This is a genomic window from Pseudomonas profundi (genome assembly GCF_008638305.1).
Classification (GTDB): domain Bacteria; phylum Pseudomonadota; class Gammaproteobacteria; order Pseudomonadales; family Pseudomonadaceae; genus Halopseudomonas; species Halopseudomonas profundi.
On the sequence record NZ_VTPZ01000001.1, the window covers coordinates 170,725 to 286,067 of the forward strand.

The 115,343-nt window shown below is 58.0% G+C and carries 107 protein-coding genes (2 of these 107 only partly in view); 32 read left to right on the forward strand and 75 right to left on the reverse strand.

Annotated features, from left to right (window positions below; all coding sequences use genetic code 11):
* On the reverse strand, positions 1-225 hold the 5' portion of the coding sequence (locus tag FZE95_RS00840) for a TAXI family TRAP transporter solute-binding subunit (RefSeq protein WP_150298920.1). Its footprint begins 1,125 nt before the window's first position; only the first 225 of its 1,350 coding nucleotides appear in the window; its start codon is at positions 223-225; the stop codon falls past the left edge of the window.
* 120 nt (positions 226-345) lie between these two features.
* Positions 346-591: an acyl carrier protein gene (locus FZE95_RS00845; protein WP_150298921.1), complete on the reverse strand. Its 246-nt coding sequence runs from the start codon at positions 589-591 to the stop codon at positions 346-348.
* A gap of 394 nt (positions 592-985) precedes the next feature.
* On the opposite strand from FZE95_RS00845, the gene rnk reads away from it, so the two are divergent.
* Positions 986-1,393: a nucleoside diphosphate kinase regulator gene (gene rnk / locus FZE95_RS00850; protein ID WP_150298922.1), complete on the forward strand. Its 408-nt coding sequence runs from the start codon at positions 986-988 to the stop codon at positions 1,391-1,393.
* Positions 1,394-1,591: 198 nt separating this feature from the next.
* On the opposite strand, the gene rmuC is transcribed toward rnk, so the two are convergent.
* From rmuC to FZE95_RS00880, 6 genes are all read right to left on the reverse strand, one after another.
* Positions 1,592-3,145, reverse strand: coding sequence for a DNA recombination protein RmuC (rmuC, locus tag FZE95_RS00855; protein ID WP_150298923.1), 1,554 nt, complete (start codon positions 3,143-3,145; stop codon positions 1,592-1,594).
* An 86-nt stretch (positions 3,146-3,231) separates the two neighbouring features.
* The gene (locus FZE95_RS00860; protein WP_150298924.1) at positions 3,232-3,933 is read right to left on the reverse strand and encodes a TSCPD domain-containing protein; all 702 of its coding nucleotides are present in this window, start codon (positions 3,931-3,933) and stop codon (positions 3,232-3,234) included.
* A 49-nt stretch (positions 3,934-3,982) separates the two neighbouring features.
* Complete coding sequence (locus FZE95_RS00865) at positions 3,983-6,136, reverse strand: adenosylcobalamin-dependent ribonucleoside-diphosphate reductase (protein WP_150298925.1); 2,154 nt, start codon at positions 6,134-6,136, stop codon at positions 3,983-3,985.
* 244 nt (positions 6,137-6,380) lie between these two features.
* Positions 6,381-6,974, reverse strand: coding sequence for a DUF1285 domain-containing protein (locus FZE95_RS00870; protein ID WP_150298926.1), 594 nt, complete (start codon positions 6,972-6,974; stop codon positions 6,381-6,383).
* Positions 6,975-6,988: 14 nt separating this feature from the next.
* On the reverse strand, positions 6,989-7,573 hold the full coding sequence (locus tag FZE95_RS00875) for a DUF4823 domain-containing protein (protein WP_150298927.1): 585 nt from the start codon (positions 7,571-7,573) through the stop codon (positions 6,989-6,991).
* A gap of 270 nt (positions 7,574-7,843) precedes the next feature.
* Entirely contained in the window at positions 7,844-8,737 is an 894-nt protein-coding gene (locus FZE95_RS00880) for a radical SAM protein (RefSeq protein ID WP_223824919.1), read from the reverse strand.
* A gap of 151 nt (positions 8,738-8,888) precedes the next feature.
* Here FZE95_RS00880 and FZE95_RS00885 point away from each other — a divergent pair, with 151 nt between their 5' ends.
* On the forward strand, positions 8,889-10,703 hold the full coding sequence (locus FZE95_RS00885) for a carboxylesterase/lipase family protein (protein ID WP_150298929.1): 1,815 nt from the start codon (positions 8,889-8,891) through the stop codon (positions 10,701-10,703).
* A gap of 58 nt (positions 10,704-10,761) precedes the next feature.
* Here the strand turns inward: FZE95_RS00885 and FZE95_RS00890 are convergent, their stop codons facing one another.
* From FZE95_RS00890 to FZE95_RS00960, 15 genes are all read right to left on the reverse strand, one after another.
* A complete protein-coding gene (locus tag FZE95_RS00890) occupies positions 10,762-11,748 on the reverse strand; it encodes an amidohydrolase family protein (RefSeq protein WP_190324477.1) in 987 nt (328 codons plus the stop codon).
* Positions 11,749-11,956: 208 nt separating this feature from the next.
* A complete protein-coding gene (locus FZE95_RS00895; protein ID WP_150298930.1) occupies positions 11,957-12,601 on the reverse strand; it encodes a TetR/AcrR family transcriptional regulator in 645 nt (214 codons plus the stop codon).
* A 375-nt stretch (positions 12,602-12,976) separates the two neighbouring features.
* Complete coding sequence (locus FZE95_RS00900; RefSeq protein ID WP_150298931.1) at positions 12,977-13,753, reverse strand: TatD family hydrolase; 777 nt, start codon at positions 13,751-13,753, stop codon at positions 12,977-12,979.
* A gap of 2 nt (positions 13,754-13,755) precedes the next feature.
* Positions 13,756-14,109: a PilZ domain-containing protein gene (locus FZE95_RS00905; protein ID WP_150298932.1), complete on the reverse strand. Its 354-nt coding sequence runs from the start codon at positions 14,107-14,109 to the stop codon at positions 13,756-13,758.
* Positions 14,110-14,196: 87 nt separating this feature from the next.
* Positions 14,197-15,192, reverse strand: coding sequence for a DNA polymerase III subunit delta' (locus tag FZE95_RS00910; protein ID WP_263398674.1), 996 nt, complete (start codon positions 15,190-15,192; stop codon positions 14,197-14,199).
* A complete protein-coding gene (gene tmk, locus FZE95_RS00915) occupies positions 15,185-15,817 on the reverse strand; it encodes a dTMP kinase (protein ID WP_150298933.1) in 633 nt (210 codons plus the stop codon). Before tmk ends, FZE95_RS00910 begins: the two co-directional genes overlap by 8 nt.
* The gene (gene mltG, locus FZE95_RS00920) at positions 15,814-16,890 is read right to left on the reverse strand and encodes an endolytic transglycosylase MltG (protein ID WP_150298934.1); all 1,077 of its coding nucleotides are present in this window, start codon (positions 16,888-16,890) and stop codon (positions 15,814-15,816) included. Before mltG ends, tmk begins: the two co-directional genes overlap by 4 nt.
* A complete protein-coding gene (gene pabC / locus FZE95_RS00925) occupies positions 16,887-17,711 on the reverse strand; it encodes an aminodeoxychorismate lyase (RefSeq protein WP_190324452.1) in 825 nt (274 codons plus the stop codon). The genes mltG and pabC overlap by 4 nt, the downstream gene beginning before the upstream one ends.
* A gap of 8 nt (positions 17,712-17,719) precedes the next feature.
* The gene (gene fabF, locus FZE95_RS00930; protein ID WP_150298935.1) at positions 17,720-18,961 is read right to left on the reverse strand and encodes a beta-ketoacyl-ACP synthase II; all 1,242 of its coding nucleotides are present in this window, start codon (positions 18,959-18,961) and stop codon (positions 17,720-17,722) included.
* Positions 18,962-19,156: 195 nt separating this feature from the next.
* A complete protein-coding gene (acpP, locus tag FZE95_RS00935; RefSeq protein WP_150298936.1) occupies positions 19,157-19,393 on the reverse strand; it encodes an acyl carrier protein in 237 nt (78 codons plus the stop codon).
* A 192-nt stretch (positions 19,394-19,585) separates the two neighbouring features.
* Complete coding sequence (fabG, locus tag FZE95_RS00940; RefSeq protein WP_150298937.1) at positions 19,586-20,329, reverse strand: 3-oxoacyl-ACP reductase FabG; 744 nt, start codon at positions 20,327-20,329, stop codon at positions 19,586-19,588.
* Positions 20,330-20,331: 2 nt separating this feature from the next.
* Complete coding sequence (gene fabD / locus FZE95_RS00945) at positions 20,332-21,279, reverse strand: ACP S-malonyltransferase (protein WP_150298938.1); 948 nt, start codon at positions 21,277-21,279, stop codon at positions 20,332-20,334.
* Between the two features lie 79 nt (positions 21,280-21,358).
* Complete coding sequence (gene plsX / locus FZE95_RS00950) at positions 21,359-22,369, reverse strand: phosphate acyltransferase PlsX (RefSeq protein ID WP_371923469.1); 1,011 nt, start codon at positions 22,367-22,369, stop codon at positions 21,359-21,361.
* 65 nt (positions 22,370-22,434) lie between these two features.
* Complete coding sequence (rpmF, locus tag FZE95_RS00955; protein WP_150298940.1) at positions 22,435-22,617, reverse strand: 50S ribosomal protein L32; 183 nt, start codon at positions 22,615-22,617, stop codon at positions 22,435-22,437.
* A gap of 19 nt (positions 22,618-22,636) precedes the next feature.
* Positions 22,637-23,158, reverse strand: coding sequence for a YceD family protein (locus FZE95_RS00960; RefSeq protein ID WP_150298941.1), 522 nt, complete (start codon positions 23,156-23,158; stop codon positions 22,637-22,639).
* A 190-nt stretch (positions 23,159-23,348) separates the two neighbouring features.
* Between FZE95_RS00960 and FZE95_RS00965 the strand changes: the two genes are divergently transcribed.
* Positions 23,349-23,927: a Maf family protein gene (locus FZE95_RS00965; RefSeq protein ID WP_150298942.1), complete on the forward strand. Its 579-nt coding sequence runs from the start codon at positions 23,349-23,351 to the stop codon at positions 23,925-23,927.
* Positions 23,928-23,936: 9 nt separating this feature from the next.
* Here FZE95_RS00965 and sppA read toward each other — a convergent pair whose 3' ends face one another.
* From sppA to rluC, 3 genes are read right to left on the reverse strand one after another with little or no spacing between them, the layout of a single operon-like run.
* Positions 23,937-24,947 (reverse strand): signal peptide peptidase SppA, encoded by a 1,011-nt coding sequence (gene sppA, locus FZE95_RS00970; protein WP_371923470.1) that lies wholly within the window; start codon positions 24,945-24,947, stop codon positions 23,937-23,939.
* A 2-nt stretch (positions 24,948-24,949) separates the two neighbouring features.
* Positions 24,950-25,633 (reverse strand): HAD-IA family hydrolase, encoded by a 684-nt coding sequence (locus FZE95_RS00975; RefSeq protein ID WP_150298943.1) that lies wholly within the window; start codon positions 25,631-25,633, stop codon positions 24,950-24,952.
* On the reverse strand, positions 25,626-26,603 hold the full coding sequence (rluC, locus tag FZE95_RS00980) for a 23S rRNA pseudouridine(955/2504/2580) synthase RluC (RefSeq protein ID WP_150298944.1): 978 nt from the start codon (positions 26,601-26,603) through the stop codon (positions 25,626-25,628). The genes FZE95_RS00975 and rluC overlap by 8 nt, the downstream gene beginning before the upstream one ends.
* A gap of 537 nt (positions 26,604-27,140) precedes the next feature.
* Between rluC and rne the strand changes: the two genes are divergently transcribed.
* Positions 27,141-30,527, forward strand: a complete 3,387-nt coding sequence (gene rne / locus FZE95_RS00985) for a ribonuclease E (protein ID WP_150298945.1) — start codon at positions 27,141-27,143, stop codon at positions 30,525-30,527.
* A gap of 545 nt (positions 30,528-31,072) precedes the next feature.
* Here rne and murB read toward each other — a convergent pair.
* The 8 genes from murB to FZE95_RS01025 form a co-directional block, all read right to left on the reverse strand.
* Positions 31,073-32,134, reverse strand: coding sequence for a UDP-N-acetylmuramate dehydrogenase (murB, locus tag FZE95_RS00990; protein WP_397387079.1), 1,062 nt, complete (start codon positions 32,132-32,134; stop codon positions 31,073-31,075).
* Positions 32,134-32,616, reverse strand: a complete 483-nt coding sequence (locus tag FZE95_RS00995; RefSeq protein WP_150298947.1) for a low molecular weight protein-tyrosine-phosphatase — start codon at positions 32,614-32,616, stop codon at positions 32,134-32,136. The genes murB and FZE95_RS00995 overlap by 1 nt, the downstream gene beginning before the upstream one ends.
* Positions 32,616-33,374 carry a 3-deoxy-manno-octulosonate cytidylyltransferase gene (gene kdsB / locus FZE95_RS01000; RefSeq protein WP_397387070.1) on the reverse strand — a complete coding sequence of 253 codons (759 nt, stop codon included), beginning with the start codon at positions 33,372-33,374 and terminating at the stop codon, positions 32,616-32,618. Before kdsB ends, FZE95_RS00995 begins: the two co-directional genes overlap by 1 nt.
* Before the next feature lies 1 nt (position 33,375).
* On the reverse strand, positions 33,376-33,561 hold the full coding sequence (locus tag FZE95_RS01005) for a Trm112 family protein (RefSeq protein ID WP_150298948.1): 186 nt from the start codon (positions 33,559-33,561) through the stop codon (positions 33,376-33,378).
* A gap of 20 nt (positions 33,562-33,581) precedes the next feature.
* On the reverse strand, positions 33,582-34,580 hold the full coding sequence (lpxK, locus tag FZE95_RS01010; protein WP_150299332.1) for a tetraacyldisaccharide 4'-kinase: 999 nt from the start codon (positions 34,578-34,580) through the stop codon (positions 33,582-33,584).
* A gap of 5 nt (positions 34,581-34,585) precedes the next feature.
* The gene (locus FZE95_RS01015; RefSeq protein ID WP_150298949.1) at positions 34,586-35,017 is read right to left on the reverse strand and encodes an ExbD/TolR family protein; all 432 of its coding nucleotides are present in this window, start codon (positions 35,015-35,017) and stop codon (positions 34,586-34,588) included.
* 2 nt (positions 35,018-35,019) lie between these two features.
* Positions 35,020-35,694, reverse strand: a complete 675-nt coding sequence (locus tag FZE95_RS01020) for a MotA/TolQ/ExbB proton channel family protein (RefSeq protein ID WP_150298950.1) — start codon at positions 35,692-35,694, stop codon at positions 35,020-35,022.
* Between the two features lie 80 nt (positions 35,695-35,774).
* On the reverse strand, positions 35,775-38,027 hold the full coding sequence (locus FZE95_RS01025) for a DNA internalization-related competence protein ComEC/Rec2 (protein ID WP_150298951.1): 2,253 nt from the start codon (positions 38,025-38,027) through the stop codon (positions 35,775-35,777).
* Between the two features lie 99 nt (positions 38,028-38,126).
* Here FZE95_RS01025 and FZE95_RS01030 point away from each other — a divergent pair, with 99 nt between their 5' ends.
* Positions 38,127-38,651, forward strand: a complete 525-nt coding sequence (locus FZE95_RS01030; RefSeq protein WP_150298952.1) for a DUF2062 domain-containing protein — start codon at positions 38,127-38,129, stop codon at positions 38,649-38,651.
* A 327-nt stretch (positions 38,652-38,978) separates the two neighbouring features.
* Here the strand turns inward: FZE95_RS01030 and lolD are convergent, their stop codons facing one another.
* Entirely contained in the window at positions 38,979-39,665 is a 687-nt protein-coding gene (gene lolD / locus FZE95_RS01035; protein WP_150298953.1) for a lipoprotein-releasing ABC transporter ATP-binding protein LolD, read from the reverse strand.
* Entirely contained in the window at positions 39,658-40,902 is a 1,245-nt protein-coding gene (locus FZE95_RS01040) for a lipoprotein-releasing ABC transporter permease subunit (protein ID WP_150298954.1), read from the reverse strand. The genes lolD and FZE95_RS01040 overlap by 8 nt, the downstream gene beginning before the upstream one ends.
* Positions 40,903-40,996: 94 nt before the next feature.
* Between FZE95_RS01040 and FZE95_RS01045 the strand changes: the two genes are divergently transcribed.
* The 3 genes from FZE95_RS01045 to FZE95_RS01055 are packed head-to-tail and all read left to right on the forward strand — an operon-like array spanning position 40,997 to position 42,607.
* Entirely contained in the window at positions 40,997-41,578 is a 582-nt protein-coding gene (locus FZE95_RS01045) for a PilZ domain-containing protein (protein WP_150298955.1), read from the forward strand.
* Entirely contained in the window at positions 41,575-41,874 is a 300-nt protein-coding gene (locus FZE95_RS01050; protein WP_397387071.1) for a phosphodiesterase, read from the forward strand. The genes FZE95_RS01045 and FZE95_RS01050 overlap by 4 nt, the downstream gene beginning before the upstream one ends.
* 4 nt (positions 41,875-41,878) lie before the next feature.
* Positions 41,879-42,607: a glycerophosphodiester phosphodiesterase gene (locus FZE95_RS01055; protein WP_150298956.1), complete on the forward strand. Its 729-nt coding sequence runs from the start codon at positions 41,879-41,881 to the stop codon at positions 42,605-42,607.
* Positions 42,608-42,643: 36 nt separating this feature from the next.
* Here FZE95_RS01055 and sthA read toward each other — a convergent pair whose 3' ends face one another.
* The 10 genes from sthA to FZE95_RS01105 all read right to left on the reverse strand — a co-directional run bounded on the left by sthA (position 42,644) and on the right by FZE95_RS01105 (position 53,015).
* Positions 42,644-44,041 (reverse strand): Si-specific NAD(P)(+) transhydrogenase, encoded by a 1,398-nt coding sequence (gene sthA / locus FZE95_RS01060; protein ID WP_150298957.1) that lies wholly within the window; start codon positions 44,039-44,041, stop codon positions 42,644-42,646.
* Between the two features lie 54 nt (positions 44,042-44,095).
* Positions 44,096-44,329: a (Na+)-NQR maturation NqrM gene (gene nqrM / locus FZE95_RS01065; RefSeq protein WP_150298958.1), complete on the reverse strand. Its 234-nt coding sequence runs from the start codon at positions 44,327-44,329 to the stop codon at positions 44,096-44,098.
* Positions 44,330-44,332: 3 nt separating this feature from the next.
* Positions 44,333-45,355 carry an FAD:protein FMN transferase gene (locus tag FZE95_RS01070; RefSeq protein ID WP_150298959.1) on the reverse strand — a complete coding sequence of 341 codons (1,023 nt, stop codon included), beginning with the start codon at positions 45,353-45,355 and terminating at the stop codon, positions 44,333-44,335.
* A gap of 1 nt (position 45,356) precedes the next feature.
* A complete protein-coding gene (nqrF, locus tag FZE95_RS01075; RefSeq protein ID WP_150298960.1) occupies positions 45,357-46,580 on the reverse strand; it encodes an NADH:ubiquinone reductase (Na(+)-transporting) subunit F in 1,224 nt (407 codons plus the stop codon).
* Between the two features lie 15 nt (positions 46,581-46,595).
* A complete protein-coding gene (gene nqrE / locus FZE95_RS01080) occupies positions 46,596-47,204 on the reverse strand; it encodes an NADH:ubiquinone reductase (Na(+)-transporting) subunit E (protein ID WP_150299334.1) in 609 nt (202 codons plus the stop codon).
* A gap of 6 nt (positions 47,205-47,210) precedes the next feature.
* Positions 47,211-47,882, reverse strand: coding sequence for an NADH:ubiquinone reductase (Na(+)-transporting) subunit D (locus FZE95_RS01085; protein ID WP_150298961.1), 672 nt, complete (start codon positions 47,880-47,882; stop codon positions 47,211-47,213).
* Position 47,883: 1 nt separating this feature from the next.
* A complete protein-coding gene (locus FZE95_RS01090) occupies positions 47,884-48,660 on the reverse strand; it encodes a Na(+)-translocating NADH-quinone reductase subunit C (RefSeq protein ID WP_150298962.1) in 777 nt (258 codons plus the stop codon).
* A complete protein-coding gene (locus FZE95_RS01095; protein ID WP_150298963.1) occupies positions 48,650-49,864 on the reverse strand; it encodes an NADH:ubiquinone reductase (Na(+)-transporting) subunit B in 1,215 nt (404 codons plus the stop codon). Before FZE95_RS01095 ends, FZE95_RS01090 begins: the two co-directional genes overlap by 11 nt.
* A 3-nt stretch (positions 49,865-49,867) precedes the next feature.
* Positions 49,868-51,205 carry a Na(+)-translocating NADH-quinone reductase subunit A gene (locus FZE95_RS01100; protein ID WP_150298964.1) on the reverse strand — a complete coding sequence of 446 codons (1,338 nt, stop codon included), beginning with the start codon at positions 51,203-51,205 and terminating at the stop codon, positions 49,868-49,870.
* 364 nt (positions 51,206-51,569) lie between these two features.
* Complete coding sequence (locus FZE95_RS01105; RefSeq protein ID WP_150298965.1) at positions 51,570-53,015, reverse strand: glyceraldehyde-3-phosphate dehydrogenase; 1,446 nt, start codon at positions 53,013-53,015, stop codon at positions 51,570-51,572.
* Positions 53,016-53,178: 163 nt separating this feature from the next.
* On the opposite strand from FZE95_RS01105, the gene mfd reads away from it, so the two are divergent.
* Together mfd and FZE95_RS01115 are read left to right on the forward strand one after the other, a co-directional pair.
* Positions 53,179-56,664, forward strand: a complete 3,486-nt coding sequence (mfd, locus tag FZE95_RS01110) for a transcription-repair coupling factor (RefSeq protein WP_150298966.1) — start codon at positions 53,179-53,181, stop codon at positions 56,662-56,664.
* On the forward strand, positions 56,661-57,215 hold the full coding sequence (locus tag FZE95_RS01115) for a CsiV family protein (protein ID WP_150298967.1): 555 nt from the start codon (positions 56,661-56,663) through the stop codon (positions 57,213-57,215). The genes mfd and FZE95_RS01115 overlap by 4 nt, the downstream gene beginning before the upstream one ends.
* A 912-nt stretch (positions 57,216-58,127) precedes the next feature.
* Here FZE95_RS01115 and FZE95_RS01120 read toward each other — a convergent pair.
* From FZE95_RS01120 to FZE95_RS01135, 4 genes are all read right to left on the reverse strand, one after another.
* Entirely contained in the window at positions 58,128-58,868 is a 741-nt protein-coding gene (locus tag FZE95_RS01120; protein ID WP_150298968.1) for an S-methyl-5'-thioinosine phosphorylase, read from the reverse strand.
* Positions 58,868-59,854, reverse strand: a complete 987-nt coding sequence (nagZ, locus tag FZE95_RS01125; protein WP_150299335.1) for a beta-N-acetylhexosaminidase — start codon at positions 59,852-59,854, stop codon at positions 58,868-58,870. Before nagZ ends, FZE95_RS01120 begins: the two co-directional genes overlap by 1 nt.
* 76 nt (positions 59,855-59,930) lie before the next feature.
* Positions 59,931-60,416, reverse strand: coding sequence for a L,D-transpeptidase (locus FZE95_RS01130; RefSeq protein WP_150298969.1), 486 nt, complete (start codon positions 60,414-60,416; stop codon positions 59,931-59,933).
* 56 nt (positions 60,417-60,472) lie between these two features.
* Positions 60,473-61,156 (reverse strand): TetR/AcrR family transcriptional regulator, encoded by a 684-nt coding sequence (locus FZE95_RS01135; protein ID WP_150298970.1) that lies wholly within the window; start codon positions 61,154-61,156, stop codon positions 60,473-60,475.
* A gap of 217 nt (positions 61,157-61,373) precedes the next feature.
* Here FZE95_RS01135 and lexA point away from each other — a divergent pair, with 217 nt between their 5' ends.
* Positions 61,374-61,982, forward strand: coding sequence for a transcriptional repressor LexA (gene lexA, locus FZE95_RS01140; protein ID WP_150298971.1), 609 nt, complete (start codon positions 61,374-61,376; stop codon positions 61,980-61,982).
* A gap of 29 nt (positions 61,983-62,011) precedes the next feature.
* On the forward strand, positions 62,012-62,515 hold the full coding sequence (locus tag FZE95_RS01145) for a SulA-like leucine-rich domain-containing protein (protein ID WP_150298972.1): 504 nt from the start codon (positions 62,012-62,014) through the stop codon (positions 62,513-62,515).
* Between the two features lie 27 nt (positions 62,516-62,542).
* Here FZE95_RS01145 and FZE95_RS01150 read toward each other — a convergent pair whose 3' ends face one another.
* The 7 genes from FZE95_RS01150 to FZE95_RS01180 all read right to left on the reverse strand — a co-directional run bounded on the left by FZE95_RS01150 (position 62,543) and on the right by FZE95_RS01180 (position 70,530).
* On the reverse strand, positions 62,543-62,776 hold the full coding sequence (locus tag FZE95_RS01150) for a hypothetical protein (RefSeq protein WP_150298973.1): 234 nt from the start codon (positions 62,774-62,776) through the stop codon (positions 62,543-62,545).
* 111 nt (positions 62,777-62,887) lie between these two features.
* Entirely contained in the window at positions 62,888-63,397 is a 510-nt protein-coding gene (locus tag FZE95_RS01155) for a DUF6586 family protein (RefSeq protein WP_150298974.1), read from the reverse strand.
* Positions 63,398-63,399: 2 nt separating this feature from the next.
* Positions 63,400-66,027: a type I DNA topoisomerase gene (topA, locus tag FZE95_RS01160; protein ID WP_150298975.1), complete on the reverse strand. Its 2,628-nt coding sequence runs from the start codon at positions 66,025-66,027 to the stop codon at positions 63,400-63,402.
* Between the two features lie 101 nt (positions 66,028-66,128).
* On the reverse strand, positions 66,129-66,347 hold the full coding sequence (locus FZE95_RS01165) for a DUF1653 domain-containing protein (RefSeq protein WP_150298976.1): 219 nt from the start codon (positions 66,345-66,347) through the stop codon (positions 66,129-66,131).
* Positions 66,348-66,415: 68 nt separating this feature from the next.
* Positions 66,416-67,591, reverse strand: a complete 1,176-nt coding sequence (fadA, locus tag FZE95_RS01170; RefSeq protein ID WP_150298977.1) for an acetyl-CoA C-acyltransferase FadA — start codon at positions 67,589-67,591, stop codon at positions 66,416-66,418.
* Between the two features lie 27 nt (positions 67,592-67,618).
* Complete coding sequence (gene fadB / locus FZE95_RS01175) at positions 67,619-69,766, reverse strand: fatty acid oxidation complex subunit alpha FadB (RefSeq protein ID WP_150298978.1); 2,148 nt, start codon at positions 69,764-69,766, stop codon at positions 67,619-67,621.
* A 326-nt stretch (positions 69,767-70,092) separates the two neighbouring features.
* Positions 70,093-70,530 (reverse strand): hypothetical protein, encoded by a 438-nt coding sequence (locus tag FZE95_RS01180; RefSeq protein WP_150298979.1) that lies wholly within the window; start codon positions 70,528-70,530, stop codon positions 70,093-70,095.
* 140 nt (positions 70,531-70,670) lie between these two features.
* Here FZE95_RS01180 and FZE95_RS01185 point away from each other — a divergent pair, with 140 nt between their 5' ends.
* Positions 70,671-71,117, forward strand: coding sequence for a universal stress protein (locus tag FZE95_RS01185; RefSeq protein WP_150298980.1), 447 nt, complete (start codon positions 70,671-70,673; stop codon positions 71,115-71,117).
* Between the two features lie 51 nt (positions 71,118-71,168).
* Here the strand turns inward: FZE95_RS01185 and FZE95_RS01190 are convergent, their stop codons facing one another.
* Complete coding sequence (locus tag FZE95_RS01190; protein WP_150298981.1) at positions 71,169-73,091, reverse strand: ATP-binding cassette domain-containing protein; 1,923 nt, start codon at positions 73,089-73,091, stop codon at positions 71,169-71,171.
* A 452-nt stretch (positions 73,092-73,543) separates the two neighbouring features.
* On the opposite strand from FZE95_RS01190, the gene FZE95_RS01195 reads away from it, so the two are divergent.
* Entirely contained in the window at positions 73,544-75,370 is a 1,827-nt protein-coding gene (locus FZE95_RS01195) for a transglycosylase SLT domain-containing protein (RefSeq protein WP_223824920.1), read from the forward strand.
* 68 nt (positions 75,371-75,438) lie between these two features.
* Here the strand turns inward: FZE95_RS01195 and FZE95_RS01200 are convergent, their stop codons facing one another.
* Positions 75,439-76,371 carry a chemotaxis protein CheV gene (locus FZE95_RS01200; protein WP_150298983.1) on the reverse strand — a complete coding sequence of 311 codons (933 nt, stop codon included), beginning with the start codon at positions 76,369-76,371 and terminating at the stop codon, positions 75,439-75,441.
* 95 nt (positions 76,372-76,466) lie between these two features.
* Positions 76,467-77,051 (reverse strand): Fe-S biogenesis protein NfuA, encoded by a 585-nt coding sequence (nfuA, locus tag FZE95_RS01205; protein WP_150298984.1) that lies wholly within the window; start codon positions 77,049-77,051, stop codon positions 76,467-76,469.
* Between the two features lie 186 nt (positions 77,052-77,237).
* Here nfuA and metH point away from each other — a divergent pair, with 186 nt between their 5' ends.
* The 5 genes from metH to FZE95_RS01230 all read left to right on the forward strand — a co-directional run bounded on the left by metH (position 77,238) and on the right by FZE95_RS01230 (position 83,895).
* A complete protein-coding gene (metH, locus tag FZE95_RS01210) occupies positions 77,238-80,930 on the forward strand; it encodes a methionine synthase (RefSeq protein ID WP_150298985.1) in 3,693 nt (1,230 codons plus the stop codon).
* A gap of 66 nt (positions 80,931-80,996) precedes the next feature.
* Positions 80,997-81,566: a nicotinamide riboside transporter PnuC gene (gene pnuC / locus FZE95_RS01215; protein ID WP_150298986.1), complete on the forward strand. Its 570-nt coding sequence runs from the start codon at positions 80,997-80,999 to the stop codon at positions 81,564-81,566.
* Positions 81,557-82,081, forward strand: a complete 525-nt coding sequence (locus tag FZE95_RS01220) for an AAA family ATPase (protein WP_150298987.1) — start codon at positions 81,557-81,559, stop codon at positions 82,079-82,081. The genes pnuC and FZE95_RS01220 overlap by 10 nt, the downstream gene beginning before the upstream one ends.
* 232 nt (positions 82,082-82,313) lie before the next feature.
* Positions 82,314-83,606, forward strand: a complete 1,293-nt coding sequence (locus FZE95_RS01225; protein WP_223824921.1) for an MATE family efflux transporter — start codon at positions 82,314-82,316, stop codon at positions 83,604-83,606.
* Between the two features lie 55 nt (positions 83,607-83,661).
* Positions 83,662-83,895 carry a DUF2970 domain-containing protein gene (locus tag FZE95_RS01230; protein WP_150298988.1) on the forward strand — a complete coding sequence of 78 codons (234 nt, stop codon included), beginning with the start codon at positions 83,662-83,664 and terminating at the stop codon, positions 83,893-83,895.
* 42 nt (positions 83,896-83,937) lie between these two features.
* Here the strand turns inward: FZE95_RS01230 and FZE95_RS19900 are convergent, their stop codons facing one another.
* On the reverse strand, positions 83,938-84,060 hold the full coding sequence (locus tag FZE95_RS19900) for a hypothetical protein (RefSeq protein ID WP_256669852.1): 123 nt from the start codon (positions 84,058-84,060) through the stop codon (positions 83,938-83,940).
* 250 nt (positions 84,061-84,310) lie between these two features.
* On the opposite strand from FZE95_RS19900, the gene FZE95_RS01235 reads away from it, so the two are divergent.
* Together FZE95_RS01235 and FZE95_RS01240 are read left to right on the forward strand one after the other, a co-directional pair.
* Complete coding sequence (locus FZE95_RS01235; protein ID WP_150298989.1) at positions 84,311-85,969, forward strand: nitrite/sulfite reductase; 1,659 nt, start codon at positions 84,311-84,313, stop codon at positions 85,967-85,969.
* The gene (locus tag FZE95_RS01240) at positions 85,953-86,450 is read left to right on the forward strand and encodes a DUF934 domain-containing protein (protein ID WP_150298990.1); all 498 of its coding nucleotides are present in this window, start codon (positions 85,953-85,955) and stop codon (positions 86,448-86,450) included. The genes FZE95_RS01235 and FZE95_RS01240 overlap by 17 nt, the downstream gene beginning before the upstream one ends.
* A gap of 58 nt (positions 86,451-86,508) precedes the next feature.
* Here the strand turns inward: FZE95_RS01240 and FZE95_RS01245 are convergent, their stop codons facing one another.
* Positions 86,509-87,495, reverse strand: a complete 987-nt coding sequence (locus FZE95_RS01245) for a YhdH/YhfP family quinone oxidoreductase (protein WP_150298991.1) — start codon at positions 87,493-87,495, stop codon at positions 86,509-86,511.
* An 8-nt stretch (positions 87,496-87,503) separates the two neighbouring features.
* Positions 87,504-88,523: a protease SohB gene (gene sohB, locus FZE95_RS01250; protein ID WP_150298992.1), complete on the reverse strand. Its 1,020-nt coding sequence runs from the start codon at positions 88,521-88,523 to the stop codon at positions 87,504-87,506.
* Positions 88,524-88,688: 165 nt separating this feature from the next.
* On the opposite strand from sohB, the gene FZE95_RS01255 reads away from it, so the two are divergent.
* The 3 genes from FZE95_RS01255 (at position 88,689) to FZE95_RS01265 (ending at position 90,801) form a co-directional block, all read left to right on the forward strand.
* Positions 88,689-89,393, forward strand: coding sequence for a histidine phosphatase family protein (locus tag FZE95_RS01255; RefSeq protein ID WP_150298993.1), 705 nt, complete (start codon positions 88,689-88,691; stop codon positions 89,391-89,393).
* A 51-nt stretch (positions 89,394-89,444) separates the two neighbouring features.
* Positions 89,445-89,759: an SCP2 sterol-binding domain-containing protein gene (locus FZE95_RS01260; protein ID WP_150298994.1), complete on the forward strand. Its 315-nt coding sequence runs from the start codon at positions 89,445-89,447 to the stop codon at positions 89,757-89,759.
* A gap of 274 nt (positions 89,760-90,033) precedes the next feature.
* Entirely contained in the window at positions 90,034-90,801 is a 768-nt protein-coding gene (locus tag FZE95_RS01265; RefSeq protein WP_150298995.1) for an SDR family oxidoreductase, read from the forward strand.
* Positions 90,802-90,832: 31 nt separating this feature from the next.
* Here FZE95_RS01265 and FZE95_RS01270 read toward each other — a convergent pair whose 3' ends face one another.
* The 7 genes from FZE95_RS01270 to FZE95_RS01300 all read right to left on the reverse strand — a co-directional run bounded on the left by FZE95_RS01270 (position 90,833) and on the right by FZE95_RS01300 (position 97,050).
* The gene (locus FZE95_RS01270) at positions 90,833-91,483 is read right to left on the reverse strand and encodes a hypothetical protein (RefSeq protein ID WP_150298996.1); all 651 of its coding nucleotides are present in this window, start codon (positions 91,481-91,483) and stop codon (positions 90,833-90,835) included.
* Positions 91,484-91,510: 27 nt separating this feature from the next.
* A complete protein-coding gene (gene nudC, locus FZE95_RS01275) occupies positions 91,511-92,350 on the reverse strand; it encodes an NAD(+) diphosphatase (protein ID WP_150298997.1) in 840 nt (279 codons plus the stop codon).
* Between the two features lie 7 nt (positions 92,351-92,357).
* Complete coding sequence (locus tag FZE95_RS01280; RefSeq protein ID WP_150298998.1) at positions 92,358-94,019, reverse strand: ferrous iron transporter B; 1,662 nt, start codon at positions 94,017-94,019, stop codon at positions 92,358-92,360.
* A 44-nt stretch (positions 94,020-94,063) separates the two neighbouring features.
* Complete coding sequence (locus FZE95_RS01285; RefSeq protein ID WP_150298999.1) at positions 94,064-94,876, reverse strand: crotonase/enoyl-CoA hydratase family protein; 813 nt, start codon at positions 94,874-94,876, stop codon at positions 94,064-94,066.
* 227 nt (positions 94,877-95,103) lie between these two features.
* A complete protein-coding gene (gene dnaQ, locus FZE95_RS01290; RefSeq protein ID WP_150299000.1) occupies positions 95,104-95,826 on the reverse strand; it encodes a DNA polymerase III subunit epsilon in 723 nt (240 codons plus the stop codon).
* Positions 95,819-96,280, reverse strand: a complete 462-nt coding sequence (gene rnhA / locus FZE95_RS01295) for a ribonuclease HI (RefSeq protein WP_150299001.1) — start codon at positions 96,278-96,280, stop codon at positions 95,819-95,821. Before rnhA ends, dnaQ begins: the two co-directional genes overlap by 8 nt.
* Positions 96,277-97,050 (reverse strand): class I SAM-dependent methyltransferase, encoded by a 774-nt coding sequence (locus tag FZE95_RS01300; RefSeq protein ID WP_150299002.1) that lies wholly within the window; start codon positions 97,048-97,050, stop codon positions 96,277-96,279. The genes rnhA and FZE95_RS01300 overlap by 4 nt, the downstream gene beginning before the upstream one ends.
* 125 nt (positions 97,051-97,175) lie before the next feature.
* Here FZE95_RS01300 and gloB point away from each other — a divergent pair, with 125 nt between their 5' ends.
* The 8 genes from gloB (at position 97,176) to fabI (ending at position 108,221) form a co-directional block, all read left to right on the forward strand.
* Positions 97,176-97,955 carry a hydroxyacylglutathione hydrolase gene (gene gloB / locus FZE95_RS01305; protein ID WP_150299003.1) on the forward strand — a complete coding sequence of 260 codons (780 nt, stop codon included), beginning with the start codon at positions 97,176-97,178 and terminating at the stop codon, positions 97,953-97,955.
* A 145-nt stretch (positions 97,956-98,100) separates the two neighbouring features.
* The gene (locus tag FZE95_RS01310; RefSeq protein WP_223824922.1) at positions 98,101-99,645 is read left to right on the forward strand and encodes a LysM peptidoglycan-binding domain-containing protein; all 1,545 of its coding nucleotides are present in this window, start codon (positions 98,101-98,103) and stop codon (positions 99,643-99,645) included.
* 151 nt (positions 99,646-99,796) lie between these two features.
* The gene (locus FZE95_RS01315) at positions 99,797-101,635 is read left to right on the forward strand and encodes an extracellular solute-binding protein (RefSeq protein ID WP_150299004.1); all 1,839 of its coding nucleotides are present in this window, start codon (positions 99,797-99,799) and stop codon (positions 101,633-101,635) included.
* A gap of 15 nt (positions 101,636-101,650) precedes the next feature.
* Positions 101,651-103,660 (forward strand): extracellular solute-binding protein, encoded by a 2,010-nt coding sequence (locus tag FZE95_RS01320; RefSeq protein WP_150299005.1) that lies wholly within the window; start codon positions 101,651-101,653, stop codon positions 103,658-103,660.
* On the forward strand, positions 103,661-104,734 hold the full coding sequence (locus FZE95_RS01325; RefSeq protein ID WP_150299006.1) for a microcin C ABC transporter permease YejB: 1,074 nt from the start codon (positions 103,661-103,663) through the stop codon (positions 104,732-104,734).
* A 2-nt stretch (positions 104,735-104,736) separates the two neighbouring features.
* On the forward strand, positions 104,737-105,771 hold the full coding sequence (locus tag FZE95_RS01330) for an ABC transporter permease (protein WP_150299007.1): 1,035 nt from the start codon (positions 104,737-104,739) through the stop codon (positions 105,769-105,771).
* Between the two features lies 1 nt (position 105,772).
* Positions 105,773-107,392 carry an ABC transporter ATP-binding protein gene (locus FZE95_RS01335; RefSeq protein ID WP_150299008.1) on the forward strand — a complete coding sequence of 540 codons (1,620 nt, stop codon included), beginning with the start codon at positions 105,773-105,775 and terminating at the stop codon, positions 107,390-107,392.
* A gap of 34 nt (positions 107,393-107,426) precedes the next feature.
* A complete protein-coding gene (gene fabI / locus FZE95_RS01340; RefSeq protein ID WP_150299009.1) occupies positions 107,427-108,221 on the forward strand; it encodes an enoyl-ACP reductase FabI in 795 nt (264 codons plus the stop codon).
* A gap of 327 nt (positions 108,222-108,548) precedes the next feature.
* On the opposite strand, the gene FZE95_RS01345 is transcribed toward fabI, so the two are convergent.
* The 5 genes from FZE95_RS01345 to clpP form a co-directional block, all read right to left on the reverse strand.
* Positions 108,549-110,435 (reverse strand): SurA N-terminal domain-containing protein, encoded by a 1,887-nt coding sequence (locus FZE95_RS01345; RefSeq protein WP_150299010.1) that lies wholly within the window; start codon positions 110,433-110,435, stop codon positions 108,549-108,551.
* A gap of 233 nt (positions 110,436-110,668) precedes the next feature.
* The gene (hupB, locus tag FZE95_RS01350; protein WP_150299011.1) at positions 110,669-110,941 is read right to left on the reverse strand and encodes a nucleoid-associated protein HU-beta; all 273 of its coding nucleotides are present in this window, start codon (positions 110,939-110,941) and stop codon (positions 110,669-110,671) included.
* A gap of 209 nt (positions 110,942-111,150) precedes the next feature.
* Positions 111,151-113,562, reverse strand: coding sequence for an endopeptidase La (gene lon / locus FZE95_RS01355; protein WP_150299012.1), 2,412 nt, complete (start codon positions 113,560-113,562; stop codon positions 111,151-111,153).
* A gap of 196 nt (positions 113,563-113,758) precedes the next feature.
* Entirely contained in the window at positions 113,759-115,039 is a 1,281-nt protein-coding gene (gene clpX / locus FZE95_RS01360) for an ATP-dependent Clp protease ATP-binding subunit ClpX (protein WP_150299013.1), read from the reverse strand.
* A 176-nt stretch (positions 115,040-115,215) separates the two neighbouring features.
* A protein-coding gene (clpP, locus tag FZE95_RS01365) for an ATP-dependent Clp endopeptidase proteolytic subunit ClpP (protein ID WP_150299014.1) crosses the window boundary here: on the reverse strand, positions 115,216-115,343 show its 3' end. The gene runs 514 nt beyond the window's last position; 128 of the gene's 642 nt are visible here — the last part of the coding sequence; the start codon falls outside the window, past its right edge — the gene reads right to left on this strand; its stop codon occupies positions 115,216-115,218.

The following is a 115,343-nucleotide window of genomic DNA, read 5'->3' on the forward strand; positions in this document are numbered from 1 at the left end:
ACGGCTGGGATACAGCTCAAGGGTGAGACCTTCGCTCGCCAAACGCTCCTTCAGCTTCAGGCCAAACTGGTGATAGCCACCGCTCTCGATGCCCGTCATCATGCCGACAGTGCGTGGCGGCGCTGGATCCAGGAAACGAAAGAGTATCCAGATCACTACCGCAGCCAAAGGGAGAATCCATAGGTTTGCGCGAACGAATACCGTGGCCTGTTTGAAGACGTTCAATTACCCACTCCGGCGCGTTAAACGATGTACTCAGTCTAACCGCACCCTGGCGTAACGGCGAATGGCAGTCCGGCACCCCGAAATCGCCTGGGCCACGCTCAAACCGTTATTTGCGCCCGCTCAGTCGAGGCGTGCCGACACAAATTCGTGCAACGAACCAACCGACGCAAACGCCTCGCCTTCGATTTCGTCATCGGCAATCTGGATGCCAAAGGTATTCTCGATCTCGCCAAGAATGACCACGACCGCCATCGAGTCGAATTCTGGCAACCCCCCCAGCAGCTCGGTATCTGCGTCCAGAACAACATCATCATCGAGTTGCAGACTACGACGCAGCAATGCCTGGATCTCGGCAAATCGGTTCACTCACGTATCCCCCGGTTACATCGGGCTTATCCCGAAGAGCGCGGATTCTGACAAAAATCCGCGATAGCTACCAGGGGTCGCCGTCGTGTTGACTGCTTTTACAGCCCAACAAACCCTGCTCCGGTTATCTTTTGCCACAACCACGCCTTGCAACCTTGCCCGGTTCTGGTAGTGTCGAGGGGTGCCGGTGTTCTACCGGCCTTTCGCTTCACAGGCACTTGAAATAGCCACCTGCGTTGCTATTACCGGATCTGAAGTCGCTTCTATAAGCTCAGTCAGGAGTCGTTAACTGCGCCTCTTCGGCATTTGTGCCGTGTCCGGGCTAGCCTGCTCGCGCTTTCAAGTCTTACCCGATACAAATAATCATTCCTGACAAGGAGTTGTGCCGTTCGCCATGAACAAATCACCCGCAATTGTGATGACAAAACTGGATATCCAGCGACTGGACGAGTTGCTAGCGACCATGGATGCGCCTATTGATCTGCTCGAAGCCCTCGAAGGCGAGATGCTACGAGCGAGAGTAGTCAGTCACAAGCGCATTGCCGCAGATGTGGTCACCATGAATTCCACCGTACGTTTCGTTGACGAGGCGAGCGAGCGCGAATTCGTCCTGACCCTGGTCTATCCGGCACAGGCCGGCCGTCCCGGCACCATTTCCGTGCTGGCACCGGTAGGCATCGCCCTGCTTGGCCTGAAAAAAGGACAGAGCATTTCCTGCACAGGGCCCAATGGCCGACCGCAGAAGCTCAAGATCATCGACATTCTTTACCAGCCTGAAGCCAGCGGCGACTTTCACCTGTAACACCCAAGGCCCGGTCAATCCGGGCCTTTCGCATACCAAATCCTACCAGCCCACTCCCATCGCCACCTTCCAGCCTTCAGCCTTCAGCCTCAGAACCCCGGCGTAGCGCAGGCGCGCTACGCCCCCAGGGGTGCGCCTCGGGCCACGTTCGGATACGCCGATAGGGTTGATCTTTAGCTTCCAGCCTCCAGCCCGCTTCTAATCCGTCGAAGCCGGCGATTCGCGGGTCAACTCGAGACCCGCCCGATCCGTCCAACCTTCATCCAATTCAGCTTTAACTGATACGCCCAAGCCCTTGAAATCACTCACTTGCTTGACGAGATTTCCCCGCCCGCTTACCAACTGATCACAGGCCCGTTGATAGGCTTCCGTAGCGCGTTCGAGACTCTTGCCAATACCGTCCATGCTCCCCAGGAAAGTACGCAACTTGTCATAAACCTTGCCCGCACGGTCTGCCAGCTCGGCGGTGTGGCGGTTCTGATCTTCGAAACGCCAGAGCTGACGCACGATATTCAGACTGGTGAGCAAAGTGGTCGGTGTCGCGACCAGAACGTTCTGTTCGATGGCCTTCTGAAACAGCGTCTCGTCGGCCTTCAATGCTTCGACAAAGGCCGACTCAATGGGAATGAACATGAACACCATTTCCGGTGCGTTGAGACCCGGCAGTTCGAAATAATGCCGGTCTGACAGCTCACGGATACGCTCACCGATGGCCTGCACGTGTTCGGCCAGGGCGATGCGCCGCTCAGCCTCGTCTTCGCTGTTGATATAACGGGTATAGGCATTCAGCGAGACCTTGGCATCAATGATCAGATGCTTGTCCTGCGGCAGATAGACCAATACGTCCGGACGCTGGCGCTTGCCTTCACTGTTGTTCATGCTCACTTCGCGCTTGAAGTCCTGCCCCTGGCGCAAACCGGAACGCTCCAGCACGTTTTCCAGAATCAGCTCACCCCAGTTGCCCTGCGTCTTCTTCTGCCCGCGCAATGCCGTACTAAGATCGTGGGCCTCCTGGGTAATCTGGCGGTTCAATTCCTTCAGGTGCTGAAGTTCCTGGGCCAGCGCTGCCTGCTGCTGGGTATCCTTGTGATGAATATCCTCGACCTTGCTCCGGAACTGATCGATCTGTTCGCGGAACGGCTTGAGCAAGGCATCCAGCGATTGCTGGCTGTGTTGAGAGAACGCCTGGCCCTTGGCTTCGAAGATACGGCTGGCAAGCTGCTCGAATTCCAGCTTGAGCTGGTCGCGGCTGTCCTTGAGCAGCTGCTGTTGTTCGGTGAAATGTTGCTGGCGTTGCTCCAGCGTACTCAACAGCGTGGAGTGCTCGACATTCAGCTGTTCATGGGTGACCTGCAGATCCAGCAGCCTGGCATTGAGTGCTTCGCGCTCCCCGCGAAGCTCAGTCAGCTGACGGACCTGCTCGGTGCTGAGCGTTTGCGCCCGTTCGGCTTGCACCTGCCAGTGGTGACATTGTTGCTCGGCGTCGCTCAGTCGCTTGCAAACCTCGGCATGTTGGTCGCGTAGAACATCCAGGGTGTCCTGGATGTGTTCCACCCTCGCGTCCAACGCGCCCTGTCGCGCCAGCTGTTGATGACCCTCGTTCTGTAGCTGTTGATTGCGTTCGCGCTGGGCATTCATATCAGCCTGATAGTCCGCCTGACGCCGCAGCATCACCCAGATGGTCAGGCCCCAGCCGAGCAAGGCCGCGAGCAACACGCCTGGCATCAATGCTGCAAAATCACTCGGACTCATTACACTCCTCCTTTTATCAACCCAGCATGCAGATGCAACAAAGCCCCTCGAAAGGGGCTCTGGTCACACACTGCGAGAGATCAAACTCAACCGCACTTGCTATCGCCACAGCTCAGGCAGGTCATGCAGCCATCCATCAGGACAGCGGCCTGCGTATGGCACTTGGCGCACATCTGCGCCCCGGGCGGATAGACCTCAGTGCTGTCGTCACATTCGGCTGACGCCTGGCTTTGCGCCGAAACGCCCATGAACTCCGCGCGTTTCTGCTCGAGATAGGCACGCTGATGGTCGTCCATTTCATCCTGAATCATGCCGATGCGCTTGAGATGCTGATCGAGCACTTCGCCAATCTCCGCCACCAGCGACGGCATCCAGCGCCCACCGCGCTTCATGTACCCGCCCTTGGGGTCGAATACGCTGCGCAGCTCTTCAACCAGGAAGGTGCAGTCACCACCCTTGCGGAACACGGCAGAGATAATCAGCGTCAAGGCAGAAATCCACTGATAGTGCTCCATGTTCTTCGAGTTGATGAAGATCTCGAAGGGCCGACGCGTTTCATGATCGCTGCCGTGATTGAGGATCACGTCATTGATGGTGACGTAGATCGCATGCTCGGATGTCGGCGTCTTGATCTTGTAGGTGGAGCCCTCGAGGAACTCCGGACGCTTGAGCTTCTCGTGCATCTCTTCGAGTTTGACCACGGGCGCCTGGGCTTCTTTTTCCTTCACGGCGTCGTCCGGCTTGACCACGGAGTAGTCGACAATCTTGCTGCTGATTTTCAATGCCATGTTAAATCTTCCTCGCCCCGCCTTGACGGGGCTCAATCATATCTTGGATTCAGAACTTGCCGTAATAGCCTTCCTTGAGGGCATCATACAGATTGGCGGCGCTGTGCAACTCGCCATCGTACTCGATTTCATCTCCGCCCTTGGCTTCGATAAAAGTGCCGTCTTCCAGCTTGAAACGGTAGGTGGTGTTGGCCAGATCCTGCTCTTTAACCAACACGCCCTGGAAGGCTTCCGGGTTGAAGCGGAACGTCGTGCAGCCTTTCAGACCCTTCTCGTAAGCGTACCGGTAGATGTCCTTGAAATCCTCATAAGGATAATCAGTCGGTACGTTCGCGGTCTTGGAAATCGACGAGTCGATCCACTTCTGCGCCGCAGCCTGGACATCAACGTGCTCGGTCGGCTTGACGTCATCCGCTGCGATGAAATATTCGGGCAGATTGCGCGTGCCCGCTTCCATGCTCGGCAGTGCTTCGGGATTAACGAAATGCCGATAAGCCAGCAGCTCGAAGCTGAACACGTCGACCTTTTCCTTTGACTTCTTGCCTTCGCGGATCACGTTGCGGAAATAGTGATGGGCAAAGCTCGGCTCGATACCGTTGGAGGCGTTGTTCGCCAGTGACAGCGAAATGGTACCCGTGGGCGCGATCGAGCTGTGGTGCGTAAAACGCGAGCCTTTCTCGGCCAGGGCGGCAACCAGCTCCGGATCTTCAGCGGCGACCTGTTGCATATAGCGGCTGTATTTCGCCCACAACAGCTTGCCGGCGACTTTCTGCCCTGCCTTGAGACCGTCCTTGCGCATTTCCGGACGCTTGGCGAGCATGGCTTCGGTGACAATGAACTCTTCATCCATCAACGGCGCAGCGCCCTTCTCTTCGCTGAGCTGCAGCCCTGTGCGCCAGCCCTGGATGGCCATTTCCTTGGATACCTGCTCGGTGAACGCCAGCGACTTGGGCGAACCGTATTTCATGCACAGCATGGTCATGGTCGAACCCAGACCGAGGAAGCCCATACCGTGGCGACGCTTGCGGTAGATCTCGTTGCGCTGCTCTTCCAGTGGCAAGCCGTTGATTTCCACCACGTTGTCCAGCATGCGAGTAAAGATATCGACTACCTTGCGGTACTCGTCCCAATCAAAGCGCGCCTTCTCGGTGAAGGGGTCGCGTACGAACAGTGTCAGGTTGATTGAGCCCAGCAGGCACGCACCGTAGGGCGGCAAAGGTTGCTCGCCACAGGGATTGGTCGCGCGGATTTCCTCGCAGAACCAGTTGTTGTTCATCTCATTGACACGGTCGATGAGAATGAAGCCAGGCTCGGCGAAGTCGTAGGTCGAGGTCATGATCATGTCCCAGATCCGCTTGGCACGCATGACCTTGGACACACGGCACGCCACCTTGCCGTCGGCACGGGTCAGGTAACGATCGTTGGCTGGCACGTTGCGCCACACCACCTGCTCTTCGTTCTTCAGGTCGATGCCGTCTACGTCGACTTCAGCCTGGGTCAGCGGGAAGGACAATTTCCAGTCTTCATCGGCTGCGACCGCCTTCATGAAGTCTTCGGTGATCAGCAGCGACAGATTGAACTGACGCAGCCGGCCGCCCTCGCGCTTGGCGCGGATGAAATCGGTAACGTCCGGATGGCCCACATCGAAGGTCGCCATCTGGGCGCCACGACGGCCACCGGCGGACGACACGGTGAAGCACATCTTGTCGTAGATATCCATGAACGACAGCGGGCCGGAGGTATAGGCGCCGGCGCCCGACACGTATGCACCGCGAGGACGCAGCGTGGAGAACTCATAACCGATACCGCAACCGGCTTTCAGCGTCAGCCCGGCTTCATGCAGCTTGGACAGGATGTCGTCCATCGAATCGCCGATCGTCGCCGACACGGTGCAGTTGATGGTCGAGGTCGCCGGCTTGTGTTCCAGCGCACCAGCGTTGGAGGTGATCCGCCCGGCGGGAATGGCACCATGACGCAGGGCCCACAGAAACTTGTCGTACCACTCTTCACGCAGTTCGGGAGCTTCGACATCAGACAGTGCCCGCGCTACGCGCTGGAAACTCTCGTCTACGGTCTTGTCGATAGCTGACCCATCCTTGGTCTTGAGTCGGTACTTGGTATCCCAGATATCCTCTGAGGCAGGCTGCAAAGCGATACTTGTGACGACGTTATGCAGACGCTGCACCTTGGCTGTTTGACTCATTGCTTTCTCCCGAAACGCTAGGCTACGCCGGAAAAAACCCACCTGAACAACAACTTGCTGTCAAGGGGCCTCCGGAAACGAAAAACACTACTTGTAGTGCATAAAGCGCAATCCTAGCCCCACATATGGATTCGGGCAACTGGTTTAATTTGATTTTTGCCGCTTCAGGATATTGACAGCCGGGGAGCCGCGTCCTGACTGGGATTCGCGCCAGCGGGTCGCCAGCGCCAACCGATGACTGGCGTCAGTGGGCGACGTGCGTGCCGTCGATGGGGAAGAATGTGCCCTTGCTCCAGATGCCGAAACAGGTCTTGCCGTCGACCTCATGCTCCACGGCGCGCTCAGCCAGCTCGTAAAACACATTGCGATTGATCAGCGCTTCGAGATTCGCGCGTACTCGCACGTAGGGTGAAGGCTCCTGCGTCTCCGGGTCGACAACGACACGAATGGGGTTGTCCGGTCCGGCTTCGACGCTATCATCAAGACTGGTGGTGAATCTGAGCACCTGCTCCCTGCCCTCGCCTTCGGCCTCCAGTGCAACGGCTACAAAGGGGGCGTCCTCAACCTGGATAGCCCAGCGCTCGACCGGGGTTACCAGATAGTAACGCTGGTCGTCGTCGAAGCGCAGGATGCCTGCGAACAGCTGAGCCAGCGGTTTGCGGGTGATAGCGGTACCCTCGTGAATCCAGGTGCCGTCACGGGCAATACGCATATCCAGTTCGCCGCTCACCGGCGGGTTCCACAGATGCACCGGAGCTGGCGCGCGGCGAGGCGTTCTCTGCTCGGGTTCGGGGATACTCTGCAGAATGGATTCCGCAGTGGGTTTATCACTGGCCATGCTCTTACCTCAGATTATCGGCCCAACAGTCGACGGGTGTAATCCTCCAGCGGCGGCCGGAGCAGTGTCGACGGCTTGGCCTTGAAAAATTGCAGGAAGCCACCCCTGGTTTCGATCGTTACAAAGTCGACAACGCGACGGGTGGATGTTTCCATCAGGATGAGCTGCAGGTTGGCTTTGTCGATACCCAGCTCGCCCCACTGACCCTGCGACCTCTCTGTATCGCCACCCTGCGCACTGGCAAAGCGCGTGTAAAGCAGATAATCGGCACGATTGGCCTGCGCCTGACCCAGCGCCTCATCCAGCCCCGCTGGCTGGTGCGCCCGCTGCACCAGTGGAAAGAGCTGAACCGCCGCAGCAAAGGCTTCCTCAGCCACGACGTTGGGTCGCGAATAGGGATGGCCCACCGGTACAAAATGGCCCTGCGCGATATACAGGCTGGAATCGGGCTGAAGCGTCCAGGTAGCACTCCGGGTGATGCGGTAGTTGTTCGTCAATCCAGCATCGTCGAGATAATACCGCGCGCTTTCACGCATATCAGAAGGCTTCATGCAGCCGCCCAGCACCGCCAATCCCAGCAACAACGCAAACCAACGCATGCGGTTTCTCCCTGTATGTTGAACACCCAGATCTCGGGTCTCGGAATGAGTCCAGATATTCTTCAATGAGCCAAAGCTCAAAAACCCAATCCCCCTGGCCCCCTTTTCCAAAGGGGGAACTGGTCCGAATGGCTTTTGGTTTATATCTCAAGCAATAGCCATCTATCAGAACAGCAGACATTCGCCATGCCCCGCACGTACGATTCCCCCTTTGGAAAAGGGGGCTAGGGGGATTCAGGGTTTCGATACCTACTCGATGCGCCTATTACATCAAAGCGCACGCATCCATTCCGGTCGTAACCCGGCGTTGGCCGGCTGACTGATGGCCGTGCGTACCTGCTGCAGCATACGTGCCTTGTCAGCACCAAGCACACCTTTGAGCACCAGATAATTCGAAGCGTGGTCACTTCGAAATACGGTATTTTCAAGCTCAAGCGCGTCCAGAAACTGTTCTATCTCACGAAACAGGCCAGCCTGCTCCAGGGGCTGGAAATCCGGAAACTGCTCGCGGTAGCGGTCCATGCCCTGCGGAAAGCTGACCACCAGCGTCGACAGGAATTCTGGCTGGGTAGCGTTCATCAAGCGCGCCGAGTTCAGCGCGTGCTGCGCGCTCAGACTCTGTCCGCCCAGGCCGTTGAGGATCATTACTGAGCGCTGCAGGCCAGCTTCGCCAGCCTTAAGCAGAGCTTCTTCAGTGGATTGCGCGGTCTCGCCCTTGTTCACCCGCTTCAATACTTCATCGTCACCCGACTCCGCCCCCACATACAGCATCGCCAGGCCGGCATCGCGCAGCTCCTTGAGCTCTTCCACGGATTTGCGCTTGAGGTTGCGCGGCAAGCAGTACGAGGTAACCCGCTCCACTGTCGGCATGTGCTCACGAATAGCCTGCAGGATGGTTAGCAGACGATGAGTCGGCAGAATCATCGCATCGCCGTCCGCAAGAAAAACCCGCTGTACGATCAGCTGCTCGCCGCAACGACGAATTTCGTCCAGCACCTGCGCCTCGTCCCGCGCGCGGAATTTCTTCTGAGGAGCGGTGTACATCTCGCAGAAGGTGCACTTGTTCCAGGAGCAACCGTTCGTCACCGGCAAGATCAGCGAATGGGCTTCGCTTGGCGGGCGGAAGACGGGTTCGATGTAATCGATGGGAAACGAATAGGCCACACGCACTCCGAAGGCTAAACAACAGATCGCCAGTCTAAACGAAGCTGCAACCGATTGGGATGGCCAGCTGGCGCGCGCGACCTCCCTGTGGCCGTTCGCCGTGCCACGCCCAGCGGCATTCGTCATTCACCCGAATGGGTTTAGCGCCCCCTTGCCGATTAATTTATCGTTCATCTTGAATCGGGACGATTTTTACTTCTGGCTCAACCTCCACAATACGTTACGGATAATTAAAAAAATGACGCCCACAACAATAAAGAAAACCTCCCCCAAGTTCCTGCTTTCAACTCTATCCGCAGTGGTAATCGCCGCCAGCCTGAGTGGTTGTTTGTCCAGTGGCGGAGGCAGCAGCGACGATGACAGAAAAGAAACTCCGAACCCCCTGCAAGTATCGACACTTCAAGGCGATTACATTGGGATAGTTAATAACGGTATGCGCACTTACCGTGGCATTCGATATGGCGTTGCAGAGCGTTTCGCAGCCCCGGAATTCCCCGAAGCGCATTCAACCCCTGTTAAGTTGAGCACCGATTTCGGAAGCAACTGTCCGCAGAACGATAGCGCCTTTGGCGAAGCCAGCGTTGACGAAGATTGCCTATTCCTCAACGTTTACGCTCCGGAAGAGCCTGGCGAATATCCGGTTATGGTGTGGATCCACGGGGGGGCGTTCGTTTATGGCTCCGGCGGTGAAAGTTACGATCCGGTACGGTTAGTCGAAAAAGGCGTGGTCGTCGTTACGCTGAATTATCGCCTGGGCGCACTCGGCTTTCTCCCCCACGCAAGCCTTGGAGATAGCAATTTTGGTCTGCAGGACCAGCAGTTGGCGTTGCAGTGGGTGAAAGACAATATCAGCAAGTTCGACGGCGATGCCGATAACGTGACGATCTTTGGCGAATCCGCCGGCGGACACAGCGTCATGAGCCAACTGGCCTCTCCGGGCGCGGCGGGACTCTTCCAGAAGGCTATAGTGCAGAGTGGATCCTATAACGGAGCACAGATGCCTTTGCCAATGGGCCAGGCATTGTTCGGTGACGAAACCATATCCAAGACCGCTTGCGAGGATAAGTCTGGAGACGAGGTCGCATCTTGCCTGCGAAGCCTCTCAGTGGACGACCTTCTCGCGGCGCAGCCAGCCAACTTACTACCCGTAACACGTACCGACGTTCTCCCTTGGTCGATCAACGAGGCGCTGGCCTCAGATTTTAACGAAGTTCCCGTAATGATGGGCAGCAACCGGAATGAAGGCACACTGTTCAGCTTGTTGGCCTTGACGCCTACTCCAGATGACCCTGACACCCCCGAAAATGAATCGATCCCCTTTGTGGCGTCCGACGCACGCTATTATGAGGAAGTCGCTTCGCTGCTGGCGTTAGATCCAAGAGGGCTAGATACGACTGCAATCGCAAATGACTATCTCAGCGTCCAGATGCCAGTCGCGCTCCTGATGCAAGCTGGTCTGACGGAGGATGAAGCTAATTCTCTCCGTCGATTCGACGCCTATTCTGCAATAGGTACCGATTGGCGCTTCAATTGCCCTAATAGCGAGCAGTGGGATCTGCTCGCCGACACGGTAGACACATGGGGATACTGGTTCACGGATACCGAAGCACCGAGCATCCTCGGAGATACGCAGTCGCCATTCCCGTTGAAAGCATCCCACTCTTTTGAGATTCAATATGTGTTGAGTTCCAGCGAAACGCTTGCGGAACGCGGTGCTTCCGAAGCTCAATTGACACTGGCCGAGCAAATGGCCACCTACTGGACCAACTTCGCCAAATACGGGGACAATGCTGCAATAGGCCCCAATGGTACAGACGGAGCAACTGGCCCGGTAGAATGGCCGCGACTGACCTCGGAGGGCCAAATCATGCGTTTAAACACACCAGAGCCGGAAGCCGTTGACATAGGCGACTTCCGTGAAACCCATCAATGCGAGTACTGGGAGGCTCCCCCGCGAGTTCAATAATTATCACCCCGTCAGGCCTCGGTACCAAAGTATTCAGTTCCGAGGCCTGTCATTCATTTCATATATCCGGCTGGGTCGGTTTCGGCAACACCGCCAAAAAGTTATCCCGCGCAACCTTCTCCGCCGTCTCCTCGGAAAGCGCATCAAGGAAAGGATCGAAAGCCTTGATATTGCTACCTAAACTATTGAATTTACCGACGACGTCGGAACCGATCATGAACCGATCCGGATAGGCTTCCACCAGCTTCACCCACTTAGGATCCGCCTTCCCTTCCTCATTGAGAAGGTAGATATCCAGCAAGCTCCACGACAGATCAATATACAGATTGGGATACACCTCAAGCATGCGTTCGAGCGTTGGATAGATAAAGTCGAGGCTATCCTGGCGCCGATGAATCTCGGCGCTAGTGCCGGCGTGCGCCCAGATGAAGCGGACCTGTGGGTGCTTACCTAGCGGCTCCTCAAACTCCTGCAGATACAGCGGGTTACGCTCTCTTTTTGATGTAATATTGCTGTGCACCATCACCGGCAGATCAAACTCCTCCGCCAGATAATAGACGCGGGTCATGGCCTCGCTATTGGCACGCGGCGCATCGCCGTGGGTCAGTGCAGTCAAGTCATCATGACGCGTGAAGACTTCGCCTATCCCCTGCCAGATACCCGGATACATCTCTAGCATCCGCCGAAGATGCTCATCGGAATTCTTGTCGTTGGGGTTGAGGCCAGAGAGGAAAGGATGAAACCGCTGCCGCTGGTCTTCCGGCAGTTGCTGCATGGCATGGGCGATGATGGCATCGGTCGCGCTATACCAGTAGGCCCCTGCATCGTCACCCGCGTAGTAGCGTGGACGTTTCGGCTCGTTCTCGTGCCACTTCTTGGCTACCGGGATGCCGGAGAACATCACGTGCTCGATGTTGTGCTCATCCATTTGCCGGAGCAGCTCCTGTATGCCCTCGCTCTCCTGGAAAAAATCCACAAAATGCAGATGCGCATCGGAATAGACGTAATCACGTGCGTGGGCTTGGGACATCAACAGAACCGCCATGGCGGCGGGGACCAAATAACGTAAAGCGAGCAAGGGACTCTCCTGAGGACATACTGGCTGCGTCATGCCGAGAACGGCGGTGCGCAGGAGCCGCCTGATCATTCTGCTGGCAAGGCTCCGCACGCCCGGAGGCGCTGCGTCAGCCGGCAACACAACGGCATGTAAAAGACCCCGGAGAGCAGAGCGAGTTCACAGTGTGCGGGGCAAATCAGGGAGTAACGGTGTCTTCATCCTTGCGCCGCTTGGAGCGGTTGCCCATGCGTACGCCGATATCCGTGAGAAACTGCATGTACCCCTCCTTGTCCTCGATGACCTCTTGCCAGAATGGAGAGTGATACATCGACATAGCACCATGCACCAGCGCCCAGGCGGCGCAATAGTGAAAATAGGGGGGTACGTCTTCAAGTTTGCCGTCGTCGATCCGCTCCTTGATGACGCCGGTAAGGTTGTTGAAGTTCGATGCACGAATCTGATGGAGCTGCCCGATCATCTCGGGCATCTGGCTGGCCTTGACCACTTTCTCTTCCAGGCGATCAAACAAGCGGTACCGGTCCGGGTCGCTCATGCGGAACGCAAAATACTCGCGGGCCAGTGCCTCTTTATCACGTTCAATGGTTTCGGAATGCAGCAGAACCGCCAGCTCACGTTCATAGTCAAGCATCAGGCGCAGGTATATTTCCGCCTTTGATTTGAAGTGCTTGTAGATGGTCCCTTTGCCAATACCGACCTCGTCCGCAATCATTTCGACCGTAACGCTGTCCTCGCCCTGCTCGAGAAACAGTCGCAGAGACGTATCAAGTATTTCCTGCTCTCTTCTGCGGAACTCGCGGACCTTTCTGGATTCTTTTTGCATTCGGCGCACCCGCTTCCCTAACGTCGTTTAACGGCATTATGCCAACTTTATGACTGGATGGACATATTTGGTTCAAACCTGACCGCAAGGTTCGCATGGGTGACGAGGAGAACGCCTCCCTGAAGCAGAGATAACAACGGTTCACGATAAGACGCGTGGGCAACTATTCCGAATCAGTTTATAAAGTGCTGCAAAACCGCTGGAAAGTTCGGCGATATGATCAATACTCAAGGCTAACAGGACGGCATTTCCCCCAATGACGTTCTGTACGGTCAGGTCCAGACCTGGCCTTGCAACACTCCTAATGGTCTTGACCCGAATCCATCCCCCAGGATTCGGGTTTTTTTTGACCAGCGTTCGCTGTGTGCTGGCGAGCTAGACGGCGTCGGGAAACAATCGGTGGAAATTCGCCGTGGTGTTCTCCCAGAGCGACTCGAGGGATTCACCCCTTAGCTCGGACAGGAAAGCGGCCACCTCACATACGAACTGTGGCTCATTCGGCTTGCCCCTGTGTGGTACCGGAGCGAGATAAGGCGAATCCGTTTCGACCAGCAATCGGTCGGCGGGAATGCGTCTTGCCACATCACGCAGAGCTTCTGCATTGCGGAAGGTGACGATACCCGAGAGCGAGATGTAATAGCCCATATCCAGCGCAGCCTTGGCCATATCCCAGTCTTCGGTGAAACAGTGCAGCACGCCGGTCTGCGGGAGATCCGCTTCGTCAAGCAGGGCCAGGGTGTCGGCGCGTGCCGAGCGGGTATGGATAATGACCGGTTTGCCGGTTTGCTGCGCGGCCTGCAAATGCACCCGGAACGAGGTCTGCTGTTGCTCAGCCATATCCGGTTCGTAATGGTAATCGAGACCCGTTTCGCCGATAGCCACACAACGCGGATGGTTTACCGCCTGCACAAGCCATGCAAGGTCGGTCGGCTTTTCGCGAGTCAGATCCAGCGGGTGAATACCGACACTGCAATAGACATCGGCGTGCGCTTCAGCGAGACCTTTGACCACAGGCGCGTTGTCAGCATCCACGCCTATGCAGAGAAATTTGCCAACACCGCGGGCACGCGCTGCATTCAGCGCGGCATCAAGGGAGCCCTCATGGGCAGTCAGATCGAGTCGATCAAGATGGCAGTGAGAATCTATCAGCATGGTTACATCGTATGGGTGGGCCGGTCGGACTTGAGCGCACCGGCGAGGTAGGTTTCGATCTTGCTCCGGGCGGTGTTGTCCTGGTCGCTGAACTGGACGCCTATCCCCGCGGCGCGATTACCTTGCGCGCCCTTGGATGTGACCCAGACAACCTTGCCGGCAACCGGGATCTTTTCTGGCTCGTCCATCAGGTTCAGCAGCATGAACACCTCGTCGCCCGGACGGTAAGACTTGTTGGTCGGGATAAACAGCCCGCCGTGCTTCACAAACGGCATGTAGGCGGCATAAAGCACCGACTTGTCCTTGATCGTCAGCGAAAGAATACCGTTGCGTGGCCCCGCGCTCGGATTGCTCATAATTCACTCAGTCCTTTGTATATTGGCCAGGGTCTATCAACGCACCGTCACAGCGCAAAGACAGCCCTCAAGCGTTGCTTAATCAGGTTAACGCCTTTCAGCCAGCTGTTTCCACTGTATCAGCAACGATTCGACAAACAGAACGCGGTTGAGGTTAGCCTTGCCGAGGATCTTTCCACGATGGTCAAATAACCAGGCTTGCCAGTCCATCAGTAGACGCACATCCAGACGCTGCGCCATGTAACCGAGGACCTTGTCCATGTCATTGTTGGCGACACATTCCTCCGCTCCGGTTTTGAGTTTGAGCAGGTCCAGCGTCCAGCTGCAAAACCAGTCGACCAGCAACTCCAGCGGCACGTTATTCCATCGCTCTGCAAGCTGTGAAGCGGAGCACTGATTCTTGAGCAGCTCCTTGATGCCATCGACTACCAGCTTGCGTAGCGTGAGCGCGTCCATCTGATGCAGCCCCACTGCGCGCAATGGCGCGCCCCCAGCCATCAGCAGGAGCGCTGCGTGCTGCTCAGGCGAAAGATCGGAGAGCTCCTGAGCCAGCCAGCCAAGCGCTTCAGTCAGAACCGGCGTGTTCAACGTTTGCACCCGGCAGCGGCTGCGTATTGTCGGCAAAAGCCGGCTCGGCTGGTCGCTCACCAGTAACAGAAAGGTGTCCCGATTAGGCTCTTCCAGGGACTTCAGGAGGGCGTTGGCTGCATTCAGGTTCATTGCCTCGGCAGGATGCAGGATCACTACCTTGCGTCCGCCCTGCTGGGCCGTTTGCGCAATGAAATCACCCAGCTGACGAATGGCGTCGACGCGTATCGCCTTGCCCTCTTCTTCCGGCGCGATAAGCAGACTGTCCGGATGGGTGCCGGCCTTGCGCAACAGGCAGCTGCGGCAACGTTCGCATGCCATGCCGCGTTGCGGATCGGTACACAACAAAAAGGCACTGAACGCCAAAGCAAAGCGGCGTTTGCCAACACCCGGTAGCCCGGCGAACAGGTACGCGTGAGCATGCTGCGATTGGTCAGCCAATGCGGTCCACAAGGACATATGCCAGGGACATGGCAACAGAGCCGAATCAAGCACGCCAGCGCTCCAGCACGTCTTCGATAACCGGCTGCATGGCCAGGCGCACCTGTTCGAGGCTGCCACTGGCATCGATCACCCGGTAGCGTTGCGGATTTTCACTGGCGCGTTGCAGATAGGTAGCGCGCACGGCTTCGAAGAAAGTGGTTTGCTCCTGTTCGAAGCGGTCGAGCTGGCTCCGCGCACGGGCACGTGCCATGCCCAACTCGACTGGCACGTCGAATACCACTACCAGGTCCGGCCGTACCGGCCCCTGAACCCAGTTCTCCAGCGCGGCGATACGCAGCGGGTCGATCCCGCGCCCGCCGCCCTGATAGGCGTAGGTAGCATCGGTAAAACGATCACTGATGACTACCCGACCCTGTGCCAGTGCTGGCTTGATCAAGGTATTGAGATGCTGCGCGCGTGCGGCAAACATGAGCAGCAACTCGGCGTCCGCATCCATCAGCTCGTCATGCTGGCTGAGTAAAACCTCACGGATCCGCTCGGCCACTGGGGTACCGCCTGGTTCGCGGGTCAACAGCGCCTCGCAGCCCGCGTCGGCCAGTGCCTGGGCGAACACCTTCAGGTTGGTCGACTTGCCGGCGCCTTCCGGTCCTTCGAAAGTAACGAATAATCCACTCACTGCTGTGCCTCGCTGCTGTCAGGTTTGACCGGCGCCGGGCTCGAGCGATACCCCTCCGCCCTGTTGAGCTGATACTGCCGGACCGCGCGGTTATGCTCTTGCAAGGTATCGGAGAACACATGCGAGCCGTCACCCCGTGCAACGAAGTACAGACTGCTTCCGGGCTTGGGATTGACCGCCGCCAGCAAGGCTTCCCGCCCAGGCATGGCAATGGGCGTCGGCGGCAACCCATCGATCACATAAGTATTGTATGTCGTGGCTTCACGCAGATCGCTGCGACGTATCTTTCCTGCATAGGCATCACCCATTCCGTAGATGACGGTGGGGTCGGTCTGCAAGCGCATGCCTTTTTGCAGTCGGCGCGTAAACACGCCGGCAATCTCGTCACGCTCGTGGGGGACGCCCGTCTCGCGCTCGACAATCGACGCGAGAATCAGCGCTTCATAAGGCGTATCGATTGGTAGATCTGCTGCGCGCTGCGCCCATACCTCTGCCAGTACCTTTTGCATGCGCTCGTACGCACGCAGCAGGATATCCCTGTCGCTCATACCCAGGGTGTACTGGTAGGTATCAGGAAAAAACAGCCCTTCAGGGTGGCCTTCTTCAAGTCCGAGCTCAGCCATCAGCGCCTTATCTCCGAGGTCTTCGGGCAGAGTCTGATTCAACCGCTCGGCTGCGCTCAACGCCTGACGAAACTGCTTGAAGTTCCAGCCATCGACCAGCGTGACACTGCGCTGCAGTACATCACCGCTCTGGAGCAGAGCCAGTAAATCATGCACATCCATGCCTGGCTGCAACCTGTACTCACCGACCTGGAGCACCGTGTCGGGCATTTGCCATTGCCAGTAACGCCGAATCCACGCCGAACGATCAAGAATGCCTTGCTCCTCCAGCGAGCTCAGCACCCTGCCTGGCGTACTTCCCGGCTGTACTTCCAGCGTATCGACCACCTGCAAATTGAGTTGCTGGTTCAGAGTCGCCTGTAATACCAGGTATCCACCGACAGCCGCCGCTGAGGCAATAAATCCACAAAATACAATTAGTAAAAGAACCTTTCTAACAAATGACTTCACAATATTGCCTGCCTAGCCAATGCTTGCGCCTGGCGTGTGAACGGTCCTGGCGACCAGGTTTTGTCCATCAATCCAACCACCGGCCAAACCCCAGAGACGCTATTGCAGCAAAAAACCTCGTCGCTATCGAGCAGCTCCTGCAGCTCAACCGCTCGCTGCCTGACCGGCTCGCCCTGGGCAGCAAGTTTCGCAAGCAGATAATCGCGCATCACCCCTCGGACGCCGCATTCGATCACCTCAGGGGTTACCCATTCGCCTTTATGCCGCAAGAACAGATTGCTCATGGTGCATTCCACCGGTTTGCCTAACATGTCGCAGACCAGGCCCTCGCCAAAAGGCGCTTGCCACTCTGCACGCGCCAGGACCTGTTCGAGCCGATTGAGATGCTTCATGCCGGCGAGCGCGGGCTGCAGAGCAAGGCGGGTAACACAGGAATAGAGCACTACGCCCTGCTCTTCGCGTTCCGCTGGATAATCCGGGAGCTGAGCGCCCAGGACAATGCGCGTGGCCGGCCCGTCGGACGGTGCGTAACCCCGCTCGCCGAGCCCCCGCGTAATAATCAGCTTGATCAGCCCTTCACCCAGCCGTGACGCCAGATTGGAGGCTTCCGTGATAAGCATTGGTAGATCAAGCGCGATCCGCAGCCGCGCAGCGTCGCGCTCGAGTCTGGCGAAATGATAGTCCGCCAGAGTAAGCCTGCCCTGAGCGACCCGGATGGTCTCGAACAGTCCGTCACCATATGCCAGGCCCCGGTCCCGGGCAGATACCTCGCCCGCGGGCTGTCCATTTACAAGACAGATATCACCGGCATCGCAAGCCATTGACTGGCTCATGCGTGGCGACGGAAAACCAGGCTACCGTTGGTGCCGCCAAAGCCGAAGGAGTTGGAAACGGTGACATCGAGCGATCGTGCTTGTGCCTCAAGGGCCACGTAGTCGAGATCACAGCCTTCGTCAGGATTGTGCAGGTTGATAGTCGGCGGAGCCACCTGATCGCGAAGCGCCAGAATGCTGAAGATAGCCTCGACCGCGCCCGCTGCGCCCAGCAAATGCCCCGTCATGGATTTCGTGGAGCTGATCGCTAGTCTGGAAGCGTGCTCGCCAAATACGGTCTTCACGGCGCGCGTTTCAGCCAGGTCCCCGGCCATGGTGGAGGTACCATGGGCATTGATGTAGCCGACCTGGTCTGGCGTGACGCCCGCATCGCGCAAAGCATTGTTCATGCACTTGGCTCCGCCACGCCCATCTTCAGGCGGTGCGGTCATGTGATATGCGTCCCCACTCATACCGAAACCAATCAACTCAGCATAGATGGTCGCGCCACGCGCCCTGGCCTGCTCATACTCTTCGAGTACGACCGCACCCGAGCCATCGGACAGGACGAATCCGTCGCGATCCTTGTCCCAGGGTCGACTGGCTGCCTGCGGGTCATCATTACGGGTGGACAGCGCCCGCGCGGCACTGAAGCCACCGAGCCCAAGACCACTGGTCGCCATTTCCGAGCCGCCGGCAATCATCACGTCCGCTTCGCCATAGGCGATGTTGCGCGCGGCCATACCGATACTGTGGCTTCCGGTGGTGCAGGCTGTGGTCAGGGCGTAGTTCGGACCCTGCAATCCGTACTGAATGGATAGATACCCGGCAACCATGTTGATGATGGACCCGGGGACGAAGAACGGAGAGATTCTCCGCGGGCCGCTGGCCATCAACAGCTCATGGTTCTTCTCGATATTAGTCAGACCACCAATACCAGACCCCATGGACACACCAATACGGTCACGGTTTGCATCGGTGACTTCGATTCCCGAGTCGTTCAACGCCTGCATGCACGCTGCAACGCCGTACTGAATAAACAGATCGAGCTTGCGCGCCTCCTTGGCGGCCATGTAAGGCTCGATATCGAAATCTCTGATGGAGCCGCCGAAGCGCGTGCCAAAGGCGCTGACATCCATGTGCTCTATCGGGCCGATACCGCTCTTGCCCGCCAATGCGGCCTGCCAGCTGCCTTCTACCGAATTACCCAGCGGGGTCAACATGCCCAGGCCAGTTACCACGACGCGTCTGCGCGACACAGGAAACTCCTTATTCAACTATCGAGAAGCACGGGGAAGCCATAGCCTCCCGCGAGCGCGGTATTGTCGCATAATGCGCGACCACGGCAACTCAAGCGAGCACGCCAGAATACAAAACGCTCGCTGCAGATACTAAAAAGCCGCAGTACTTGAACAGGACTGCGGCTTTTTACTGGCCCTTATCAGGCTACGCGATTACTTCTGGTTGGAGTTCACGTAGTTGATAGCTTCCTGGACAGTGGTGATCTTCTCGGCTTCTTCATCCGGAATCTCGGTCTCGAACTCTTCTTCGAGAGCCATCACCAACTCGACGGTGTCGAGGGAGTCAGCACCAAGATCCTCAACGAAAGAAGCGTTGTTGGTCACTTCTTCTTCTTTGACGCCGAGCTGTTCGGCAACGATTTTCTTGACGCGTTCTTCGATGGTACTCATACCTTGTTCTCACTCCTATTTGCAGTTCCGAGAAGCCGGACTGCGGGTAGTTTATAGAAACGATTCGCGATTTTTCAAGCGCCAAAAGCATCTATGTGTAAACGGTGCCGGCCAGGTAGACCCTCACCGAGAGATTCTTGACTGCGAAAGCATACCCGTGCCACCCGAAAGTGGATAGGGTTTGCCGGATATTCAGCCCATGAACATGCCGCCATTGACCGGAATTGTCGCACCCGTGATATAGCCAGCAGGCTCACCTGCCAGGAAACTCACCACTGCTGCAATCTCCTCCGCTTGTCCCAGACGCCCCAGAGGGATCTGTTCGAGCATGACTGATCGCTGATTTTCATTCAGAGCCCGGGTCATATCGGTATCAATGAACCCCGGAGCAACGGAATTAACGGTAATCGACCTGGAGCCTACTTCCCGCGCCAGTGATCTTGCGAAGCCTTCCATGCCCGCCTTGGCTGCAGCATAGTTGGATTGTCCGCCGTTGCCCATCCCGCTGACTACGGAACTGATGTTAATGATACGTCCCCAGCGTGCCTTGGTCATACCCCTGAGTACAGCCTTTGACAGACGGTACACCGAACTCAGGTTAGTACTGATGACGTCTTCCCACTCTTCTTCTTTCATCCGCATCAGCAGGTTATCGCTGGTGATCCCTGCGTTATTGACGAGAATCAGTGGGGCGCCAAATTCGTTGGTGATGCGCTCAAGCACATCGGAAACAGACTGGGGGTCGCGTACATCAAGCTTGAGCCCTGTGCCCTTGTACCCTGCTTCGGCAAGTTTCTCGGCTATCTCAGCCGCGCCCCGGTCGCTGGTTGCAGTCCCGACAACGACTGCCCCCTGAGCAGCCAGCTCGTGGGCAATGGCCTGGCCGATTCCCCGACTTGCGCCAGTGACCAGCGCTACCTTTCCTTCCAGACTCATGCTCAAGCTCCTTGTTTGAATGTTGCTCGGGTGGCGGAGAAGCCGTCGATGGTATCCAGATGATGGGTATTGACCCCTTTAGCGCAGCGCTTGTTCAACCCGGACAATACCTTTCCTGGACCACACTCGACCAGATCAGTAACGCCTTGCGCCGCCAGATACTCGATACTTTCAACCCAGCGCACCGGACTGTACAGCTGCTCCACCAACAACGAGCGTAGCGCATCTGTGTCGGCCGCGGGCCGTGCGGTGACATTCTGTACCAACGTAATGGTCGGTGCGCCCCACTCCAGAGCGGAAAAGTCCTTGGCCAACTGCTCCGCTGCCGGCTTCATCAGCGCGCAATGTGACGGCACGCTGACCGGCAAGGCAATGGCACGCTTGGCACCAGCTTCCTTGCAAGCCTCAATGGCCCGCTGCACAGCACTCGCCTGACCTGCGATGACCACCTGGCCGGGAGCATTGAAGTTAACCGCGCTGACCACCTCGCCTTGAGCAGCGACGGCACAGATCTCGATGATTTTTTCATCGTCCAGGCCGAGAATCGCCGCCATGCCGCCCGCGCCTTCAGCCACGGCCTGCTGCATCAGCTGACCTCGACGTTCGACCAGCCGCAGCGCGTCCGCAAACCCCATAACCTCGGCAGCCACCAATGCTGAATATTCACCCAGGCTGTGCCCTGCGACAAACGCCGGACGCACTTCGCTCTGCGCACACCACAAACGCCACAAGGCAACTGAAACGGCCAGAATCGCTGGCTGGGTCCGATCAGTGCGATTCAGCTCTTCCACCGGACCGTCCTGGCACAATTGCCATAGATCGTACCCCAGCGCGCTTGACGCTTCGGCAAAGGTTTCGCCGATCAGCGGCTCCTGTTTTGCCAGCTCCGAGAGCATACCTAAAGCCTGGGAACCCTGGCCGGGAAAAACGAATGCGAGGGATTGAGTCATGCAGCCTTCCTCGTTATTGAAGTAATTGAAGGATTGAGTGAATCAGAATGCAGGTTGGATGCACCGCAGCAACACCAGGTCACACCCGCGGTTGCCTACAGGTGACCAGCCGTTTTGCGATACGTTTCGGCAATCCTGCCTGACTGGCCAGTATCGCTTGGCCAATCGCTGCTTCGAAGCCAGCCTGGCTGGCAGCACCGTGACTTTTCACCACCACGCCGGACAACCCGAGTAACGTGGCGCCATTATATCGCGCTGGATCGTGGCGCTCATAAACCGGGCGCAGCACGCGCCGCAGCAGGGGGCTGAGCAGACGTAGCGTACGACTGCCCTGCAGCGCGCGACGCGTCTCGTTCTGCATATATACAGCCAGCCCCTCACAACTCTTGAGCATTATGTTGCCGACAAATCCGTCACAGACCACCACGTCCGCCTGATTGCGGAACAAGCCGTCGCCCTCGACATGCCCGATGTAATTAAGCTCCTGACAGGCGCGCAGCATTTCTGCCACCTCCCGGACGCGCTGACCTCCCTTGTTGATTTCCTCGCCGATGTTCAGCAGACCGATACGTGGGCGATCGATACCGGTAAGTTCGGCCACGGCTTCGGACCCCATCACCGCGAACTCGAATAGCTGCTGGGCGGAGCAATCAACATTGGCACCCAGATCAAGTACGTAACAGGAGCGCCCTGCTACCGGCAGCGCCGCCATGATCGCCGGGCGCTGGATACCCTCAAGGGTGCCCAGCACGGATCTGGCCAGCACCATCAGCGCGCCGGTATTGCCCGCGCTCAAACACGCCTGGGCCTTGCCATCGCGGACCTGCTCAATCGCCACACGCATGGACGCGTCCGGCTTGGCGCGCAGGATGCTGGCGGGCGAATCGGTGGAGAGCACTACATCGGAGGTGAACACATACTGCACGCGCTGTGGCGGCAACAGATGCTCTTTTGCAAGTTGCTGGACCGGGTCGGCAGAACCAACCAGCACAACATTCAGATCGGGATATTGACGAAGGGAGCGAGCTACGGCGGGGATAATGCAACGGGGACCGAAGTCCCCGCCCATTACATCAATTGCCAGGGTCATTTGAGGTGTCGTCATTGACCGCAACGTACTATCAGCGGACCTGGGCAAATTGACGTGGACAAGACTTACTCGTCGTTGTCCTTGTTGATCACCTGGCGGCCGCGATAGAAGCCATCGGGAGATACGTGGTGACGAAGGTGAGTCTCACCAGTAGTCTTGTCAACAGACAAGGACGGTGCGGACAGAGCATCGTGTGAGCGACGCATGTCACGCGCGGAACGAGACTTTTTGTTCTGCTGTACAGCCATGACTATAAGCTCCTAAGCTTTAGGTATCACGTTTCAACTTGGCCAGCACGCTGAAAGGGTTGGGCTTTTCGGCTTCTTCCTCCGGCTCCGGGATATCGGGCTGATAACCTGGTGGATGCTGACATGTTCCCGTTGGATGCATCGGAACCGCTGGCAGGGCCAGCAAGAGCTCATCTTCGATCAAAGCGTGCAGATCGAGTTTTTCATCATCCAAGATAACCGGTTCATAGTTCCGGGGCAGGTTCTTGGCCGCCTCGTCACTGCTTACAAAACCCACGTCGCACTCACTGTCGAGCGGGATCATTACCTGCTCAAGGCAGCGCTGACAAATCAGCGCCACATCGACCTGATAATGGCCGTGCATGGCATGCACGCCCTGTTCGTCACGCGAAAACGACAGTTTTACCTGTACATCTTTAGCGGGGGCGTCCAGTAAGGCGCTCAGACGCGGCATCTTGCTCGCAGGAACCGTCCCTTCCAGAACGATGCTGCGGTCAATCAGCTTGTGCGGCTCAATGTGTGCGGGTATAGGTCCTGACATAAGCGCGCAATTCTAGGGACCACGCCCTCCGCTGTCAAAACTATTTGCAGAAATATGCACAGGGTCTGCTCCCGTGTCAGCGCGGCCCCACCCGAAGTGAGGCAAAGCGACTCCTGGATCGCGTCCGATGTCCATTCTGCCTTAGGATAGCCGCAGCACTGCCCCTTCTCCACCGCAAAAGGAACTCCTAATGCCTGGCCTGGTACTGGCATCCAGCTCCCCATACCGCCGCGCGCTGCTGCAGCGCTTGCAGCTGCCCTTCGAATGGGCAGCTCCCCATATAAATGAAGACCCCCAAGCTAACGAAACCGCGGAACAACTGACACTGCGCCTGGCGCTGGAGAAAGCACGAGCTCTGGCAGAACGCTTCCCGAATCATCTGATAATCGGTTCGGACCAGGTACTGCTGCTGGGGGACGATCCAGTCAGCAAGCCCGGCGATCACGCCACTGCCGCAGCCCAACTGCGCCAGTGCAGCGGCAGAGCTGTACGTTTCGTCACATCACTATGTCTGCTCAACTCCGCCACGGGCGACTATCAACAGGACTATGTGCCGTTCGAAGTCGTGTTCCGGACGCTGGACGATGCCAGCATTGAACGCTACCTGGCCCGCGAACAACCATATGATTGCGCGGGCAGCTTCAAAGCGGAGGGACTGGGTATCAGTCTGTTCAGGGCGCTGCGCGGCGACGACCCCACCAGCCTGATCGGTCTTCCCCTGATCAGGCTATGCGAGATGCTCAGGCAGCAAGGTATTCAGATTCCCTGACCAGGACAGCTAGCGCAGGGTTGGAGCCGGCGCAGTACTGGCCAACTCCAACTGCCTGGCCAACGCCGCGCCGATGCTCGTGCCGAGCTGCCGGGTAAACCGCGCCAGAGGGGACTCTCGATGAGTAAAGTCCACCGTTTCTTCAGCCCCAATGATGTCCCGGGCAACACTAGAAGTACTGGCCAACCCATCAATCAAGCCCAACTCAAGCGCCTGTTCGCCAGACCACACCAAACCACTGAAGAGATCAGGGTGATCCTTGAGCCGATCGCCCCGCCCCGCCTTTACCTGATCGATAAATTGCTGGTGGGTATTGTTCAGCACGGATTGCCAGAACTCGCGTTCATCGGCTTTTTCTGGCTGAAAGGGATCAAGAAAGGTTTTATGCTCACCGGCCGCGTACGTCCGGCGCTCGACACCCAGCTTGTCCAGCGTGCCAACAAAACCAAATCCGGCTGCCGTCACACCGATTGAGCCGACCAGGCTGGCCTTGTCGGCATATATCTCATCCGCCGCGGCGGCAATGTAATAGGCACCCGAGGCACCTATATCCGCGATGACTGCATAGAGTTTGATATCCGGATGCTCACCGCGCAGCCGCTTGATTTCATCGTACACATAGCCAGACTGAACCGGACTGCCGCCCGGACTATTGATACGCAGCACCACGCCCTTGGTGTTCTCGTCTTCAAAGGCGCGCCGCAGGCTAGTCACCAGATTGTCGGCGCTGGCCTCTTCGAGATCCGCGATAGTGCCGCGCAGTTCAACCACAGCGGTATGCGGCTCCGTTGTACCGGCACCGTCCCCGCCACCCCAGGGCGAAAGCATCAGGAAAGCGCCAAGTAGATACAGGAATGTCAGCGACTTGAAGAAGATGCCCCAGCGGCGCGACCGACGCTGTTCCTGAACCGAGGCCTGCAGCGTTTTGTCCAGCAATTGCCAGGCTTTGCGATCTTCTTTCTCCACTGCAACCTCCTCCCTGGAGCGCATCGGACCTTCGGTCCACTCATCCCCTTGCATGCTCATACCTCGATTGTCTGGCGGGCGCCGTAACGCGGCATCACCCAGCCGTGGAACTCAATAAACTCATCAATGCAGTGCACCGGGTCGCAACACAACAGCTGCTCCCTGCTCTGCGCCCCGTAGCTGACCGCAACACCCGCCATGCCGGCATTACGCGCCATGTGCATATCGAACTCGCTATCGCCAACCATCAACGCCTGCTCAGGCGCAACGTCCAGCTGCGCCAATATTTCCCGCAGCATCAACGGATGCGGCTTGCTGGCCGTTTCGTCGGCACAGCGCGTGGCATCGAAATAATCCGTCAGACCATGCTGTGCGAGAATCCGCTGGAGCCCACGCCGGCTCTTGCCGGTTGCCACCGCAAGATTGAAACCCTGCTTCCGGCACGCATCCAGTGTATCCATCACCCCCTCAAACATAGGCGAAGGAGTAAGCTCCAGCCGGATATAGCAGTCGCTGTATGCTTGCTTGAGAGCCGCAGCCCGCGATGGGTCATCCAACTCGGGGTACAGGGTGGCGATGGCCTCGGGCAATCCCAAACCAATAATGCCGCGCACAGCCCCGGCAGCCGGAACAAGCAAACCCACTTCATCGGCCGCCACCTGCATGGCCTCGACGATTTTCTCGACCGAATCCACCAGCGTGCCATCCCAATCGAAGATCAGAGTATTGAATTCATTCATAGCCGGTTAATCGCGCCAGGGTGCTGTCCCACATCTGACCGGGTTCAGCACTGATTTCCAGCACCGCACCATCTGGCAGCTCTGTACGCAACGAGGCTGCGTGCAGAAATAAACGTTTACCACCCAGCTCTTTTATCTTCTGCGAGAAATCGTCATCACCATACTTGGGGTCGCCGGCTATCGGATGCCCTGCATGGCGGGCATGCACGCGGATCTGATGCGTTCTGCCAGTGATAGGCTGCGCCTCGACCAGCGTGGCGAAATCACCAAAACGCTGCAGCACACGAAACTCGGTCAGGGATTCCTTGCCGTCCGCGTCTACCTCAACCATCCGCTCACCAGAACGCAGATTGTTTTTCTGCAACGGAGCGTGCACCCGCTTGGTGGTGGCCGGCCAGCGGCCACGCACCAGCGCAATGTATCGCTTGGTCACGCTATCGCTACCGTTGTCGCCTCGCAGCGCCGCGTGCAAATGGCGCAACATGCTGCGCCGCTTGGCAATCATCAGGCAGCCGGAGGTGTCACGATCCAGCCGGTGCACCAGCTCCAGCTGACCACTGGCTTCAGGCCGCAACTGACGAATAGCCTCAATCACGCCAAAATTCAAACCGCTACCACCATGCACCGCCAGACCTGCCGGCTTGTTGACGACAATCAGCGCTTTGTCTTCATACAGAATGCTGGCTTCCAAAGCTTGCAATATGCCGCGTCCTACGAGCGCGGGCTCGTTGGGCTCCGGCAGGCGCACCGGCGGAATCCGTACGCTGTCACCCGCCTTCAACCGGTAGTCAGGCTTGATCCGCCCCTTGTTCACCCGCACTTCCCCCTTACGGAGAATCCGGTAAATCAGGGTTCTTGGAGCGCCTTTGAGGCGAGTAAGCAGGAAGTTGTCAATGCGCTGCCCGGCCAGGTCCTCGGGAATCAGCACGGTTTGCACGGCAGAAGGCGCTTCAGATGCAGGAATTTTCATCCGCGCATGATACATTTTTTCATGCAATTGAAGCACTTAAAAAATGCTGATATAGTCCGGCGAGCTGCGGTTATTGCAGCCGGGGAAGATGGATGAACACTCGTCCTGCAGACGTTCCCCAGAAATACCGAGATAGAGGCTTAGCCAGGCCAAAACAGATGCCGGCGGCCACTATGATCGACACCCTGTTTGCCACATGCGCAAACAGAATATAAACCCGCTCTCCGGAAAACGATGAGCGGCACCCGATTCAGATGGGTAAGTGTTTAGGTGGAGATGCACAGCTTCAGGATCATGTGACGAGCGCTGACACTTGCCATTTCATTGTGTCCCCGTTCCCAGTCCGGCTGATTCCTCCCTAAAGTATCGTTTCGCTGTACTCGCCACAGACTCAACTGTCGCCGCCAACGGGCGCGATATGAACTCTGAACAAGGGCAAGGTTTGGCCCAAGCAGAAACACACCTGACACCTAACGGACGAGTCGCAGGTGCCGTACTCGTGTTTTCCAGAGAAGCACTGGAACACAACGGTACTTCATGAAAAGAATGCTGATCAACGCAACTCAACCCGAAGAGTTGCGAGTAGCCCTGGTAGATGGCCAGCGCCTGTACGACCTGGATATTGAATCCGGCGCACGCGAACAGAAGAAAGCCAACATCTATAAAGGCCGGATCACTCGAGTAGAACCCAGCCTGGAAGCCGCTTTTGTCGATTTCGGCTCGGAGCGCCATGGCTTTCTCCCTCTCAAGGAAATCTCCCGCGAGTACTTCACCAAACAGCCTGAAGGCCGCGTCAACATCAAGGAAGTGCTCAAGGAAGGCCAGGAAATCATTGTCCAGGTCGACAAGGAAGAGCGTGGCAACAAAGGCGCAGCACTAACCAGTTTCATCAGTCTGGCAGGCCGCTATCTGGTCCTGATGCCAAACAACCCCCGGGCCGGTGGTATCTCGCGCCGCATTGAAGGCGAAGAGCGCAACGAACTGCGCGAGGCCATAAACAGCCTGAACGTCCCGCCGGACATGGGCATGATCGTGCGTACCGCCGGTCTGGGCCGCAGCGCAGAAGAACTGCAATGGGATCTCGACTACCTGCTTCAATTATGGGAAGCCGTCAAGTCCGCCTCCTCGGAGCGTAGCGCTCCGTTCCTGATCTATCAGGAAAGCAATGTCATTATTCGTGCAATCCGCGACTACCTGCGCCAGGACATCGGCGAAGTCCTCATCGACAGCGAAACGGTGAAGGAAGAAGCACTCAACTTCATCAGCCAGGTGATGCCGCAGTACGCCACCAAGGTCAAACTGTATGAAGACAGCGTGCCGCTGTTCAACCGTTTCCAGATTGAAAGCCAAATTGAAACGGCCTTCGAACGCGAAGTAAAACTACCCTCCGGCGGCTCGATAGTCATCGACCACACCGAAGCCCTGGTATCTATTGATATCAACTCGGCGCGTGCGACCAAGGGTACTGATATCGAAGACACCGCCTTACAGACCAACCTGGAAGCGGCAGAAGAAATCGCTCGCCAGCTGCGTCTGCGCGACATCGGCGGCTTGATCGTCATCGACTTCATCGACATGAGCCCGGCAAAAAACCAGCGCGCAGTGGAAGAGCGCGTGCGCGAAAGCCTGGAGGCTGATCGCGCCCGGGTGCAGGTGGGTCGCATCTCGCGCTTTGGCCTGCTGGAGATGTCTCGCCAGCGTCTGCGCCCGTCACTTGGCGAAACCAGCGGCATTGTCTGCCCGCGTTGTAATGGCCGCGGCACCATCCGTGACGTCGAATCACTGTCGCTTTCGGTGCTCCGCCTGATCGAGGAAGAAGCGCTTAAGGACCGTACTGCAGAAGTACGGGCACACGTGCCCATCGCTGTCGCCACTTTCCTGCTCAACGAAAAGCGCGAAGCACTGGCCTTGACCGAAGCCCGGAACAAGGTTCGCGTTCTGATTCTGCCCAGCGAGCACATGGAAACGCCCCATTTCGAAGTTCAGCGTCTGCGTGACGATCACGAATCGGTACTGAACGGCGAAACCAGCTACACCATGAGCGCAGATATTGTCGCCGAGGAGCCCGTGCCAGTCAGCCAGACTCGCGCCATTGTTCGTCAGGAAGCTGCGGTGAAGAGCATTTCCCCTTCCCGTCCAGCACCTACACCGGTTGCCCCGATTGCAGCCACCCAGGCGATTCACGAGACCCAGCCAGGCCTTTTCAAGGGTTTGATCAAATCACTGGTCAGTCTGTTTGCCAGCGATGAGGAGCCGGCCGAAGAGAGCAAGCCTGCCGCCGCAACAGCCACCCCAGAGCGCAAGCCACGCGAGAATAATCGCAGCAGCGAAGGACGCAGCAATACGCGCAACCGGCGTCAGCGCAGTGATCGCAGCGACAAGGCTCAGACCCCGCGCCCGCCGCGCCCTGAGCGTGCGCCCAAACCGGAGCGTGCCGAGCGCAATATCGAAGAACCGGCCGCCACTACGCAGGCGCCTGCCCCGGTTGAAAGCAAGCCAGCAGAAACCACTACGCGCCGTCGTCGCCGTAGCCAGGAGACAGCCAGCGAACCACGTGCACAGCAGGATACCGAAATCAACCGCAGCGCAGCGCCTGCAGAGCGTCGCCCCCAGCGCAACGAAGAAACGGCGGCTGCCATAGAAGAGCCGGTAACGGCTGAGGCTCAGGCTGATGAAGCTGGTAACGAGGGTGACCGTCCGAAGCGCCGCTCGCGTAACAGTCAGCGTCGCCGCAACAACCGTCGCAGCCGCCCCGCTCAGGACGAGACTGCCGCAGAGAACAATGCGCAAACCGATGCAGAGTCTTCTGCCTCCACCCTGGACGCCTCTGACCCGAACAGCGATGTAGTGCCGGCGGCGGCAGCCATTGCTGCGACAGCCGCGATCGCGTCGTCAATCGGTGAGGAGCCGAAAACGGTGCCCGCGTCGCAAGACGAGGCGCAGTCAACTGATACAGCTAACCCACTTGAACAAGTCAAGATGCCTGTCGAAACCGGTCTGAACCAGACTGCAGTCAACGCCGAGCAATCGATTGAGAACGCAGTGGAAGCCTTCAGCCAGTCCAGCCGCCAGGATTCAGACGAGGAGACTGACGGCACGCCCACTGTTCAGCCTGACTCCGTCCCGACGCCTGCCGCACCCGAGGCTGTCGCTGCACCGGCCGAGACAGATCGCCCGGCTACCCGGGTTAACGAGGAAGCGGTGGAAACTCCGGTACCCGAGACGAAGCCCGTCGCTGAGGAACCTGAGAAAGCCGAGCAGGCAGCCGATCCTGTGGCACAGGAGACTGAATCGCCCGCCGAGACAGCTGTCACGGAGCCCGTTGCGGCACCGCAGGTAACTGAGCCAGAAAAGGCAGCAGCACCAGAGCCCGTCTCCAAGCCGGCTCCGATGCTGACTGAAAGCGGCCGTGCCTACAACGATCCACGGGAAATCCGTCGTCGCCAGCAGGAAGCCAAGCGTCTTGCCGAAGAGCAGGCTCGCGAAGCTGAAAAACCTGCAGCAGAGCAGGCCGACACGCCACTCGAGACCGTCGAAGCCCCTGCTTCCGCCAACGCCACCGGCGATGATCAACATCCGGATACTCATGTATTGGGCCAGCAGTTTGTCACACCAGAAGAATCGGCAACCGAGACTGCGAAGCCAACGCATGATGCCACTGGTGGCCAGGCGCACCCTGCGACCAATGCGGTAGAACAGCAGCAGGACGTGCTGAATCGGACCGATCTGGAAACAACCGACGAGCTGCCGGAGCCGAGCGATGTAAAGGATCATCCGGACACGCACGTCCAGGGCCAGCAGCGTGACGAAGCAGCCGAGGAACGTGCTTCATCCAGAACGCGGCCGACGCACGATGGCACAGGGAAGGAAGGTCATCCGGACACCCATGCGCTGGAGCAACAACAGGAAGAGCCCAAACAGTAATCGGGCTTCATAAAAAAGGGGATGCTTCGGCATCCCCTTTTTTGTGGCCACGTTTTTTAAGCCCCACCGCGACCCTGCGCCTAGTTGGCTAGTTGGCTAGTTGGCTAGTTGGCTAGTTGGCTAGTTTGGAGCCGAGGGCTTAAGGCTGGAAGCTGGAAGCTGGAAGGGCTAGGTTAGCGTTGATGGTTGATCCTTTGCGCTCGATCGGGCGACGAAAAGAGCAAAATTTTAGCGTCCCAGCTCATTGCAACTCATGTTTGAGGCGCGACAGCGCGCCGCCGAAGGTGGGGTGAAATCTCCCGGGTAAAACTATGCTCTACCAGAGCGCTGCGCCCCCTGGGGCTGTAGAGCGCCTGCTCTACGGCAAACCGTCGCGCGCACAAACCTCACGATCGCCACTCGCAGCAGCGTGTCGATGTGTGGCTCCGTGCAAACCCAGCGTCGAGCAGGCACTCGACACACCCAGGAGACACACTCGCCCACCGCGGGCGGCCTACCCTTTCGTCGCCCGAACGAGCCCAAAAAACCAACCAACAACTCCGATCTCACCCTTCCAGCTTCCAGCTTCCAGCTTCCAGCTCTCGTCGGCCGATTAACAACGGTTCCATCTCCAGCATTACGCCAAAACGTTGCTGGATATCCGATTGGATCCGGGCGGCGAGTCCCATTATCTCCTCTCCCCTCGCCCCACCGTAATTCACCAATACCAGTGCCTGCTCCCGGTGTACGCCAGCGTCTCCATCGCGGTAGCCTTTCCAGCCCGCCTGATCAATCAGCCAACCGGCAGCCAACTTGTAACGCCCATCCGATTGGACAAAGGTCGGCAAGCCCGGCCAGCTGCGCTGCAGTTGCGTGGCCTGCTCAGCCGACACCAGCGGGTTCTTGAAGAAACTACCCGCGTTAGCCAGCTGCGAGGGATCTGGCAGTTTGGAACGACGAATCTGGCATACCAGCTCGCTGACAACCCGGGCATCGGCGCGCTGCAAACCAGTCGCCCGCCAGGCATTGGCGAGCGGTCCGTACTCAAGCTTCGGGTGGGGCACTGACGACAGGCGCAGCCGGAGTCGCAGGATAACGTAACGACCCGGCTCTTTTTTGAACAGGCTGTCGCGGTAGGCAAACCGGCATTGCTCACGGTAAAGCCGGCAGATCACTGCAGTGCGCCTGTCATACACCTCGACGCTTTCGAAAACATCCTCCAACTCTACGCCATAGGCGCCAATATTCTGTACCGGCGCGGCGCCAGCAGTGCCTGGTATGAGAGAAAGGTTTTCCAGGCCACACAAGCCAAGATCCAGGGACCAGTTGACCAGCGCATGCCAGTTCTCCCCTGCTTCTGCTTCGACTATCACATCCTGGCCGCTACGCGAGACCACGCGGCGGCCACGGCTGCGCATAGCCAGCACCAGGCCCGGAACGGGTGCGGCCAGCACCAGGTTGCTGCCACCTCCAAGGAGGGTTACCGGCCACGCGTGCCTGTTCGCAAGGGATAAGGCTTCCAGCAATTGTCTGTCGTTATCCACAAATGCCAGCCGCTCGGCACGCTCGCTGATACCGAAGGTATTGTGCGTACGCAGGTCAGCGTTGGCGATCACTTCAAACATGATTAGCTGGCCGTGGTCGCTGAGGAGTATTCACCCAGGCTTGCCAGCAGACCCTGCGATGCGCGCTCAAGCATGTCGAGGACACCCTCAAAGCCTTGGTCGCCGCCATAATAGGGATCCGGAATTTCCTCGCCGTCATTCGGGGCGTAACTCATGAACAAGCGGATTTTCGCGGCGCAGTCTGCTGGTGCGCGACGCAACAGCTCCTGCAGGTTGCTATGGTCCGCAGCGAGGATCAGATCAAACTCAGCAAAATCACTGTCGGCCACCGCCCTGGCGCTCAATGTGCTGATATCCACGCCGCGACGTGAGGCTGCAGCGATGGCGCGGCGATCCGGCGGTTTTCCCACGTGATAGTCAGCGGTACCTGCAGAACCCACCGCGACATCGCTGGCCAGCTCACTGCTCGCCAACAACTTTTCAAACACACCCTGTGCTGACGGGGAGCGACAAATATTGCCCAGACAAACGAACAACACCCGCATTACAGGGCACCTAGTACGGCACGGACGCGATCCAGGTCGGCCGCCGTATCGACTCCGGCCGGCGGAATCTCGCAGGCCTCGGCAACATGGATCCGGCAACCGAACCAGAGCGCGCGCAGCTGTTCCAGGGCTTCGGCTGTCTCCAGCGGGCTCGCTGGCCAGCCCACATAGTCGTGCAGGAAGCTGACCTTGTAGGCATAAAGGCCAATGTGTCGCTGAAAAGGGACACCTTCCGGGAGCGCCTGAGGTTTGTTTGCAAACTGATCACGGCACCAGGGGATGGGGGCCCTGCTGAAATACAGTGCGAACCCCCGGTTGTCAGTCACTACCTTGACCGCATTCGGATTGAATAAGGTGTCGATATCCGTGAGCGGTTCGGAGAGCGTCGCGATACTTGCCTCAGGAAACTGAAGCAGATTGCCCGCCACCTGATCGATCAGTGCAGGCGGAACCAGCGGCTCATCGCCCTGGACGTTCACCACACAGGCATTGTCATCCAGGCCAAGCTGAGTGACCACTTCCTGTAGCCGGTCGGTGCCGGAGGGATGGTCAGCGCGGGTCATGATCACGTCGGCACCGAAACCGCGACAGGCGTCAGCGATGCGTTGATCATCGGTCGCCACTGTCACGCTCTCGGCCTGGCTTTTGCGGGCTTGATTCCAGACATGCTCAATCATTGGTTTGCCGGCAATGTCCTGCAGCGGCTTGCCCGGCAAACGCGTGGACGCATAGCGCGCCGGGATAATGACGTGGTACATATCAGCGATCCAGCCGTTCATCTGCGTCGAGCGACCGCGCCTCGCTCTCCAGCATCACCGGGATACCGTCGCGAACCGGAAATGCCAGACCATCAGCGCGACACCAAAGCTCGGTCTTGTCGCTGTTCTGGACCAGCGGACCCTTGCATAGGGGGCAGGCGAGAATATCAAGCAGTTTGGGATCCATGGTACGACTCCTGGGAAAGGTTAATAAGCAGCGCCAAGCCTGGCGTCCAGCGCCCCGGCGAAGGCGTCGCTCAGCTCGGCGTCGACAGCCAGATACCACCAGCTGGCCTGTGCAAAACCGATGCATTTGACAGCGTCTTTTTCGGTCATGATTACCGGCAGGGCTGCATCCAGCCCGGCAAAACTGTCGGCATTGTAATCGGCATGATCGCCAAAGGCATACTCTCGAGGGCTGAAAGACAGGCCTTTCAGGGTATCGAAGAAACGGCTCGGGTTACCGATACCTGCGACAGCGCTGATCTCCCTGCCGTGCGGCCAGCTTTCGATACTGCAGCGTTCTCCTGTAAGCAGATTCACCAGCGCAGCGGGTCGCAGTTGCATTGCGAAACCGTCAGGGCGGTCGAACTCGGCGCCGTTGCGGATAACAAAGTCGACGGAATCGAGCCGTTCCGCGGGTTCGCGCAGGGGGCCTTCCGGCAAACACCGCGCATTTCCCAGGCCACGCGCAGCATCAATCAGCGCCAGCTCAAGCGTGCGGCCCATCCGGTAGTGCTGCAATCCATCATCACTGATAATCAGGTCGACATTCCGCTGGGCCAACAATTGCCTGGCCGCGCGTGAGCGATCAGGGTCGATGACAACCGGGACATTGCAGCGCCGAGCTACCAGCAGCGGCTCATCCCCGACCTGCTCGGACGTATCGAGCGCAGCGTCGATCAGCCAGGGAAGCGACGGCGGAGCCGCACCGTAGCCACGGCTGATGACGCCGGGGCTAAACCCCCGGCGCTGGAAATGCTCAATCAACCAGATAGTCATCGGGGTCTTGCCGGTGCCGCCCAGGGTGATATTGCCAACCACGATCAGGGGAACAGGCGGCTTCCAGCTGACAGCGGGATCAGAGAGATACGAGCGGCGACGGCGGACCGCCACCGCTCGATATAGCATGGACAAAGGTCGCAGCAGCTTCAGCCAGGCGTGCCCTTCATACCAGGCACGCAGCATGAACTGTTCGAGCGACAGCTGTTTCACTGACCGTCGCCCGCCTCCAGCTCGCTGGTGGTCAGTCGCAGGCGGCTGAAGCCCAGCTGCCCTGCCGCGTCCATAACGGTAATCACCGACTGGTGCGATGCCTTACCGTCTGCAGTGATCACAACGGGCAGGCTGGTATCGCCGGCCGACTCGCGCTGCAGCGCACCTTTGATGGTATCCAGTCCCGGAGCCAGCAGCGTTTTATCGTTGATCGCTACCTCTCCAGTCGCTGAAATCGTCAGTTCGATCTGCTGCGCGCGGCTTTCGACCGGATTACCCGAAGCAGCCTCGGGCAGGTCCAGCTCCAACTGCGTTTCCCGGGTAAAGGTGGTCGATACCATGAAGAAAATCAGCAGCAAAAACACTACGTCAATCAGCGGAGTCAGGTTGACGCTGATCTCCTCGGGTCGCGTACGCCGGAAGTTCACGGTCAGGCTCCCTTGCGAACGCTGCCGGGACGCAACGGAGCGCCATCCTGGGCGGCCGCCGACGCATCGACATCACGATTACCCTGGATGACTTCAACCAGTTTGGTGGCTTCCTGCTCCATGGCAATCACCAATTCATCGATGCGGCGCATCAGAAACCGATGAAAGAACAGGGCCGGAATTGCTACGGTGAGGCCCGCCGCGGTGGTCATCAACGCCTTGGAGATGCCCCCGGCGAGCACACCCGTATTACCGGTACCCTGCGCCATGATCGCGCTGAACACATCGATCATGCCGACTACCGTGCCAAGCAGACCCAGCAAGGGCGTAATGGCTGCGATGGTGCCAAGCGTGCTGAGGTAGCGCTCCATCTCGTGAATCACCTTGCCGGCCGATTCCTGGATGCTTTCCTTCATGATCTCCCGGCCATGACGGGAGTTGGCCAGGCCCGCAGCGAGGACCTCGCCCAGGGGTGAGTCGGCACGGAGTGTCTTCAGTTTTACCGAATCCAGCTGGCCTTCCTTGACCCAGCGCCAGACCTGCCCGAGCAGGCTTGGCGGTGCGACCTTGCTGCTGCGCAGCGTCCACAGTCGCTCTATTACAATGGCGACGGCAATTACCGATGACACCAGAATTGGCAACATTAGCCAACCACCCGCACTGATCAATTCCCACACAAGCGATCCCTCCCCCAAATGGTTGAATACTCTAGCACAGACCGCGTATACCGCGGCCCCGGCGGATATCAAGTGCTGGACTATTCATGCCAGAAGCGTCTTGAATGCTCACGCCAGCTCCACAGCTGCATGCTCTGTCCTGTTCCATTCAGGACGAACCGCACAGCTCCGGACGTCGCAGTATAAACAGGTTCGGCGCCGAGTTCGCGGTAGCGTTGCACAACGCTCTGGTGAGGATGACCGAAGCGGTTGCCATGGCCCGCGCTGAACACCACCCAGCGTGGCGCAACGGCGCGAATAAAAGCATAGGATGACGAGCTACGACTGCCGTGATGGGGTGCAAGAAGCAAGCTTGCCTGCACATCCTCGGCTAACAGCTCGTACTCCCCGGCCATGCCCAGGTCACCGGTGAGCAACAGGCTGGACTCACCCGTGGTGACTTTAAGCACGCAGGAGCGATCGTTGGAATCAGCCGGCGCGCCTGCAGCATACAGAACAGCAAAATGCACACCATCCCAGTCCCAGCTGTCACCCGCACGACACTGCTCGGCATTCAAGGCGGCCTCTTGGCGCTCGTACTCGCCCGATAGTACCCGTTCTACGCGCATCAGACGCTGAATGGCCAGTGCGCCACCTGCGTGATCGTTATCTGCGTGGCTCAGCAGCATGGCATCAAGCTTTCTGAGTCCGAACGAAACCAGGGCTGGATGAACCACAGCTTCGCCGAGGTCAAAGCCACTACTGAGCCGTGCCCCGGTATCATAAAGCAGCGCATGATTGCGGGTCTGAATGAGGACCGATGAACCCTGGCCGACATCCAGCACGGTTACCCAGATGGCCCCCTGCTCCGGACTTGGCCGACCAGGGATCAGCAGAACGGCCAGGCCCAGCGCCGCAGGCAGGAGCAGTAGCCTGCCCAGAGGGCTGAGCAGGGCGAGCGTTCCTATAGCCCCAACCGACCAACCCAGCCAATCCGGAAAAGCCATCCGCAGCGGCGCCTGGAAGTCAGCAACCCAGGTCAATCCATCAAACAATGCATCGAGCGCGTGCGCGGCGGCCCATAACAGCCAGGACCAGCCAAACGCCAATTCAAGCACAGCGCCAAGCAACGCAGCCGGCACCACCACCAGACTGACCCAGGGAATGGCAACTGCGTTTACCAGCGGCGCCGACAGGCTCACAGGCATCGCCCAGAGCACGAGCCAGGGCCACAGCCCAACGAAAATGATCCACTGCGCCTTGCCCCAGCGCAGCCAGATACCGCGTACGGCAAGCCTTCCGCTCATGCCAAAGAGAAGCAGACCCACTGCCATGAAAGATAACCAGAATCCAGCCTTGAGCGGGGCTGCAGGCGATACCATGACCACGGCGCAAAGCGCGGCTAGCCAGGTTACCCATGGGCCGGGCTGGCGGTACAGCAACCGCGCGATCAGAACCAGCATGATCATCAACAATGCGCGCTGCGTCGGCACCGCAAAGCCTGCCAGCGCTGCATAGCCGGATGCGAAGAGAACAGCCAATGGCGCGGCAAACCAGAACCGCGGCCACCTGGCAGGAAACAGACGCAACCGGGCAAGCACTGCCATGATCAGAAAGGCAAGAGACGCCAGCATGCCCACATGTAAACCGGAGATCACCATCAGGTGACTGGTCCCCGTCGCCTGCATGACCGTCCAGTCGTCAGCGCTCAGAACGCTGCGATCACCCACTATCAACGCCAGCAGACGCTGCCCGCCCGATTGAGCGCCCAGCGTTGTGTCCAGCCGATGCCTTATACGACTACGCAGCCCGTTCAGCCTGACCGCCGGTTGCTCGAGCAACTGACCTTGACGAATACTGCCCAGGGCACCGATTTCCTGGGCATAGAGCCAGGCTTCATAATCAAATCCTCCCGGATTGGACATGCCGCGCGGACGCCGCAGATTCGCTTCGAACTGCCAGCGCTGGTCGCTTGTCACTGGCTCTCCGCCATACCAGTGCGCGCGAATCAGGGGCAACGCCTCGCCGGTTTCGACCAGTCGCGCATCGGCCAATTCGAAGCGCCAGCCGGTGAGCGTAGGTTCGGGCAGTCCGCTGATGCGGCCTTCGAGCACTACTTTCTGACCATCAAGGGCAGGCGCGAGGCGCTGATCAAGCGCCTGATGATGACAGTAGCTGGCCCAGATCAGACCCGCTAGAAATGCCGCAAGTACCCGACCGGAGCCGCCAGACAATGCGGCTCCCAGCATAACCGGCAGCGCAACTGCGATCGACCAGCCGGGAGGCAGGCTCGGCATAAGCAACGGTGTGATAAGCCCGACAAAAAATACAAAAAGCGCGGCTGACAACGCCATGGCGGAAACATCCTGTTCACCTGAAGTGCCGCCAGCCGGTAGTTTGACCGTGGCATTCCATGCATAATTGATTCACTTCCAGCTGCTGGCTAGTCTGCAATGCCCCGCCGCCTTCTCAAACGCTACATGCCAAGTCCAGAGCGCATTAAGCGAAGCAAGTCGCTTCGTTTCATGGGGACTCTTCTGCATGATGCAAACCTGTGGCATCTCAACCGCCACAGTGTTGCGCGGGCGATGTCGATTGGTTTGTTTGTGGCGATGCTGCCGATTCCCATGCAGATGCTGCTGTCGGCGTCCATTGCACTCCCCGCACGCGCCAACCTTCCGGTATCCATTGGCCTGGTCTGGCTCACCAATCCGGTCACCATGCCACCGATATTCTTCGTGCAGTACAAGGTGGGTACGCTGTTGCTGGGGACGCCGGAACGCACCATGCCCATGGAGCTATCACTGGCCTGGCTTAGCGCAGAATTCCATCACATCTGGCAACCGTTACTGCTCGGATCGATGCTATTTGGCATTATCCTGGCTCTGATAGGTTACGGTGCCACCATGTTGTATTGGCGACTATGGGTATCCCGCAACTGGCAACAACGCAAACTGCGACGTCGTAGTCAAAGCTGAGCGACTATCATTCGCCGATGCTACCGCTGCCGGCACGGGTAACGTCCTGATTCCTTCACCTTCTGCATGATCTAATTCTTGGGGGACTGCAGATTGGCCGCGCCAACAGAATGCCGCCCAGCAGCTTTCGGTAGGACGCTGTCTCTTTGATTTGCGCCTTACCAGATAGCCAAACAAGGCGCTACGGTGAGCTCGAACTAGATTCTCGGCCGCTCGGAGCTCACAGTGGCCACTTCAGATTCCTGATCTGCCGTTCAACGCAACGAAAAACGGCCGCTCACTGAGCGGCCGTTCTCCATTGCGGACATGTTCCACGGAAGCGCCGAGTCAATCCTGGCGTGCTTGCAGATGCCCTTCCTGCAAGGTCAGCACCCGATCCATTTGCCCGGCAAGGCTCAGATCATGAGTCACCACCATGAATGCGGTGTTGAGCCGCTGACTCAACTCCAGCATCAATTCCTGAACACCCCGCGCTGTGTGGTGGTCGAGGTTGCCGGTTGGCTCATCCAGCAACACACATGCCGGCTGGTTAATCAAAGCTCTGGCAATCGCAACCCGCTGACGTTCACCGCCGGACAGTTCGGCCGGCTTGTGGCCTGCCCGTTTGGCAAGCCCGACGCCAGCCAGCATCGCATTGGCCCGCTCACGTGCCTGCGCAACCGGCATATTGCCAATCAGTAGCGGCATGCACACGTTTTCCAGAGCGGTGAACTCGGCCAACAAGTGATGAAATTGATAAACGAACCCCAGGCCGGTATTTCGCAACCGACCACGCTCGGATTCCTTCAGGGCCGACATCTGACGGCCAGCCAACCAGACCTCGCCTTCGCTGGGCGTGTCCAACCCGCCGAGCATGTTCAACAAGGTGGTCTTGCCGGAACCTGAGCTGCCCACTATCGCTACCCGCTCGCCGGGCAGCAATTTGAGGTTGACCCTGTCCAGTACCTTCAGGCGCTGGGGCCCGACGGCGTATTCCTTACTCAGCTCGCGACATTCCAGAACTGCTTCAGTCATAACGCAAAGCCTCCGCCGGCTCGGTACGGGACGCCCGCCATGCCGGATACAGTGTTGCCAGAAAACTCATCCCCAACGCGGCGGAACAGATGAGAACGACATCGCTCCAGATCAACTGGGACGGCAGATAACTGATGAAGTAGACATCCGAGCTCAGGAACTGCATGCCCAATAGCTTCTCCAGTCCGGCGACCAGCGCCGAGACATTCAACGCAGCCAGAACGCCGAGAATACCGCCGACCAGCGTGCCCACCACACCGATTACCGACCCCTGCACCATGAATATGCCCATGATGGTGCCCGGCGAAGCGCCCAGCGTACGCAGAATCGCGATATCGGCTTTCTTGTCGGTGACAACCATTACCAGCGTGGAGATGATATTGAACGCGGCGACTGCCACGATCAGCAGGAGCAGCAAACCAATCATGGTTTTTTCCATGCGGATCGCAGCAAACAGATTGCCGTGGCTACGGGTCCAGTCCTGCGCGTAATAATCGCCCGACAAGCCGGACACCAGTTCCCATGACACCGTGGGTGCCTGGAACAGGTCATGCAATTTGACCCGAACACCCTCCATCTGACCCGAGGGCCAGCGACTCAGGCGAGCTGCATCCCCGGCATGGATAATGGCCAGGGAACCATCCAGCTCGGCACCGACCTTGAAGATGCCCTTGACCTCGAAACGCTTGAGTCGGGGAAATACGCCCGCTGGTGTCACCGAGGCTTCCGGAAGCACGAAGGTCAGTTTGTCGCCAGGCCGCACGCCGAAACGGTTGGCGGTCAGCTCGCCGATGATGATGCCGAATTCACCGTCGGCCAGATCCTCGAGAGTGCCCTCTTCCATATGCTCGCCGATAATCGAAACCCGCTGTTCGGCTTCGGGAATGATCCCGCTCACCAGTACCGGGGCCACGCTGCCGTCATGGGTGAGCATGCCCTGGAGCTGGATAAAAGGCGCGGCGGATTCGACCTGGGGATGTTCTTCAAGTTTGGACGCAAGCGAGCGCCAGTCTTCGATCGGCTGATAACCATTGATGGTGGCATGTGGCACCATGCCGAGAATGCGCGTGCGCAGCTCTCGATCGAAACCATTCATAACCGACAGGACGAGAATCATCACCAGCACGCCCAGGGTCAGACCCAGCATGGAGATCAGCGATATGAAGGAGATAAAATGGTTGCGACGTTTCGCCCGCGTATAACGCAGGCCAATAAAGAAAGGCAAAGGTCTGAACATGAAATATCAGGTCCCTGACGGGGGAATAGACCCGTGAGTGGCTATTGGGGGAGACATGTTACACTGAATTCAGCTGGGATAAACGGACCATGACATGCAAGTGATTGACGATAGCATTCAAGATAAAAGGGATTTTTACCGCATCGAGGATCTGCTCGCCCTCGATTATCGGGTTATCGGTGGTCCGGATCTGGCTGATGCTCAATTCGGGTCTCCGCAATTTCACATGCTCAGTGAGCTCCAGGTCCTGGAACAGGAATCCCAGCACCTGCTGCGCCAGATAGGTGAACGTGACCGTTCGCTGGCGGCCTACCTCAAGATTGTGAACAAGCGCATCGAGTTGATCGCCAGGACGCTGGTTAGCCAGGCCGCCGATACGCCGACCCACAAGCTGCTGGTCACTTTGAGCGAAGGAGGTATGTCCTTCGCGGCCACCGAACCTCTCGCACCGGAAACCTGGCTAGCCCTGAGGCTGGTACTTATGCCCTCTCCCCTCGGCCTGGTGATTCCGGCACGGGTGCTACGCTGCGATCCCGCTGAATCAACCGGTAACTGGACCATAGGCGTCAGCTTCGAGGCATTAAGCGATCCGGAACGCCAGCTGCTCGCCAGGCATATTCTGCAGAAGCAGGCACAGGAGATTCGTGCCGCGAAAACCGAAAGGACTCAACCATGAAGATTTTGAACGCCCGATTGCTCGCTTGCTCTCTCGCCCTTACCACGCCCGTGGCATGGGCCGATACTTTAACCATTCCCGTCGGACAACAGCACAGCTCCGCTGTCTCGAACGAACTACCTCGGCGCGGCCTGTCAGCTGCATCGGTGATCCAGCGCCACGGCGAGCCTGCGGTACGTCATCCAGCTATTGGCGAGCCGCCTATCAGTCGCTGGGACTACCAGGGCTTCAGCGTGTACTTCGAAGCAAGCACCGTCGTACACAGCGTTCATCAACACCGACCGCGGGCCAATTGAGCACATGACGGTTCTCTACGGCCACCGCGGCGCCCGAGGCGAAGCCCCGGAAAACACTCTTCAAAGTTTTCGCCAGGCGTTGAATGCAGGCGTAACGCGGATGGAGCTGGATCTGCACCTGTCGTCTGACCGTAAGTTGATGGTCATCCATGATCCCACGCTTAAGCGCACCACCGGCCTGCGGGGCAAAATTGCCCAGCACACGGCGGAGGAACTGATGCAGCTTGATGCCCGGTTTGCCCTGCCGGGTTGGCCGAGCGCGTGTGCGATCCCGTCCCTAGAACAGCTGTTCCGCGAGTTTCCCGAGATCGAGCATTACCAGCTTGAGGTCAAGTCAGGATCGATCAGTCAGTCTCAGATTGTGCTGGATGTGATCAATCGACTGGTTGAGCAGTTCGGGCTGGAAAACCGGGTCGTGATTACTTCTGGCAGCCGCACGCTGCTCAAGGTAGCCAAAACATCAGGTTTTGCCTTGCCGACCGGCCTGGTGGAGGAATATGGCCTGCTTGATCCTATACGCAGCGCTCTGCGCTATGACTGTCAGTTTCTGGTGCTGAACTGGAAGCTATGCAACCCGCAGCGGGTCCGTCACGCGCAGCGCCAAGGCTTGCACGTATCGGTGTGGACCGTTAATGATCCTGCGCTGATGCACAGATTGGTCGAGATGGGCGTTGACAGCATTATCACCGATGTCCCGCACCTGGCAGTCGAGACGATTGGCCTGCAAGCCTGAAAAAAACTGCCCGGCTCATGCCGGGCGGAGTTCGCTTCAGAATAACCGGTTCAGACCATCCAACGCCGCCACGCGGTAGGCTTCCGCCATGGTGGGATAGTTGAAAGTCGTGTTGACGAAGTACTTGATCGTGTTCGCTTCGCCCTTCTGGTTCATGATCGCCTGGCCAATGTGAACGATCTCGGAAGCCTGGTCACCAAAACAATGGATGCCCAATACTTCCAGCGTTTCACGGTGAAATAACAGTTTGAGCATGCCAACCGGCTCGCTACTGATTTGCGCACGGGCCATGTTCTTGAAAAAGGCCTGGCCAATTTCGTAGGGTACTTTCTCTCCGGTCAGCTCTCTTTCGGTCTTGCCCAGCGAGCTGATTTCCGGAATTGTATAAATGCCGGTCGGCACATCGTCGACAAATCGCCAGGCGTCGTTGCTGACGATATTGCCAGCGGCGGAACGGCCCTGATCAAAAGCAGCACTGGCGAGACTTGGCCAGCCGATAACGTCACCCACGGCATAGATGTTCGGCACCTCGGTCCGATAGTTCTCATCGACGCTGAGCTGACCACGGCCGTTAGGCTGCAGCCCGACATTCTCCAGGCCCAGTCCGTCGGTGTTACCCGTACGTCCGTTGCACCACAGCAATGCGTCAGCCTTGAGCTTCTTGCCCGACTTCAGATGCAGGACTACGCCCCGGGTATCCAGCCCTTCGATCTTCTCGTATTCCTCATTGTGACGAATCAGGACGGCGTTGTTGCGCAGGTGATAACTCAGCGCATCGGAGATTTCATCGTCAAGGAAGCTGAGCAGCCGATCGCGGTTATCAATCAGATCAACCTTCACCCCCAGACCACAGAAGATCGAGGCATATTCACAGCCGATAACCCCGGCCCCGTAGATGATCAGGTTCCGTGGCGTATGGTTCAGCTTGAGAATCGTATCGCTGTCGTAAATGCGCGGGTGGTTGAAGTTCACGTCTGCCGGACGATAAGGCCGTGACCCGGTCGCGACAATGATTTCCTTTGCCGCCAACCGCTCCACCACGCCCTGAGCGTTAACCAGCTCGATAGTATTGGCGTCTGCAAAGCTACCGCGGCCGAAAAACAGGTCAACCCGATTGCGGGCGTAATAACTGGTGCGCGAGGCGACCTGCTTGGTCATGACGCTTTCGGCGCTTTTCAGCACGTCAGGGAAGGAAAACCAGCGCGGATCACCGATGACGCGAAACATCGGGTTAGTATTGAAATGGATGATCTGTTTGACCGAATACCGCAGTGCCTTGGATGGAATCGTGCCCAGATGCGTACAATTGCCCCCCACCAGGCTGTGGGCTTCGACCACCGCAACCTTGCGGCCGTGCTTGGCGGCGTTCATCGCAGCGCCCTCGCCCGCCGGCCCGGAGCCCAGCACCACTACATCATAGTTATATACGGCCATACTTCGATTTCCTTGTTCCAATACCCGGATGCTTGCATAGCGCCACTATGCTAACTACTCGACCTTGGTCGCGTCGTAGGCCAGGTTTGCCTTGGGCTTCTTTTTCGTGTCGAGGCTGTTCTCGTCACACTTTTCGGCGTTTCCGCCACAAATCGAGCAGCTGGAGTCCAGACCTGTTGCGCCGATGCCACCGCACGAACCAGCAATTGGCTTGCGGCCCATCATCACGCCGACAGCCATGCCGGCCACGATCAAACACATCAACAGAAATGCTAATAACCAGACCATTTTCTACTCCTTGCCCTGTTCGAGGGCCTTGAATCGGGGCGTGCTTCGCGATTCGAAGCCCACCCCTTTGCGTTCTACAAATAACGCAGCGATATCCTGCTCAACAGCATACTGCCAACCCTGGTCCGGCCCCTTGACCAATAACAGGGTCGACAACCCGTCAGCACGAGCCGTATCGGGGTGTAGTACCGTTACTGCGGCCAGCTGATGCATGACCGGTTGCCCGCTACGCGGATCAAATGTGTGTGAATACCGTTTGCCTTCAAACTCGAAGTAGTTGCGGTAATCACCGGAGGTAGAAACCCCGTGCCCATCAAGCGGGAGGATCACCTGCGCGATACGGTTGTCATCACGCGGCTCTTCGATAGCTATCCGCCAGGGTACACCACCTGGTTTCAGACCCGCCGCCTTGAGCTCACCGGTGATTTCCACCATATAACTTGTGATGCCCTGCGCAGCCAGGTGTTCCACTACCCGGTCTACCACGTAACCGGCCGCCATAGCGCTCAGATCCACCTGTACATCGGCGTCCTTGCATAGCTGGCCGTCCACCGCTTGCAGATGTTGCTGGCCCACTTTCTCCAGCACCTCGGTCAGCGCTGCGGCTTCAGGAACCGACTGGCCGGCCAGGCCGCCATGAAACCCCCATAGTTCCAGCAAGGGTCCGATCGTGATATCGAAACCACCGTTACTTTGCTCATGGAGTTCTTCAGCCAGAGACACCATTTCCAGAACGGATTCAGGCATAGCCTGACAGGAACCCGCCGGAAGACTGTTGAAACGTGCCAGATTCGAATCATCACGCCAGGTCGACACCTCGCTATCGAACTCCGCTAACAGCGCTTCGATACTGGCTTGCAACGCATCCGGCGCAGGCGTCTCCTCGGCACTTACCCATTTTATCGAATAGGTACTGCCCATGGTGCCGCCGTAAACTTCGGAAACGGTTTCTGCAGAATTGAAACAGCCCGCCAACGTAGCTGCCAGGGCAACTACGAAAGCGGGCCGAGTGACGCGATGCAGCATGCTAGCCGCCGAAGTCATCGAGCAGGATATTCTCCGGCTCAACACCCAGATCTTGCAGCATCTTGATCACCGAGGCGTTCATCATCGGCGGTCCACACATGTAGTACTCGCAATCCTCTGGCGCCGGATGGTCCTTGAGATAGTTCTCGTAGAGCACGTTATGAATGAACCCGGTCGGACCTTCCCAGTTGTCTTCCGGCAACGGATCGGACAAAGCCAGGTGCCAATCGAAATTCTCGTTCTCTGCGGCGAGTTGGTCGTACTCCTCGACATAGAAAGCTTCGCGCAGCGAGCGTGCACCATACCAGAAGGACATCTTGCGCTTGGACTGCAGTCGCTTGAGCTGGTCGAAGATATGCGAGCGCATGGGCGCCATACCTGCACCACCGCCAATGAAGACCATTTCGGCTTCGGTATCCTTGGCAAAGAATTCGCCGAACGGACCATAAACGGTGACTTTGTCGCCGGGCTTCAGACCGAACACCCAGGAAGACATCTTGCCAGGTGGCAACTCATCACGTCCGGGGGGCGGCGACGCCACACGGATGTTGAATTTGACCAGGCCCCTTTCTTCCGGATAGTTCGCCATGGAGTACGCGCGGATAACGGTCTCATCCACCTTGGAAACGAATTTCCACAGGTTGAATTTGTCCCAGTCGCCGCGGAATTCCGGCTGGATGTCGAAATCCTTGTAGTTCACGGTGTGCGGCGGGCATTCCAGCTGCACGTAGCCGCCTGCGCGGAAGTCGACGTTCTCGCCTTCCGGCAACTTCAACGTCAGTTCCTTGATGAAGGTCGCGACGTTGGGGTTCGATTCAACGGTGCATTCCCACTTCTTGACCCCGAACACTTCCTCCGGGACCTCAATCTTCATGTCCTGCTTGACTGGAGTCTGGCAGGAAAGACGCCAGCCCTCCTTCGCCTCGCGCTTGGTGAAATGCGTTTCTTCGGTGGGCAACATTTCGCCGCCGCCGCTTTCAACGATACATTTGCACTGAGCGCAGGTGCCGCCACCGCCACAAGCAGACGAAAGGAAAATGCCATTGGAAGACAGCGTATTCAGCAGCTTGTCACCTGCAGCGACAGTCACGGTGCGCTCGCCGTTGATCTCGATGCTGACATCACCGCTGCTGACAAGCTTTGAGCGCGCGATCAGGATGACAGTCACCAGGGTCAATACAATGGCTGTGAACATTCCTACGCCGAGATAAATTTCCATCTCCATCAGTTCAGCTCCTCTTTACAGTTGCACGCCGGAAAACGACATGAAACCGAGGGACATCAGACCCACGGCGATGAATGTTATGCCCAGACCACGGAGACCGTCCGGAACATCGCTGTACTTGAGCTTCTCGCGGATACCCGCCAACGCAACGATCGCCAGCGCCCAGCCGGTTCCCGAGCCAAAGCCATACACAACACTTTCACCAAAGGCGTAATCCCGCTCGACCATGAACAGTGCAGCACCCATGATCGCGCAGTTAACCGTGATCAGTGGCAGAAACACGCCCAGGGCGTTGTAGAGCGCAGGGACGAACTTGTCGAGCAGCATTTCCATGATCTGCACGATCGCGGCGATAACGCCGATGTAACTCAGCAGACCCAGGAAGCTGAGATCGACGTTGGGCAAGCCCGCCCAGGCCAATGCGCCATCCTTGAGCAGATAGGTATAGATCAGGTTGTTGGCCGGAACCGTAATCGTCAATACGACGATGACCGCGATACCCAGACCAATCGCCGTCTGCACCTTCTTGGAAATGGCGATAAAGGTACACATCCCGAGGAAAAACGCGAGGGCCATGTTTTCAACAAAAATGGCCCGGACTGCGAGGCTAATGTAATGTTCAATCATGATTTACATAGCCTCCTTCACGGCACGGGACTGCGGTGCCATCGGGTAATCCTTCGCTTCAACCTGCTCGGTCTTCCAGCTACGCAACCCCCAGATAATCAAGCCGATGATAAAGAATGCCGACGGTGGCAGGAGCAACAAGCCGTTGGGCTGGTACCAGCCGCCTTCGCTGATGACCGGCAGGATTTCATAGCCCATCAACTTGCCAGCGCCAAGCAGCTCACGGATGGTCGCAACCACGATCAGGATGAAGCTGTAGCCCAACCCGTTACCCAGACCATCCAGGAAACTGAGGTGGGGCGGATTCTGCATGGCGAACGCTTCGGCACGGCCCATGACGATACAGTTGGTGATGATCAGACCAACAAACACCGACAGCTGCTTGCTGATATTGAAGGCATAAGCCTTCAATACCTGGTCTACCACGATAACCAGCGACGCAATGATCACCATCTGTACGATCATCCGGATCGAGCCGGGAATCTGCGACCGGATCACCGAGATGAAGGTATTGGACAGCGCCACTACCGACGTCAACGCCAGACACATGACCAGTGTCACGTTGAGGCTGGTGGTGACCGCCAGAGCCGAACAGATACCCAGGATCTGAAGTGCGATCGGGTTGTTCTTGAATACAGGATCGAAAAGGACCCCTTTGGCACTTACATTAGCCATGTCATGCCTCCCCTGCTTTCAGGTTTTGCAAGAAGGAACGGAAACCGGTGTCGCCCATCCAGAACCGAACCAGATTCTCGACGCCGCGACTGGTCAGCGTGGCGCCTGCCAGACCGTCAACCTTGTACTGACGACGCGGATCGCTGCCATCGACGGTACCCTTGACTACCTGTACGCCGACCTCGCCTTCCTCGTTATATACGACGTTGCCTTTCCACAGCTCGCGCCAACGGGGGTTGTCCACCTCGCCACCTAGCCCGGGGGTTTCACCATGCTGATAGAAACCCAGACCGCGGATGGTGTTCAGGTCGCCCTCCAGTGCAAGGAACCCGTATAGAGTGGACCAAAGACCATAGCCATGGATTGGCAGGATCATGGTTTCGATGCCGTCTTCGTTCTCGATCATGTACACCGTAGCGTAATGCTCGCGACGACGGATGCTGGCGACATCCTCATGTGCTTCCAGCGCCCGCGACAGATTCGGATCCCGTGCAGCGGCTTGCTGGTCGTATGTCAATGGCTCCTGGGCATCGCTGAACTCACCGGTACGCAGGTCAACCAGACGCGCAGTGACCTGCTCGAACTGTTCAGCCACGCTCGGCCCTTCTTCCAGCAGACCGGCGATCAGCAGAATATTGCGCTGTTTGTCGAGCAACTGGTTCTTTACCTGCACAGGCTTGAGCGACACTGCGGCGACCGACACCACGATCGAGCACACCAGACAGACCAGCAGCGCGACGATAATGGTACGGCTGACGGATTCTTTTTTACTGGACATTACGTGCAAGCCTCCGTTTGATGTTGGCCTGAACGACGAAGTGATCGATCAGGGGAGCAAAGAGGTTGGCGAACAGAATCGCGAGCATCATGCCCTCCGGGAATGCTGGATTCACTACCCGAATCAGCACCACCATCAAACCAATCAGGGCACCGAATACCCACTTGCCGGTATTGGTCATGGACGCGGACACAGGATCGGTAGCCATGAAGATCATGCCGAAGGCAAACCCACCAGTGACCAGATGCCAGTACCAGGGCATTGCGAACATCGGGTTGGTCGTCGAGCCCAGCACGTTGAACAGCATGCTGGTCGCGATCATGCCAAGCATCACACCACCGACGATCCGGAAGCTGGCGATCCGCGTCATCAGCAGCACCGCGCCGCCAATGAAGATGGCCAGAGCCGAGGTTTCACCCATCGAACCGTGGATATCACCCAGGAATGCATCCCACCAGGTAATGCCCTGGCCAACGACTGCTTCTATACCACCCATCGCCATGGCGCTCAGTGCAGTGGCGCTGGCATAGCCATCAACCGCAGTCCATACCGCATCACCGGAAATTTCCGCAGGGTACGCAAAGAACAGGAAAGCGCGACCGGTCAACGCAGGGTTGAGGAAGTTCTTGCCGGTTCCGCCAAACACTTCCTTGCCGATAACCACACCGAAGCTGATGCCCAACGCAACCTGCCACAGCGGGATATCCGGTGGCAGAATCAGAGCGAACAGGACCGATGTGACGAAGAAGCCTTCGTTGACCTCATGCTTGCGGACAGAGGCAAATACGACTTCCCAGAAGCCACCGACTATAAAGGTCACCGCATACACAGGCAGGAAGTACGCCGCACCATGCACGAAGTTGTCCCACAGGCTGGCCGGGTCGAATCCGGCGAACAGCTGGATCAGCGCAATGCGCCAGCTATCCTGCATACCGAGCATTTCAGGGTTTTCAGCATAAATGCTGTTGGCCTGAAAGCCGACGTTATACATCCCGTAGAACATCGCCGGGAAAGTACACAGCCAGACGGTGATCATCATGCGCTTGAGGTCGAGACCGTCACGCACATGAGAAGTTGTCCGGGTAACGCTACCCGGGCGATACAGGAAAGTATCCACCGCTTCATACAGCGCGTAGTACTTCTCGTGTTTGCCGCCCTTTTCGAAGTTATGCTCGATCTTGTCGAGCAATGCACGAAGACCCATGGCTTAACCCTCCTTTTCGATGCGGGTTAGGTTGTCCCGCAGAATCGGGCCGTATTCGTACTTACCGGCACACACGTAACTGCACAGCGCCAGATCTTCTTCATCCAGCTCCAGACAACCGAGCTGCTGGGCGACTTCTGTGTCCCCTACGATCAGTGCACGTAACAGCTGGGTCGGCAGGACATCCAGCGGCATGACCTGTTCATAGTTGCCCACCGGGATCATGGCGCGGGGACTGCCATTGGTGGTGGTAGTCATGTCGAACAGCTTCGACGGGCTGAGCTTGGACAAAAAGATGTTCATCACAGAGTGCTTGTCACTACCGGCACGCAAGTAATGCAGCATCTGCCGATCAGTGCCTTCCAGCAGCACGGATGCCTGCAGATGGTAACGACCGAGATAACTGACCGGGCCACGCGCATGACGACCGCCAAACACCGAACCCGAAATAACGCGATTAGCGCCGGGTTTGAGCTCACCAGCGGTCAGCTCGTCAAGGTTCGCCCCCAGACGGGTTTTCAGCAGACGCGGGGTTTCTACCTGAGGGCCGCCCAACGCGATAACACGCTCAGTCCAGAGTCGGCCTTCAGTAAACAGCTTGCCGACCGCGATCACGTCCTGGTAATTGATATGCCAGACCTGGCGATTCTCGCTGACCGGATCAAGCATGTGGATATGCGTACCGGGAAGGCCCGCCGGATGCGGCCCGGCAAAGCTCTCTGTGCGGACACCTTCAACATTTTCGCCGGGGATCGATGCATCGCCGGCCTTGCACAGCCAGACGCGCGCAATCCGGGAAAGCACCTTGAGACCGTTTTCGAAGGCTTCAGCCTGATCGGCAAGCACGACAGCCGGATCGGCTGACAGAGGATGGGTGTCGACGGCTGTGACAAAAATCGAACTGGGCGTTGCGTCCACTTCGGGGACCTTGCTGTAAGGTCGCGTCCGCAGGGCTGTCCACATGCCTGAATTGATCAGCTGTTGACGAACCTTTTCGCCATCAAGGGTGCCCAGGGCTGCGGCTTCGTGCGCATCGAACTCGACGGCGTCATCGCCTTCTACATCGATCACGACAGACTGCAAAACACGCTTCTCGCCACGATTGATGGCGCTTATGACGCCGCTGGCAGGAGCGGTATACACCACTCCAGGTGTTTTCTTGTCACTGAACAGGATCTGTCCCAATCTGACCCGGTCACCCAATTGTACTTCCATGGTAGGTTTCATACCGTGGTAGTCGAAGCCGATTACGGCCACGCTACGTACCTGACGGGCATCGTCAATACGTTGCTCGGGCGACCCGGTGATTGGCAAGTCCAAGCCCCGTTTGATTTTTATCATACGAATAGCCTAATCACTGGTTGGAATCTATAAGGGTGTGCCGCTACCGAACCGGGGAACCCGACGATATGGCGCTGAAGACAGACGCGGAATCAAAGCAAGACGGCAGCAAACCCCCACCAAAAATCCCGCTAAGTATAAAGATCCTGCCTAACCAAAGCTACTCAAGCACTTGAATATTTCGGGGTATCTGCTTCATCCGGGCGCAGTGACAATCAGTCGCATTTGGGTTGCTGCAGAAGGCTCGGACGCCATCAAGACAGAGCCGCTACAGCACGGCGCCATTCGGATGACATGGTGTGGACGGCACTTGAAAATGAGCAACAAAAAAGGCGCCGAAGCGCCTTTTCTGTCTAGCCGATATTTAACCCTTCGACGGAAATGCCGGGGGATTCACATTGGCCATATCTTCCAGAATCCGCACAACCTGACAGCTGTATCCGAATTCGTTGTCATACCAGACATACAGAATCACACGATTGTCATTGCAGATGGTTGCTTCAGCATCCACTACCCCTGCGTGACGCGAGCCCACGAAGTCGGTCGAAACCACTTCCTGAGAGTTGGTGAAGTCAATCTGCTTGTGCAGGTCGGAGTGCAACGCCATGTAACGCAGGTAATCATTCACCTCGTCACGATCGGTACTGCTTTTCAGATTCAGGTTCAGGATCGCCATGGAAACATTCGGCGTCGGCACCCGGATCGCATTACCGGAGAGCTTGCCTGACAGCTCGGGTAGCGCCTTGGCCACGGCCTTGGCGGCACCTGTTTCGGTGATGACCATGTTCAACGCGGCGCTACGGCCACGGCGATTGCCTTTATGGAAGTTGTCGATCAGGTTCTGGTCATTGGTGTAGGAATGCACAGTCTCGACGTGACCATTCTCAATGCCGTACTTGTCATTGATTGCCTTGAGCACCGGCACGATGGCGTTGGTGGTACAGGACGCAGCCGAAATGATCTTGTCTTCAGGCGTGATTGCGGCATGGTTGATACCATGAACAATATTCTTCAGATCGCCTTTGCCCGGCGCGGTCAGCACGACCTGGGATACACCCGGGCACTTCAGGTGCTGCGACAGACCTGCTTCGTCACGCCACACGCCGGTATTGTCGACAACGATGGCGTCCTTGATGCCGTACTGGGTATAGACGACGCTGCTCGGATCGCTGGCATAAATGATCTGGATGACGTTGCCGTTGGCGGTGAGCGTGTTGCTCTCTTCATCAATGGTGATGGTGCCCTGGAAGGAACCGTGGACTGAATCGCGGCGCAGCAGACTGGCGCGCTTGGCCAGATCGTTGGCGGCGCCTTTGCGCACGACGATCGCACGCAGACGCAGGCCGTCCCCAGCGCCGGTCTTTTCGACCATGATGCGTGCGAGCAGGCGACCGATACGACCGAAACCATACAGCACGACATCGCGCCCTTCACGCCGCTCGCCTTTCTTACCGATTACCGCAGCCAGCTCATCCTTCAGAAAAGCTTCCAGGTTATCGCCGCCAGCGTCACGGAATTTGTTTACCAGTCGGCCAAGGTCAATCGAAGCCGGCCCCAGATCCAGATCCAGCAGGGCCTTGATGACAGGGAAGGTGTCGTGGACCGATAGCTCTGTATCATCAATCTGGCGGGCGAAACGGTGGGATTTGAGCAGGCTGATAACAGACCGGTTCACCAGACCCCGGCCATAGATTGAGGTGACCACGTTGTTCTCGCGGTACAGCCGACCGATCAGCGGAATCATCGCCTCAGCGGTTGCTTCTCGTTCAGTCCAGGCTTCCAGGCATTGATCGTATTGGGCTTGAGTCACGGCGTTTCCTTCCAGGTCTTGGGAGCTAAAGAGGGCCAATATTATGCGTTTAGCGGGCAGGAGAGGCAATCATCCTTGGAAAAAGCCGGAGACAGGGCAGACCATGTCGGACAGACCGTACCAGACGGCGTTACACTAGCGCTTTTCCTGATGGACCCCAAGCATGCCCGGCAGTCAGACGATATTACCCCTCGAAAAGTTCAACGTTAATAGTGGCAAAGTTGCATGGGGCCGGCTGGACGGCGCAGCGCGCGCGCTGGCCATTGCAGAAGCAGCGAGCCGGCACCAGGGCCTGAGCCTGGTGATAACGCGCGATACGGCAATGGCGGATCGCCTCGACCGTGAGCTGCGTTTCTTTGCGCCCCATTTGCCGGTACTCACTTTTCCTGACTGGGAAACCCTGCCCTATGATCGCTTCTCGCCGCACCAGGACATTATTTCCCAGCGTCTGAAAACCCTTTATCAACTGCCGCAGGTCAATCAGGGGATTCTCGTCGTCCCCATGACTACCCTGCTCCACCGCATTCCGCCGCGTCCGTTCCTGGGCGGCTCGGTGCTGATGATGGAAACCGGCCAGCAGCTCGATATCGATCGCATGCGCATGAACCTTGATGCAGCCGGTTACCGCTGTGTGGACACAGTTTACGAGCACGGCGACTACGCTGTGCGCGGTGCACTGCTGGATCTGTTTCCGATGGGCAGCAAACTGCCCTACCGAATTGACCTGTTCGACGACGAAATCGAGACGCTTCGCACCTTCGATCCGGAAACCCAGCGCTCGATCGACAAGGTGGAGCGGATCCACCTGCTTCCAGCCCGCGAATTCCCGCTGGACAAGTCTGCCCTCACCGGCTTTCGCGCACGCTTTCGTGAACGCTTCGAAATTGATCATCGCAAGGTGCCGCTGTACCAGGACATGTCCGAAGGCTTGATCCCGCCAGGCATCGAATATTATCTGCCGCTGTTCTTCGAAGAACTCGGCACACTGTTCGACTATCTGCCCGAGAACACCCTGCTGTTTAGCGAGCCGGGCATCGAAGCGAGCGCCGAGCAGTTCTGGAATGACGTACGCGTACGCCATCAGGATCAGAGCCTGGATCCGACCCGACCTCTGCTTCCGCCCGCTGAGCTGTTTCTCACCGTAGAAGACTGCTTCGCCCAGGTTAAAGGTTATCCCCGGGTTGTCTGCCACACCGAAGAGCTGGAACCCGGCGCCGGACGCAGCAACCTGCCCTGTCAGCCGCCACCGGAGTTGCCGCTGGACAACAAACGCGAGCGCCCCCTGGCAGAGCTGGAAACCTTCCTGAACGGCTTCTCTGGCCGCGTATTGTTCGCTGCCGATTCCGCCGGGCGCCGTGAAGCGCTGCTTGAGCTACTGTCTCGCATCGACATCAAACCGGAACAGTTCGAAACCTGGCATGGGTTCGTTCAAGCGGGGAGCGTAATCGGCATCATCGTAGCGCCGGTTGATCAGGGGCTCGTCGTCGATGCTCCTGCAGTCGCGCTGATATCCGAAACGCAGCTGTTCGGCAAACGTGTCATGCAGCGCAGGCGTCGTGGCAAAGTTACCGACCTGGGTGACGCGGTCATCCGCAACCTCACCGAGCTGCGCGAAGGCGCTCCGGTGGTGCATATCGATCACGGTGTCGGACGCTATTGCGGCCTGGTCAACCTGACGGTTGAGGATCAGGAAGCCGAGTTTCTCAAGCTGCTCTACGCCGACGAAGCGACGCTGTATGTGCCGGTATCGAACCTGCACCTGATTGCCCGCTATACCGGCTCCGAAGACGAGAACGCACCGCTGCATCGGCTGGGTTCCGAGCAATGGCAAAAATCCAAACGCAAGGCGGCCGAGCAGGTACGTGATGTAGCGGCCGAATTGCTCGATGTCTACGCTCGACGGGCAGCGCGCAAGGGCTTCAGTTTCAGCGAGCCAGAGCATGACTATGAGGCGTTCGCTGACACCTTCCCGTTTGAGGAAACCGCTGATCAGCAGGCGGCCATCGAGGCCGTCATCAGTGATATGACCGGCGGCCAGCCAATGGATCGCCTGGTCTGCGGCGACGTCGGCTTCGGCAAGACCGAAGTCGCCATGCGGGCTGCGTTTGTTGCGGTACATAGCGGCAAACAGGTAGCGGTGCTGGTACCCACAACGCTGCTGGCTCAGCAACATTTCAACAGCTTCAGCGACCGCTTCGCCGACTGGCCCGTCAAGGTCGAGGTCATGTCGCGTTTCAAGTCCGCGAAGGAGATGAAGTCAGCGGTCGCCGAACTCGGCGAAGGCAAGGTCGACATCATGATCGGCACGCACAAGCTGCTGCAGGAAGACATCAGGTTCAAGGATCTGGGTCTGGTGATTATTGATGAAGAGCACCGCTTCGGTGTGCGCCAGAAGGAAAGACTCAAGAAGCTGCGCAGCGAAGTGGACATCCTGACCCTCACAGCCACCCCGATCCCGCGTACGCTGAACATGGCCATGTCCGGCATGCGGGACCTGTCGATCATTGCTACGCCACCAGCACGCCGTTTGTCTGTAAAGACCTTCGTCATGCAGCAACAGCCAGCCGTGCTCAAGGAGGCGATCCTCCGCGAACTGCTGCGTGGTGGGCAGATCTACTATCTGCACAACGAAGTGCAGACCATCGAGAAATGCGCTGCCGACCTGGCTGAGCTGGTGCCTGAAGCGCGTATTGGCGTGAGCCATGGCCAGATGCCGGAGCGTGCGTTGGAGCAGGTGATGCGCGATTTCTATCACCGCCGCTTCAACATCCTCGTCACGACGACCATCATCGAGACCGGTATCGACGTCCCCAGCGCCAATACAATCATCATCGAACGCGCGGACAAATTCGGCCTGGCGCAACTGCATCAGTTGCGTGGCCGCGTCGGCCGCAGCCATCACCAGGCCTACGCCTACCTGCTCACCCCCGCCGGCAGGAAAGTCACTGGCGATGCGGAAAAGCGTCTGGAGGCCATTGCCATGGCTCAGGATCTGGGTGCCGGCTTCACCCTGGCAACCCATGACCTGGAAATACGCGGCGCAGGTGAACTGCTTGGTGACGGGCAAAGCGGCCAGATCCAAGCGGTTGGCTTCACGCTCTACATGGATATGCTGGAACGCGCAGTCAAGGCAATCCAGAACGGCAAGGAACCCTCGCTGGAGCAACCGCTCGGTGGCGGACCGGATATAAATTTGCGTCTCCCGGCGCTGATACCGGACGATTACCTGCCTGACGTTCACGCGCGATTGATTCTCTACAAACGCATCGCCAATGCCAACGACGAAGACGCATTACGCGATCTGCAAGTAGAAATGATAGATCGCTTCGGCCTGCTGCCTGCCCCGGTCAAGAGCCTGTTCCGGATAACCTCGCTCAAACTGCGCTGCGAGCCGCTAGGCATCTGCAAGGTAGATGTGGGCGCGGAGCACGGCAGGCTCGAATTTGCGGCCGAAACCTCAGTTGATCCACTGGTGCTGGTGCGCCTGATACAGGACAATCCGCAGCGATATCGACTGGAAGGCGCGACAATGTTTCGCTTCAGCGCGCCAATGGCCAACGCTGAGCTGCGGCTCAACACAGTCGAAGCGCTTATTGAACGGCTTGAGAAACCGCCAGCCGAACCGCAAGCCAAAGGAAAACGCAAATGACCAGACCCGCCTCTCCCCTGCATGCTCTGCTGTTCCTGCTGCTGTTCAGCGTGACATCGCTGGCCAGCGCGCAGGATTACATCGTCGAAGTCGTGTTATTTACTCAGCCTGGCAGCGGCATCGTCGAGGGCCCCGGACCCGAGCTGGACTGGAAATCGGACGCCGCAGAACTGGACAGCACCACCCGCAGCAATGTGCGCCCTATCGACGAGTCCCGCCATCGCCTGGCCAACGAGGCGCGAAAACTGTCCGCCCAGGGCTCCAGGATTCTGTTTCACAAAGCCTGGACCCAGCCAGCCGGCACGCCTGTAGCGGTGACCAAGGGCGACGACCTGACCGGCTTCGATCTTTATCCGGTACAGGGCGTCGTCAGCCTGAGCCGCGCTAACACTCTGGAGGCCGACGTCGCTTTCTGGGTCAACCACGAAACAAGTTCGACGGACAGTCAACCGGTCAGCGAACGCCTGCAACAGAGCCGCCGCCTGCGCCCTGACGAGGTTCATTACCTGGATCACCAAAGCCTGGGGATGCTGATTATCGTTAGCCGCTAGGCCCGATCTGAAGTTGCTAACCAGCAAGCAATGGGCATGTTGCGGTAAGTCTGATTAGACTCAGCATGACCCAAACATCAAACTACCTGACAGCACAGCCTGGTTCCCCCCTCTGCAAAGGGGGGTTAGGGGGGATTGCCCGCGGCCCCTCACCGATTCATTCCGAAGTCAATCGCCCGCCAGCTACCAGGATTTCGCAAGACGCCGTAAACCCATCCTTGGGGGCTTGGTGAAAACATCCCTGTTTTCAACACTTGCTCTACCCTGACAGCTGGCGGGCTTGATCTCGCGTCGGTGTGAGGCAGAGTTCAAAACCCTTTTCTGGGTTTCTGCCCAGCGACTCAAATCTTCACGGCAGAGCGAGGCGACAGGGTTGCGATGACCGTTCGATGACAGGGATGTCATCACCGAGCTTACAGGGACGTACTTGCAGCGTGTCAGCGCAGCCCTGCCGGCTCGCGGAGCCCAACTCCACTTAGCCACTCGACAGTGACTTCCACGTCACCCTGGTTCGTTTACGAACTCTTGAAAGCTGCGCTGATAGGCAGGGTCCAATCGCCCGCCAGCTACCAGGATTTCGCAAGACGCCGTAAACCCATCCTTGGGGCTTGGTGAAAACATCCCTGTTTTTCAACACTTGCTCTACCCTGACAGCTGGCGGGCTTGTTCAGGCATTGGTGCGGCTGAGAGTTTGAAAACACTTAGACTGGCCATCTGGCAACGCGAATCTCCACGGCGGAGCGAGACGACAGGGCTGCGATGACCGTTCGATGACAGGGATGTCATCGCCGAGCTTACAAGAACGTACTTGCAGCGCGTCAGCGCAGCCCTGTCGGCTCGCGGAAGCTAACTCCGAACTCAAACTCATAATCGCCCGGCTCTCGCGAAAGCTATCTCGGAACACACAAAAAGTCAGGCCTCAGTGATCACGCGAGTCAGAATATTCTTGACCTGCTCCATACCATCGGCCACCACCTGCCCCATCGACTCCATACTGATCAACTCCGGATGCGTTCCGGCGGCGGGATTGACGACCAGCGCGAGACAGGCATACGGCAACCCCAGCTCACGGGCCAGAGACGCTTCCGGCATGCCGGTCATCCCCACGATATCGCAGCCATCGCGCTGAAGCCGACGTATCTCCGCTGCGGTTTCCAGACGTGGGCCCTGCGTCACCGCGTGCACGCCATGCGGGCTATGAGCAATCGACTGGCGCGCCATTACGCCGACCAGCTTCTTCCGCAGGCTTTCGTCGTAGGGATAGCTGAAGTCGATATGCGTGACCTGCTCGAGATCCACCTCGAAAAAACTGCTGTCACGCCCCCAGGTGTAATCAATCAACTGGTCAGGCACACAAAAGTGCCCCGAACCCATCGCACTGTGTATGCCGCCGACAGCGTTTACCGCGATGACTGCATCGGCACCCGCCTCTTTCAAGGCCCAGATGTTGGCTCGGTAATTGATTTTGTGAGGCGGCAGACGATGCGGATTACCATGACGAACCAGAAACAGCACTTCGCGGCCAGCCAACAAGCCTTTTATAACCGGCCCCGACGCTCGACCAAACGGAGTCGATGGATCCAGTTCGGCGGTTACCTGCAGCTCAGCCAGTTGGCTAAGCCCGGTACCACCTATGATCGCGACGCTATCCATCAGAGCAGCTCCAGGCGTTTCAGCAAGCTGGTTGCCTGCAGCCATATCGGAGACGATTTGTACTCTACGCCGGGTAGTCGACGAGCGAGCATTCGCTCAAGATTGCCCGGCGGCTGTACGCCAATCTGCTGCGCATATACCAGCGCCTGCTCGGCAGCGCCACGATCGTTGCATACCAGCAGCATATCGCAGCCAGAATGCAGCGCCGCATCGACACGCTCGCTCATCCCGCCCACCGCATGGGCGCCAGCCATGGTCAGATCATCGCTGAAGATGACACCTTCGAAAGCCATCTCGGCGCGCAGAATGTCCTGCAGCCACCGCCGCGAAAAGCCGGCTGGTAGTTCATCTACAGCGGGATACACGACGTGAGCAGGCATGATTCCGTCCAGCTGGGAGGCCAATGCTGCAAAGGGTCTCAGATCTGACGCCCGGATTTCCTCTTCCGAGCGCTCATCGACCGGTAACGCAAAATGAGAATCGGCTTCAGCCCACCCATGGCCGGGGAAATGCTTACCGGTCGCCGCCATGCCGGCCTGCCTGAGGCCGCTTATATATGCTGTGGCCAACCGGATTACCGCCTGCGGATCCCCGCCCAGCGAGCGGTTACCGATAACCGCGCTGCGCCCGTAGTCAAGATCAAGCACCGGAGCGAAACTGATATCGATTCCGCACGCAAGCATTTCCGTAGCCATGACCCAGGCCGCTGCGGCGGCTGCCTGTTCAGCGTGCTGTTCTGGTAACGCAGCCACGTCACCTAACGCTGGCAGTCGCAATACACCATTACGCAAACGCTGTACCCGCCCGCCTTCCTGATCGATAGCGATGATCATATCCGGACGCACCGCACGAATGGCTCTGACCAGCTCGCGCACTTGCACTGGCGATTCGGTATTACGGGCAAAAAGTATGATGCCGCCGACTTCCGGCTGTCTCAGTATGTCGCGGTCGGCTGCAGTCAGCCAGGTACCTGCGACGTCCAGCATCAGGGAACCTTGATTCAATCCTATTACTCCTGCCTAGCTAAGGGGTTGATGGCAGCGACCAGAACGCTGCGGGGGCTTATTCTTCAATCTGGACCTTGCAACCGACCGGAGTCATGTCGAAAAGCTCGATGATATCGCTATTGCGCAGCCGCACGCAGCCGTGTGACAAGGGTACGCCCATGGGTTGGTCATCGCCGGTACCGTGAAGATAAATGTAGCGTCGCTGAGAGTCGCAGGTACCGCCACGGTTGAAACCAGGCTGTTCGCCACACAGCCAGAGAATCCGTGAAAGAATCCAGTCCCGCTGGGGATGCTGCCTGGCCAGTTCGGGCGTCCAGATCTCGCCGGTGGGCCGCCTGCCAATAAACACGGTGCCCTGGGGCTCAGCGCCGCCGATGCGCGCGCGCACCCGATGCAGACCACGCGGCGTACACCCACTGCCATCGCGCTCGCCAGCGCCATTGACTGCGGTGGAAACCGGGAACGTGCACAGCAGCTGACCGGATGCATATCCGGTCAGCTGCTGAGAAGAAAGCGATATGTGGATCAGATCCAGTTGCATGCGCGCCCCTGCGAAAGTGCACACGATAACGGATCAGAGCATGAGAGGTAAGCCCATCAGACCGTTTCCAGGCGACCCTCGGGCACGGCTGTGCGCGCCGCCGCACTTCCGTCGGCACGCATACCGGCGGCGAGAAACGGGACCATCAGACGGAGTACACGATCCACGCTATGGTGGACGCCGAACTCATCTTCAGCGATCGCCCGCAGCGCCTTCATGCTGGACATGGTAAACGCAGCGCTTCCGAGCATGAAATGCACCCGCCAGAACAGCTCATCGGGAGGCAGCTGCGGCGCGGCCCGGTATACCAGCACCATATAGCGCTGGAATACCTTGCCGTATACCTCACCCAGATACTTGCGCAGATGGCCCTGGCTCTGACTGAAAGCCAGACCCAGCAACCGCATGAATGTGGACAGGTCATTACCGCTGCGGGGTTTGACCGTCAGAACCTGACGCACCAGCATCTCCAGCAGTTCTTCCAGGCTGGGGTCTGCCTCCTCAGCAGCCTCCTGACGGCGGTCCAGCTCCCGTTCCAGACTCGAGACGAACGGATCAAGGAACCGCACGAACACCGCTTGTATGAGCGCCTTCTTGGAACCGAAGTGATAATTCACTGCCGCCAGGTTGACCCCCGCCTTGCTGGTGATCAGCCGTAAGGAGGTTTCGGCAAAGCCCTTTTCAGCAAAAGACTGCTCAGCAGCATCGAGAATTCTTTGAACGGTATCAGAATGGGCCATCTGGTTTCCAAGGACGCCAACGTGTGTTTGAAACATACGTTTCAAACGTCGTGACTGTCAAGCATCACGGGATACGTCAGTTAAGAGAAGCCTCTGATCGAGCTACGTTTTAAACAACCTGCCCGCTCGATGCAAGCGTTTGCGCGCACGCAAGCTTGTACTAGCAGATCAACTGTATATAATCACAGCTACTGTATAAAAAAACAGGCACAACCCAATGCAAAAGCTTACCGCACGGCAGCAGCAGATCCTTTCCTTTATAAAGGATTACATGGATGCCCACGGATACCCGCCCACCCGCGCAGATATCGCCCGGGAAATCGGCTTCAAGTCGCCGAATGCCGCCGAGGACCACTTGCGCGCTCTTGCTCGCAAGGGTGCTATCGAGATGATACCCGGTGCATCCCGCGGTATTCGTTTACCTGCAGAAACTCTGAATGCTGCCGAGGATCGCTTACCGGTCATCGGCCAGGTTGCGGCTGGCGCCCCGATTCTGGCGGTCGAGAATATCGAGGACCATTGCCGGGTGGACCCTGACTTTTTCCATCCCAGGGCTGACTACCTGCTCAAGGTAAAAGGCATGAGTATGAAGGACATCGGCGTATTCGATGGCGATCTGCTGGCTGTGCATAGAACCACTGAAGCGCGCAATGGCCAGGTCGTAGTCGCGCGAATAGACGATGAAGTCACAGTAAAACGCTTCATGAAGAAAGGACGCAAGGTGTCACTCATTGCCGAAAATCCGGACTTCGCGCCGATCGACATCGATCTTGCCGAGCAGGAATTGATTATCGAAGGCTTGAGCGTCGGCGTCATACGCCGCTAACCATTTGCCGTTTACGCCAGGAGCTGACCATGCCGTACTTCCAGGAAACGCGTCTCGAACAGTCTGACCTCATCAAGAACGCCCTGCTCGCGTCTTGCTACAAGGCACCGCTGGGGTTGATAAATCAGCCGCCAGTAGCGGCGCCTACCGAGAGCAACGAGGATTCGGGATTCAGTGAGATCTGTCTGAATGGCGCTCCGCGGCAATGCATGCAATGGCTCGCACCCGTTCTGCGCGATTTGAGCCAGACCAGAACACCGCGCTGGCTGACATTGATCGACCCGCCGGAGAACCTGAGCCATAACTGGTTGCGTTCAGCGGGGCTGGACCCGAGCCAGATACTGATCGTCCGCCCGAAGCGCAGCATGGACTGCCTGACTTTCTGTTGCGAGATTCTGGCGCTGGGTAACAGTCACACGGTGGTCAGTTGGCTGACAACAGGGGCGCGGGAGGCCAATATGCTGGAAGGTGCGGCTCACAAGGGCAACTGCCGCAGCCTGAACGTGCGGCTCGACGCAGCCAGAGCTGCCTGAAGCGCGCTCGTTGTCAGGCAACAGCAGTCAGTGCAGGACCCGATCCTCAGGGATGGTATCGTCTTCTTCCATAACCTGCCCCGCCACCTGCATTCCGGCACTGATCATGGCCTTGGCAACTTCGATATAATGACCCTGCAGAAAATCCTTCGCGTCGGGCGAGAACTCGATGACCAGCAAAGGCTCACCGTCCTCGTCAGAACGTCGCAGCGCGACCTTGCCGTTGGGGAGCTCAACTATTTCGAGAAAGGGTGAAGGCATGTCTGGTCTCCTGGCTACTGGCGCGCAGTGTACCACAGGCGAGACCCGCTCCGCGTTAGGCCTGTCAGAGCCTGTCAGCAGCCCCCACAAACCGGGACCAACTGGCGGAGATTAATACTCCACCATCCCGTCACGGTAACGGCTGACCAGTTCGTTAAGCGCGCCCACCGCGTCATCAGCATCAGCCAGCGACCACTCGGCGCGAGCGGTCACGGCACTGCTTGCTATCAACGAGGCGTCCTCTGGCTTGCTGCCAGCCTGCACCGGTGGCGCGTGCAGGGCTAGCCAGCCGGCGAGCATCCTACTCAACCAGGTATCCTGTTCACGGGCCAGCTCGCTTAGCTCGGCCAGCTCCGGGCCAGGGAAACGCTTTGCCGCCTCCCCATCCAGCGCCTGTTCTACCGTGCGCAGCTCCAACAGCGGCCAACGGTAACGGTCCGCCACTTCGTGGACCATGGCCAATACCGTGCGATACAGGTGGAAAAGCACATGCTCTCGGTGATAAAGCGCCTGAGTCCGGGCGTCAAATGCCTGTGAGCCTTCCGCTTCACGCCACGCATCAAGCGCCTTGCGCGCGAAAAACAATGCCTGATTGGTTCGGGTATAGACTTCGTTAGCCATGTTCAAGCCTCTTTACGCTTGGCCTTGGTCCGTCCGTCTTCGACAACCCAGCCCTTGTCGCCGTGGAATGCGCGCCATCCGGTGGGCTTTCCGTCAACTTCGCTCTGCACATACTGCTCTTTTGTCTTGCGGCTGTAACGCACGACCGTCGGATTGCCTTCAACGTCAGCAACCGGCGCGTCCATCAGGAAGTGATACTTGGGATCGATCTCTGACTTGTGCGGCAGCAATTCCTTGACCAGTGGCGCACGTGTTTCCCTGTTCTTGGGAAATTTGCTGGCAGCCAGGAAGAGTCCGGAAGCGCCGTCACGCAGAATATAAACGTCGTCTACCTTCTCGCATTTCAGCTCCGGCATGGGCACCGGATCCATCTTCGGCGGAGCCGCTTCGCCGCTTCTCAACAGTTTACGGGTGTTCTTGCAGTCTGCGTTGGTACAGCCGAAATACTTGCCGAAGCGGCCTGTCTTGAGCTGCATTTCACTGCCGCATTTGTCGCACTCGATAACCGGGCCATCGTAGCCCTTGATCTTGAAGTGACCTTCCTCGACCTCGAAGCCGGTGCAATCGGGGTTATTACCGCACACGTGAAGTTTGCGGGTCTCGTCGACCAGATAACTGTCCATCGCTGTGGAGCAGATAGGACAACGGCGCTTGGCACGCAGAATCCGCGATTCGCCTTCTTCGTCATCAGCAGCGACTTCGTTACCGGGCACAAGATTGACGGTCTCCTTGCAACGCTCCTTCGGCGGCAGGGCGTAACCTGAGCAACCGAGGAACACACCGGTCGAGGCGGTACGAATCATCATCGGCCGACCACAGTTGGTGCAGGCAATGTCGGTCGGCGTGGGCAGATTGGCACGCATGCCCTTGCCCTCTTCAGCCGCTGCTGCTGCGCCGAGTTTCTGCCTGAAATCGGTATAAAAGTCGTCGAGAACCTGTTTCCAGGGCACATCGCCCTGGGCCACGTCATCCAGCGATTCTTCCATGCGCGCGGTAAAGCCGTAATCCATCAGATTGGGGAAGCTTTCGCTCAACCGCTCGGTGACGATATCACCCATTTTCTCGGCATAGAAACGGCGGCTGTTCAGCTCGACATAACCGCGCTCCTGAATCGTGGAAATGATCGAAGCATAGGTCGATGGCCGACCAATTCCGCGCTTTTCCAGCTCCTTGACCAGGCTTGCTTCGGCGTAGCGCGCCGGCGGCTTGGTGAAGTGCTGCTTGGGCTCTAGCTTGTTCAGCTTGAGTGCATTATCCACCTGAAGATCAGGTAGCACTTCATCTTCGCCACCCTTGCCCTGTGGCGGCATAACCCGGGTGTAACCGTCGAACTGAAGAATGCGGCCCTTGGCGCGCAGATCGAAATCACCGGCCTTGACCGTGATACTGGTAGAGAGATAACGCGCCGGCGGCATCTGGCAGGCAACGAACTGACGCCAGATCAGCTCGTACAGGCGCTCAGCGTCGCGTTCCATGCTGTTCAGGTCAGACGTCTTGGTCTTCACATCAGAGGGACGGATCGCTTCGTGGGCTTCCTGGGCGCCTTCCTTGCTGCTGTACAGATTGGGCTTTTCCGGCAGGTACTTGTCGCCGTAATTCTTTTGTATGAAGTCGCGGGCCATGGCGATGGCGTCGGCTGACAGATTCGTCGAGTCGGTACGCATATAGGTGATGTAACCGGCCTCATAGAGCCGCTGCGCCATCATCATGGTCTTCTTCACGCTGAAACCCAGGCGTGTACTGGCAGCCTGCTGCAACGTGGAGGTAATAAAAGGCGCGTTGGGTCGGGTGCTGGTCGGCTTGTCTTCGCGCTTGGCGACGCGGTAATCAGCCCCCTGCAACGCGCCCAGCGCGGTGTCGGCCTGTTCCTTGTTAAGCGGACGGAAAGCTTCGCCCTTCTCACGGACCACTTCGAAGCGCACGGCCTCGGCCTTGGGCGAATCCAGCAGAGCATGGATCTCCCAGAACTCCTCCGGAATAAATGCGCGGATTTCTCGCTCACGATCAACGATCAACTTGACCGCGACTGACTGCACCCTGCCGGCAGACAGGCCACGGGCGATCTTCTGCCACAGCAGCGGCGAGACCATATAACCCACGACCCGGTCGAGGAAGCGGCGCGCCTGCTGGGCATTGACGCGATTGATGTCCAGCTCACCGGGCTTGGAGAAGGCTTCCTGGATGGCCTTCTTGGTGATCTCGTTGAACACCACGCGCTTATAACGGGCGTCATCGCCGCCAATGGATTCGCGCAGGTGCCAGGCAATGGCTTCCCCTTCGCGGTCCAAATCCGTCGCGAGATAGATAGCGTCGGCATCCCGGGCCAGACGGCGGAGCTCATCGACCACCTTTTCCTTACCGGGGAGAATCTCGTAGTGCGCCTTCCAGCCGTTTTCCGGGTCAACGCCCATACGCTTGACCAGCTGCATGCGCGCCTTGGTCTCCTTGTCCAGCTCTGGAGCGGAGGCGGCTTTCTTACCCTTTGGTTTGCTCTCGGTCTTGCTGCTGCCACTGGTGGGCAGGTCCCGAATATGGCCAATACTCGACTTCACGATGAAGTCGTTGCCAAGGTACTTGTTGATCGTCTTGGCCTTGGCCGGAGACTCCACAATGACCAGTGCTTTTCCCATGGGTAATCGTATTCCTAACTCAATCATCTGAATTGCCCACTGCGGGCAAAGAATAACCGGCATGGCTGAAAACTGATGCCAGAGCGCCGGACGGCCAGAGCCTACACGTCTTCGCTGATAAAGGTAAAGCGTGGGATAGCCACGTCGTCAACCTGAACCTGCTCGACAAACATGCTTAGCGGCCTGACCCAAAGATCATAATTTCCGTACAAGGTGCGATATACGACCAGCTGCTCGCCGGTCTCGGAATGCTGTGCCAGACCGATGACCTGATAATCGCTACCTTTATAGTGGCGATACCGGCCGGGAATGATCTTCATCCTGCAGACTCCTGTTTCTGCAATAAAAAAGCCGGGGCAATGCCCCGGCTTGTTTGACCCACCTGGCTTCAGACGCGCTCGAAGACCGTGGTGATGCCTTGGCCGAGGCCGATGCACATGGTCGCGATACCGACGGTACCGCCCTGCTCTTTCATGACATTGAGCAGGCTGCCACAGATACGCGTACCGGAACAACCGAACGGGTGGCCCAGAGCAATCGCGCCACCATGAAGGTTGACCTTCTCTTCCATATTGTCGAGCAGTTTCAGATCTTTCAACACCGGCAGAGCCTGCGCCGCGAACGCTTCGTTCAACTCGACATACTCAATGTCGGCCATGGTCATGCCGGCACGCTTGAGAGCCTTCTGAGTCGACGGCACAGGACCGTAACCCATGATGGCCGGGTCAACGCCCGCTACAGCCATGGAGCGAATCACTGCCAGCGGCTCCATACCCAGCGCCTGAGCACGCTCGGCAGACATAACGATCATGCAGGATGCGCCGTCAGTGATCTGCGAAGAGGTGCCGGCTGTTACCGTACCGCCCTTCGGGTTGAACGCCGGACGCAGCGCCGCCAGGCTTTCGACCGTGGTTTCAGGACGGATAGTCTCGTCGGCGGTGAAGATCTTCAGGAAGCCATTCTCGTCATGGCCTTCCATCGGCAGGATCTCACGATCGAACTTGCCGTCCAGCGTCGCCTGGTGAGCCAGACGATGCGAACGCGCGCCGAACTGATCCTGCTGCTCGCGAGTGATGCCATGCATCTTGCCAAGCATTTCTGCGGTAAGGCCCATCATGCCCGAAGCCTTGGCTGCATACAGCGACAGCGCCGGGTTCGGATCAACACCGTGCATCATGCCCACGTGACCCATGTGCTCGACACCACCGACCACGAATACATCACCGTTACCGGTCATGATTGCCTGCGCGGCGGTGTGCAACGCGCTCATCGACGAACCACACAGGCGGCTGACGGTCTGCGCGGAGCTGGTGTGCGGGATCGGGGTCATCAGCGATGCCATGCGGGCGATGTTCCAGCCCTGCTCCAGGGTCTGGTTTACACAGCCCCAGATCACATCTTCGACTTCCGCCGGATCCAGCTTGGGATTGCGCTCCAGCATGCCGGTGATCAGGCTGGCTGACATGGACTCGGCACGGAAGTTACGGTACATGCCGCCCTTGGAACGGCCCATCGGGGTGCGGCCGAAGTCGACAATGACGACGTCTCTCGGATTCAGGCTCATAAATTCACTCTCGCTCTGTGCGTTCCGTTAACCGAAAAATTTCTTGCCGGCCTTGGCCATCTCACGCAACTTCTCGGTCGGGTGATACATGGCGCCAAACTCGGCGTACTTGTCGGCGATGGCAACAAACTCGGCCACGCCAATGGTGTCGATGTAGCGCAGAGCGCCGCCACGGAAGGGAGGGAACCCGATACCGTAGATCAGACCCATGTCAGCGTCGCCAGCGGACTCGACGATGCCGTCTTCCAGGCAACGTACAGTCTCGAGGCACAGCGGAACCATCATGATCTCGACGATTTCCTCGTCGGTGAACTCACGCTGCTCCAGCACGATCGGCTTGAGCAATTCATAAGCCTGGGGATCAACGACCTTCTTCTGCTTGCCTTTCTTGTCCAGCTCGTAGGCATAGAAGCCCTTGCCGGACTTCTGGCCCAGACGGCCTTCGTCATACATCACATCGACGGCGGTCCGAGTGGTATCAGCCATACGGTCCGGATAACCTTCGGCCATGACGTCACGACCATGGTGGCCCGTATCCATACCCACTACGTCCATCAGGTACGCAGGACCCATCGGCCAGCCGAATTTTTCCATCAGCTTGTCGACGCGCTGGAAATCAGCGCCCATATTGATCAGGCGAGCAAAGCCGCCGAAATACGGAAACAGCACCCGGTTCACCAGGAAGCCCGGGCAGTCGTTGACCACGATCGGCGTCTTGCCCATCTTCTTGGCATAGGCGACGGTGGTGGCGATGGCCTTTTCACTGGATTTCTCACCACGGATAACCTCAACCAGCGGCATCATGTGCACAGGGTTAAAGAAGTGCATACCGCAGAAGTTTTCCGGACGCTTGAGCGCCTGGGCCAGATAGGTAATGGAGATGGTGGAAGTGTTGGATGCAATGATCGCATCGTCCTTCACGTGACCTTCCACTTCAGCCAGCACAGCGTGCTTGACCTTCGGGTTCTCGACAACGGCCTCGACCACGATGTCGACATTACCGAAATCGCCATAGGACATGGTCGGACGGATCGCATTCAGAGCGCCAGCCATCTGCTCCGGCTTCATGCGGCCCTTGGCAACACGCTTGCCGAGTAGCTTGGACGCTTCATCCAGACCCATCTGGATGCCTTCCTCACGAATATCCTTCATCAGGATAGGCGTGCCCTTGGAAGCGGACTGGAAAGCAATACCGCCGCCCATGATACCTGCACCCAAGACAGCGGCCAGCTTCACATCGGCAGCTTGCTTGTCGTACTGCTTGGCCTTCTGCTTGAGGGCCTGATCGTTGAGGAACAGACCAACCAGGCTAGCCGCCACAGAAGTCTTGGCCAGCTTGGCAAACCCGGCAGCTTCGATTTCCAGCGCCTTGTCGCGACCGGCATTGGCAGCCTTCTGGATGGTCTTGATGGCTTCAACCGGGGCCGGGTAATGCGGGCCGGCCTGACCAGCGACAAAACCCTTGGCAGTCTCGAACGCCATCATCTGCTCGATGGTGTTGAGCTTGACCTTCTCCAGCTTGGGCTGACGCTTGGCGCGGAAATCCAGCTCACCGGACATCGCGCGCTTGCATAGATCGATAGCGCCTTCCTTCAGCTTGGCCGGAGCAACAACGGCGTCAACCGCGCGCAGGCTCAGCGCCTTGTCAGCACGCTGCTCACCGCCACCACAGATCCACTCGATGGCGTTGTCGATACCCATGATGCGCGGCGCACGCACGGTGCCGCCGAAACCAGGGTAGATACCCAGCTTGGTTTCCGGCAGGCCGACCTTGGCGGTCGAGGACATGATGCGGTAGTCACAGGCCAGACACATTTCAAAACCGCCGCCCAGCGCCATACCATTGATGGCAGCAACTGTCGGAACGTTCAGGTCTTCGAATGCATTGAAGATCTGATTGGCTTCCAGGTTGCCGGCAACGAGATCTTCCTCGGGCAACTGGAAAGTATTGACGAATTCGTTGATATCGGCGCCGACGATGAATACGTCTTTGCCGCTGGTGACAATAACGCCCTTGACGCTGGCGTCGGATTGAATGGCCTCGACGGCGGCTTGCAACTCCGCCAGGGTGGCACGATTGAACTTGTTGACAGACTCGCCCTGCAGATCGAACTTGAGTTCGACGATGCCGTCTTCAAGGGCTTGAACCGTGATGGCTTTACCTTCGTAAATCATCAACTGATCTCCACGCTATAAAAGCACTTGAGAAGCAGCGTCCAACGAGGCCGGTCCGGTTTTGACGAGCCGGGCCTGATGCAGGACGATGCCGTGAACGTTCCCGATGCGGTGAAGGCTGCGCGATACAAACACAGAAATTCATACGCTTGTTTGATTCGGGTGCGCACACCTTCGGGGAAAACCTTGCGATTGTCAATCAGCTACTGGCCAGTTGCGCTGCAACGGCAACCCAGCGAGAACAGTTTTCCTCTTCAAAGCCTTTACATTCAACGCGTTACAAGCTGTTTAGAGAAACAGGTTTACTTTCTGGACAGCGTTCCTTCTCATTCGACAGGTAATCGATGCAGAGGTTGCAGGGCGACAAAAAGCCGGTCCAGCGCCTGCGGATCCTCGGGCTCTACCCAGTATACCGTCAGCGAAAAGCTCGACCGATCCAGCCCTGACACATTAGCGGGTAACCCCGTGAGCAGACCGGCAAGATGGGGCTGGTTGTGCGACCCGAAGCGACGCTCCCAGCCCGCCTCGGTCCGCCGATAACTGAACTCTTCTTCCATCGGACACTTTTCCAGTGCGAGGCGATAGCCAACGCAACCTTCAAGCGCAGCGTCGCGGGCACTCCCCTGTTGACGCTCCACCACAAAACCCAGCTTTCGGGCATGCTCACGCAGTCGATGCAAATGCAGCTGGCGCCCGCGCGGCAGAATCTTGTGAAGCGACGAAATAAATATAGCGGCAACCAGCCCAAAGGCTATCCAGGTCATGACCCTACTCCCCCGCTACAAAGCAAGCCGCGCAGCAGGCAAACACAGAAACCGGCGCAAAACTGTCGAATAATGATAAATCCTCCGCGGATTGCGGTATAAAGGCTGCTAGTATCAGCGAAAAGCCAGGAGGAACCTGCATGCTTTACTCTCACGTGCTGGTGGCAGTGGATCTGATTGATGAATGTCGCTCGGTAGCCGACCACGCCATGTCACTCGCCAAGGCGCTGGATGCCGATTTAACGCTGTTACACGTCGTCGAACCCCTTGCCATGGCCTATGGCGGCGATGTGCCCATGGACCTGTCGATGCTGCAGCAGCAGCAATTCGAACAGGCCCGCGAGCGCATGCAGATATTTGCCGGCGATTACGGTCTACCGGAAAGCCAATTGCAAATTGCCTTCGGCCATCCGCGCCAGGAAATTCACCGCGTCGCCACCGAACAGGGGTGTGACTTGATTGTAGTCGGTAGCCACGGCCGACATGGCCTCGCCCTTCTGCTCGGATCTACCGCCAATGATGTGCTGCATGGCGCACCCTGCGATGTCATCGCGGTGCGCCTGGAAAAGAAAAAGAAAACCGGTTAAACAGCCAACCGACCGCAGCTGACTGACATGCAGACAGCTGCGCGCTACTTCTCAGCCTTGCAAGTCATCCAGCTCAGCCCAGCGTTCCAATGCGCCATCCAGTTCCGCCTGTTTGGCCGCCAGCGCGTCGATGACGGGCGCGGTCTGCTCGTGTGGCTGCTGATAAAAATCAGGGGCATTAACCTGTTGCTGAATCGCTTCCAGCTCGCTTTCCAGGCGCTCAAGCAGTTCGGGGAATGCATCAAGTTCCCGCTGTAACTTGTAGCTAAGCTTGGGTTTTTGCGCTGGCGCAGTAGCCTGAACTGGTGCCGGCGCGACCTCCTGCTCAGCTTCCATGGCTGCCTGGGTCGCAGCATCATCGCCCCACTCGGCCAATGCTTCGATCTTGCCGCCCTGGCGTAGCCAATCGGCATAACCGCCGACGTATTCCCGCACCTTACCATTGCCCTCGAAAACCAGACTGCTGGTCACCACGTTGTCCAGGAAGACCCGGTCGTGGCTCACGATCAGAACCGTACCATCGAACCCGGCAAGCACTTCTTCGAGAAGCTCAAGCGTTTCCACGTCAAGATCATTGGTTGGCTCGTCAAGCACCAGCATGTTGGCTGGCTTGCTGAACAGCCGTGCCAACAGCAGCCGCGCTCGCTCACCACCGGACAGCGCTTTGACGGGGGTCCGGGAACGTTCGGGCGAAAACAGGAAATCGCCCAGATAGCTGATGATGTGCCGGCGCTCGCCGTTGATCTCGATGAAATCGCGCCCTTCAGAAATATTGTCGATAACCGAACGCTCAAGATCGAGCTGCCCACGGAGCTGGTCGAAATAAGCCACCTCCAGACGAGTGCCGTGCTTGACTGTGCCGCTGGTGGGCTCGAGCTGGCCCAACAGCAACCTGAGCAAAGTACTCTTGCCCGAGCCGTTGTTACCAATCAGACCGATACGGTCACCGCGCAACACCACCGTACTCAGGTCGCGGATCAGCGGTCGCTGTCCCGGATACGCAAAGGAGACGTTCTCCACTTCGATAACACGCTTGCCTGACGAGTCTGCAGTTTCCAGCTGGAAACTGGCGCGCCCCTGGCGCTCGACACGCTGGGCACGCTCATCACGCATGGCCTTGAGTGCGCGAACACGACCTTCGTTACGGGTCCGCCGTGCCTTGATGCCCTGGCGAATCCAGACTTCTTCCTGCGCCAGACGTTTGTCAAACAGCGCATTGGCGCTGGCTTCGGCAGCCAGCTGCTGCTCCTTGTGTTCGAGAAAGCTGGTGTAATTGCCCTGCCAGTCGATCAACTGGCCGCGGTCCAGCTCCATGATCCGGGTCGCCAGCGCCTGGAGAAACTGCCGATCGTGAGTAATAAACAGGACCGCACCGCGGAAATCGAGCAACACCTGCTCAAGCCAGGCAATGGTATGGATATCCAGATGGTTGGTTGGCTCGTCGAGCAACAGGACGTCCGGCTCCGCCACCAGTGCCTGAGCCAACAGCACCCGGCGACGCCAGCCGCCCGACAGCTCGGACATGCGCTTTTCCGCCGGCAGCCCGAGGCGCGTGAGGGTCGTTTCTACCAGCTGATTCAGCCGCCATCCATCCTTGGCTTCGAGGCGACCCTGCACTTTTTCCAGACGCTCCAGCTCGGCTTCGCCCATCTCGCCATGTACCAGATGATGATACTCAGCAAGCAGTTCGCCGACACCCGTCAACCCTGCAGCCACCACATCGTATACCAACAGCTCGCCAGCCTCGGGCAGCTCCTGCGGCAACTGGCCGATCTTCAGGCCTGGCGCATACCAGATCTCGCCTTCATCGGCGGACTGTTCACCGTTGACCAGCTTGAACAGACTGGACTTGCCGGCGCCGTTGCGACCAATCAGGCAGGCGCGCTCGCCGCGCTCCAGCTGAAAGCTGACCTTTTGCAAGAGGGGGTTGAGGCCATAGGCCAGAGATACATCAGTAAACGAGAGCAGCGCCATATCACACCTTTTGCGGAGCGCTGAAAACCGAGCAACATGAAGCCAGGGGAGCGAAATCGAACACAGGCGGACCGGACTCGCCCAAACGGAAGGGCTGGACAGCAGGCGGTTTTTGAGCGATTCCAGCGCCGCTTGGCAGAGCGCAGGTATTTTCAGAGGATCCTTAACTTGTATTGAGGGGCATTCTACCCTTCCCGCTAGTCTGCTGCATCGCTTATTCCCGCGCCCGACCCTATGCCGACCCAGAGCAACAGGCTAAGCTGTCAGACATCGTAGTTTCCCGTTCGTACTTCCTCTGACTGCCCTTCCGGCCAGGATTCATGATGCGCTGTAACGTCCTACAAAGGCTGACAAGATTCTCCGCTTTAGTTTTGATTTTCCAAGGTTTTTTTATTACCGAAGCCGTCGCAGACAGCCGACTCGAAAGTCAGCGACAGAGTTATGACCAGGCCATGAAAGCGCTCAAACAGGGCCAGCACAGCCGCTATTTGCAGCTCAAACAAGGTCTGCGCGATTACCCCCTTTATTCCTATCTTTTGCTTGAGGAAATAAAGCAACAGGATGCGCCGGCGGATCACGAGGTCCAGGCATTTCTGGTAACGCAGGGCGACCTGCCAGCAGCGCAGGGCATAAAGAACAAGTGGCTGCAGCGTCTGGCCAAGACGGGAAAATGGGACCTGTTGCGCAAGCACTACGATACAGACAGCCAAAGCACCGAGCTGGACTGCCAGCTCACGCTACAGATGTGGCGCGAGGGTGATGCCTCGCTCGCCAGACAGAGAGCTACTGAACTGTGGACAGTTGGCCATTCGCAGCCAGACGCCTGCGACCCGCTCTTCGAAAAGTGGCGGGCCGCCGGAGGCTTGACTGAAGATGTTGCCTGGCAGCGCCTGCGGCAGGCTTTGCTTTATCGTCAGGACGCGCTGGCGCGCTATCTGGTGCGTTATCTTCCCAGCCAGACATTATTGGCTGAGCGTTTTATCGAAGCTGCGACCCAGCCTGCCCGCCTCAGTGATACTGCGCGCTTCAGGCCAGCCGTCGGCCAGCCGAGCAATCGGTTGACGGACATCGTCACCGTAGCCCTGCGCCGCATGGCGAGGGACGATCCAGCAGCCGCAATGGCGTTGTGGCCCTTCTACCGCGACTTGCCCTTCGCGGAAGAAGACCGGCTGGCGATTACCCGTGACATTGGCGTGCGCCTGGCTAAGCGGCATGATCCTCAGGCATTACCTTTCATGGCCGCCAACGATCCATCGATGGCGGATGACCAGGTCAGCGAATGGCGCATTCGCCTGGCCCTGCGCACTGGCCAGTGGCGCCAGGCGCACGCCCTTACCCAGGCGATGCCGGAATCGCTACAGCAACAGAACCGTTGGCGCTACTGGCGCGCCCGCAGCGCCCAGCTGGCATTCCCTGAACGCGATATGGCTGGCGAGTACGCCGAACTGGCCGATGAGCGCGATTTCTACGGGTTTATCGCAGCGGAACGCAGCCGCAAGCCCTACGCTCTGAATCATAAGCCCGCCGAGGTTGACCCCCGCGCCCATGCTCGTGTAAGCCAGACGGCAGGTATTCGTCGTGCGCGCGAATTCCTCGCCCGCGGTCAGATAGTCAATGCCCGGCGGGAGTGGTATCACGCAGGGCGGACCTTCAGCCGTGAAGAACTCATCGCACAGGCAGCCATGGCTCGCGATCTGGGCTGGCACTTCCCGGCTATTCGCGGCATCAGTCAGGCGCAGCACTGGGACGATCTGGATATCCGCTTCCCCCTTGCCTACCAGCAACCAATAACCCAGCAGGCCCGCGCACGGCAGCTCAATCCAACCTGGGTGTATGCCATAACCCGTCAGGAAAGCGGCTTCATGGAGGACGCGCGCTCGCATGCTGGCGCGATCGGTCTGATGCAGCTAATGCCTGGCACAGCCAGGGAAACAGCGCGGCGCTTTGGCATCGCGCTCAACAACCCCAACGATGTACTCCTGCCCGAGCGCAATATTGCGCTGGGTACGGCGTATCTGGCGCAGTTGCATGAGCAGTTCCAGGGCAACCGCGTGTTGGCTTCAGCGGCCTACAACGCCGGCCCCGGCCGCGTGCGCCAATGGACGCGCGACGTCGACAAGCTGCCGGCGGACATCTGGATAGAGAACATTCCCTTCGACGAGACGCGCCAGTACGTTCAAAGCGTGCTGAGCTATGCGGTGATCTATGGGGACAAACTGGGAATCGAGCAGCCCGTCATGAACAACGACGAGCATATGCTGAATTTTCCGGCTCGGTGAGCCATTGGAAGGTGTGGCGGCTCGGCACGCAGATGAAGCTGCGTCCGAGCCATATCGAAAGGAGTCCCTCAGTCAGGCAGGCGTTTCAGTCGTTCGCGAACCACTTCGACAAGCTGGTCGGGCTGAAACTTGGAAAGGAAGCCGTCACAACCGACCTTTTCAACCATCGCCTTGTTGAAGGTTCCGGAAAGCGACGTATGCAGCACCACGAAAAGGTCCTTGAGGCGCGGATCCTTGCGGATCTCGGCGGTCAGGCGATAACCATCCATTTCCGGCATCTCTGCATCGGTGATAACCATCAGAAGCCGATCATTGACATTGCCGCCCTCGTCGGCCCAGGCCTGCAACTGGCGGAGTGCACGTAAACCATCAGTCTGCACATGCATCTGCAGCTCCAGCTGGGAAAGTGTTTCGCGCAACTGGTTCATGCCTGTCGGGGAGTCATCTACCAGCAACACTTCACGGCCCCGCGCCTTGTTGAGCAACTCGTCATCCAGAAGCTCGTCGCTGACCCGGGTATTGAAGGGTACGATTTCCGCCAGCACCTTTTCCACGTCGATGATTTCAACCAGACGCTGGTTTTCGAGCCGCGTAATGGCTGTGAGGTAATGAGCGCGACCCGCGCCACGGGGCGGCGGCAGCACGGTGTCCCAGTTCAGATTCATGATGCGATCGACCGAGCCGACCAGAAACGCCTGAACCGACTGGTTGTACTCGGTGACAATGATGGTGCTTTCGGCGGTGACCGTCTGCGCCCGCATACCAATGGCGGCCGAGAGATCGATCACCGGAATCGCCTGCCCGCGCAAATGAATAACACCGAGCACATGCGGATGACGCTTGGGCATCTGAGTCAGCCGTGGCAACTGCAGCACTTCACGGATCTTGAACACGTTAAGCGCAAACAGCTGCGGCCCGGCCAGTCTGAACAGAAGAATCTCCAGACGATTCTCGCCTACCAGGCGTGTCCTCTGGTCTACGGTATCCAACACTCCGGCCATATTGCCCTCGTCAAATCAATCAGCTTTATGGCCCTACGCCACCAGCAGAGGATACCGCGTTACTGCGGCATTTTCAGTAGTCGACGGTCAACCGATCAGTAGTAGGCATTCTCGGTGACAGTGTGGTCCGTCACGTCACGCACTGCAGTCAGCTCTGGAATACGGGCCACCAGGGTCTTCTCGATACCCTCCTTGAGCGTCACGTCGACCATACCGCAGCCCTGACAACCGCCACCAAACTGCAAAATGGCTACGCCACCTTCTACCACGTCGACCAGCTTGACCTCCCCGCCGTGACTGGCCAGACCCGGATTGATCTCGGTCTGCAACAGATAGTTGATGCGATCATTGAGCGGGCTGTTGTCATTGACCATGGGCACCTTGGCATTCGGCGCCTTGATGGTCAGCTGCCCACCCATACGGTCGGTGGCGTAATCCACCACCGCATCTTCCAGGAAGGGCTCACTGATCGTATCGATCCAGACCCCGAATGAATCAAGCTGGAGCAGGCGATCCTCCGGCTTTTCCTCACCCGGCTTGCAGTAGGCGATGCAGGTCTCCGCATAGGGAGTACCCGGCTGGGTAATGAATACCCGGATACCAATACCGGCGGTATCCTGTTTTGCCAGCAGCTCGGCCAGATAGGCTTCAGCTGCGGAGGTAAGAGTAATGCCTGCCATGAAATGCCTCATACGCAATGGGTTCAATGGCGATAGTGTACGGGAGATGGCTGACCGGATAAAGTCCCACTGTTTTGGTAGGGTATTTCCAGGCATGACGAATGAGCTCGCCCGCCGCGGCCATACAGTGTTGCAGGCGCATCTGTTAGACTAGCCGGCTTTCCAGTATGTCATCCCGGAGTCCCAATGCTTGATCTGAACGCTCGATTAACCGCCCTGCATGAGGCGCTGCGCCAGCGCATCCTGATTCTCGACGGTGGCATGGGAACCATGATCCAGAGCTATCGACTCGAAGAGGCTGATTTCCGCGGGGAACGCTTTGCCGATTGGCCGACCGACCTCAAGGGCAATAATGACCTGTTGATCCTGACGCGGCCCGATGCCATTGGCGCGATGGAGAAAGCGTATCTCGATGCCGGCGCGGATATCATCGAAACCAACACCTTCAACTCGACGCGGGTGTCCCAGGCCGATTACGGCATGCAGGAGCTGGCGTACGAGCTTAACCTGGAAGGCGCACGACTGGCTCGCCGCGTCTGCGATGCGAAGACCGCAGAAACACCGGACCGCCCCCGCTTTGTCGCCGGGGTCCTGGGGCCGACCAGCCGAACCTGCTCGCTGTCACCTGACGTCAACAACCCCGGCTACCGCAACGTCACCTTTGACGAGCTGGTCGAGAATTACAGCGAAGCCACGCGCGGGTTGGTAGAGGGTGGCGCTGACCTGATCCTGATCGAAACCATTTTCGACACGCTGAATGCCAAGGCGGCGATATTCGCCGTTCAGCAGACCTTTGAAGACCTGGGTGTGGAACTGCCGATCATGATTTCCGGCACCATTACCGATGCTTCTGGCCGGACACTCTCAGGCCAGACCACCGAGGCCTTCTGGAACTCGGTACGCCACGCCAACCCACTGTCGGTCGGCCTGAACTGTGCGCTGGGTGCCAAGGAACTGCGCCCCTATCTGGAAGAACTGTCCGACAAGGCTGACACACACATTTCAGCACACCCTAATGCGGGTCTACCCAACGAGTTCGGCGAGTACGACGAATCGGCCGCCGAGATGGCCGAGATTGTCGAAGAATTTGCCGCAGCGGGCTTTCTGAATATCGTTGGTGGTTGCTGCGGTACGACACCGGAACACATCAGGGCGATTGCCGAGGCCGTGGCCAAGTATCCGCCGCGCCAGATCCCGGATATTCCGAAGGCCTGCCGCCTCTCTGGCCTGGAGCCCTTTACCATCACCCGCGAATCGCTGTTCGTGAACGTGGGCGAACGCACCAACATAACCGGCTCGGCCAAATTTGCCCGCCTGATCCGCGACGAGAACTACACCGAGGCGCTGGAGGTTGCCCTGCAGCAGGTCGAGGCAGGCGCGCAGGTTATCGACATCAATATGGATGAGGGCATGCTGGATTCGAAGAAGGCCATGGTGACCTTCCTCAATCTGATTGCCGGCGAGCCGGACATCTCCCGCGTGCCGATCATGATCGATTCCTCGAAGTGGGACATCATCGAAGCTGGCCTGAAATGCATCCAGGGCAAGGGTATCGTCAACTCCATCTCGATGAAGGAAGGCGAAGAGCAGTTCCGTGAGCATGCCCGGTTGTGCAAACGCTACGGCGCCGCAGTGATCGTCATGGCCTTCGACGAAAAAGGTCAGGCTGATACCGCTGAGCGCAAACGCGAGATCTGCAAGCGCTCCTACGACATCCTGGTCAACGAGGTCGGCTTCCCGGCTGAAGACATCATCTTTGACCCGAATATTTTCGCCATCGCCACAGGTATCGAGGAGCACAACAACTACGCTGTCGATTTCATCGATGCCTGTCGTTATATCCGGGACCACCTCCCCTACGCCCTCACCTCCGGCGGCGTATCCAACGTGTCGTTCTCGTTCCGGGGCAACAACCCGGTGCGTGAAGCCATTCACTCGGTGTTTCTGTTCCACGCGATCAAAGCCGGCCTGACCATGGGTATCGTCAATGCCGGTCAGCTGGAGATCTACGACGAGATTCCTCCCAAGCTGCGGGATATTGTCGAGGACGTCGTGCTTAATCGCTCCGAGGGTGGCACCGAAGCCCTGTTGAACATCGCCGATGAGTACAAGGGTGACGGCAGCGTAAAGGAAGCGGAAAGCGAAGAGTGGCGTAGCTGGGACGTAAATGAGCGCTTGTCGCACTCGCTGGTCAAGGGCATCACCATGCATATCGTTGCCGATACCGAAGAAGCTCGCCAGCAGTGCGCCCGCCCGATCGAAGTGATCGAAGGCCCGCTGATGTCCGGCATGAATGTGGTTGGCGATCTGTTCGGCTCGGGCAAGATGTTCCTGCCGCAGGTGGTTAAATCCGCCCGCGTGATGAAACAGGCGGTCGCGCATCTGATTCCCTTTATCGAAGCCGAAAAAGGCGACAAGCCCGAGGCCAAGGGCAAGATCCTGATGGCCACGGTCAAGGGCGACGTGCACGACATCGGCAAGAACATTGTCGGCGTGGTGCTGGGTTGCAATGGCTACGACGTAGTGGATCTGGGCGTCATGGTGCCCGCGGACAAGATCCTGAAAACCGCCATCGAGGAAAAATGCGACATCATCGGCCTGTCCGGCCTGATTACGCCCTCGCTGGATGAAATGGTTCATGTCGCCCGCGAGATGCAGCGCCAGGGCTTTACCCTGCCGTTGATGATCGGCGGTGCCACCACCTCCAAGGCGCACACCGCCGTCAAGATCGATCCGCACTACAAGAACGATGCGGTGGTTTACGTCACCGATGCATCGCGCGCAGTGGGCGTCGCCACCACGCTGCTCTCCAAAGAGCTGAAACCAGGCTTTGCGGCCAAAACGCGGGAAGACTACGCCGTCATCCGTGAGCGCACCGCCAACCGCTCTGCCCGCACCAAACGCCTGACCTACAAGGCTGCTATTGCCGCCGCTCCGCAATTCGACTGGGACAGCTACGCTCCGGTCAAGCCAACCTTTACCGGCGCCCGGGTTCTGGATGATATTGATCTCAGGGTGCTGGTTGATTACATCGACTGGACGCCGTTCTTCATTTCCTGGGATTTGGCCGGCAAATATCCGCGCATTTTCGAGGACGAGGTCGTCGGCGAAGCAGCCACATCCCTGTTCAATGACGCCCAGAATATTCTCAACAAGCTCATCGATGAAAAGCTGGTTCGTGCCCGGGCGGTCTTCGGCTTCTGGCCAGCCAACCAGATCGACCATGACGATATCGAGCTGTACGACGAAGCCGGACAACCTATCAAGCGACTGCATCATCTGCGCCAACAGATCGAGAAGAGCGATGGCAAGCCCAACTTCTCGCTCGCGGACTTTGTCGCGCCGAAGGAAAGCGGCCTGACGGATTATGTGGGTGGATTCATCACCACGGCGGGCATTGGTGCCGAGGAAGTGTCCAAGGCTTATCAGGACGCTGGTGACGACTACAACGCGATCATGGTCAAGGCGCTCACTGACCGCCTGGCCGAGGCCTGCGCTGAATGGTTGCACCAGCAGGTCCGCAGGGAGCATTGGGGTTACGATCCAGAGGAGCAGCTGAGCAATGAGGAGCTGATCAAGGAGCAGTACAAGGGTATCCGTCCGGCCCCTGGCTACCCCGCCTGCCCCGATCACACCGAAAAGGCAGCGCTGTTCGAGCTGCTGGATTCGAAGGGCGAGTCCGGCGTGACTCTGACTGAACATTTCGCCATGTTCCCGACCGCCGCGGTCAGCGGCTGGTACTTTGCCCACCCCAAAGCGCAGTATTTTGCGGTCGGCAAGATCGACAAAGATCAGGTCGAGAGTTATAGCCAGCGCAAGGGACAGGATATCGAAGTCACCGAACGCTGGTTGATGCCGAATCTCGGTTACGACGTATAACAGCGGGAGGAAACGGTGGCGCAGCCGTCTGCGCTGCGTCACCGTTCTCGCCCTTAGCCACCCCCCATGACGCCACTTGAAATCGCCGCCGCATTGCTCGGCACGCTCTCGGTATGGCTGACGGTTCGACAGAACCCACTCTGCTGGCCGGTCGGGCTGTGCATGGTCGTGCTATACGCCTGGTTCTTCCAGAGTACCGGCTTGTATTCCCAGGTACTGCTGCATGCTGTGTACGCAGCGCTGCAACTGTATGGCTGGTGGCAGTGGACCCATGGCGGCGAACCGAACACAAGGCTGGAAGTTAGCTCGGCCAGGCCAGCTGAAATCGCCATAGGCGTTGTGCTGGCAGCTGTGGCGAGCCTTGCGCTCGGCGCCCTGATGGCCGGCTATACGGACGCGGTCTTCCCACGCCTCGACGCATCGCTGACCGCGTTCAGTCTGTTGGCGCAGCTGGGAATGGCGCTCAAGCGCCTGCAGTGCTGGATCCTGTGGATCGTCCTGGACCTGATGTACGTAGCGTTGTTTTTCCATCAGGGCTTCTATCTGACCACCGCACTCTACGTGGTATTCGTGTTGCTGGCTGTTATGGGCTGGCGCCAATGGCGCGCTTCGATGGCCGTCACACAATGCGCGTAGTGGTCCTTGCCGGTCCGGAGTCGACCGGCAAAAGCTGGCTGGCGAACGACCTGCATCGTCGGTTCGGTGGATTACTGATTGGAGAATATGTTCGCGAGTTCATAGACACCGAAAAGCGCGATACCTGTTATGCCGATGTCTCGGTTATTGCACGTCGTCAGCTTGTGCAGGAGGATGCCGCACGCCAACGGCAGCCTGAACTACTCATCCTGGATACCAACCTGCTGAGCAATCTGCTCTGGAGCAAGACGCTGTTCAACGAATGCCCCGAGTGGCTGGAGGCCCGGCTGCTGGAACGTCGCTATGACCAGTACCTGCTGCTCTCGCCAGAGGGAGTGCCCTGGACAGCCGATGGCCAGCGCTGCCAGCCTGAACTTGCACAACGGCACGCCTTCTATCGGGATTGCAGGGACTGGCTACGCCACCACCAACAAACTCTGGTTGAAGTCAGCGGCTCCTGGACAGACAGACAGGACCGAACCCGCAAGCTGGTGGCACAGTTGCTGGCCAGCTAGCCCTGCTGATCGCCAAGAATGCCTGCATCCGACACGCATACGATTGCAACGCGCCCTAACCGCCAGCCGTGCAGAGGCGGCCGCATCTTTGTTATATTCGAGCAGCCATGTGTCCATCATCAGCGTCTTCGGCGTGGGCAGCTGACAAGCCATCGTTTACTGGTACGCCGTGATATTGAGAAATTCCCGACTTCGCATTCTTCCCAGCCCCAACCGCCTCAAGAGCATTGGTTTGATTGGCCTGCCCATCATGGGCGGCATGCTCAGCCAGAGCCTGCTGAATCTGGTCGATGCTGCCATGGTCGGTACGCTCGGCAGTGAAGCGCTGGCCGGCGTAGGACTCGGCAGCTACGCCACCTTCATGTCTATTGCTCTGGTCATGGGGCTTGGCGCCGGAGTTCAGGCGATGGTGGCGCGACGTGGCGGCGAAGGCGACACCGGCAACCTTGCACGCCCGCTCAACGAAGGGCTGTTGATTGCCGCACTGCTGGCGGTGCCGCTGACGCTGTTGTGTTGGCTCAACGCGGGCCGGATTATCGGCTTTCTGTCTGAAGACCTCGCCGTTATTGATATTGGCACGGAGTACTTCCAGTGGCGCACCCTGGCGATTATCGCAGTGGGGGCCAATTTTGCGTTCCGTGGCTACTGGAACGGTATCCGGCGGTCCGGCCGATACTTGCAGATACTCGTTGTGATGCATCTGTGCAACGTAGTGATCAGCTACGGGCTGATCTTTGGCAAGTTCGGTCTTCCGGAGATGGGGGCTGCCGGATCAGGGCTCGGCACCTGCATAGCCATGTTCCTTGGCTCCCTGCTCTACATGTTGATTACCTGGCAATCCGGGCGCGACCACGGCTTTCTGCGCACACGCCCACGCGGCCGCGGATTGCGGGCCATGCTCAGACTGTCGATCCCCAATTCGCTTCAGCAGTTCTTTTTTGCGACAGGCATCACCACTCTCTTCTGGATCATCGGACAGGTGGGTACGCCCGAATTGGCGATCGCTCACATACTCATCAACCTGGCGTTATTCCTGATCCTTCCGGGCGTAGGCATGGGAATGGCAGCCACTACGCTGGTCAGTCATAGCCTGGGCGAACGCGAGCCCGAAGAAGCCTACCGCTGGGGATGGGACGTCGTGCGCGTAGCAGCTTGCGCACTCTTTATCATGGGCATGCCGTTCTGGGTGATGCCGGAACAGGTACTCGGCCTCTTCACCCGGGATCCACATCTGCTGGCGCTGGGCGAGTGGCCGCTGCGCATCACCGGGCTTGGAATGGCGCTGGATGCCACTGCTCTGGTCCTGACCCAGGCGCTACTCGGGGCCGGGGCGAGTCGTACCGTCATGGGGGTGAATCTGGGAAGCCAGTGGCTGATATTTCTGCCATGCGCCTACCTTGCCGGCCCGGTACTTGGTGGCGGGCTGCTGACCATATGGCTGATGCAGAGCCTGTACCGAGCGATGACATCAGTCATCTTCGCGGTGATGTGGCGCCGCCGGCACTGGGCAGAGATCCGCATATGAGGCAGGATGGATGTCAGGACGGCGCACGCCGAAGCAATCAGATGACGAGGTAGTCATGGCCAAAAAAGAACAACAACCTGACGATGAACCCAGAACAATGCGCTTTCGTGAAACCTTGAGCAGTGTGCTATTCGGTGCATTGGGCGTTCAGAGCAGCAAGGCCCGGGAACGCGACTTCACCAAGGGCAAGCCGAGTCATTTCATCGGACTCGGCATTGCTTTCCTGGTGGTATTTGTTCTGGTCATCCTCGGTGTGGTGAGCCTGGTGCTGCACTTCGCAGGGGTCTGAATCCTCTTATTTGCGGTGCACCCGGTCAGGCCAGAGTAGTATCTACTGCTGACTCACCCAGAACACAGCAGTGAGTACGGCCACCAGGATAAGGGCAACGGCGGCAAACGCATCAAGATGGCTGTCGGCGTGATGAGAGTCGGATGAATCCTTGTGTTCGGTCATAAGCTGTCCCCGTAATGTCTTATTATTGTTGCGCGCGGCATGTACCTTACTTACCCTACGCAGTTAAGCCCATCACGCACTCAAGTACAAGATACCGCAGGAGATAATGCGGTTTCGATCTAAACATATAGATAAACATTCCTTTTGTGCATAACGGAAAACTGCTATCGTCTGCCCGCTTCAGAGCCCTGCAGGGGCGAAGCCATCCTTAGATCAGGGGCGTGCAGACGTCCCACGAACAGGTTGTGACATGTACATTTACGACGAATATGATCAACGGATCGTTGAGGACCGCGTAAAGCAGTTCCGCGATCAAATCCGCCGCTACCTCGATGGCGAGCTGAGCGAAGCTGAGATGCTGCCCCTGCGCCTGCAAAACGGGCTTTATATTCAGCGGTACGCTCCGATGCTGCGCCTGGCCGTTCCGTACGGCGTGCTGTCCTCGGCACGTTTGCGCAAGCTCGCCTACGTAACCCGCCGCTACGACAAAGGCTATGCGCATATAACCACCCGGCAGAATATCCAGCTGAACTGGCCTGAACTCGAAGATGTGCCAGATATTCTGGCTGAACTGGCAACCGTCCAGATGCACGCTATCCAGACCAGCGGCAATTGCATCCGCAACACCACCACGGACCAGTTTGCTGGCGTTGCCGCCGATGAAGTCATCGATCCTCGGCCCTGGTGTGAAATCGTACGGGAATGGTCTACTTTCCATCCTGAATTCGCTTTCCTGCCGCGCAAGTTCAAGATCGCTATCAACGGTGCCCGCGAAGACCGTGCTGCGGTTGGCGTGCATGACATCGGCCTCAATGCCATACGTAACGAAGCCGGCGAGCTCGGCTTCGAAGTGCTGGCCGGCGGTGGTCTCGGTCGTACGCCAATGGTTGGTGCGGTCATCCGCTCCTTTCTGCCCTGGCAGCATCTGCTGACCTATCTCGAATCCATCCTACGGGTCTATAACCGCTATGGCCGTCGCGATAACAAGTTCAAGGCGCGTATCAAGATTCTGGTCAAGGCGCTCACGCCTGAAGTCTTCGCCGAAAAGGTTGAAGCCGAATGGGCCAGCATGAAGGACTCAGGAGCCACCTTGACTCAGGAGGAAGTTGATCGCGTAAGCCAGTATTTCCAGCAGCCTGAATATCAGGCCTTCGCTGGCGACGATGCGTCATATCTGGAGAAGCGCCGGACTGACAAGGCGTTCGATAACTGGGCAATGCGCAACGTGCATCCGCATAGAGCGCCCGGCTACGCTGCCGTTACGCTGTCACTCAAGCCGACCGCTGTTTCGCCTGGAGATATCACCGCTGAGCAGCTGGAGGCGGCGGCCGATCTGGCGGATCGGTATAGCCTGGGCGAGATTCGCTCGACCCATTACCAGAATCTGGTGCTCCCCTATGTGCAGCAGCGCGATCTGCCTGAACTCTGGCAGAAATGCCGCGAGCTGGGCTTTGCGTCGCCGAACATCGGCTTGCTGACGGATATTATCTGCTGCCCGGGCGGCGACTTCTGCTCGCTGGCCAACGCCAAATCCATCCCGATCGCCGAAGCCATCCAGCGCACCTTCGACGATCTGGATTACCTGCACGATATCGGTGAGCTGGAGCTGAACATTTCAGGCTGCATGAACGCCTGCGGCCATCACCACGTTGGCCATATCGGGATTCTCGGGGTAGACAAGAAAGGTCAGGAGTTCTATCAGGTTTCACTGGGCGGCCGCAGTGGTCGCGATGCATCCATCGGCAAGATCCTTGGCCCATCCTTCGCCGCCGAGCAGATGCCCACCGTGATTCAGAAGGTGATTGATGTCTATATTGAAAACCGCACCCCTGAAGAGCGCTTCATCGACACCTACGAGCGTATCGGCATGGCCCCTTTCAAGGAGAAAGTCTATGCAGCGGATCATTAAGGGCGACCAGGTCATCGACGAAACCTGGCACCTGCTGCCTAAGGACGTAACGCTCGGGGATCTGTCCAATTCCGATGACCTGCTAGTGCCCCTGCCCCTGTGGCAGGAGCATTCTCACGCCCTGCTAGCCCGCGACGGTGGGCTGGGGGTGTGGCTGGAGGCTGACGAAGAGGTAGAGCTCATCGCCGATGACCTGCAGCACTTTCAGGTCGTAGCGTTGAATTTCCCGGTATTCAGCGATGGCCGGCATTATTCCAGCGCCCGCCTGTTGCGTGAACGCTATAAGTACCAGGGAGAAGTGCGCGCTATTGGCGACGTGCTACGTGACCAGCTGTTCTACATGAAACGCTGCGGCTTCGATGCGTTTGCCCTACGCGCTGACCGCGATCCCTACGAGGCCCTTGAAAGCCTGAAGGACTTTTCGGTTACCTATCAGGCTGCCACCGACGAACCGCTGCCGCTGTTCCGTCGCCGCCGCTAAATTCGGGCCTGTCGATCCCGCGGCGTCGCCGCGGGATCGACAGGCGGGCGTGATCCGATCAGTCCAGATTGACCAACACTCTGCCTACCATCCGCCCCGCCAAAATACGTTCGATCTGCTCCGGCAGTTGCTCCAGCGATACCTCCTGCGCCAGCGTCTCGAGATCAACTTTCCACTGCAGGGATAACCGATCCCACATCGAAGCCTTGGCGACCAGCGGTTGTTCCACCGAATCGATCCCCAGCAGATTCACATTACGCAAGATGAAGGGCAGCACATTGCCGCTGAAGCCAGTACCCGCTGTCAGTCCGCAACAGGCTACGCTGGCACCGTAGCGCAGCGACTTGACCACATTAAACAGAATCTCACCGCCCACGGTATCCACCGCGCCCGCCCACTGCTCTTTGAGCATCGGCTTCTCGCCGCCCGCTTCCAGCGCAGTGCGGTCAATGATCTGCGACGCGCCCAGCCCCTTGAGAAACTCGCTCTGCAGCGCTTTCCCGGTGGCGGCAGCGACTTCGTAGCCAAGGCTTGCAAGCATCGCCACTGCGATACTGCCCACGCCGCCTGTTGCGCCAGTGACCAGGATCGGACCCTGACCAGGTTGCACGCCGGCCTGCTCCAGCTTGTCGATGCATAGCGCGGCAGTGAGACCGGCGGTGCCCAGCAACATGCTCTCTCGCAGACTCAGGGCCGTGGGACGTTTGAGCACCCAGGCAGAAGGAACCCGAATGTATTGGCCAAAGCCCCCCGAAGTACCCATGCCCAAGTCGTAACCGGTAATTATGATCTCGTCGCCGATGGCTAACTCGCTGGCGGAGCTGGCCTCAACTACGCCGGCGGCATCGATACCCGGTGTATGCGGATATTGACGGGTCACGCCCTTGTTACCAGACGCCGACAATGCGTCCTTGTAATTCAGGGAAGAATACTTGACGCGAATAAGCACCTCGCCTTGCGGCAGGTCATCAATATGACGCGACTGCACGCGGGACATATACCGACCGCCCTCCTCGCTTACTACCAAAGCCTTGAATTCAGACATACTGCCTCCTACCAGAAACGCTGATTATGAAAGCGCGACGCCCAGGTCAGCACCAACCGATCCAACGAAGCCGCGAGCCCTGACGCCAGTTTATCCTGCATGCGTTTGCGCACCGCATAATGAACCTCGAACACGTCAGCGACGCGAATGCGCTGGCTGATATATTCGTCGCTGGTTTTCAGTTCGTCGGCGAGGGCGTTCTCCAGGGCTTCGAGCCCGAACCAGACCTCACCGGTAGCCACCGACTCTATATCGAGTATCGGTCGATACCGACCGACAAAATCCTTGAATAAACGGTGGATGCTTTCCAGATCCTCCTGAAATTTCTCCCTGCCCTTGTCGGTGTTTTCACCGAAAATGGTCAACGTACGCTTGTACTCGCCGGCGGTGAGCATCTCGTAGTCAACGTCATGCTTGCGCAGCAACTTGTTGAAATTCGGGATCTGTGCGACCACGCCAATCGAGCCCAGCATGGCAAAGGGCGCGGCCAGTATGCGGTCGCCGATACAGGCCATCATGTAACCACCGCTTGCCGCCACCTTGTCCACGCATATGGTAAGAGGCACACCCGCGTCGCGCACCCGAACCAGCTGCGACGCTGCCAGGCCGTAGGCATGCACCATTCCGCCGCCGCTTTCGATCTTGACCACAACCTCATCTTTCGGCGTAGCCAGCTCAAGCACCGCTGTTACCTCATGCCGCAGATTTTCCAGCGCGGTCGCCTTGATATCACCGTCGAAATTCAGTACGAAAACCTTGTCGCGAGCGGAATCCCCCTTGGCCCGCCCTTTCTCGGCGAGTTTGCGCGCCTTCTGCATTGACTTGAACGCGGCCTTGTCCAGCACCGCACTCCCTAGCCGTTCAGTAGACCGGGCCAGCTGTTCATTGAGTCGGTTGACGGTGAGCACGCCTTCGCCACGACGTGATTTACCTTTCAATGCAGCCAGCATCATCAATATCAGTAAGATTGCCACCACAATGGTGAAGGCTTTCGCCAGAAACAGGGCATATTCAGCTAGCCATTCCACAAACATCACTCCAGCACGTAAATAGTTGCAACCAAGCATACAGGATGTACCAAGCCGTCGGTACGTAACGGTCCGCAGCCGAATTCAAACGATCGTATGATTCTGGTTGACAGCGTTCGCAGCTATCCATAACCTCGGATTCATCCAACTGAAAGGCTTTTACACGTGGGCGATATTTATCTGATCAGGCATGGCCAGGCGTCCCTCGGCGCTGAAAACTATGACGTCCTGTCACCTGTAGGCATCAAGCAGTCGCAGCTGCTGGGACGCTACCTGGACGATCTCGGGGTGACGTTTGATCGCTGTATCGCCGGTGAAATGATCCGCCAGATCGACACCGGCAAACATGCGCTGGAGGAGATGCCTGGCACGCAGACCCGGCAGATCGATATCGAGCCGGCTTTCAACGAGTACCAGTCGGACCGGGTCATGGCGACATACTTGCCCCGCGTACTGGAAACCCAGCCCGATGCACTGCACTACGTTCAGAACGCCGGCCAGCATCGCAAAGAGTTCCAGCGTATCTTCAGCCAGGTGATTACTCACTGGATTACCGACACCAACCGCCCCGACGATTGCGAACCCTGGTCAGATTTTGTCGAACGCGTACAAGGTGGACTGCAGCGTGTTCTCGCCGCTGCCGGACGTGGTCAGAACATCGCGATATTTACCTCGGGCGGCACTATCACCGCTACCTTGCAGATGATTACCAGCATGCCCGCGACCAGCGCCTTCGAACTCAACTGGCAGATAGTGAATACCTCGGTCAGTCGACTGCAGTACCGCAAGGATCAACTGAGTCTGGCGTCCTTCAACAGCCAGGCGCATCTTGACGTGCATAAGCGCTCGGAGTGGGTCACCTTCAGATAACCCTCGGCGACGATCATGGGACCGTCGCTTCAACCAAGAAAGGACAGGCTAATGGCTACTGTTTCAGACATCATCAGCAGCATGGATTCCAAGTTCAACCCGGCCGCCGCGAAGGGCCTTGATCTGGTGTTCCAGTTCAATATCGAGGACGACGACAACTTCTTTGTAACCGTCAAGGACGGCACTTACAACGCTGAAAAAGGCGACGCTACCGCACCGGACGTGACCCTGATCATGGACAGCGAAACATTGTCCGGCGTCATCAGCGGCGAAACCGATGGCATGCAGGCTTTCATGGCTGGCAAGCTGCGCGCCGAAGGCGACATGATGCTGGCGCTGAAGCTAAGCGAGCTGTTCCCCGCCTGAAGCTGATTGCTGACAAAAAAAACCGGAGCCTGGCGCTCCGGTTTTTTTGCTTATCACGTATGGCTTTAGCCTGTTTTGCAGCCGCCCGCTTTACGCAACCCCGCGAGCAGCTCATCAGCGTTTCATTGATACGAGCAATCGCGCGTCAACACTCCAACTGATAAGCCCTTTCAAACAAGCGTTTGAGGTTGTTGCGCGCCCCGCGCTCCTTTAGATTACTTTGTCGCCAGGGCGCTCTAGGCCAGGCACCCGCTTTCATCACAAGGACCATCTCATGCAGAAGACTCAGCTATTCGATCTTGACGGCAAAATCGCGTTAGTCACCGGGGCCAGCCGAGGCATCGGCGAAGCAATCGCCAGGCTTCTCGCCCAGCAAGGCGCGCACGTTATCGTATCCAGCCGTAAAATCGAAGGTTGCCAGGCTGTTGCCGATGCCATTGTGGCGGCGGGCGGCAAGGCCAGCGCCATCGCATGCCATATCGGTGAAATGGAGCAAATCAGCGAGACGATCGAAACCATCCGCAATCAGTTCGGCAAGCTGGATATTCTGGTCAACAATGCAGCGACCAACCCTTACTTCGGCAATGTGCTGGATACCGATCTCGGCGCTTTTCAGAAAACCGTGGATGTGAACATTCGTGGTTATTTCTTCATGTCGGTCGAAGCGGGCAAACTGATGCGCGCCCATGGCGGCGGCGCGATCCTGAATGTGGCCTCCGTCAATGGCGTGGTGCCCGGAGAAATGCAGGGAATCTATTCGATCACCAAAGCCGCCGTCATCAATATGACCAAGGTTTTCGCCAAGGAATGTGCTCAGTTCGGCATCCGCTGCAACGCCCTATTGCCTGGACTGACCGACACCAAGTTTGCTTCGGCCCTGACTTCCAACGATTCGATACTGAAAGGCGCGCTGCAACGTATCCCGCTGCGCCGTCCGGCCGACCCGAGCGAAATGGCGGGCACTGTGCTGTACCTGGTCAGTGACGCATCAAGCTATACCACCGGGACAGCAATCAACGTAGACGGCGGCATGCTGTCCTGATCGTGGCGGGCCGGGTCTAAACCCGGCTCCGTTAACCGGCGGGCTTCAACGCATGGAGTGCGGCAGGATTCAACGCCGCCGGTTTCACTCCGCCGGGGCCCAGATCAATAGCAAACCGCGCCCCATGCGCCATGGGCATATACCGCACAACAAAGGCATCAGCTTCAACAAACTGCGGATTGTCGAGCCCATCCAGCCAGAGCCACAGATCGCGCCATTGCGGCGTACCATATAATCGCCCCGCGATTGCTGCATTGCGGCCTCGCTGCTTCTCCAGCGCAACATAGCGCCCAGTTATACGAGCCAGACGATAACCATCGGAAAGCCCCAGTGCCTTGCCCAGGCCAGTCCAGCGCAGCACCTGAACCTGTAGCTCCCAGGTATCACCCTCCAGTTGCAACTGGCGCTTGACGCCGTTTGCCACAAGGGTGGCGTCATAACGCTGAGGTGCCGCTTCGGTGAGCTCCAATACCGCAACCGACCCTTGCTCCTCGATGGGTCGGAATTGCTGCAATTCCCAGGCTGCCAGCCCCAGCACGACTGACAGCGCGAGGAGAATCAAAAGAAAACAGCCCTTAAGCCATTCGAGCAACCAGTCCAGGCGCCAACCAATGCGCGCCATGACTGTCAACAACACGAGGCCAACGCTTCCCAGCAAAGCGGCCAATCCCAAATATTGCATGCTACTCCTTGCGTGCCCGTGTCCTGCTTACGCTGGTACTGACGGTAACGGTTGTCCTTGTCGACGTGCCAGATAACAATCAATAAGCCAGCGAGAAATAGTGCCCCGTGGTGGTATCGCTGGTAGCTGATCGATGTTCCACCAGTGCGCTTCTTCAATTTCACCTGGCTGGGGTACGATCTCGCCGCCGGCGTAGCATGCATGAAAGCCCAGCATCAGCGAGTTGGGGAATGGCCAGTTCTGGCTGCCCAGGTATTCCAGCTGATTCACCTCCAGGTTGACCTCTTCCTTCACCTCTCGGTGCAAACACTCTTCGGCAGATTCTCCCGGCTCGATAAATCCGGCCAGGGTACTGAAAAAACCAGCGCGAAAATGCGGCGACCGGGCCAGCAGCACTTCGTCGCCCCGGGTAATCAGAACAATAATGCACGGGGCGAGCTTGGGATACTGCCGTAGCCCACAGGCACTGCACTGCATGGCTCGCTCCTCCACCCGCGCCTGCATCGGCTGCCCACAGCGACCGCAGAAACGGTGCGTGTCATGCCAGGCATCCAACTGTTGCGCCAGCCCCAACATACGGAACGTATCGTCATCAACCTGGCCAATCAGCCCGCGCAGGCCATGCCAGCTAAGACCGGGAAGCTCGACGGGTTGCTCCAGACGCAGCAACCGGCACGGCTTGCCATCATAAAAGCCGAGCAGCAGATCCAGGTCAGGATCACCCAGATAGCGCGCCATATCCGGGTCAAGCAATAGCCGGCCGTCGAGCATGGCGAAGCTTTGCTGGTGATAAACGATTACCAGACCATCAGCGCACGACTCCCCGGCACTGCTGGCCGGAACAAAACGACTGCCTGGTCTATGCATACAGCTATTACACCTCGGTTATATCGAAGCCCAACTCGGCGAGACTGTCTTCAGCCAGCGCAAGCACATCTGCAGTGGTCACAGAACAACGTTCGGCCGACTCGAGATAAAATTCAATGCCGGTCAGCGCATCAGCCAACACTTCAAGCTGCTGCGGATGCGGAAGCAGTTTCCGGTCAAGCATGTTTTCCTTGATAAAACATCCCGCCAGGCGAATCACATTGGCAGCGCGACTCATACCCAGGAAGATAAGCCCGCCGCGGACTGTTTCAAGCGAATCCGGCACGTTCATCAGATGCATGACGTCATGACCTGATTCCATATAGGCTGTTACCGCCCGCTTGGCCAGCGCCAGCCCGGCCTGCGACTCTTCTATGAGAACGATGCGTGCTTCCTTCAACGCGAGTGGCTCGTCAGTCTCTTCGGATCCAGCCGCACTGTCCGTTTCACCGTCACCGTCCAGGCGATCAACCGCTGTCTCAGCCTGAAGTACGGCATCGGCTACCTCTTCCAGCAGCGCGTTATCGCCCATGCGCCATGTATCCAACTTTCCGGATGCGCTCTCGACATACGAGGAAATCGCCTCTATCTCAAGCATTCTGAAGGTTTTCCAGAGCCGTTGAAGCGATAGTTTCAGCGTTTCAAGAGATTGCTCCGGGTCGCCAGCATTGCGCGCGAGCAGGTCGAGCAGATCCTTGATGGCGGCAATTTCCTCTCGAAGCGCCTCAGCGACGGAGCGCATCACATCCACCCCGGGACCACGCAAACGATCAAATGCCTGCAGAATCTCCCGCTCGGTATAACCGGGATCGGGCAGTGCAAAGGCGGCTTTCACCTCCGCGCAACGGGGACTGCAATCGCCGGCAAGCGCCACCAGATACAGCAACTCGCCCAACAACTGGCGCGGAGGTTGGAGATCACCCGATGGGTGTGCCCCGCTACGCTTCTTGACTTCACGATCGACCTGCGCGAACAAGCGCTTGCGTGGGTTGGTTAGGTGCAGAGGCGTTTCTTCTACCGCGTCCAGCGCGGCTGTCGCAACCCAGCAAAGCGTAGCGACCGGACTGTTCAGATAACTCTCCCAACGTTGCAGCGCGCGCTTCATCAATGGCGTTGCGGCAGCGATGCCATCATCGCGAATAAGCGCCAGCAACCCGAGCTGATACATCTGGCGCAGCCGGTTGAAGGCACGCGGCTCGATCCCCTCATCCGAGCCCGGACGAAGCTTCGGGTTGAGGCTGGCAATATCCAATTGATAAAAGAAGCTTTCAGGAAGCGGACCGGCGTCAATACGATGTTTGCGGAGCTCGTTGATTGCCGGCAACAGCAGCTCAGGGCGTTCGAATCCCTGCTGGCGGCACTGTTCGAGGTAGCGTTCCAACAGGAAAAGGCTATCACACAGAGAAGAGAGCGGAGCGTTGCGCTCGGTGCCGTCGTGCTCTGGCACATCGGTGGCCAGGGCGACCATTTCTGTCAGCAGAACGGTGGCGCCGTTCAGTTCGATCAGTTCAAAGGTACCGCGCAGTTGTTGCAGGCTTTCGATAGCCTGTTGCAACAAGCTGCCATTGTGTCTGTCCTCAAGAAATTGCTGTAGCAGATCTTCTGCTTCGCCCATGCTGGCAAAGAGCTCATCCCTGACAAGATCAAGTGATGTGGCACCCGTTAACATCGCATTCCGTCTCCCCATCGTCCCTGCAATCTGACTGATAGCGCTCAGTCGGCAAATTCAGCAGTCTTTCTGGTCATGTGAGCAGCCACCGCTACCTTGAGATCCTCAGACTGCAGCATCGCCGCGTTCCAACTGGCGATATAGTTGAGGCCATCCTCGACACTATGATCCCGGCTGTAGCGTATCATCTCCTTGGTACCACGCACCGCGAGCGGCGATTTGGCGGCTATAGTCCCCGCCATGTCCATTACGCCCTCAAACAGCGCTTCAGGCGAAGCATAGTGCCGGTTAACCAGACCTATGCGCTCCGCCTCTACACCATCGATCATGCGTCCGGTGTAGGCTAGTTCCCGCATCATGCCATCCCCTATGATGCGCGGCAATCTTTGCAGTGTGCCCACATCCGCCGCCATTCCCATGTCGATTTCCTTGATCGAAAACAGAGCATCGTCGGTTGAATAACGCATATCACAGGCCGAGATAAGATCTATCGCGCCACCTATACAATAACCATGCACTGCAGCGATCACCGGCTTTCGACAACGATCCACTGCGTTGAAGGTATTCTGCAATCGCAGGATCTGCCTGCGCAGCGCTTCGGCGTTGCGACCGATATCAGTACTCAGCTCGTCCTTGGCGCCAGCCAGCATAGCCAGATCGATGCCGGCAGAAAAATGCTTGCCGGCGCCAGAAATAACCACGACGCGCGCACTGTCGGTCTGATCGACCCAATCGAAAACCTGGACCATCTCATCCCAGAAAGGTCTGCTCATCGCGTTGGCTTTATCTGGACGATTGATGCGTATATGCACAATCTTGTCGATCTGTTCAACAAGCAGTGTCTGGTATTCCGGCATGCTAGCTCTCCTGACATGGTTCAAAAACAAGTTGATTTCGGTACTCAAAGATCGCCAAAAATTTATTGAACAACACTGGCTGAATGCCCAGGCCGGCTCCGAAACGCACGGGATCGTCGCACGCTGGAGACAATACTCGTTTCGAGGCTATTTTCGGCGTTATTACAGACGGGCTTTTGTGACTCTCGTCCCAGTTCGGTTACTCAACAACGACCCAAACCCCTGGGTCAGTCAACCGGCGAAGCATTCCACGCCGAGAAACCGGCGGCCTTTTCGATCGCTGCCAGCCGCTCCGCATGCGCTTCGAGTTCGACGGGGCTGGCCTGAACCACCTTCAAACGTGCACGGCCAGGGTCCAGGCGACGGATGACACTGATGCCGTCCGCTCCGGCGTCCTGATCCGAGCCCTGGCCAGCAAGCGTCAGAGCGGTCTGACCACCCGTCATGATCAGATAGACGTCTGCAAGAATCTCGGCATCGAGCAAGGCGCCGTGCAGGTCGCGTTGAGAGTTATCAACACCGTAACGCTTACAGAGCGCATCCAGACTGTTGCGCTGACCCGGATGCTTACCCCTCGCCATCAACAAGGTGTCAACAACCGAGCAATGATCAGCCATCAAGCCGTGGCCGGCATTCAACAGTCCGAGCTCGGCATCCAGGAAGCCAATATCGAACGCTGCGTTATGAATGACCAGGCGGGCACCGCTGACAAACTGGATGAAATCGTCGACCACATCGGCGAAGAGCGGCTTGTCAGCGAGGAACTCGTCGCTGATGCCGTGTACTGCAAACGCGCCCTCTTCCACCTCGCGCTGAGGGTTGATATACACGTGGAAATGGCGTCCGGTCAGACGCCTGTCCATTAATTCGACACAACCAATTTCGATGATTCGATGGCCTTCTCTGACCTCGATACCGGTCGTTTCCGTGTCCAGTACCACCTCACGCATTGTGCAGCCTCCGTTCGGCCAGAACCTTCTCTACGCCAAGATTGGCTAACTCATCGGCCAGTTCGTTTTCCGGATGGCCACTATGGCCTTTGACCCAGCGCCATTCGACCTGGTGCTGGTTGACCAGAAGGTCCAGCTCCTGCCAGAGATCGGCATTCTTGACGGGCTGTTTGCTGGCCGTTTTCCAGCCCCGTTTCTTCCAGTTCGGCATCCATTCGCGGATACCCTTCATGACGTACTCTGAATCGGTTGTCAGCACTACCTGCGCGGGCCGCTTGAGCGCTTCGAGACCGCGGATCGCAGCGGTCAGCTCCATGCGGTTATTGGTGGTTTGCAACTCACCGCCGTACAGCGTCTTTTCATGGGGCCCGAGGCGCAGGAGCACGCCCCAGCCGCCCGGCCCCGGATTTCCCTTACAGGCACCGTCGGTGAAAATTTCTATGGTATGCGTCATTTCTTGTTCCGTTTTTGCGCTCGCCTCGCCCCGGCCACTACCGGCGGCAAGGTCAGCGCGGGGAAAACCCGACCGCGCTGGCGACGCGGGGTCACACCGAGCATTTGCCGGCGAGCCATGAGAAAATAAAAGCCGCCACCGGGCAATTGGTGCTTGCCGCCAAACTCCTCCAGACTCCGCAAACGCTCGAGCCAGCGCTGGGACATAAGCGGCGGACGATAGCATCCATCTATGCGTTTCTCCACCGAAAAACCGAGCAATTCCAGCCAGTCCACGAGCCGCGACGGCGACACGAAACCGGCTTCGCTGAACCACTCCCGGCCGGTGAAATGATTGATTCCCCAGGCGCTCCATGGGTTGAAGCCGAAGATGAGCAAGTGACCACCGGCCCGCACCGCCTGGCTCGCTTCACGCAGGAGCACCCGGGGCGTCAGACAGAAATCCAGGCCATGATGCAGCAGCACTACATCGAGGCTTTGCGGTGAAAACGGCCATTGGGTCTCTTCCGCAGGGATGGCTTCGCGCCCGGCAAGCAGATCCAGTTGCCAATGATTGCGCAGGACGCTGCGATCGGTATCCAGCAGATCGGGCGCCAGACCGTACTGCACCAGATGCTGGCCGAAACAACGTTGAATTTGCTGCTGCATGACGCCGCGCTCGGTTGCCATGAGCATCTGACCGGGTGGCGAGTCCAGCCAGGCACGCGCCCCGGCCAGGAGTCTGAGCAGGTCATCCTGACTGATCGATCGGGAAATACCGGGAATTGCCATGTCGCCTCCGGGTGGGCTTAGGGGCTCTTGCCGTTTCGTCGCGGCCGTGCCGAAACGGCAAGAGCCCCTGACGCGCCATTTCTCCTATAAGATAAAAACACAATATCCCAAAAGGCGCCGTTACCATGCCACAGTTCATCGCTTTGCCAGCTTTTCAGGATAACTATATATGGATGCTACTCGACGAGCATACCAGTCAGGCCGCAGTGGTCGATCCCGGCGACCCGGTGCCGGTTGTTCGCTGGCTGGGCCGCCATCCTGAATACCGTCTCAAGACCATGCTGATCACGCATCACCATCGGGACCATACCGGCGGCCTGTCCGCCATCAAGGCCGCCACCGAATGCAAGGTTTATGGGCCTGCTGAAGAAAGCATTCCCGGAATCGATCGGCAGTTGAATGATGGTGACGAGTTCAGATTGTTCGGTTCGCTTGTCCAGGTGATTTCGGTACCCGGCCATACCAGTGGTCATATCGCCCTGTTCTGCAACGATGAAAAGGATCCATGGTTGCTCTGTGGCGACACCCTGTTTGCCGGCGGTTGCGGCCGCCTGTTCGAAGGCACACCAGCACAGATGCACCATTCCCTGCAACGGCTCGCAGCGCTTCCTGACGAAACGCGCGTATTCTGCGCCCACGAATATACCCAATCAAACCTGCGATTTGCCCAGGCGGTGGAACCAGAGAACCAGGATATAAAGGTGCGCCTGGAAGTAGTTGACGATTTGCGTGCAGGCGGTCGCATCACTCTGCCTTCCACCATAGGCCTGGAAAAACTGACCAACCCCTTCCTGCGCTGCGATCAGCCGGACGTGATCGCGGCGGCAAGCCAGCGTGCCGGAAACCAGCTGGAGGCAGGGGAGCAAACGCTGGCAGCCATACGCCAGTGGAAAGATAACTTTTGAAACAGTTATGTCTGCCAGGCGCGTTGCGGCGTCTGGTACGGGCTGTGCCAGTCAAATACGCATAGCAGTTGGCGTTTGCCCTCATGGTTCCTTGACCCTCGCAGGGTCACTACCTAGAATCGGGCAAACTTTCAGGGACCTGCTCATGCTGTTCATGACCACCAACGCACTCAAAAAAGGATTTTTGGCGCTGGGGCTGCTGGTGATCGCCGGCTGTCAGACCTCTCCAGAAACCCGCGCGACCCACCCGGAGGATGCTCCACGCATCTCACTCAAGCAGGCCGATCGCATCCTCGGGACCGAACCCAGCCGGGGGCGGATTCGAAAGGCACTGGCAGAGATTGAAGCAACCCCGACCCTCTGGTCGCGCATACGTAAAGGTTTCATGCTTGATCCAGCGGTGATCGATAACCCTCGGATCGACCAGCAAAGACTGGTTTTCACCAGCCAACCGCGATACTTCGAAACCACTTCTGCCCGCTCCCAGCTCTATCTGCATTACGTAGTCGAGCAAATAGATGCTCGAGGCCTGCCCCAGGAGCTGGCGCTTCTGCCGTTTGTTGAAAGCTCCTACAACCCCATGGCCTATTCCAGTTCCAATGCTGCGGGCCTTTGGCAGTTTATTCCTTCTACGGGAAAGATCTTTTCCCTGCGCCAGGACTGGTGGTATGACGGACGCCGTGACGTCACGGCTTCCACCCAGGCGGCGCTGGATTATCTCACCAGTCTGAACGATACCTTTGACGGAGACTGGCTCCTCGCTCTGGCAGCCTATAACTGTGGCCCGGGCTGTGTCGGCCGTGCAATCAAACACAATCGGGAACGTGGTCTGCCAACCGATTACTGGAATCTGCAGTTGCCGCGCGAAACCATGAATTACGTTCCAAAGCTGTTGGCGATGGCGCAGGTGATCGAGAGCCCAACCGCCTACGGCGCGTTGCTGCCGAAGCTCAAGGACGAACCCTACTTCGCGGAAGTAACCATCGAGCAGCAGCTCGATCTGCACAAGGCCGCTGAGCTGGCTTCAATCACGCCGGAAGAACTACTGAGCCTGAATCCAGCGTTCAAACAGCGGATTACCGCACCCCAGGGCCCCTATCAGCTGCTGGTTCCAATCGTTACCGCAGACCAGTTCATCGCCGGGCTGGCCGAATTGCCGGCTAGCGAATACGCCGGCTTTCACCGCTACAATGTTCGCCGTGGCGATACGCTGTCACAGATCGCTGACCGTTATCAGCTGAGTGTCAGCGCCATCAAGCAAGCCAACGACATCGTGGGCGGCAATACCATCCGTGTGGGTCAGACGTTGGTGCTGCCAGCCACCGCCGATGGCATGGCAGTCCCAACCGCAGGCACAACCCTGGCCATGGCTGAGCCCTTGACCTATCAGGTCAAGCCGGGCGACAACCTGTGGGCTATCGCCAAACGCCACGGGGTCAGCGTCAATGCGATTACGCGCGATAACAGCCTGAGCACTCCCGTACTGCGCGTAGGTCAACAATTGCTGCTCGCAAGTGCTGAAACCGATGCTGCGGCAGGTAGCCGAAAGGTGGTCTATACGGTCAAGCCAGGCGATTCGCTATACAGCATTGCGCGTGAATTCAAAGTACAGATAGATCATATACGGGACTGGAATGAGCTGGGCTCGGTACTGCGTCCGGGACAGCAGCTCACTCTGCATTTGCTTTGATGTCCGATTCCAGGTCGCCGTGAGCGAGCCGTTGCCTTTACCGGCTGACTGCCTGGTGCAACGTCTTGAATCTCAGGCATAAGCCCGGCGGCTCTTCCGTTGACCAGGCAGCAATGGTAGCGTTGCAGTTGCTTTCACTGAACGGCCGCTCATGACGTTTTCCCCTGGTTTTATCCTCGCCATATTGATCGTTTCATTGCCCTGGGCTACAGCTGGCGCTGCGGTCTATAAACAGCACGGCTATGCGCTCTACGGTCAGCCCGCTTACCCGGATGACTTCGAGCACCTTGACTATGTGAACCCGGACGCCCCCAAGGGCGGAACCTTTCGGGTGATGGGCAGCGGGACCTTCGATACGCTTAATCCCTATACGCTCAAGGGCACCAGCCCGATCAGTACCGGCAGCTTCGCTAACTATGGCATCAGCGAGCTGAACGAGCCGCTCATGGTGGGCAGTGGCGTCTATGATCCTTCGGCAGACGAGCCCTACTCTGCCTACGGACTGATCGCGGAGACCCTCGAATTTTCCGATGACCGTAGCTGGGTGGTTTTCAACTTGCGAGAGGAGGCCCGTTTCCATGACGGCACGCCTGTCACCGCAGCAGACGTTGCCTTTTCTTATCAGTTGCTGAAAAACCAGGGGCATCCAAACTACCGAACCATGCTGGAAGCGGTCGAGCGCATCGACATCCTCGGCTCTCACCGGATCCGCTTCATTTTTGATCACAGTAACAACCCTCTGCTGATTCTTCGTCTGGGAGAGCTGCCGGTCCTGCCGGAGCATTACTGGGAAGGTCGCGACTTCGGCGAAACCACCTATCAGGCAGGCTTGAACAGCGGCCCCTACCGCATTAGTGAAGTCCGTCCCGGTCGCCGGCTGGTGTTCGAGCGGGTCAAGAACTATTGGGGGCGCGACTTGCCAGTCAACCTCGGCAAGTACAACGTGGACCGGATGGAAGTAGAGTTCTACCGAGACAACAATGTCGCTTTCGAGGCTTTCAAGGCTGGCGAGTTCGACGTCTATTTCGACCACAAGGCCAGTAACTGGGCCAACGCTTATGAATTTCCCGCAGTGCACCGAGGCGAGGTTCTCAAGCGCGCCATACCCCACGAAATCCCCAGTCCTACCCAGGCCATGTTTTTCAACACCCGGCGCATGCCCTTCGATGACCGCCGCGTTCGGCAGGCGCTAGGCATGCTCTTCGATTTCGAATGGTCAAATCGGGTTCTGTTTTATGGCGCCTATGAACGCTCGTTAAGCTATTACCCCAACAGTCCCTTCTCAGCAAAGGACTTGCCTTCCGGTCAGGAGTTTCTCTTTCTCGAGCCCTACCGTGATCAGCTTCCGGATGCACTGTTCCGCGAACCCTTTACCCTGCCGGTTACCGATGGACGCGGCATTCCGCGCGAAATCCTGCGGGACGCCGTCAATTTATTCGAAGACGCCGGCTGGTCGTTGCGTGACGGACGGCTGCGCAATGCCGATGGTCAACCGCTGGTCTTCGAGGTCCTGCTGGTCAACCCGAGTCTGGAGCGTATTCTCCAGCCCTACCGCAACAACCTGTCGCGCCTGGGCATTGATATGCATATTCGTACCGTCGATAGCGCGCAATACCGGGCACGGCTGGATCAATTCGACTACGACATGATTCTCGCGACACTACCACAGGGGCTGTCGCCCGGTATGGAGCAGCACAGCTATTTTCATTCGAGCCAGCGCAGCGTACGGGGCAGCCGCAACTATGCCGGCATAGCCAACCCGGTCGTGGACAAGATGCTGGAGCATTTGCTGTCGGCTGGCACACGCGCCCAACAGGTTGCGGCCGCCAGGGCTCTCGACCGCGTGATGCTATGGGAACACTATACAATCCCGAACTGGTATATAAACTACCATCGCATAGCGCACCGCTCCTGGTTGCGCTCGGAATCTACACCGCCTTACTCGCTGGCAATCCGCACCTGGTGGATTGATAAAGCGGTCGAACAATAATCAAGGTCATCAAAAATGCTTGCCACGCTGAAAACCACAATCGGACTGATCCTGTTGACCCTGGCCGCACTCAGCCAGGCGCAAGATGCTGGCAGCCACGCTCTCACGCTTTATGGCGAGCCGCCCAAATATCCGGAAGGTTTCAGCCACTTCGACTATGTCAACCCGGAAGCCCCCAAGGGCGGCACCCTGCGACTGTCAGGCTTTGGCAGCTTTGATTCTCTGAACGGTTTCATCAGCCGCGGCGCCGCGGCCGACCAGCTCAATCTCATTTATGACACCCTGACCTTCCATTCCCTGGATGAACCCTTCACCGAGTACGGCCTGCTGGCCGAGCGCATCGAGCGGCCTGAGGACAATACCTGGGTGCGTTTCCACCTGCGTGAAGAAGCCCGGTTCCATGATGGCGAGCCGGTTACTGCTGACGATGTAGTATTCACCTTCAATACCCTGCTGGAGAAAGGTGCGCCCTTCTATCGGGCTTATTACGGCGATGTGAAGGAAGTCGTCGCTGACAGCGAGCGTAGCGTTACTTTCCATTTCCACAACGGGCAGAATCGCGAGCTACCTCTGGTGTTGGGACAGCTGCCGGTACTGCCCGCGCATTACTGGGCTGAGCGCGAATTCGATCACACCGGACTCGAGGCGCCCCTGGGCAGCGGACCCTATCGGGTCGGAAACGTGCGCCCTGGCCGGTCGATCGCCTACGAGCGCGTTGAGGATTACTGGGGCGCGGACTTGCCCGCCGTGCGGGGCTTCTTCAATTTCGACCGCGTTGTAGTCGATTACTATCGCGATACCGGCGTCGCACTGGAAGCCTTCAAGGCCGGGCAGTTTGATTTCAATCAGGAAGTCAGTGCACGCAACTGGGCGACGGGCTACGACAGTCCGGCCCTCCAGGCCGGGCGGATTATCAAGGAAGAAATCCCCAATCAGAATACTCAGGGCATGCAGGGGTTCGTCTTCAACCTGCGCCGCCCGCATTTCCAGGACCGCCGGGTTCGCCACGCGATAAGCCTGCTGTTTGATTTCGAATGGGCCAACGGGCGGCTTTTCCATGGCGCTTATACGCGTAGCGCCAGTTTCTTTGCCAATTCGGAACTGGCCGCCGTGGGAACGCCCAATGAGGACGAGCTAAAGCTGCTCGAACCCCTGCGCGACCAGTTGCCTGCCGAAGCCTTCGGCCCAGCGTATATCCCGCCCAAGACCGATGGCAGCGGCAATATCCGCGAGCAGATGCGTAAGGCCTACGCCCTATTGCAGGAAGCAGGCTGGCGGATCGAGAACGATCAACTGGTCAACGAACAGGGCGAACCCCTCAGTTTTGAATTTCTGTTGGTGCAAGCCGATTTTGAACGCGTTTTGCTGCCCTTCAAACGCAACCTCGCGTCGTTGGGTATCGACATGAACCTGCGCCGGATTGATACGTCGCAATACATCAATCGCCTGCGTTCGCGGGATTTCGACATGGTCGTCACCGGCTTCGGCCAATCCAACTCGCCCGGCAATGAGCAACGCGAGTACTGGCATTCTTCCAGCGCGGACAACCCTGGCAGCCGCAATCTGATGGGTCTCAAGGACCCCGCCGTCGACAGCCTGGTAGAAGGCTTGATTCAGGCTGGCAGCCGTGAAGCGCTGGTTACCCACACCCGCGCGCTGGATCGCGTTCTGCGGGTCACCCACTTCCTGGTGCCCAACTTTCACACTGATGTGTACCGCGTCGCTTACTGGAACAAGTTTGCCCATCCGGCCCAGTCCCCCAAATACGACATCGGCCTGTTTACCTGGTGGGTCGACAAGGACAAGCCCGGCACCATTGGCGAGCCGCTGTTGATTACTGACCCGGAGACCGAAGCCGAGGATTCAGGCCCTGCGTTGGAACCAACTGCTGAGGAAGGTTCCGTCGACCCGGCAAAGCCGCAACATCAACAGGCCGCGCCTGAAGATGAGAACGAAGCCCCTGCTTCCCCTGCTCCCGCCATGGACCCGTCTGGCAAAACAGTCCCGGGCGAGGATACCGAGTAGATGCTTGCGTATATTATTCGACGGCTTCTGCTGATCATCCCAACCCTGTTCGGCATTCTGTTAATCAATTTTCTTATCATCCAGGCCGCCCCCGGTGGCCCTGTAGAACAGATGGTAGCCAAACTTGAAGGCTTCGAAGGGGCTACCAGCCGTATCTCGGGGAGCGCCGAGGGTGAGGTAGCGAGCGGCAGCAATTATCGGGGCGCACAGGGTCTGGACCCTGACATCATTGCCGAGATCGAGCGGATGTACGGTTTCGACAAACCTCCGCATGAGCGGTTCTGGCTAATGATCAAGGGGTATATGACCTTTGACTTCGGCGACAGTTTTTTCCGTGACGCCAGCGTGATCGACCTGATTATCGAGAAAATGCCGGTATCCATTTCCCTGGGCCTATGGACGACCGTACTGACCTATCTGATTTCCATTCCGCTGGGTATCCGCAAGGCAATCACCCACGGCTCGGCGTTTGATGTCTGGACCAGCTCGCTGATCATTGTTGGCTACGCCATACCCGGCTTTCTGCTGGCCATCCTGTTGATAGTGCTGTTCGCAGGCGGCAGTTATTTTGACTGGTTTCCGTTACGCGGACTGACCTCGAACAACTTCGAAGAGCTGGACACCTGGGGCAAGATCAAGGACTACCTGTGGCATCTGGTATTGCCGATCACCGCAATGGTGATTGGCAGTTTCGCGACGCTGACCATGCTCACCAAGAACTGCTTTCTCGACGAGATCGGCAAACAGTACGTTACCACCGCCCAAGCCAAAGGCCTGTCCGAGCGCCGCGTTCTATACGGTCACGTATTCCGCAACGCGATGCTGCTCATCATTGCAGGCTTTCCATCGGCGCTGATCAGCGTGTTCTTCACCGGCGCCCTGCTCATAGAGGTGATCTTTTCCCTCGATGGCCTGGGACTGCTTGGCTTCGAGGCAGCCATCAACCGCGATTATCCGGTTATGTTCGGCACCCTTTATATCTTCACCCTGCTCGGCCTGGTAGTAAAACTGATCGGCGACATTGCCTATACCCTGGTTGATCCACGCATCGACTTTGAAAGCAGGGAGGGCTGAGCATGGGCGGGCGTTTCACACTGTCACCCCTCAACCGTCGCCGTTTCGCACGGTTCAAGGCCAACCGCCGTGGCTGGTGGTCGCTGCACATCTTCCTGGTGCTCTTTGTACTCAGTCTCGGCGCAGAACTTTTGTCAAATGACAAACCCCTGCTGGTGAGTCATCAGGATGAATTGTACTTTCCGATCTTTCAGCGCTATGCCGAGACGGAATTTGGCGGCGAATTCCCCATCGAAGCGGATTACCGCAGCAGTTACGTACGTGAACTGATCGAGGGTAAGGGCGACGGATGGATGCTCTGGCCGCCGAACCCCTATTACTATTCAACGATCAATTACGAGCTGGATGTACCGGCCCCTGCACCGCCCTCTGCGGACAACTGGCTAGGCACCGATGATCAGGCGCGGGATGTATTTGCCCGGGTAGTCTACGGCTTTCGGATTTCGGTGTTGTTCGCGCTTACCCTGACCATTGTCAGCTCGATCATCGGGGTTATCGTCGGTGCCATCCAGGGGTTCTATGGGGGGCGCATCGACCTGTTTGGCCAGCGGTTCATCGAAGTCTGGTCAGGCCTTCCGGTGCTCTATTTGCTGATTATCCTCGCCAGTTTCGTGCAACCAAGCTTCTGGTGGCTGCTGGGTATCATGCTGCTGTTTTCCTGGATGTCCCTGGTCGACGTGGTGCGGGCAGAGTTTCTCCGCGGACGAAACCTTGAGTACGTTCGCGCCGCACGGGCATTGGGGGCCAGCAACCGGATCATCATGTTCCGCCACATCCTGCCCAACGCCATGGTCGCAACCCTGACCTTCTTCCCGTTCATTCTGACCGGCGGGGTAATCACTCTGACCTCCCTGGATTTCCTCGGCTTCGGCCTGCCTGCTGGATCACCCTCGCTAGGGGAGCTTATTGCGCAGGGCAAGGCAAACCTGCAGGCGCCCTGGCTGGGCATTACAGCCTTCGTGGTGTTGTCGGTCATGCTCTCATTGCTGGTGTTCATCGGCGAGGCGCTTCGCGATGCCTTCGACCCAAGGAAATAAGATGTCGGAACAACCCCTGATCCGCGTACAAAACCTCAGCGTTGCTTTCCAGAGTGAAAAAGAGGAAATCATGGCGGTGCGCGACGTGAGCCTGGACATCTATCCGGGCCAGACCGTTGCGCTGGTAGGAGAAAGCGGCTCGGGCAAATCCGTTACCGCACACTCGATACTTCGCCTGCTGCCCTATCCGATGGCCAGACACCCCAGCGGCGTGATCCTGTACAAAGGCGAAGATTTGCTTACTGCCAAGCTCAAGCGCTTGCGGCAGGTGCGTGGCAACCGGATCTCGATGATTTTCCAGGAGCCGATGTCATCGCTGAATCCGCTACATACGGTGGAACGGCAAATTAACGAAGTGCTTTTTCTGCATAAGGGCCTGGACAAGAAAGCCGCGCGCGCGCGTACCCTTGAGTTGCTGGAGCTGGTCGGCATTCCCGAGCCCGCCAAGCGATTGACCGCCTACCCGCACGAGCTTTCCGGTGGCCAGAGGCAGCGCGTGATGATCGCCATGGCGCTGGCCAACGAGCCCGAACTGCTGATCGCGGACGAACCAACCACCGCACTCGATGTGACTGTCCAGCTGAAGATCCTGGAATTGCTCAAGTCGTTGCAGGAAAAACTCGGCATGGCTCTGCTGCTGATCAGTCACGACCTGAACCTGGTGCGAAAAATAGCGCATCGCGTATGTGTCATGTACCAGGGTCGCGTCGTCGAAGAAAACGAATGCGCTGAGCTTTTTGACGCACCGCAGCATGAATATACCCGTCAGCTCCTCGCCGCCGACCCCTCGGGAGACCCGGTTGAAGCTGACCGGAACGCACCGGTTATTCTGCGCGCAGAGCAGTTGCGGGTATGGTTTCCGATCAAGAAAGGCGTATTCAAGAAGACCGTTGACCATATCAAGGCGGTAACCGATGCCAGCTTCAGTCTGCGCAGCGGCCATACGCTGGGTATCGTTGGCGAAAGCGGATCCGGCAAGACCACGCTGGGCATGGCGATCCTGAAACTCGTCGATAGCCAGGGACTGATCGAGAGCAACGGTCAACGGCTCGACGGCATGAGCCAGGAAGCGTTCCGCCCGCTGCGCAGACAGATTCAGGTAGTGTTCCAGGACCCGTTTGGCAGCTTGAGTCCGCGGATGTCAGTTGCCCAGATAATCAGCGAGGGCCTGGAAATCCACCGCATGGGCACGGTAGAAGAACGCGAGCAGATGGTCATCCAGGCCCTGCAGGAAGTTGGACTGGATCCGGAGAGCCGTCATCGTTATCCGCACGAATTCTCCGGCGGACAACGGCAGCGGATTGCAATAGCGCGGGCATTGGTGCTCAAGCCCTCGCTCATTCTGCTGGACGAGCCCACCTCTGCGCTTGACCGTACGGTACAGAGCCAGGTAGTCGAGTTGCTTCGCGAACTGCAGCGCAAATACGGGTTAAGCTATTTGTTTATCAGCCACGACCTGGCTGTTGTACGCGCTCTCAGCCATGAGCTGATGGTCGTCCGCCAGGGTGAGATTGTCGAACAGGGGCCGGCCAGGCAGATCTTCGCTTCACCGCAGCACGAGTATACTCGTCAGCTGCTCGAAGCGGCCTTCGCCGCACCGGCAACAGTCACTATGGCCTGAACATTCAGGTCCGGAATCAAAACAGGAAGCACATATGGGATTTCTAACCGGAAAGCGCGTACTCATCGTTGGCGTAGCCAGCAAACTGTCCATAGCCTCAGGCATCGCTGCAGCAATGCACCGCGAAGGCGCCGAGCTGGCGTTTACCTATCAGAACGACAAGCTCAAAGGTCGTGTTGAAGGCTTCGCTGCCGACTGGGGCTCCAGCCCGGAATTGTGCTTCCCTTGTGACGTAGCGGACGACGCTCAGATCGAACAGGTCTTTGCCGAACTCAGCAAGAAATGGGACGGGCTCGACTGCATCGTCCACTCGGTGGGTTTTGCCCCCGGCGATCAGCTGGATGGCGACTTTACCGAAGTCACTACACGCGACGGTTTTCGCATCGCCCACGACATCAGCGCCTACAGCTTCGTCGCTCTGGCCAAGGCAGGTCGGGAGATGATGAAAGGCCGCAACGGCAGCCTGCTCACCCTGTCCTATCTGGGCGCTGAACGCACCATGCCCAACTACAACGTCATGGGCATGGCGAAGGCGAGCCTCGAAGCCGGCGTGCGATATCTCGCCAGCAGCCTTGGCCCGGAAGGCACCCGTGTAAACGCTGTGTCTGCCGGCCCCATCCGAACGCTCGCTGCATCCGGTATCAAGAGTTTCCGCAAGATGCTGGCCTACAATGCCGCACAGACGCCGCTACGCCGCAACGTCACCATCGAGGAAGTGGGCAACGCCGGCGCCTTCCTCTGTTCTGACCTGGCAGCCGGCATTTCCGGTGAGGTCATGCACGTGGACGGCGGTTTCAATACCACGGCCATGGGCAATATCGAAGAGTAACAGGCATGCCGGGCAACCGGCACGCAGCAAAAAGCCGCTCTCAAGAGAGCGGCTTCTTTATTTCTGGAAGCATGGATTCCATTCCAGCCAGTGAATTCATCCGCCATACCCTAGGGGTCTGACGGCGGCACACCCAATGGAGGGCCGGGTTCCATCCCGGCCAACGTACTCGCCAGCAACGCCGGTGGTCGAGGTGAAACTCGACACTCCATAGGCCGTGCCTGATTCAGGTGCTCCTTTTTTACGTCGGCGGAATGAGCGAGCCAAAACGCAAAACCCGGTCCATGGACCGGGTTTCGTAATGCGACAACTGAAGCGTTCGATAGGCTAGAAGCGTTCTACCTCCGCGTCTTCCTTCAGCTTCTGCTGAATGGCGGTAAAATCCTGCTCCCCGGTCTGGCCGGCAATGAAGCGTTCGAACATCGGCGACTCGGCTTCGGTCAAGGCATCCTCAGGAGTGGCGACGCCCTTCAGCTGAACGATCCAGCGGCCACCGTCCGGCTTGCGGAACTGTGCGAAGCCATCCCTACCGTCATCCGGGCGTGGCATGGCGAACACGTTGCGCAACAAGGCAGGAAGCACTTCCTGGCTGCTACGACCAACCGCCTCGTGCTCCTCCCAACCGGCCTCGAGGGATTCAGCCAACTGCTCGGCCTGAACATCGCCAGAACGCAACTCAGACACCGCTTCTTCCGCGACACGTTCGGCTTTTTCCGTAGCCCGCCGATAGCGCAGCACGTCGACGATTTCCTCACGCGCATCATCCAGCGACAGCGTTTCCTGCGGCATGTGCTCTTTTACTCGCAACACGACGACTGTATCGGCATCCAGTTCGAGCAGAGGACTATTGCGTCCATCAACCAACACTTCTTCGTCGAAAGCAGCCATCATGACCTTGGGGTTGCTGGTCAGCCCTTCCCCGCCCGACTGTTCAACCGGGCCAATGGTTTCAATTTCAAGCCCGAGACTTTCGGCTGGTCCGGCCAGATCCGGCGATTCGTATGCAAGATCAGCCAGCTCCTGCGAGGCTTCCACAAAACGACGCTCGACCAATTCCGTCTTCAGTTCCTGCTCAAGGTTGTCGCGCATTTCATCGAGCGTAGGCAGGTCAGGTGCCTGCAGATCGGTCAACTTGATCAGATGGTAGCCGTAGCTGGTACGAACCGGTTCAGATACCTGGCCTTCTTCCAGCGAAGAAAGCGTCTCATCGAACGCCGGGTCGAAGCTGCCTTCCACAGTGAAACCGAGATCCCCACCCCGATTGGCACTGCCGCTGTCGTCCGAGTATTCCTTCGCCACTTCAGCGAAGTCAGCACCGGCCTCGATGCGTTCATAGGCTTCCTGTGCCCGTTCTAGCGCAGCGTCCTCGTCGTCATTGATCTCTACCAGGATATGCGCAGCGCGGCGCTGCTCAACCAGGTTGCCGACCTCGCGCTGGTATAGCTGCTCAATCGCCTCTTCATCGACTTCTACCTGGTCGAAGAAGTCCCGACGAGAAAGCGTCACGGCTTCCAGTACGACCTTCTCAGGCGACTTGAACTGCTCCTTGTTCTCTTCGTAATGCTGCTGAACGTCCTCCTCGCTGATATCGACTGCTTCGTGTTCGGCAGTCACTTCCATCACAGCGAAGTCACGGGTCTGGTTCTCCAGCCGTGCCAGGCGTTCGCGTTCAGCCGGTGTGGCGAAAGCGGTTGCCTGATACGCGTTACGCAACTGGGCAATCAGCAATTCCTGGCGAACCAGATCGCGGAATGCCATGCGTGAGGCGAGACCCATATTACGGATAACGATATCGAAACGGTCAGCGTTGAACTGTCCATCCACCTGAAAATCGGGCGTCCCGAGAATCAACTGGTCAATCATCTGCTCGGATACTTTCAAGTCTGCCTCAGCAGCGCCATCGAGCAGGACGGCACGTTCAATCAGGCTGTCCAGTACGGACGCACGCAGCAGATTATCGTCGATCAGACTGGGGTCAAAGTTATCGTTGCCCATCTGGCGCAGCTGTTGGATCAGCTGCTGACGTTGCAGAGAAACGGCCTGTTCCAGTTCTGTTTTGGTTATGACAGTCCCGTTCACTTCTGCCGCTTTCTCCTCGTCGCTGGTAAAGCGACTGATCGATTCCCAACCGGTCAAAGCGAATATCAGCACAATGACGCCTACGATCACCTTTGCGACCCAGCTTTGCGCATTGTCCCTCATTTTTTGCAGCATCGTGCCCCCGAAGATCCTATTATCAACAGCCCACTCCGGCGGCTGCTGGTCTTGCCAGAAACGCTAAACCTTAAAACAAAAAAGGCGCATCGTCTGTGATGCGCCTTCTGGAAGTTTACGGAACCACAACCTTGCTGTCGTCTGGCTCCCCTGAGGGCTCTCCACACCGGCCGGGGTTCCGTCTGCATCCTGTCGCTCGAAGCTGATGGATGCACTTCAATGTCAGGACGCGATTAGTTGACTGCGTCCTTCAGTGCCTTGCCTGCCTTGAAGCCAGGGATTTTGGCAGCGCTGATTTCAATCGGTTGACCAGTCTGCGGATTGCGACCAGTACGGGCAGCGCGTTCCTTAACGGCAAAAGTACCGAAACCAACCAGAACAACCGGATCACCGGCTTTCAGAGCACCAGTAACAGACTCGATGACCGCGTCCAGAGCACGACCGGCAGCAGCTTTCGGAATATCGGCGGATGCTGCGATGGCATCAATCAGTTCAGACTTGTTCACTTAAGTCCCCTTATATAATTTCAATGAGTAGTTAGTCGTTATGTAAGCTTATGGTCCTAGCAAAGCTCTAGCCAGTCAGCGTACCGCAATGGTCGAAGCACGCTTTATAGCAAGCGCTCAAAAACCGTGTCAAGGAATGCTTGAGAAACACGGTGTGCGGCAGGGAGCCCCGCGTTGCAAGGCTGCCCGCCCGAGCAGACCGTTCACACTCAATGAGTACTGATACGCTCCTTCGCGTCGGCCTCACGATTGTCATCCTTTGCAACTATCTCTTCAACCCCTTCCTGCAGGGGCTCCGGCATGTATTGCAGCGCAATCTGCAACACCTCGTCAATCCATTTCACCGGTTTGACCTCAATATTCTCCTTGATGTTGTCCGGGATCTCTTTCAGATCGCGCACGTTGTCGTGGGGGATGATGACGGTTTTGATGCCGCCACGATGCGCTGCGAGGAGCTTTTCCTTCAATCCGCCGATCGGCAGAACCTGCCCGCGGAGAGTGATCTCACCTGTCATCGCCACGTCAGCACGCACAGGAATCTTGCTCAGCGCAGACACCAGCGCAGTGCACATTCCCACCCCCGCGCTGGGCCCGTCCTTCGGAGTAGCGCCTTCCGGGACGTGGATATGAATATCGTGCTTTTCATGGAAATCCGAGGCAATTCCGAGACTTGCAGCGCGGCTACGGACAACGGTCAGCGCAGCGCTGATCGATTCCTGCATCACATCACCGAGCGAGCCGGTCTTGATCTGACGGCCCTTACCAGGCACCACCACAGCCTCAAGACTGAGCAGTTCGCCACCCACCTGAGTCCATGCAAGCCCCGTCACCTGACCGATCTGGTCCGCTTCCTCAGCCAACCCGTACTTGAATTTGCGAACCCCAAGGTAATGCTCGACAAGCTCGCTATCGAGAATGACCTCATTCCCTTTTGATTTCCCTTTGCCCTTGGCCAACTGCTCCCGCACGACCTTGCGGCAGACCTTGGCGATCTGTCGTTCCAGCCCGCGCACGCCTGCTTCGCGAGTGTAATACCGGACGAGGTCGCGTAACGAATCGACAGTAAAGGTCAATTCGCCATCCTTGAGACCGTTGTTTTTGGTCTGTTTGGGAATCAGATAGCGCTGTGCGATATTGATCTTCTCGTCCTCGGTGTAGCCGGGGATACGGATGACTTCCATCCGGTCGAGCAGCGGTGCCGGAATGTTCATTGAATTCGATGTGCAGATGAACATTACATCCGAGAGATCGTAGTCAACTTCCAGATAATGGTCGTTGAAGGCATGATTCTGCTCGGGATCCAGCACTTCCAGCAGCGCTGAAGACGGATCGCCACGCATGTCCTGGCCCATCTTGTCGACTTCATCGAGCAGGAATAGCGGATTTCTGACCCCTGCCTTGGTCATCTTCTGAATCAGTTTACCCGGCAGCGAACCAATATAGGTGCGACGATGACCGCGGATCTCCGCTTCATCGCGCACGCCACCCAGGGCCATGCGCACGAACTGCCGGTTGGTTGCCCGGGCCAGCGATTCACCCAGGGAGGTCTTGCCCACGCCAGGTGGCCCCACCAGGCACAGAACCGGTCCTTTGAGCTTGCGCACGCGCATCTGCACGGCGAGGTATTCAAGGATGCGTTCCTTGACCTCCTCAAGACCGTAATGATCATTCTCCAGCACTTCCTGCGCGCGCTTGAGGTCATGCCTGACTTTGCTGGCCTTTTTCCACGGAACGTTACACAGCCAATCGATATAGGACCGCACCACCGTCGCTTCAGCAGACATGGGCGACATCATCTTGAGCTTGTTCAGCTCGGCGATAGCCTTCCCGTACGCTTCCTTGGTCATGCCGGCGTCATCAATTCGTTTCTGGATGCCCTCCAGCTCGTTGTTGCCATCATCGAGCCCACCCATTTCCTTCTGAATGGCCTTCATCTGTTCGTTAAGGTAGTACTCGCGCTGGCTGCGCTCCATCTGCTTCTTCACGCGGCCGCGGATGCGCTTCTCGACCTGGAGCAGGTCTATCTCGGCATCCAGTACCCCTAATACGTGCTCGACCCGCTCACGCAGCGGCAGAATCTCGAGGATCTTCTGTTTCTGCTCCAGCTTGAGCGTGAGGTGCGCAGCCATGGTGTCTACCAGGCGGCTCGGCTCCTCGATACTGGAAAGCGAAGACACCACCTCGGAGGGGACTTTCTTGCCCAGTTGCACAAATTGCTCGAACTGGCTCATCAGACTGCGAATGAGCACCTCGGATTCGCGGTCATCCAGCGCGACCTCATCGAACAGCTCCACGCTGGCTTCCTGATAGAGCTCGAGCTCCCGAACCTCATCGATACGCGCGCGCTGCTCACCTTCCACCAGCACCTTGACGGTGCCATCAGGAAGTTTGAGCAACTGCAGGATCGTGGCGACGGTACCCATGCCGTACAGGGCGTCCTGTTTCGGGTCGTCATCACCGGGTTCACGCTGCGCGACCAGCAAGACCTGCTTGTCGCCAGCCATTGCTGCCTCAAGCGCCTCGATGGACTTGTCACGCCCGACGAAGAGAGGAATCACCATATGTGGATACACCACCACATCGCGGAGTGGCAGTAAGGGAAAATCGCTGAGAGTCGTCATGGCAGAGGCTCGCTAGCAGAGGGGCGGATCCTGGATCCGTCCGTATATGAAATGTCCATGAATCAAAGATGGGGGCACAAAACGAAAAAAACAAGCGGCTTCACATGATGTGTTACAGGAAGAAAATGAAGGAAATGCAGAAAAAACAAGGAAAAGCCTGTGCCACCGGGCGGTGGCACAGTTAAAACAAGTGCTTTCAGTCTTCCGGCAGAGCCTTGGACTGCTCAACCGACTCGTAAATCATCAGCGGCTTGGCATCCCCGTTGATGACGTTCTCGTCGATAACCACCTTGCTGACATGCTCGGCGGAAGGGATGTCGTACATGGTATCCAGCAAGACATTTTCCAGTATCGAACGCAGGCCCCGAGCACCCGTTTTTCGCTCCAATGCACGCTTGGCGATAGACCGCAGCGCATCGGTGCGGAACTCCAGCTCTACGCCTTCCATCTCGAACAGACGCGCGTATTGCTTGGTCAGCGAGTTCTTTGGCTCAGTCAGAATTTCGATCAGCGCGTCTTCATCCAGCTCGTCCAGCGTCGCAACGACCGGCAAACGACCGACGAATTCAGGGATCAGGCCGAAACGCACCAGATCTTCCGGCTCCACGTCCTTCAACGCCTCACCGACCTTCTTGCCTTCATCCTTGCTGCGCACCGCAGCACTGAAACCGATCCCGCTCTTTTCAGAACGATCACGAATCACTTTCTCGAGTCCGGCAAAGGCTCCACCGCAGATGAACAGGATGTTTCGCGTATCAACCTGCAAGAATTCCTGCTGCGGATGCTTGCGGCCACCCTGAGGCGGTACGGAGGCAACCGTGCCCTCGATCAGTTTCAGCAGCGCTTGCTGGACACCCTCACCCGAGACATCACGCGTGATCGACGGATTGTCGGACTTGCGCGAAATCTTGTCGATCTCGTCGATGTAGACGATACCCATCTGGGCCTTTTCCACATCGTAGTCACACTTCTGCAACAGCTTCTGGATGATGTTCTCGACATCCTCACCGACATAACCCGCTTCGGTGAGCGTCGTCGCATCAGCAATGGTGAAGGGCACGTTAAGCAGACGAGCCAGCGTTTCAGCCAGCAGCGTCTTGCCTGAGCCAGTCGGGCCAATGACCAGAATGTTGCTCTTGCCCAGCTCGACGTCATCCTTGCCTTCGCGCTGATTGAGTCGCTTGTAGTGGTTGTAAACGGCTACGGACAGAATCTTCTTCGCGCGCAATTGGCCGATCACGTATTGATCCAGAATGCCGCTGATTTCCTTCGGCGACGGGAGCTTCTGGCTGCTGCTCTCAGTCTGGTTTTCCTGCACTTCTTCACGAATGATGTCGTTGCACAGGTCAACACACTCATCGCAGATAAATACGGAGGGGCCGGCAATCAGCTTGCGCACTTCATGCTGGCTCTTGCCGCAGAAAGAGCAATACAGCAACTTGCCGTTGTCGTCACCCTTCCCAGTCATATCGGTCATCGAAAACCCCTGCTTACGGTTCACTCTTATCACAAAGATGAAGGCATCAACGCTGCTTTGCAAGCGCGATCCTGTCAACGCACGCCGCCCATCCATTCAGAAAAGCGGTACTACAGGAGCGCACCCAATGCTGCGCTCCAACCGGCACCAGGACCGGCCCCCGAGTCTGCCGACTGTTAGCCGGCCATCTCGCGGCTTTCAATCACACGGTCAATCAGACCATATTCCACTGCTTCAGTGCCGCTCATGAACCGATCCCGATCCGTATCGCGCTCAATCACTTCCATCGGCTGGCCGGTATGAT

Excerpts from the sequence above, each read along its gene's own strand:
- rnk (WP_150298922.1), top strand. The coding sequence starts at position 986 with ATGAACAAATCACCCGCAATTGTGATGACAAAACTGGATATCCAGCGA.
- rmuC (WP_150298923.1), bottom strand. The coding sequence starts at position 3,145 with ATGAGTCCGAGTGATTTTGCAGCATTGATGCCAGGCGTGTTGCTCGCG.
- FZE95_RS00860 (WP_150298924.1), bottom strand. The coding sequence starts at position 3,933 with ATGGCATTGAAAATCAGCAGCAAGATTGTCGACTACTCCGTGGTCAAG.
- FZE95_RS00865 (WP_150298925.1), bottom strand. The coding sequence starts at position 6,136 with ATGAGTCAAACAGCCAAGGTGCAGCGTCTGCATAACGTCGTCACAAGT.
- FZE95_RS00870 (WP_150298926.1), bottom strand. The coding sequence starts at position 6,974 with ATGGCCAGTGATAAACCCACTGCGGAATCCATTCTGCAGAGTATCCCC.
- FZE95_RS00875 (WP_150298927.1), bottom strand. The coding sequence starts at position 7,573 with ATGCGTTGGTTTGCGTTGTTGCTGGGATTGGCGGTGCTGGGCGGCTGC.
- FZE95_RS00890 (WP_190324477.1), bottom strand. The coding sequence starts at position 11,748 with ATGGCGGTTCTGTTGATGTCCCAAGCCCACGCACGTGATTACGTCTAT.
- FZE95_RS00895 (WP_150298930.1), bottom strand. The coding sequence starts at position 12,601 with ATGCAAAAAGAATCCAGAAAGGTCCGCGAGTTCCGCAGAAGAGAGCAG.
- FZE95_RS00900 (WP_150298931.1), bottom strand. The coding sequence starts at position 13,753 with ATGCTGATAGATTCTCACTGCCATCTTGATCGACTCGATCTGACTGCC.
- FZE95_RS00905 (WP_150298932.1), bottom strand. The coding sequence starts at position 14,109 with ATGAGCAATCCGAGCGCGGGGCCACGCAACGGTATTCTTTCGCTGACG.
- pabC (WP_190324452.1), bottom strand. The coding sequence starts at position 17,711 with ATGGCTTGCGATGCCGGTGATATCTGTCTTGTAAATGGACAGCCCGCG.
- acpP (WP_150298936.1), bottom strand. The coding sequence starts at position 19,393 with ATGAGTACCATCGAAGAACGCGTCAAGAAAATCGTTGCCGAACAGCTC.
- fabG (WP_150298937.1), bottom strand. The coding sequence starts at position 20,329 with ATGAGTCTGGAAGGAAAGGTAGCGCTGGTCACTGGCGCAAGTCGGGGA.
- fabD (WP_150298938.1), bottom strand. The coding sequence starts at position 21,279 with ATGACTCAATCCCTCGCATTCGTTTTTCCCGGCCAGGGTTCCCAGGCT.
- plsX (WP_371923469.1), bottom strand. The coding sequence starts at position 22,369 with ATGACCCTGGCAATTGATGTAATGGGCGGGGACTTCGGTCCCCGTTGC.
- rpmF (WP_150298940.1), bottom strand. The coding sequence starts at position 22,617 with ATGGCTGTACAGCAGAACAAAAAGTCTCGTTCCGCGCGTGACATGCGT.
- FZE95_RS00960 (WP_150298941.1), bottom strand. The coding sequence starts at position 23,158 with ATGTCAGGACCTATACCCGCACACATTGAGCCGCACAAGCTGATTGAC.
- FZE95_RS00965 (WP_150298942.1), top strand. The coding sequence starts at position 23,349 with ATGCCTGGCCTGGTACTGGCATCCAGCTCCCCATACCGCCGCGCGCTG.
- sppA (WP_371923470.1), bottom strand. The coding sequence starts at position 24,947 with ATGCAAGGGGATGAGTGGACCGAAGGTCCGATGCGCTCCAGGGAGGAG.
- FZE95_RS00975 (WP_150298943.1), bottom strand. The coding sequence starts at position 25,633 with ATGAATGAATTCAATACTCTGATCTTCGATTGGGATGGCACGCTGGTG.
- rluC (WP_150298944.1), bottom strand. The coding sequence starts at position 26,603 with ATGAAAATTCCTGCATCTGAAGCGCCTTCTGCCGTGCAAACCGTGCTG.
- rne (WP_150298945.1), top strand. The coding sequence starts at position 27,141 with ATGAAAAGAATGCTGATCAACGCAACTCAACCCGAAGAGTTGCGAGTA.
- FZE95_RS00995 (WP_150298947.1), bottom strand. The coding sequence starts at position 32,616 with ATGCGGGTGTTGTTCGTTTGTCTGGGCAATATTTGTCGCTCCCCGTCA.
- kdsB (WP_397387070.1), bottom strand. The coding sequence starts at position 33,374 with ATGTACCACGTCATTATCCCGGCGCGCTATGCGTCCACGCGTTTGCCG.
- FZE95_RS01005 (WP_150298948.1), bottom strand. The coding sequence starts at position 33,561 with ATGGATCCCAAACTGCTTGATATTCTCGCCTGCCCCCTATGCAAGGGT.
- FZE95_RS01025 (WP_150298951.1), bottom strand. The coding sequence starts at position 38,027 with ATGGCGTTGTCAGCCGCGCTTTTTGTATTTTTTGTCGGGCTTATCACA.
- FZE95_RS01030 (WP_150298952.1), top strand. The coding sequence starts at position 38,127 with ATGCCCCGCCGCCTTCTCAAACGCTACATGCCAAGTCCAGAGCGCATT.
- lolD (WP_150298953.1), bottom strand. The coding sequence starts at position 39,665 with ATGACTGAAGCAGTTCTGGAATGTCGCGAGCTGAGTAAGGAATACGCC.
- FZE95_RS01040 (WP_150298954.1), bottom strand. The coding sequence starts at position 40,902 with ATGTTCAGACCTTTGCCTTTCTTTATTGGCCTGCGTTATACGCGGGCG.
- FZE95_RS01045 (WP_150298955.1), top strand. The coding sequence starts at position 40,997 with ATGCAAGTGATTGACGATAGCATTCAAGATAAAAGGGATTTTTACCGC.
- FZE95_RS01050 (WP_397387071.1), top strand. The coding sequence starts at position 41,575 with ATGAAGATTTTGAACGCCCGATTGCTCGCTTGCTCTCTCGCCCTTACC.
- FZE95_RS01055 (WP_150298956.1), top strand. The coding sequence starts at position 41,879 with ATGACGGTTCTCTACGGCCACCGCGGCGCCCGAGGCGAAGCCCCGGAA.
- sthA (WP_150298957.1), bottom strand. The coding sequence starts at position 44,041 with ATGGCCGTATATAACTATGATGTAGTGGTGCTGGGCTCCGGGCCGGCG.
- nqrM (WP_150298958.1), bottom strand. The coding sequence starts at position 44,329 with ATGGTCTGGTTATTAGCATTTCTGTTGATGTGTTTGATCGTGGCCGGC.
- FZE95_RS01070 (WP_150298959.1), bottom strand. The coding sequence starts at position 45,355 with ATGCTGCATCGCGTCACTCGGCCCGCTTTCGTAGTTGCCCTGGCAGCT.
- nqrF (WP_150298960.1), bottom strand. The coding sequence starts at position 46,580 with ATGGAGATGGAAATTTATCTCGGCGTAGGAATGTTCACAGCCATTGTA.
- FZE95_RS01085 (WP_150298961.1), bottom strand. The coding sequence starts at position 47,882 with ATGGCTAATGTAAGTGCCAAAGGGGTCCTTTTCGATCCTGTATTCAAG.
- FZE95_RS01090 (WP_150298962.1), bottom strand. The coding sequence starts at position 48,660 with ATGTCCAGTAAAAAAGAATCCGTCAGCCGTACCATTATCGTCGCGCTG.
- FZE95_RS01095 (WP_150298963.1), bottom strand. The coding sequence starts at position 49,864 with ATGGGTCTTCGTGCATTGCTCGACAAGATCGAGCATAACTTCGAAAAG.
- FZE95_RS01100 (WP_150298964.1), bottom strand. The coding sequence starts at position 51,205 with ATGATAAAAATCAAACGGGGCTTGGACTTGCCAATCACCGGGTCGCCC.
- mfd (WP_150298966.1), top strand. The coding sequence starts at position 53,179 with ATGCCCGGCAGTCAGACGATATTACCCCTCGAAAAGTTCAACGTTAAT.
- FZE95_RS01115 (WP_150298967.1), top strand. The coding sequence starts at position 56,661 with ATGACCAGACCCGCCTCTCCCCTGCATGCTCTGCTGTTCCTGCTGCTG.
- FZE95_RS01120 (WP_150298968.1), bottom strand. The coding sequence starts at position 58,868 with ATGGATAGCGTCGCGATCATAGGTGGTACCGGGCTTAGCCAACTGGCT.
- nagZ (WP_150299335.1), bottom strand. The coding sequence starts at position 59,854 with ATGCTGGACGTCGCAGGTACCTGGCTGACTGCAGCCGACCGCGACATA.
- FZE95_RS01130 (WP_150298969.1), bottom strand. The coding sequence starts at position 60,416 with ATGCAACTGGATCTGATCCACATATCGCTTTCTTCTCAGCAGCTGACC.
- FZE95_RS01135 (WP_150298970.1), bottom strand. The coding sequence starts at position 61,156 with ATGGCCCATTCTGATACCGTTCAAAGAATTCTCGATGCTGCTGAGCAG.
- lexA (WP_150298971.1), top strand. The coding sequence starts at position 61,374 with ATGCAAAAGCTTACCGCACGGCAGCAGCAGATCCTTTCCTTTATAAAG.
- FZE95_RS01145 (WP_150298972.1), top strand. The coding sequence starts at position 62,012 with ATGCCGTACTTCCAGGAAACGCGTCTCGAACAGTCTGACCTCATCAAG.
- FZE95_RS01150 (WP_150298973.1), bottom strand. The coding sequence starts at position 62,776 with ATGCCTTCACCCTTTCTCGAAATAGTTGAGCTCCCCAACGGCAAGGTC.
- FZE95_RS01155 (WP_150298974.1), bottom strand. The coding sequence starts at position 63,397 with ATGGCTAACGAAGTCTATACCCGAACCAATCAGGCATTGTTTTTCGCG.
- topA (WP_150298975.1), bottom strand. The coding sequence starts at position 66,027 with ATGGGAAAAGCACTGGTCATTGTGGAGTCTCCGGCCAAGGCCAAGACG.
- FZE95_RS01165 (WP_150298976.1), bottom strand. The coding sequence starts at position 66,347 with ATGAAGATCATTCCCGGCCGGTATCGCCACTATAAAGGTAGCGATTAT.
- fadA (WP_150298977.1), bottom strand. The coding sequence starts at position 67,591 with ATGAGCCTGAATCCGAGAGACGTCGTCATTGTCGACTTCGGCCGCACC.
- fadB (WP_150298978.1), bottom strand. The coding sequence starts at position 69,766 with ATGATTTACGAAGGTAAAGCCATCACGGTTCAAGCCCTTGAAGACGGC.
- FZE95_RS01180 (WP_150298979.1), bottom strand. The coding sequence starts at position 70,530 with ATGACCTGGATAGCCTTTGGGCTGGTTGCCGCTATATTTATTTCGTCG.
- FZE95_RS01185 (WP_150298980.1), top strand. The coding sequence starts at position 70,671 with ATGCTTTACTCTCACGTGCTGGTGGCAGTGGATCTGATTGATGAATGT.
- FZE95_RS01190 (WP_150298981.1), bottom strand. The coding sequence starts at position 73,091 with ATGGCGCTGCTCTCGTTTACTGATGTATCTCTGGCCTATGGCCTCAAC.
- FZE95_RS01195 (WP_223824920.1), top strand. The coding sequence starts at position 73,544 with ATGAAAGCGCTCAAACAGGGCCAGCACAGCCGCTATTTGCAGCTCAAA.
- FZE95_RS01200 (WP_150298983.1), bottom strand. The coding sequence starts at position 76,371 with ATGGCCGGAGTGTTGGATACCGTAGACCAGAGGACACGCCTGGTAGGC.
- nfuA (WP_150298984.1), bottom strand. The coding sequence starts at position 77,051 with ATGGCAGGCATTACTCTTACCTCCGCAGCTGAAGCCTATCTGGCCGAG.
- metH (WP_150298985.1), top strand. The coding sequence starts at position 77,238 with ATGCTTGATCTGAACGCTCGATTAACCGCCCTGCATGAGGCGCTGCGC.
- pnuC (WP_150298986.1), top strand. The coding sequence starts at position 80,997 with ATGACGCCACTTGAAATCGCCGCCGCATTGCTCGGCACGCTCTCGGTA.
- FZE95_RS01220 (WP_150298987.1), top strand. The coding sequence starts at position 81,557 with ATGCGCGTAGTGGTCCTTGCCGGTCCGGAGTCGACCGGCAAAAGCTGG.
- FZE95_RS01230 (WP_150298988.1), top strand. The coding sequence starts at position 83,662 with ATGGCCAAAAAAGAACAACAACCTGACGATGAACCCAGAACAATGCGC.
- FZE95_RS19900 (WP_256669852.1), bottom strand. The coding sequence starts at position 84,060 with ATGACCGAACACAAGGATTCATCCGACTCTCATCACGCCGACAGCCAT.
- FZE95_RS01235 (WP_150298989.1), top strand. The coding sequence starts at position 84,311 with ATGTACATTTACGACGAATATGATCAACGGATCGTTGAGGACCGCGTA.
- FZE95_RS01240 (WP_150298990.1), top strand. The coding sequence starts at position 85,953 with ATGCAGCGGATCATTAAGGGCGACCAGGTCATCGACGAAACCTGGCAC.
- FZE95_RS01245 (WP_150298991.1), bottom strand. The coding sequence starts at position 87,495 with ATGTCTGAATTCAAGGCTTTGGTAGTAAGCGAGGAGGGCGGTCGGTAT.
- FZE95_RS01260 (WP_150298994.1), top strand. The coding sequence starts at position 89,445 with ATGGCTACTGTTTCAGACATCATCAGCAGCATGGATTCCAAGTTCAAC.
- FZE95_RS01265 (WP_150298995.1), top strand. The coding sequence starts at position 90,034 with ATGCAGAAGACTCAGCTATTCGATCTTGACGGCAAAATCGCGTTAGTC.
- FZE95_RS01270 (WP_150298996.1), bottom strand. The coding sequence starts at position 91,483 with ATGCAATATTTGGGATTGGCCGCTTTGCTGGGAAGCGTTGGCCTCGTG.
- nudC (WP_150298997.1), bottom strand. The coding sequence starts at position 92,350 with ATGCATAGACCAGGCAGTCGTTTTGTTCCGGCCAGCAGTGCCGGGGAG.
- FZE95_RS01280 (WP_150298998.1), bottom strand. The coding sequence starts at position 94,019 with ATGTTAACGGGTGCCACATCACTTGATCTTGTCAGGGATGAGCTCTTT.
- FZE95_RS01285 (WP_150298999.1), bottom strand. The coding sequence starts at position 94,876 with ATGCCGGAATACCAGACACTGCTTGTTGAACAGATCGACAAGATTGTG.
- dnaQ (WP_150299000.1), bottom strand. The coding sequence starts at position 95,826 with ATGCGTGAGGTGGTACTGGACACGGAAACGACCGGTATCGAGGTCAGA.
- rnhA (WP_150299001.1), bottom strand. The coding sequence starts at position 96,280 with ATGACGCATACCATAGAAATTTTCACCGACGGTGCCTGTAAGGGAAAT.
- FZE95_RS01300 (WP_150299002.1), bottom strand. The coding sequence starts at position 97,050 with ATGGCAATTCCCGGTATTTCCCGATCGATCAGTCAGGATGACCTGCTC.
- gloB (WP_150299003.1), top strand. The coding sequence starts at position 97,176 with ATGCCACAGTTCATCGCTTTGCCAGCTTTTCAGGATAACTATATATGG.
- FZE95_RS01310 (WP_223824922.1), top strand. The coding sequence starts at position 98,101 with ATGCTGTTCATGACCACCAACGCACTCAAAAAAGGATTTTTGGCGCTG.
- FZE95_RS01315 (WP_150299004.1), top strand. The coding sequence starts at position 99,797 with ATGACGTTTTCCCCTGGTTTTATCCTCGCCATATTGATCGTTTCATTG.
- FZE95_RS01320 (WP_150299005.1), top strand. The coding sequence starts at position 101,651 with ATGCTTGCCACGCTGAAAACCACAATCGGACTGATCCTGTTGACCCTG.
- FZE95_RS01325 (WP_150299006.1), top strand. The coding sequence starts at position 103,661 with ATGCTTGCGTATATTATTCGACGGCTTCTGCTGATCATCCCAACCCTG.
- FZE95_RS01330 (WP_150299007.1), top strand. The coding sequence starts at position 104,737 with ATGGGCGGGCGTTTCACACTGTCACCCCTCAACCGTCGCCGTTTCGCA.
- FZE95_RS01335 (WP_150299008.1), top strand. The coding sequence starts at position 105,773 with ATGTCGGAACAACCCCTGATCCGCGTACAAAACCTCAGCGTTGCTTTC.
- fabI (WP_150299009.1), top strand. The coding sequence starts at position 107,427 with ATGGGATTTCTAACCGGAAAGCGCGTACTCATCGTTGGCGTAGCCAGC.
- FZE95_RS01345 (WP_150299010.1), bottom strand. The coding sequence starts at position 110,435 with ATGCTGCAAAAAATGAGGGACAATGCGCAAAGCTGGGTCGCAAAGGTG.
- lon (WP_150299012.1), bottom strand. The coding sequence starts at position 113,562 with ATGACGACTCTCAGCGATTTTCCCTTACTGCCACTCCGCGATGTGGTG.
- clpX (WP_150299013.1), bottom strand. The coding sequence starts at position 115,039 with ATGACCGATATGACTGGGAAGGGTGACGACAACGGCAAGTTGCTGTAT.